The 115343-nt window shown below is 63.6% G+C and carries 102 protein-coding genes, 1 tRNA gene and 1 pseudogene (1 of these 104 only partly in view); 59 read left to right on the forward strand and 45 right to left on the reverse strand.

The genetic code is table 11. From position 1 onward, the window contains the following. Window positions 1-274 carry the 5' portion of an ATP-dependent helicase HrpB gene (gene hrpB, locus MesoLj_RS01040; protein ID WP_202324795.1) on the reverse strand. 2189 nt of this gene lie to the left of the window's left edge, so 274 of the gene's 2463 nt are visible here — the first part of the coding sequence; it begins with the start codon at window positions 272-274; its stop codon lies off the left edge, out of view. Between the two features lie 57 nt (window positions 275-331). Then, window positions 332-1222, reverse strand: a complete 891-nt coding sequence (locus MesoLj_RS01045; RefSeq protein WP_202324796.1) for a DMT family transporter — start codon at window positions 1220-1222, stop codon at window positions 332-334. Between the two features lie 27 nt (window positions 1223-1249). On the opposite strand from MesoLj_RS01045, the gene MesoLj_RS01050 reads away from it, so the two are divergent. The 15 genes from MesoLj_RS01050 to MesoLj_RS01120 all read left to right on the forward strand — a co-directional run bounded on the left by MesoLj_RS01050 (window position 1250) and on the right by MesoLj_RS01120 (window position 15315). Further along, window positions 1250-1948, forward strand: coding sequence for a PIG-L deacetylase family protein (locus tag MesoLj_RS01050; RefSeq protein ID WP_202324797.1), 699 nt, complete (start codon window positions 1250-1252; stop codon window positions 1946-1948). 233 nt (window positions 1949-2181) lie between these two features. Then, on the forward strand, window positions 2182-3513 hold the full coding sequence (locus tag MesoLj_RS01055; RefSeq protein ID WP_140769949.1) for an ABC transporter substrate-binding protein: 1332 nt from the start codon (window positions 2182-2184) through the stop codon (window positions 3511-3513). A 221-nt stretch (window positions 3514-3734) separates the two neighbouring features. After that, on the forward strand, window positions 3735-4682 hold the full coding sequence (locus MesoLj_RS01060; RefSeq protein WP_140771331.1) for a carbohydrate ABC transporter permease: 948 nt from the start codon (window positions 3735-3737) through the stop codon (window positions 4680-4682). After that, the gene (locus MesoLj_RS01065; protein ID WP_202324798.1) at window positions 4679-5629 is read left to right on the forward strand and encodes a carbohydrate ABC transporter permease; all 951 of its coding nucleotides are present in this window, start codon (window positions 4679-4681) and stop codon (window positions 5627-5629) included. The genes MesoLj_RS01060 and MesoLj_RS01065 overlap by 4 nt, the downstream gene beginning before the upstream one ends. Then, on the forward strand, window positions 5626-5832 hold the full coding sequence (locus tag MesoLj_RS01070; RefSeq protein ID WP_140769952.1) for a hypothetical protein: 207 nt from the start codon (window positions 5626-5628) through the stop codon (window positions 5830-5832). The genes MesoLj_RS01065 and MesoLj_RS01070 overlap by 4 nt, the downstream gene beginning before the upstream one ends. 2 nt (window positions 5833-5834) lie before the next feature. Then, the gene (locus MesoLj_RS01075; protein ID WP_202324799.1) at window positions 5835-6947 is read left to right on the forward strand and encodes an ABC transporter ATP-binding protein; all 1113 of its coding nucleotides are present in this window, start codon (window positions 5835-5837) and stop codon (window positions 6945-6947) included. After that, window positions 6940-7953 carry an ABC transporter ATP-binding protein gene (locus tag MesoLj_RS01080; RefSeq protein ID WP_202324800.1) on the forward strand — a complete coding sequence of 338 codons (1014 nt, stop codon included), beginning with the start codon at window positions 6940-6942 and terminating at the stop codon, window positions 7951-7953. The genes MesoLj_RS01075 and MesoLj_RS01080 overlap by 8 nt, the downstream gene beginning before the upstream one ends. A gap of 69 nt (window positions 7954-8022) precedes the next feature. Beyond that, window positions 8023-9666 (forward strand): dihydroxyacetone kinase subunit DhaK, encoded by a 1644-nt coding sequence (locus MesoLj_RS01085; RefSeq protein WP_202324801.1) that lies wholly within the window; start codon window positions 8023-8025, stop codon window positions 9664-9666. 72 nt (window positions 9667-9738) lie between these two features. Beyond that, window positions 9739-10341 (forward strand): dihydroxyacetone kinase subunit DhaL, encoded by a 603-nt coding sequence (gene dhaL / locus MesoLj_RS01090; protein WP_202327102.1) that lies wholly within the window; start codon window positions 9739-9741, stop codon window positions 10339-10341. Continuing rightward, the gene (gene dhaM / locus MesoLj_RS01095) at window positions 10338-10727 is read left to right on the forward strand and encodes a dihydroxyacetone kinase phosphoryl donor subunit DhaM (protein ID WP_056569510.1); all 390 of its coding nucleotides are present in this window, start codon (window positions 10338-10340) and stop codon (window positions 10725-10727) included. The genes dhaL and dhaM overlap by 4 nt, the downstream gene beginning before the upstream one ends. A gap of 19 nt (window positions 10728-10746) precedes the next feature. After that, window positions 10747-11049: an HPr family phosphocarrier protein gene (locus MesoLj_RS01100; RefSeq protein WP_202324802.1), complete on the forward strand. Its 303-nt coding sequence runs from the start codon at window positions 10747-10749 to the stop codon at window positions 11047-11049. Window positions 11050-11090: 41 nt separating this feature from the next. Continuing rightward, entirely contained in the window at window positions 11091-12665 is a 1575-nt protein-coding gene (gene ptsP, locus MesoLj_RS01105; protein ID WP_202324803.1) for a phosphoenolpyruvate--protein phosphotransferase, read from the forward strand. Window positions 12666-12676: 11 nt separating this feature from the next. Beyond that, window positions 12677-13102: a hypothetical protein gene (locus tag MesoLj_RS01110; protein WP_056569505.1), complete on the forward strand. Its 426-nt coding sequence runs from the start codon at window positions 12677-12679 to the stop codon at window positions 13100-13102. A gap of 32 nt (window positions 13103-13134) precedes the next feature. Further along, entirely contained in the window at window positions 13135-14121 is a 987-nt protein-coding gene (gene dhaK, locus MesoLj_RS01115) for a dihydroxyacetone kinase subunit DhaK (protein WP_202324804.1), read from the forward strand. Between the two features lie 171 nt (window positions 14122-14292). Next, window positions 14293-15315, forward strand: coding sequence for a nucleotidyltransferase family protein (locus tag MesoLj_RS01120; RefSeq protein ID WP_202324805.1), 1023 nt, complete (start codon window positions 14293-14295; stop codon window positions 15313-15315). Window positions 15316-15323: 8 nt separating this feature from the next. Here the strand turns inward: MesoLj_RS01120 and MesoLj_RS01125 are convergent, their stop codons facing one another. The 4 genes from MesoLj_RS01125 to MesoLj_RS01140 all read right to left on the reverse strand — a co-directional run bounded on the left by MesoLj_RS01125 (window position 15324) and on the right by MesoLj_RS01140 (window position 18364). Next, window positions 15324-16313, reverse strand: coding sequence for a serine kinase (locus MesoLj_RS01125; RefSeq protein WP_202324806.1), 990 nt, complete (start codon window positions 16311-16313; stop codon window positions 15324-15326). Then, a complete protein-coding gene (locus MesoLj_RS01130) occupies window positions 16310-16744 on the reverse strand; it encodes a lasso peptide biosynthesis B2 protein (RefSeq protein ID WP_140769973.1) in 435 nt (144 codons plus the stop codon). The genes MesoLj_RS01125 and MesoLj_RS01130 overlap by 4 nt, the downstream gene beginning before the upstream one ends. A 39-nt stretch (window positions 16745-16783) precedes the next feature. Continuing rightward, entirely contained in the window at window positions 16784-17068 is a 285-nt protein-coding gene (locus tag MesoLj_RS01135) for a PqqD family protein (RefSeq protein ID WP_172347223.1), read from the reverse strand. Window positions 17069-17515: 447 nt separating this feature from the next. Then, the gene (locus MesoLj_RS01140) at window positions 17516-18364 is read right to left on the reverse strand and encodes a DUF2259 domain-containing protein (protein ID WP_202324807.1); all 849 of its coding nucleotides are present in this window, start codon (window positions 18362-18364) and stop codon (window positions 17516-17518) included. A 155-nt stretch (window positions 18365-18519) separates the two neighbouring features. Between MesoLj_RS01140 and MesoLj_RS01145 the strand changes: the two genes are divergently transcribed. The 3 genes from MesoLj_RS01145 (at window position 18520) to MesoLj_RS01155 (ending at window position 22720) form a co-directional block, all read left to right on the forward strand. Beyond that, window positions 18520-20427 carry a propionyl-CoA synthetase gene (locus MesoLj_RS01145; RefSeq protein WP_202324808.1) on the forward strand — a complete coding sequence of 636 codons (1908 nt, stop codon included), beginning with the start codon at window positions 18520-18522 and terminating at the stop codon, window positions 20425-20427. A 134-nt stretch (window positions 20428-20561) separates the two neighbouring features. Further along, window positions 20562-21644 (forward strand): acyltransferase family protein, encoded by a 1083-nt coding sequence (locus MesoLj_RS01150; RefSeq protein ID WP_202324809.1) that lies wholly within the window; start codon window positions 20562-20564, stop codon window positions 21642-21644. Window positions 21645-21988: 344 nt separating this feature from the next. After that, window positions 21989-22720: a metallophosphoesterase family protein gene (locus MesoLj_RS01155; RefSeq protein ID WP_244735260.1), complete on the forward strand. Its 732-nt coding sequence runs from the start codon at window positions 21989-21991 to the stop codon at window positions 22718-22720. A gap of 98 nt (window positions 22721-22818) precedes the next feature. Here MesoLj_RS01155 and MesoLj_RS01160 read toward each other — a convergent pair whose 3' ends face one another. The 6 genes from MesoLj_RS01160 to MesoLj_RS01185 all read right to left on the reverse strand — a co-directional run bounded on the left by MesoLj_RS01160 (window position 22819) and on the right by MesoLj_RS01185 (window position 30515). Next, window positions 22819-25206, reverse strand: coding sequence for a polysaccharide biosynthesis tyrosine autokinase (locus tag MesoLj_RS01160; RefSeq protein WP_202324811.1), 2388 nt, complete (start codon window positions 25204-25206; stop codon window positions 22819-22821). A 237-nt stretch (window positions 25207-25443) separates the two neighbouring features. Then, complete coding sequence (locus tag MesoLj_RS01165; RefSeq protein WP_056569474.1) at window positions 25444-26340, reverse strand: UTP--glucose-1-phosphate uridylyltransferase; 897 nt, start codon at window positions 26338-26340, stop codon at window positions 25444-25446. 74 nt (window positions 26341-26414) lie between these two features. Then, window positions 26415-27398, reverse strand: coding sequence for a glycosyltransferase family 2 protein (locus MesoLj_RS01170; protein WP_202324812.1), 984 nt, complete (start codon window positions 27396-27398; stop codon window positions 26415-26417). Continuing rightward, on the reverse strand, window positions 27388-28338 hold the full coding sequence (locus tag MesoLj_RS01175; RefSeq protein ID WP_202324813.1) for a glycosyltransferase: 951 nt from the start codon (window positions 28336-28338) through the stop codon (window positions 27388-27390). The genes MesoLj_RS01170 and MesoLj_RS01175 overlap by 11 nt, the downstream gene beginning before the upstream one ends. Then, window positions 28338-29327: a glycosyltransferase family 2 protein gene (locus MesoLj_RS01180; RefSeq protein ID WP_202324814.1), complete on the reverse strand. Its 990-nt coding sequence runs from the start codon at window positions 29325-29327 to the stop codon at window positions 28338-28340. The genes MesoLj_RS01175 and MesoLj_RS01180 overlap by 1 nt, the downstream gene beginning before the upstream one ends. Before the next feature lie 15 nt (window positions 29328-29342). After that, window positions 29343-30515 (reverse strand): glycosyl transferase family 1, encoded by a 1173-nt coding sequence (locus tag MesoLj_RS01185; protein ID WP_202324815.1) that lies wholly within the window; start codon window positions 30513-30515, stop codon window positions 29343-29345. A gap of 480 nt (window positions 30516-30995) precedes the next feature. Between MesoLj_RS01185 and MesoLj_RS01190 the strand changes: the two genes are divergently transcribed. The 4 genes from MesoLj_RS01190 to MesoLj_RS01210 all read left to right on the forward strand — a co-directional run bounded on the left by MesoLj_RS01190 (window position 30996) and on the right by MesoLj_RS01210 (window position 36137). Next, entirely contained in the window at window positions 30996-32279 is a 1284-nt protein-coding gene (locus MesoLj_RS01190; RefSeq protein ID WP_202324816.1) for a glycosyltransferase family 4 protein, read from the forward strand. A gap of 287 nt (window positions 32280-32566) precedes the next feature. Beyond that, complete coding sequence (locus MesoLj_RS01200; protein WP_202324818.1) at window positions 32567-33355, forward strand: family 16 glycosylhydrolase; 789 nt, start codon at window positions 32567-32569, stop codon at window positions 33353-33355. A gap of 209 nt (window positions 33356-33564) precedes the next feature. Further along, entirely contained in the window at window positions 33565-35061 is a 1497-nt protein-coding gene (locus tag MesoLj_RS01205) for a lipopolysaccharide biosynthesis protein (protein ID WP_202324819.1), read from the forward strand. A 53-nt stretch (window positions 35062-35114) separates the two neighbouring features. Further along, window positions 35115-36137, forward strand: a complete 1023-nt coding sequence (locus MesoLj_RS01210; RefSeq protein WP_202324820.1) for a phosphoribosyltransferase family protein — start codon at window positions 35115-35117, stop codon at window positions 36135-36137. A 46-nt stretch (window positions 36138-36183) separates the two neighbouring features. Here the strand turns inward: MesoLj_RS01210 and MesoLj_RS01215 are convergent, their stop codons facing one another. From MesoLj_RS01215 to MesoLj_RS01250, 8 genes are all read right to left on the reverse strand, one after another. After that, on the reverse strand, window positions 36184-37263 hold the full coding sequence (locus MesoLj_RS01215) for a glycosyltransferase (protein WP_202324821.1): 1080 nt from the start codon (window positions 37261-37263) through the stop codon (window positions 36184-36186). Between the two features lie 68 nt (window positions 37264-37331). Then, window positions 37332-37781: a hypothetical protein gene (locus MesoLj_RS01220; protein ID WP_140769999.1), complete on the reverse strand. Its 450-nt coding sequence runs from the start codon at window positions 37779-37781 to the stop codon at window positions 37332-37334. A gap of 13 nt (window positions 37782-37794) precedes the next feature. After that, entirely contained in the window at window positions 37795-39240 is a 1446-nt protein-coding gene (locus MesoLj_RS01225; RefSeq protein WP_140770001.1) for a GMC oxidoreductase, read from the reverse strand. An 85-nt stretch (window positions 39241-39325) separates the two neighbouring features. Continuing rightward, a complete protein-coding gene (locus MesoLj_RS01230) occupies window positions 39326-40657 on the reverse strand; it encodes a UDP-glucose dehydrogenase family protein (protein ID WP_140770003.1) in 1332 nt (443 codons plus the stop codon). 49 nt (window positions 40658-40706) lie between these two features. After that, window positions 40707-41588, reverse strand: a complete 882-nt coding sequence (gene exoK / locus MesoLj_RS01235; protein WP_202327103.1) for an endo-1,3-1,4-beta-glycanase ExoK — start codon at window positions 41586-41588, stop codon at window positions 40707-40709. A gap of 146 nt (window positions 41589-41734) precedes the next feature. Then, window positions 41735-42136 (reverse strand): hypothetical protein, encoded by a 402-nt coding sequence (locus tag MesoLj_RS01240; protein WP_202324822.1) that lies wholly within the window; start codon window positions 42134-42136, stop codon window positions 41735-41737. 288 nt (window positions 42137-42424) lie between these two features. After that, on the reverse strand, window positions 42425-43447 hold the full coding sequence (locus MesoLj_RS01245; protein ID WP_202324823.1) for a glycosyltransferase family 2 protein: 1023 nt from the start codon (window positions 43445-43447) through the stop codon (window positions 42425-42427). A 65-nt stretch (window positions 43448-43512) separates the two neighbouring features. Continuing rightward, the gene (locus MesoLj_RS01250) at window positions 43513-44643 is read right to left on the reverse strand and encodes a nucleotidyltransferase family protein (RefSeq protein ID WP_202324824.1); all 1131 of its coding nucleotides are present in this window, start codon (window positions 44641-44643) and stop codon (window positions 43513-43515) included. 520 nt (window positions 44644-45163) lie between these two features. Here MesoLj_RS01250 and MesoLj_RS01255 point away from each other — a divergent pair. The 6 genes from MesoLj_RS01255 to MesoLj_RS01280 all read left to right on the forward strand — a co-directional run bounded on the left by MesoLj_RS01255 (window position 45164) and on the right by MesoLj_RS01280 (window position 51058). After that, complete coding sequence (locus MesoLj_RS01255; RefSeq protein ID WP_010913078.1) at window positions 45164-45316, forward strand: lasso peptide; 153 nt, start codon at window positions 45164-45166, stop codon at window positions 45314-45316. A gap of 134 nt (window positions 45317-45450) precedes the next feature. Further along, entirely contained in the window at window positions 45451-45750 is a 300-nt protein-coding gene (locus tag MesoLj_RS01260) for a PqqD family protein (RefSeq protein WP_202324825.1), read from the forward strand. Between the two features lie 91 nt (window positions 45751-45841). Further along, a complete protein-coding gene (locus tag MesoLj_RS01265; protein WP_244735262.1) occupies window positions 45842-46252 on the forward strand; it encodes a lasso peptide biosynthesis B2 protein in 411 nt (136 codons plus the stop codon). Further along, complete coding sequence (locus MesoLj_RS01270; protein WP_202324827.1) at window positions 46249-48192, forward strand: lasso peptide isopeptide bond-forming cyclase; 1944 nt, start codon at window positions 46249-46251, stop codon at window positions 48190-48192. Before MesoLj_RS01265 ends, MesoLj_RS01270 begins: the two co-directional genes overlap by 4 nt. Further along, complete coding sequence (locus tag MesoLj_RS01275) at window positions 48189-49205, forward strand: serine kinase (RefSeq protein ID WP_202324828.1); 1017 nt, start codon at window positions 48189-48191, stop codon at window positions 49203-49205. The genes MesoLj_RS01270 and MesoLj_RS01275 overlap by 4 nt, the downstream gene beginning before the upstream one ends. Before the next feature lie 8 nt (window positions 49206-49213). Beyond that, window positions 49214-51058: an ABC transporter ATP-binding protein gene (locus MesoLj_RS01280; protein WP_202324829.1), complete on the forward strand. Its 1845-nt coding sequence runs from the start codon at window positions 49214-49216 to the stop codon at window positions 51056-51058. 162 nt (window positions 51059-51220) lie between these two features. On the opposite strand, the gene MesoLj_RS01285 is transcribed toward MesoLj_RS01280, so the two are convergent. Further along, entirely contained in the window at window positions 51221-51496 is a 276-nt protein-coding gene (locus MesoLj_RS01285; RefSeq protein WP_140770019.1) for an exopolysaccharide production repressor exox, read from the reverse strand. Window positions 51497-52098: 602 nt separating this feature from the next. Here MesoLj_RS01285 and MesoLj_RS01290 point away from each other — a divergent pair. Then, complete coding sequence (locus MesoLj_RS01290) at window positions 52099-52776, forward strand: sugar transferase (protein ID WP_140770020.1); 678 nt, start codon at window positions 52099-52101, stop codon at window positions 52774-52776. 84 nt (window positions 52777-52860) lie between these two features. Then, entirely contained in the window at window positions 52861-54120 is a 1260-nt protein-coding gene (locus tag MesoLj_RS01295) for a polysaccharide biosynthesis/export family protein (protein WP_181179696.1), read from the forward strand. A gap of 91 nt (window positions 54121-54211) precedes the next feature. Here MesoLj_RS01295 and MesoLj_RS01300 read toward each other — a convergent pair whose 3' ends face one another. From MesoLj_RS01300 to MesoLj_RS01325, 6 genes are all read right to left on the reverse strand, one after another. Beyond that, complete coding sequence (locus MesoLj_RS01300; protein WP_202324830.1) at window positions 54212-55042, reverse strand: hypothetical protein; 831 nt, start codon at window positions 55040-55042, stop codon at window positions 54212-54214. A 141-nt stretch (window positions 55043-55183) separates the two neighbouring features. Further along, on the reverse strand, window positions 55184-56497 hold the full coding sequence (locus tag MesoLj_RS01305) for an O-antigen ligase family protein (RefSeq protein WP_202324831.1): 1314 nt from the start codon (window positions 56495-56497) through the stop codon (window positions 55184-55186). 327 nt (window positions 56498-56824) lie between these two features. Continuing rightward, complete coding sequence (locus MesoLj_RS01310; RefSeq protein WP_202324832.1) at window positions 56825-57652, reverse strand: SDR family NAD(P)-dependent oxidoreductase; 828 nt, start codon at window positions 57650-57652, stop codon at window positions 56825-56827. A gap of 78 nt (window positions 57653-57730) precedes the next feature. Then, window positions 57731-58216, reverse strand: a complete 486-nt coding sequence (locus tag MesoLj_RS01315; protein ID WP_056569396.1) for an acetone carboxylase subunit gamma — start codon at window positions 58214-58216, stop codon at window positions 57731-57733. Then, the gene (locus tag MesoLj_RS01320) at window positions 58213-60417 is read right to left on the reverse strand and encodes a hydantoinase B/oxoprolinase family protein (protein ID WP_202324833.1); all 2205 of its coding nucleotides are present in this window, start codon (window positions 60415-60417) and stop codon (window positions 58213-58215) included. Before MesoLj_RS01320 ends, MesoLj_RS01315 begins: the two co-directional genes overlap by 4 nt. A 14-nt stretch (window positions 60418-60431) precedes the next feature. After that, window positions 60432-62519 (reverse strand): hydantoinase/oxoprolinase family protein, encoded by a 2088-nt coding sequence (locus MesoLj_RS01325; RefSeq protein WP_244735499.1) that lies wholly within the window; start codon window positions 62517-62519, stop codon window positions 60432-60434. A 164-nt stretch (window positions 62520-62683) separates the two neighbouring features. Here MesoLj_RS01325 and MesoLj_RS01330 point away from each other — a divergent pair, with 164 nt between their 5' ends. The 4 genes from MesoLj_RS01330 (at window position 62684) to MesoLj_RS01345 (ending at window position 68880) form a co-directional block, all read left to right on the forward strand. After that, a complete protein-coding gene (locus MesoLj_RS01330) occupies window positions 62684-63463 on the forward strand; it encodes a helix-turn-helix transcriptional regulator (RefSeq protein ID WP_202324835.1) in 780 nt (259 codons plus the stop codon). A gap of 242 nt (window positions 63464-63705) precedes the next feature. Beyond that, window positions 63706-65880: an alpha-ketoacid dehydrogenase subunit alpha/beta gene (locus tag MesoLj_RS01335; protein WP_202324836.1), complete on the forward strand. Its 2175-nt coding sequence runs from the start codon at window positions 63706-63708 to the stop codon at window positions 65878-65880. Window positions 65881-65964: 84 nt separating this feature from the next. Continuing rightward, window positions 65965-67527: an ABC transporter substrate-binding protein gene (locus MesoLj_RS01340; RefSeq protein WP_202327104.1), complete on the forward strand. Its 1563-nt coding sequence runs from the start codon at window positions 65965-65967 to the stop codon at window positions 67525-67527. Window positions 67528-67650: 123 nt separating this feature from the next. Beyond that, window positions 67651-68880 carry an aminotransferase class III-fold pyridoxal phosphate-dependent enzyme gene (locus MesoLj_RS01345; protein WP_202327105.1) on the forward strand — a complete coding sequence of 410 codons (1230 nt, stop codon included), beginning with the start codon at window positions 67651-67653 and terminating at the stop codon, window positions 68878-68880. Between the two features lie 34 nt (window positions 68881-68914). On the opposite strand, the gene MesoLj_RS01350 is transcribed toward MesoLj_RS01345, so the two are convergent. Further along, window positions 68915-69652, reverse strand: coding sequence for a GntR family transcriptional regulator (locus tag MesoLj_RS01350; RefSeq protein WP_065005413.1), 738 nt, complete (start codon window positions 69650-69652; stop codon window positions 68915-68917). 116 nt (window positions 69653-69768) lie between these two features. On the opposite strand from MesoLj_RS01350, the gene otnK reads away from it, so the two are divergent. Next, the gene (gene otnK / locus MesoLj_RS01355) at window positions 69769-71145 is read left to right on the forward strand and encodes a 3-oxo-tetronate kinase (protein ID WP_202324837.1); all 1377 of its coding nucleotides are present in this window, start codon (window positions 69769-69771) and stop codon (window positions 71143-71145) included. Continuing rightward, window positions 71145-71783 carry a class II aldolase/adducin family protein gene (locus tag MesoLj_RS01360; protein WP_140771339.1) on the forward strand — a complete coding sequence of 213 codons (639 nt, stop codon included), beginning with the start codon at window positions 71145-71147 and terminating at the stop codon, window positions 71781-71783. The genes otnK and MesoLj_RS01360 overlap by 1 nt, the downstream gene beginning before the upstream one ends. A gap of 72 nt (window positions 71784-71855) precedes the next feature. Here the strand turns inward: MesoLj_RS01360 and MesoLj_RS01365 are convergent, their stop codons facing one another. The 6 genes from MesoLj_RS01365 to MesoLj_RS01390 are packed head-to-tail and all read right to left on the reverse strand — an operon-like array spanning window position 71856 to window position 78559. Further along, complete coding sequence (locus MesoLj_RS01365) at window positions 71856-73292, reverse strand: NAD-dependent succinate-semialdehyde dehydrogenase (protein ID WP_202324838.1); 1437 nt, start codon at window positions 73290-73292, stop codon at window positions 71856-71858. A gap of 18 nt (window positions 73293-73310) precedes the next feature. Further along, a complete protein-coding gene (locus MesoLj_RS01370; RefSeq protein ID WP_202324839.1) occupies window positions 73311-74582 on the reverse strand; it encodes a CaiB/BaiF CoA transferase family protein in 1272 nt (423 codons plus the stop codon). A 40-nt stretch (window positions 74583-74622) separates the two neighbouring features. Continuing rightward, a complete protein-coding gene (locus MesoLj_RS01375) occupies window positions 74623-75660 on the reverse strand; it encodes an ABC transporter ATP-binding protein (RefSeq protein WP_140770042.1) in 1038 nt (345 codons plus the stop codon). After that, window positions 75657-76691 (reverse strand): ABC transporter ATP-binding protein, encoded by a 1035-nt coding sequence (locus tag MesoLj_RS01380; protein WP_202327106.1) that lies wholly within the window; start codon window positions 76689-76691, stop codon window positions 75657-75659. Before MesoLj_RS01380 ends, MesoLj_RS01375 begins: the two co-directional genes overlap by 4 nt. Window positions 76692-76736: 45 nt before the next feature. Next, window positions 76737-77579 carry an ABC transporter permease gene (locus MesoLj_RS01385; RefSeq protein ID WP_140770046.1) on the reverse strand — a complete coding sequence of 281 codons (843 nt, stop codon included), beginning with the start codon at window positions 77577-77579 and terminating at the stop codon, window positions 76737-76739. Further along, on the reverse strand, window positions 77579-78559 hold the full coding sequence (locus MesoLj_RS01390) for an ABC transporter permease (RefSeq protein WP_446720319.1): 981 nt from the start codon (window positions 78557-78559) through the stop codon (window positions 77579-77581). The genes MesoLj_RS01385 and MesoLj_RS01390 overlap by 1 nt, the downstream gene beginning before the upstream one ends. A 219-nt stretch (window positions 78560-78778) precedes the next feature. On the opposite strand from MesoLj_RS01390, the gene MesoLj_RS01395 reads away from it, so the two are divergent. The 7 genes from MesoLj_RS01395 (at window position 78779) to MesoLj_RS01425 (ending at window position 87815) form a co-directional block, all read left to right on the forward strand. Beyond that, a complete protein-coding gene (locus tag MesoLj_RS01395) occupies window positions 78779-79588 on the forward strand; it encodes an IclR family transcriptional regulator (protein ID WP_202324841.1) in 810 nt (269 codons plus the stop codon). 107 nt (window positions 79589-79695) lie between these two features. Continuing rightward, window positions 79696-80442, forward strand: a complete 747-nt coding sequence (locus MesoLj_RS01400) for an SDR family NAD(P)-dependent oxidoreductase (RefSeq protein WP_140770052.1) — start codon at window positions 79696-79698, stop codon at window positions 80440-80442. A 109-nt stretch (window positions 80443-80551) separates the two neighbouring features. Further along, complete coding sequence (locus tag MesoLj_RS01405; RefSeq protein WP_244735264.1) at window positions 80552-81991, forward strand: GH39 family glycosyl hydrolase; 1440 nt, start codon at window positions 80552-80554, stop codon at window positions 81989-81991. Next, window positions 81984-83333, forward strand: coding sequence for a glucoamylase family protein (locus tag MesoLj_RS01410; RefSeq protein ID WP_202324843.1), 1350 nt, complete (start codon window positions 81984-81986; stop codon window positions 83331-83333). Before MesoLj_RS01405 ends, MesoLj_RS01410 begins: the two co-directional genes overlap by 8 nt. Beyond that, complete coding sequence (locus MesoLj_RS01415; protein ID WP_202324844.1) at window positions 83323-84852, forward strand: mercuric reductase; 1530 nt, start codon at window positions 83323-83325, stop codon at window positions 84850-84852. The genes MesoLj_RS01410 and MesoLj_RS01415 overlap by 11 nt, the downstream gene beginning before the upstream one ends. Before the next feature lie 168 nt (window positions 84853-85020). Continuing rightward, window positions 85021-86244 (forward strand): glycosyltransferase family 4 protein, encoded by a 1224-nt coding sequence (locus MesoLj_RS01420; RefSeq protein WP_202324845.1) that lies wholly within the window; start codon window positions 85021-85023, stop codon window positions 86242-86244. After that, window positions 86241-87815, forward strand: coding sequence for a glycosyltransferase (locus MesoLj_RS01425; protein WP_202324846.1), 1575 nt, complete (start codon window positions 86241-86243; stop codon window positions 87813-87815). The genes MesoLj_RS01420 and MesoLj_RS01425 overlap by 4 nt, the downstream gene beginning before the upstream one ends. Here MesoLj_RS01425 and MesoLj_RS01430 read toward each other — a convergent pair. From MesoLj_RS01430 to MesoLj_RS01440, 3 genes are all read right to left on the reverse strand, one after another. Then, entirely contained in the window at window positions 87798-88790 is a 993-nt protein-coding gene (locus tag MesoLj_RS01430) for a hypothetical protein (protein WP_244735265.1), read from the reverse strand. The two genes, MesoLj_RS01425 and MesoLj_RS01430, sit on opposite strands and share 18 nt — an antisense overlap. A 94-nt stretch (window positions 88791-88884) precedes the next feature. Further along, entirely contained in the window at window positions 88885-89460 is a 576-nt protein-coding gene (locus MesoLj_RS01435) for a DUF1349 domain-containing protein (protein ID WP_202324848.1), read from the reverse strand. Between the two features lie 54 nt (window positions 89461-89514). Beyond that, complete coding sequence (locus MesoLj_RS01440; protein WP_202324849.1) at window positions 89515-90954, reverse strand: aldehyde dehydrogenase family protein; 1440 nt, start codon at window positions 90952-90954, stop codon at window positions 89515-89517. A 274-nt stretch (window positions 90955-91228) separates the two neighbouring features. On the opposite strand from MesoLj_RS01440, the gene MesoLj_RS01445 reads away from it, so the two are divergent. The 6 genes from MesoLj_RS01445 to MesoLj_RS01470 all read left to right on the forward strand — a co-directional run bounded on the left by MesoLj_RS01445 (window position 91229) and on the right by MesoLj_RS01470 (window position 99721). After that, window positions 91229-91888 (forward strand): TetR/AcrR family transcriptional regulator, encoded by a 660-nt coding sequence (locus MesoLj_RS01445; RefSeq protein ID WP_181179700.1) that lies wholly within the window; start codon window positions 91229-91231, stop codon window positions 91886-91888. A 402-nt stretch (window positions 91889-92290) separates the two neighbouring features. Next, a complete protein-coding gene (locus MesoLj_RS01450) occupies window positions 92291-94702 on the forward strand; it encodes a GcvT family protein (protein ID WP_202324850.1) in 2412 nt (803 codons plus the stop codon). Between the two features lie 82 nt (window positions 94703-94784). Next, a complete protein-coding gene (locus MesoLj_RS01455; RefSeq protein WP_140770076.1) occupies window positions 94785-96038 on the forward strand; it encodes a sarcosine oxidase subunit beta in 1254 nt (417 codons plus the stop codon). Between the two features lie 8 nt (window positions 96039-96046). Next, the gene (locus MesoLj_RS01460) at window positions 96047-96313 is read left to right on the forward strand and encodes a sarcosine oxidase subunit delta family protein (RefSeq protein WP_202324851.1); all 267 of its coding nucleotides are present in this window, start codon (window positions 96047-96049) and stop codon (window positions 96311-96313) included. Then, on the forward strand, window positions 96310-99195 hold the full coding sequence (locus MesoLj_RS01465) for a sarcosine oxidase subunit alpha family protein (protein ID WP_202324852.1): 2886 nt from the start codon (window positions 96310-96312) through the stop codon (window positions 99193-99195). The genes MesoLj_RS01460 and MesoLj_RS01465 overlap by 4 nt, the downstream gene beginning before the upstream one ends. Then, window positions 99188-99721 (forward strand): hypothetical protein, encoded by a 534-nt coding sequence (locus MesoLj_RS01470; protein ID WP_202324853.1) that lies wholly within the window; start codon window positions 99188-99190, stop codon window positions 99719-99721. Before MesoLj_RS01465 ends, MesoLj_RS01470 begins: the two co-directional genes overlap by 8 nt. A 5-nt stretch (window positions 99722-99726) precedes the next feature. Here the strand turns inward: MesoLj_RS01470 and MesoLj_RS01475 are convergent, their stop codons facing one another. From MesoLj_RS01475 to MesoLj_RS36805, 3 genes are all read right to left on the reverse strand, one after another. Further along, window positions 99727-100212 carry a hypothetical protein gene (locus MesoLj_RS01475; RefSeq protein WP_202324854.1) on the reverse strand — a complete coding sequence of 162 codons (486 nt, stop codon included), beginning with the start codon at window positions 100210-100212 and terminating at the stop codon, window positions 99727-99729. 99 nt (window positions 100213-100311) lie between these two features. Next, window positions 100312-100872, reverse strand: coding sequence for an FMN reductase (msuE, locus tag MesoLj_RS01480; protein WP_202324855.1), 561 nt, complete (start codon window positions 100870-100872; stop codon window positions 100312-100314). 62 nt (window positions 100873-100934) lie between these two features. Continuing rightward, a complete protein-coding gene (locus tag MesoLj_RS36805) occupies window positions 100935-101162 on the reverse strand; it encodes a hypothetical protein (RefSeq protein ID WP_244735266.1) in 228 nt (75 codons plus the stop codon). Window positions 101163-101457: 295 nt separating this feature from the next. Here MesoLj_RS36805 and MesoLj_RS01495 point away from each other — a divergent pair, with 295 nt between their 5' ends. Both MesoLj_RS01495 and MesoLj_RS36210 read left to right on the forward strand, forming a co-directional pair. Next, on the forward strand, window positions 101458-102132 hold the full coding sequence (locus MesoLj_RS01495) for a GntR family transcriptional regulator (protein ID WP_056569295.1): 675 nt from the start codon (window positions 101458-101460) through the stop codon (window positions 102130-102132). 66 nt (window positions 102133-102198) lie between these two features. Next, window positions 102199-102377: pseudogene (locus tag MesoLj_RS36210) on the forward strand (L-rhamnose mutarotase); the annotation flags it as partial. A 241-nt stretch (window positions 102378-102618) separates the two neighbouring features. Here the strand turns inward: MesoLj_RS36210 and MesoLj_RS01500 are convergent. Together MesoLj_RS01500 and MesoLj_RS01505 are read right to left on the reverse strand one after the other, a co-directional pair. Beyond that, window positions 102619-102694: transfer RNA gene (locus tag MesoLj_RS01500), tRNA-Ala, on the reverse strand. A gap of 172 nt (window positions 102695-102866) precedes the next feature. Next, window positions 102867-103253: a TIGR02300 family protein gene (locus MesoLj_RS01505; RefSeq protein WP_202324856.1), complete on the reverse strand. Its 387-nt coding sequence runs from the start codon at window positions 103251-103253 to the stop codon at window positions 102867-102869. A gap of 206 nt (window positions 103254-103459) precedes the next feature. On the opposite strand from MesoLj_RS01505, the gene aroA reads away from it, so the two are divergent. The 4 genes from aroA to rpsA all read left to right on the forward strand — a co-directional run bounded on the left by aroA (window position 103460) and on the right by rpsA (window position 108239). Further along, window positions 103460-104827: a 3-phosphoshikimate 1-carboxyvinyltransferase gene (gene aroA, locus MesoLj_RS01510; RefSeq protein ID WP_202324857.1), complete on the forward strand. Its 1368-nt coding sequence runs from the start codon at window positions 103460-103462 to the stop codon at window positions 104825-104827. Window positions 104828-104847: 20 nt separating this feature from the next. Then, window positions 104848-105687 (forward strand): hypothetical protein, encoded by an 840-nt coding sequence (locus MesoLj_RS01515; RefSeq protein WP_202324858.1) that lies wholly within the window; start codon window positions 104848-104850, stop codon window positions 105685-105687. Next, window positions 105684-106334, forward strand: a complete 651-nt coding sequence (gene cmk / locus MesoLj_RS01520; protein ID WP_202324859.1) for a (d)CMP kinase — start codon at window positions 105684-105686, stop codon at window positions 106332-106334. Before MesoLj_RS01515 ends, cmk begins: the two co-directional genes overlap by 4 nt. A gap of 207 nt (window positions 106335-106541) precedes the next feature. Further along, window positions 106542-108239, forward strand: coding sequence for a 30S ribosomal protein S1 (gene rpsA / locus MesoLj_RS01525; RefSeq protein ID WP_140770095.1), 1698 nt, complete (start codon window positions 106542-106544; stop codon window positions 108237-108239). Window positions 108240-108328: 89 nt separating this feature from the next. Here rpsA and MesoLj_RS01530 read toward each other — a convergent pair whose 3' ends face one another. The 3 genes from MesoLj_RS01530 to MesoLj_RS01540 all read right to left on the reverse strand — a co-directional run bounded on the left by MesoLj_RS01530 (window position 108329) and on the right by MesoLj_RS01540 (window position 111721). After that, a complete protein-coding gene (locus tag MesoLj_RS01530) occupies window positions 108329-109036 on the reverse strand; it encodes an SDR family NAD(P)-dependent oxidoreductase (RefSeq protein ID WP_202324860.1) in 708 nt (235 codons plus the stop codon). 235 nt (window positions 109037-109271) lie between these two features. Continuing rightward, a complete protein-coding gene (locus MesoLj_RS01535) occupies window positions 109272-110876 on the reverse strand; it encodes a 5-guanidino-2-oxopentanoate decarboxylase (protein ID WP_140770099.1) in 1605 nt (534 codons plus the stop codon). Continuing rightward, window positions 110873-111721 (reverse strand): dimethylarginine dimethylaminohydrolase family protein, encoded by an 849-nt coding sequence (locus MesoLj_RS01540; RefSeq protein WP_202327109.1) that lies wholly within the window; start codon window positions 111719-111721, stop codon window positions 110873-110875. The genes MesoLj_RS01535 and MesoLj_RS01540 overlap by 4 nt, the downstream gene beginning before the upstream one ends. 216 nt (window positions 111722-111937) lie before the next feature. Here MesoLj_RS01540 and MesoLj_RS01545 point away from each other — a divergent pair, with 216 nt between their 5' ends. From MesoLj_RS01545 to MesoLj_RS01560, 4 genes are all read left to right on the forward strand, one after another. Continuing rightward, a complete protein-coding gene (locus tag MesoLj_RS01545) occupies window positions 111938-112753 on the forward strand; it encodes an ABC transporter ATP-binding protein (RefSeq protein WP_446720287.1) in 816 nt (271 codons plus the stop codon). Between the two features lie 56 nt (window positions 112754-112809). Beyond that, a complete protein-coding gene (locus tag MesoLj_RS01550) occupies window positions 112810-113607 on the forward strand; it encodes a transporter substrate-binding domain-containing protein (protein WP_056569263.1) in 798 nt (265 codons plus the stop codon). A gap of 205 nt (window positions 113608-113812) precedes the next feature. Next, the gene (locus tag MesoLj_RS01555; RefSeq protein ID WP_140770101.1) at window positions 113813-114478 is read left to right on the forward strand and encodes an ABC transporter permease; all 666 of its coding nucleotides are present in this window, start codon (window positions 113813-113815) and stop codon (window positions 114476-114478) included. Then, window positions 114478-115287, forward strand: a complete 810-nt coding sequence (locus MesoLj_RS01560) for an ABC transporter permease (RefSeq protein ID WP_202324861.1) — start codon at window positions 114478-114480, stop codon at window positions 115285-115287. The genes MesoLj_RS01555 and MesoLj_RS01560 overlap by 1 nt, the downstream gene beginning before the upstream one ends. Window positions 115288-115343 lie beyond the last annotated feature (56 nt).

Raw genomic sequence — 115343 nt, forward strand, 5'->3', positions numbered from 1 at the left:
TGCGCATGGCGTAGCCGACCGTGCCGCCGGGCTCCTCATCAAGCAATTCGGCCATGCGCCGCGCGGCAGCGCGGGCGGCGAGCCGGCGCGGTTCGAGCAGAACGATCCGGCCGGCTCCCAACCATGGCGCGTCCAGCAGCGCCAAGGGCACCAGCGTCGTCTTGCCGGCGCCGGGCGGCGCCACCAGCACGGCGCTGTTGCCATTGCCAAGCGCTTCGCCGAGCGCCGGCAACACAGCTGTGACCGGAAGCTCCGGCAACGGTTTCGTCTTCATCGCGCCCGCATATCAGCGGTCCTGGTCGCCGTGCAACTTTATCGCGCTAACGCCTGGTCAAAGCCGGGTGCGCGCAAACCGGTTCCAGCGCACCGTGCCGAGCCTCGCCTCCTCGCGCACCATCGTCAGCAGGCCGGAGGCACCGACAACCGCGAGGCCAACCAGCGACAGCCAATCGGGATATTCCTGGAAGAACAGCGCGCCGAGGATGACCGCCCACACGATCTGCGAATAATGCGTCGGCGCGATCCGGTTGGCAGGCGCGTATTTGGCCGCCAGGAGCTGCATGAGCTGCCCGCCGGCGGTGAAGGCGCCGGCCATCGCCAGCCAGACAAGCTGCATGGCATTCGGCAAGGTGAAAGAGCTGGCGGCGGCGCCAGCTCCGTTGAACAGCAGGCCATAGCCGACAAGCACGCCGAGCATCGATGTGCGCTTCTCCTGCTGGGCGAGCGACCGCAGCAGGATGACGCTGGCCGCGGCGAGAAAGGCGTTCACGAAGGCGGCCAGATGGCCAAGGTTCAGTTCGCGGAAACCCGGCCGCACCACCAGCATCACCCCGGCAAAGCCGGCGACAACGGCCAGCCATCGCCAGGGGCCGACCTTTTCCTTCAGGATGACGGTGGACAGGATGGTGACCAGCAAAGGCGCCAGGAAGATCAGCGCGTAGACTTCGGCAAGGGGAATGTGAGTGAAGGCATAGACGCTGAGCACGCCCGACGCGATGCCGGCCAAGGCTCGCGCCTGCACGGCCCATGGCCGCTTCATGCGCCAGAAATCGCGCCAGCGTTCACCCGCGGGGCGGCTGAAGAACAGGAAACAGCCGGCGAACAAGGTGGAGAAGAAGCCGATCTCGAAGACGGTGAACTGCCCGCCCAGGCTCTTGATCACGGCATCGCTGCCCGAATAGCTTGCATAGGCGATCAGGGCGAGCAGGATTCCGTTCGGCACGTTTTTCCATTTCCGGGAGAGAGTAGCTTGAGAATATTGGCGCTCGGCGCGCATCCGGACGATATCGAGATCTTCATGTTCGGTACGATGGCCGCCTATGCGGCGCAAGGCGCAGAACTCACTTTTGCCGTGGCCACGGATGGTGCCAAGGGGGGCAAGAGCGATGCCAAGGTCCTCGCGCGTATCCGTCGCGAGGAAGCGACGGCGGCGGCGGCGCTGCTTGGTGCTGCACCGCGCTTCCTCGACTTTCCCGATGGCGAACTGGTGGCCGATGCGACGCTGATCGGTGCGCTGAAGGCGCTTGTACGCGAGACCGGGCCGGACCTGGTCATCACGCACGCGCCCAACGACTATCACGCCGACCATCGCGCGCTGTCGGACGGCGTGCGCATCGCGGCCTCGTTCGGCGTCCCCGTGCTGCATGCCGACACGATGGGCGGCACCGGGTTTGCGCCGACGCACTATGTCGATGTTTCCGCCTACCGGGATATCAAGACGCAGGCGATCCGCGCGCACCGCTCGCAACGGCCCGAGCAATATGTCGACCGGGCGCGCATCCAGAATGAATTTCGCGCCGGCCAGTGCAACGGCCTCCCCGGTTCACTGGCCGAGGCCTTTCGTTTCGAGCCGACATTTCCCTTCGCCGACATACGCGCCTTGCTGCCGCCCGCGCCGCCGGTCCGGCCGGTGACGCCACAGACGAACGTCATCGGCGAGGCCAACTGAGCGGCTGCCGGAAAACCATCCGGCGGTCATTTCCCAACGATTTCAATCACCCGTTTCGTCATGTTGCGGCGCAGCAACGAATTCGCTTGCCTTGTTTAGTAAAAATTGCATCACTAAACAAATTACTAAACATCCGCGGTGCCGAGACACCGCCGTGTTTGGGCCTCTGAGGAGAGAGGTTCGAGGGCTCTTGAAACCGTCATCCGGGCGCGTTTCGCAAATGGGAGGAAGACATGAAATCGAGCTTGAAACTGGCGTTGGGACTGGCCTCGGCGATTACAGCGTCGACAGCCGTGTCGAACGTCGCGCACGCTGAAGACCTGACGCTGTGCTGGGCCGCCTGGGACCCGGCAAACGCGCTTGTCGAACTGTCCAAGGATTTTACCAAGGAAACCGGCATCGGCATGAAATTCGAATTCGTGCCGTGGACCAACTATGCCGACCGCTTCCTCAACGAGCTCAACTCGCACGGCAAATTGTGCGACCTGATCATCGGCGATAGCCAATGGATCGGCGGCGCGGCCGAGAACGGCCACTACGTCAAGCTGAACGACTTCTTCGACAAGGAGAAGATCAGCATGGACGACTTCGTGCCGGCGACCGTCGTCGGCTATTCGGAATGGCCGAAGAACACGCCGAACTACTGGGCGCTGCCGGCCATGGGCGACGTCGTCGGCTGGACCTACCGCAAGGACTGGTTCTCCAAGCCCGAGCTGCAGAAGGAATTCAAGGAGAAGTATGGCTGGGATCTCGGCCCGCCGACCACCTTCGACCAGCTGAAGCAGATCGCCGAATTCTTCCAGAAGCGGCAGATCGACGGCAAGACCGTCTATGGCGCCTCGATCTACACCGAGCGCGGCTCGGAAGGCATCACCATGGGCGCCATGGATGTGCTCTACAGCTACGGCTTCCAGTATGAGAACCCGAAGAAGCCCTACGAGATGGAAGGCTTCGTCAATTCGCCCGACGCGGTCAAGGGCCTGGAATTCTACAAGGCGCTCTATGACTGTTGCACCCCGCCGGGCGCCTCCAACAGCTACATGGGCGAAGGCGTCGATGCCTTCAAGTCCGGCCAGGTGGCGATGCACATGAACTTCACCTTCACATGGCCCGGCCTGCAGAAGGACGAGAATGTCGGCGGCGACAAGATCGGCTATTTCGTCAATCCGAAGGGTCCCGGCGGCGCACAGTTCGCACAGCTCGGCGGCCAGGGCATTTCGGTGGTTTCCTATTCCGACAAGCAGGAATCGGCGCTGAAATACATCAAGTGGTTCGCCAACAAGGACGTGCAGGCCAAGTGGTGGTCGCTTGGCGGCTACTCCTGCCTGAACGCGGTGGTGAAGGACCCGAAATTCCCGGCCAGCCAGCCCTACGCACAGGCCTTCCTCGACTCGATGGCCATCGTGAAGGACTTCTGGGCCGAGCCGAGCTACGCGCCGCTGCTGCAGGCCTCGCAGAAGCGCTTCCATGATTATGTCGTTGCCGGCCAGGGCTCCGCCAAGGATGCGCTCGACGGCCTGGTCAAGGACTGGACCCAGGTGTTCCAGGATGACGGCAAGATGTAACCGGCTCCTCCCGAGCTAGGACCCGGAGCCGGATGATTTCAGGTCGAATCGACCAGGGATCATCCGCCTCCGGCCTCAACGAGAGAGAGCATGATGTCGTCCGAAAACCGCTTCACACTTTTCGGCATCATGCTCTTGGTCCCGTGCCGCCCTTGGCACGGGACGCAGTTCAGATAAATTCCATGACAGAGACGACCCAAGTGACCGAAGCAGGACTGACCATGCTCAATCGGACCGCGGAGAACGTTGCCCGGGCGACCCCGGAACCGTTGGCCCGCAAGGTCCGGGGCATCAGCGACAAGGGCCTCGCCTGGCTGTTCATCTCGCCGACGATCCTGTTGCTGCTTGCCATCAACATCTTCCCGCTATTCTGGGCGATCTATCTCTCCTTCACCAACTACCGGGCCAATCGCCCGAACGAGGTGGTGAAGAATCTCGGCTTTGCCAACTACCAGCGCATCCTCGGCGACAAGGACATCTGGATCGCCATGCAGACGACCGCGCACTTCGTGTTCTGGACCATCCTCTTGCAGACGCTGATCGGCTTCACGCTGGCCTGGCTGATTGACCGCAAATTCCGCGGCCACGCCTTCTGGACGACGCTGATCCTGGTGCCGATGATGCTGTCGCCGGCGGTGGTCGGCAATTTCTGGCGCTTCCTCTACGAGCCGCAGATCGGCCTGTTCTCCTATGTCATCTCGTTCGTCAGCGGCATTCCGCCGACGAGCATCCAGATGCTCTCCAACGTCGAGTTGGCGCCGTGGTCGATCGTCATCGTCGACACATGGATGTGGACGCCCTACGTGATGCTGATCTGCCTCGCCGGCCTGCGCTCGATCCCCGAATACATCTACGAGGCGGCCGAGGTCGACCGCGCCTCCAACTGGCGGCAATTCTGGTCGATCACGCTGCCGATGGCGCTGCCCTTCATCATGCTGGCGGTGCTGTTTCGCGGCATCGAGAACTTCAAGATGTTCGACATGGTCAACCTGCTCACCGGCGGCGGGCCGGGGTCGACCACCGAGGTCGCCTCGATCACGCTGAAGCGGCAGGCCTTCGAGAGCTGGCGTACCGGCTATTCCTCGGCCTTTGCGATCATCCTGTTCGTGGCCGTGTTCGGCCTCGCCAACATCTACGTCAAGGCGCTCAACAAGGTGAAGCAGAGATGAGCCTGACCACAGCCCATTCGGTCGTTTCCCCCTCAGCAAACTCGAAGCGCATCGCCGGCGCAATCATCATCGCCTATGCGCTGGTCTCGATCGTGCCGCTGTTGTGGATCTTCGCCACCAGCTTCAAGACGCCGCCGGATTCGATCGCCTATCCGCCCAAGATCGTCTTCCAGCCGAGCATCGAGGGCTACTGCAACCTGTTCACCACCCGGACAAGGCAGACGCCGGAATACATCAACTCGCTCGGACCGGCGACCGGCTTCTGCGACGAGACGGTGCGCAAGCGCAACATGGTGATCGCCGGCCCGTCCAACTTCCTGCCGCGCTTCGTCAACTCGCTGATCATCGCCTTCGGCTCGACCTTCTGCGCGGTGTTTCTCGGCACGCTGTCGGCCTATGGTTTCTCGCGCTTCAAGGTGCCGCTCGCCGACGACCTTTTGTTCTTCATCCTGTCGACACGCTTCATGCCGCCGATCGCGGTCGCCATCCCGATCTACCTGATGTACCGCGAGCTTGGCCTGTCTGACACGGCCCTCGGCATGATCCTGCTCTACACGGCGGTCAATGTCTCGCTGGCGGTGTGGCTGCTGAAGGGTTTCATCGACGAGATCCCGCGCGAGTATGAGGAAGCGGCGATGATCGACGGCTATACGCGGCTGCAGGCCTTCTGGCGCACCGTGCTGCCGCAGGCGACGACCGGCATTGCCGCGACCGCCATCTTCTGCCTGATCTTCGCCTGGAACGAATATGCCTTCGCCGCACTGCTGACATCGGGCACCGCGCAGACCGCGCCGCCCTTCATCCCGACCATCATCGGCGAAGGCGGTCAGGACTGGCCGGCGGTGGCGGCCGGCACGACCATCTTCCTGGTGCCGATCCTGGTTTTCACCATCCTGCTTCGCAAGCAATTGCTGCGCGGCATCACCTTCGGCGCGGTGCGCAAATGAGCATGACCAAATCAGCCAAACGCAAATCGCGCTGGCCGGCCTGGGCCCGGCGCGGCGTGATGGAAAATATCGCGACGGCGCTGATCGCCATCGGCTTCCTGATGCTGTTCCAGCCCTTCGCGCTGTCGCTCTACACCTACTCCTTCATCACCATGCTTGCCGGCACCGTGATGTTCATCATCGTCTCGAAGTTCCCGGAATAACCATGGCCGAAATCCGCGTCCAGAATCTGAGAAAGGCCTTCGGCGATTTCGTCGCCGTGCAGGATTCCAACTTCGTCGTCGAGGATGGCGAGTTCTTCGTCATGCTCGGACCGTCGGGCTGCGGCAAGACGACGACCTTGCGCATGATCGCAGGGTTGGAACTGCCGACCGGCGGCCAGATCCTGCTCGGCGGCGACGACGTCACCATGCTGCGGGCTCGCGAGCGCGACATCGCCTTCGTCTTCCAGCTGTTCGCGCTCTATCCGCACATGAATGTGCGCAAGAACATCGGCTTTCCCCTTTTGGCGCAAGGCATGCCGTCGGCCGAAATCCGTACCCGTGTCGAGGAAACGGCGAAGCTTTTGCGCATCGACCATCTGCTCAACAAATCCGTCTCCGGCCTCGCCGGCGGCGACCGTCAGCGCGTGGCGCTCGGCCGCGCCATCGTGCGGCGGCCGAAATGCTTCCTGATGGACGAGCCGCTGGGCACGCTCGACACTGAATTCCGCGACCTGATGGTCCATGAATTGCGCGAACTGCACAACCGCATCCACGCCACCACGGTCTATGTCACGCATGACCAGATGGAGGCGATGTCGATGGCCGACAAGATCGCCGTCATGAACCACGGTGTCATCGAGCAGTTCGGCAGTCCGCGCGAAATCTACGACCGACCGGCAACCATGTTCGTCGCCGACTTCATCGGCTCGCCGCCGATGAACTTTCTGGGCTTCGGCGGCGGGCTCGCCAAGGGCTCCAAGGAAATCATCGTCCAGGGCGCGAAGGTCACGGTGCCGGAAGTGCGCGAGGACATTGCGCCAGCCGACATGGCGCTTGGCATCCGGCCTGAACACATCCGCTTCGACGATGCCTCGAAACTGCGCGGCGCCATCTACGGTACCGAATATCTCGGCACCACCCAGATCGTCGCGGTGGAAACGGCGGACGGCATCATCAAGGCGCGCGTGCCGGCCGAAATCCGGCTCAACGCCGGCGATCATGTCGGCCTGGCCCTGAACAGCGCCCGGCTGTCGCTGTTCGACAAGGGCTCCGGCCGGGCGGTGAGAACCGCGATCCACGACACCGCCTCCCAGGGGAGAGCGCAGCATGGCTGACGTGCACATCAAGAACGTGACCAAGAGCTTCGGCGAACATGTCGCCGTCGACGGTCTCGACCTGCACATCGCCGATGGCGAATTCGTCGTGCTGCTCGGACCGACCGGAGCCGGCAAGACGACGACGCTGCGGCTGATCGCCGGGCTGGAGCGGCCGGATGCCGGCACGATCGAAATCGGCGGCCACAATGCGACGACCCTGTCGCCGGCCGAGCGCGACACGGCTTTCGTGTTCCAGCAATATTCGCTCTATCCGCATCTGTCGGTGTTCGACAATCTCGCCTTCCCGCTGCGCTCGCCGGCGCGGAAAATACCCGAAGACCAGATCCGCCGCCGCGTCGAAGAGGTGGCGAAGATGGTGCGCATCCATCACAAGCTCGCCAACCGCTCGACCAAGCTGTCGGGCGGCGAAATGCAGCGCGTCGCCATCGGCCGCGCGCTGGTGCGCAAGCCTTCGATCTACCTCATGGACGAGCCGCTATCGTCGCTCGACGCCAAGCTGCGGGCGGATCTGCGCCTCGAACTGAAGCGCATTCAGTCCGAACTCGGCGCCACCATGCTCTATGTCACCCACGATCAGATCGAGGCGATGACGATGGCCGACCGCATCGGCATCCTTGCCGATGGCGTGCTGGTGCAGATCGGGTCGCCACGAACGATCTATTCCGAGCCGGCAAACCTGCATGTCGCGGCAAGGCTCGGCCAGCCGGCGATCAATCTTCTGCCAACCGGCCTGCTGCCCGATGGCGGCGCGCCGGCGGGCACCAAGACGATCGGCGCGCGCACGGAGCATCTGACCATCGAGAAGGCAACAAATGGCCATGCCGACGGCGTTGTCGACTGGGTCGAGCATCTCGGCGACCAGAACCATCTGCATGTGACGGTGGGCCCAAAGAAACTGGTGACGCTGACCGATCCGGACACCGATCTGGCGCAAGGCGACAGAGTGATGATCCGCTATCGCTCGCCGCTCTATTTCGGCGCCGACGGACAACGGTTGATGTGAAAGGGTTCGGCGCTCCCACTGAGGGTCACGCCGCCTCTGATTGACGATTGCGAATACGGGACGAATTCGATGAAGCACTTTTTCAACCGCCGGGAAACGATCGTCACCGAGGCGCTGGACGGCCTGTTGCGGACGATCGGTTCGGGCGATCTCGCGCGCCTCGACGGTTATCCCGAGATCAAAGTCGTGCTGCGTGCCGATTGGGACAACTCGAAGGTCAGCGTCGTCTCCGGCGGCGGCGCTGGGCACGAACCATCGCATGCCGGCTTTGTCGGCAAGGGCATGCTGACGGCGGCGGTCTCGGGCGAGATCTTTGCCTCGCCAAGCGTCGAAGCGGTGCTGGCGGCCATCCGCGCGGTCACCGGCCCTGCCGGCTGCCTGCTGATCGTCAAGAATTACACTGGCGACCGTCTCAATTTCGGCCTGGCGGCCGAGAAGGCGCGCGCAGAAGGATTTCGCGTCGAGATGGTGATTGTCGGCGACGACATCGCGCTTCCCGACATTGCCCAGCCGCGCGGCGTCGCCGGCACGCTGTTCGTGCACAAGATTTCAGGCCATCTGTCGGAGGCCGGCCACGATCTGAGCGATATCGCGGCGGCGGCGCGAGCGGCGGCGAAGGATATCGTCTCGCTCGGCATATCGCTATCGTCCTGCTCCATTCCCGGCCAGCAGCATGAGGAACGGTTTGGCGAGAACGATGGTGAACTCGGCCTTGGTATCCATGGCGAGCCCGGCGTCGAGCGCATCGCGGTGCAAAGCGCGGACCGGCTGGTGGCGATCATGGCCGAGCGCCTGGCAGTGCTGCTCGATCCGAAGGCCAGCCACGCCTTGCTGATCAACAATCTGGGTTCGGTGCCGCCGCTCGAAATGTCGCTGGTCGCCAATGCGGTGCTCGCTTCCCCACTCGCCAAGACGGTCAAGCTGACGGTCGGCCCCGGGCCGCTGATGACGGCGCTCAACATGAACGGCTTCTCGCTGTCGCTGATCCGGCTCGATCCAGCGCGCGAGGCCGCCTTGCTGGCGCCGGTCGGCCCGCACGCATGGATGCCGGCGAGGCCGGTCGCGGCACCTGCCATCGTGCCGATGGCGAAAGCGGCCGGACAAAGTGCCGCGCACAAGGCCAGCCAGGATGCCGGCGCCAGGCGCCTGATCGTCACCGTCTGCGAAAAGCTGATTTCCCTCGAGGCAACCTTGAACGGGCTCGACGCCAAGGCGGGCGACGGCGACACCGGCTCGACTGTGGCGACCGGTGCGCGCAGCATCCTCGATCGGCTTGACGCGCTGCCGCTGGCCAACCCCGCGGCGACCCTTGGCGCCGTCGGCGACACGCTGAGCGCATCGATGGGCGGCTCCAGCGGGGTGCTGCTGTCGATCTTCTTCACGGCGGCGGCGCAGGCGCTGGACGGTGGCGCCAGCCTGCCCAAGGCGCTGCTCGCCGGACTTGAGCGAATGACCTTCTATGGCGGCGCCAAGCCGGGCGACCGCACCATGGTCGATGCGCTCGAGCCGGCGCTCAAGGCGCTCGACAGCAATGGCCTTGGCGAAGCAGCGATCGCGGCCCGGCGCGGAGCCGAGGCGACGGCCGCCATGGAGAAGGCAAAAGCAGGACGGTCCGCCTATGTCGGCACCAAATTGCAGGGCGTTGTCGACCCCGGCGCCCATGCCGTGGCCGAGGTTTTCGCAGCCGTCGCCGCGCTGCTCGTCACGGCCTGACGCATGCACCAGTTGTCGAATGACCATTCTTTCGCTACTGCCGGCAAGGTGAAAACCGGGACCTTGAACGACATGGCGGCGTTGAACCTTGCCAGGCTGATCACGGTCGCCGCGGATACGATTGCCGCGCATGCCGAGGAATTGACGGCGCTCGACCAGGCGATCGGCGACGGCGACCATGGGCTGAACATGAAGCGCGGCTTCGAGGCCGTGCGGGCCGAGGCCGATGCGTTCGCCGCGAAGCCCTTGCCCGAGGCCCTGAAGGCGATCGGCACCAAGTTGGTGATGACGGTGGGCGGTGCCTCCGGCCCGCTGTTCGGCACATTGTTCATGGCGCTGGGCAAGGAGATCGCGGCGGAGCCCGATCGTGCCAATTTGACGACGGCCTTCGGCAAGGCGATCGAAGCGGTGGCCGCGCGTGGCAAGTCCCAGGTCGGACAAAAGACCATGCTCGATGTGCTGCAACCGGTGCATGACGCCTTGGCCGGCGGCAAGACGGTGGCGCAAATCGCCGACATCGCCGACGCCGCTGCCGAAGCGACCGTGCCTATGAAGGCGCTGCGCGGCCGCGCCTCGTTCCTTGGCGAGCGCTCGATCGGCCATATGGATGCAGGCGCGCGCTCGACCGCGCTGCTGGTGCGCACATTGGGGCAAGCGATCGGGGAAAGCGCATGAGCAATGTCGGGATCGTGATCGTGTCGCATTCGCCGCTTGTCGCGGAGGGCACGGCCGACATGGTACGCCAGATGGTGGGCGACGAAGTGCCGCTTGCATGGTGCGGCGGAAACGGCCATGGCGGGCTTGGCACCAGTGTCGAGGCGATCATGGGTGCCATCGACAAGGCCTGGTCGGAGGCCGGTGTCGCCATCCTGGTCGATCTCGGCGGAGCCGAGACCAATTCGGAAATGGCGGTGGAGATGATCGGTGAGCCGCGTGCGCAGAAGATCACCGTCTGCAACGCGCCGATCGTCGAGGGCGCCGTGATGGCGGCGACAGAATCCTCCGGCGGCGCCTCGCTGAAGGAAGTGGTGGCGACGGCGCACGAATTGTCGCCGTCGTGAGTGAACGGGATTTCTGAAAATGTCCGCAGCCGCCGAAGCGACCGTCCTGATCACCCACGATGTGGGCCTGCATGCGCGTCCCTCGGTGAAGTTCACCAAGCTGGCCAAGACCTTTGCCGCCGACGTGGAAATCGCGCTTCGCGCCAACGGCCCATGGTTCGACGCCAAGAGCATCGTCAAGGTGATGGCGGCCAAGGCGCCGAAGGGCACGGTGTTGCACATCAGGGCCAGCGGCAGCGGCGCCGATGACGCCGTGCGCGCGCTGATCGAACTGGTGCAGCGCGATTTCGACGAGGACGCCGGTCATGTCCGGTCGGCCTGACGCTGGCGCGCGCCTTCGCCGGCCTGCAAGGAATGCGGGCCATGCGGATTGAGGGTGTTCCGGCCTCGGCCGGCTATGCCGAAGGGCCGTTGTTCGACCTCGACCGGCCGCCGGCCATCTATGCAAGCAAGGCTACATCGACGGAAGAGAAGACGTCGCTGGAAGCCGCGATCGGCAAGGCGGTAAGCCGGCTTGCGACAATAGTCGAAACCGCCGACAGCGACGCCGCCGGCATACTCGAATTCCACATCGCCATGCTGGAGGACGATGCACTGAGCGGCCCCGCCTTCGCTTCGATCGCGTCCGGACAGACCGCCGACGCGGCATGGCGGCAGGCTCTCGACGCCGAGATCGCCGGCTACGAGGCCTCCGACCAGGATTATTTCCGCGCCCGCGCCACGGATTTGCGCGATATCAGGGACCAGGTTCTGCGCGCGCTGACCGAGGACGGCGGCGCTACGGCGCCTACCGGTGCCATCCTCTGCGGCGAGGACATCGCGCCGACTCGTTTTCTCGAAACCGACTGGAGCCATGGCGGCGGGATCGCGCTGAAGGCAGGCAGCACCGCCAGCCATGTCGCCATGTTGGCGCGCTCGCGTGGCGTGCCGATGGTGGTGGGGCTGCGCGAACCGCTTGCCGGTCTTGCCGGCATGGCGCTGCTCGACGCCGAACACGGCAATATCGTCCTGGCGCCGTCGCCGGCGGAGATCGGATCGTTCCGGCAGTCGTCCTCTTCCTTCGCGGCCCGCCAAGGCAAGGCGAGGACTTTTCTGGCGCGGCCGGCTGCGACAAGAGCCGGCACGGCGGTGCGGGTGCAGGTCAACATCGCCGACCCGTCCGATGTCGACGGCATCGACATCGCGACCTGCGACGGTGTCGGCCTGATGCGCACCGAATTCCTGTTCGGCAAGACTTTGCCGGATGAGGAGACGCAGTATCGCGCCTACCGCAAGGTGCTTGAGTGGGCTGGCGACAAACCCGTGACGATCCGCACTGTCGATGCCGGCGGAGACAAGCCGGTGCCGGGCTTCACCGTCGAGGAAGGCAATCCGTTCCTCGGGCTGCGCGGGATCAGACTGTCGCTGGCGCGGCTCGACATTTTTCGCGTGCAGATCAGGGCATTGCTGCGCGCCGCGCCACACGGCAATCTCAGGGTCATGTTTCCGATGATCGCCATCGCCGATGAGTATGAGCGCGCAGCCGCCCTGTTCGCCGAGGAACAGGCAGTTCTTGCCGCGCGTGGTGTCGCGCACAGGCTGCCGCCGCTCGGCATCATGGTCGAAGTGCCTTCAGTCGCCATCGCGCCGGAAGCATTCGCCGGCGTCGCCTTCTTCTCCATCGGCTCCAACGATTTGACGCAATATGTGATGGCGGCCGCGCGGGATAACGCTGCCGTGGCCCACCTCAATTCGGTCCGCCATCCGGCGGTGCTGCGGCTGATCGGCTCGGTTGTAGCCTTTGGACGGGACAACAGCATTCCCGTCAGCCTGTGCGGCGATGCCGGCGGCGATCCCGTCGCGATCCCGTCGCTGCTCGAAGCGGGCCTGCGCGATCTGTCCGTCGCGCCGGCACAACTCGCCATGGCCAAGGCGGCCATCGCGGATGTTTCGGTCTAGGCGCGGCTGGCATGGTCGACATCAAACCCGAACCCGGTTCCGAAGAGGCGATCCGCGCCTACAAGACGATCCTGTCGCAGGTCATCGACCAGCGCCCGTCCGGCATGCGCCAGCGCCTTGCCGACGCGCTTGGCAAGCACCGCAGTTTCGTCACGCAGATCTCCAGCCCGGCCTATACGATCCCTATCCCTTCAAAGCATCTGCCTTCGATCTTTTCCGTCTGCCATTTCAGCCCGGCCGAGCGGGACCAGTTCCTCGCCGCTTACCACCAGGCGCATCCGGGAAAGATGTCGGTGGCCGCGGGCATGCGCAAGACCCGGCACGTTTCGCTTGTCGTTCCCGATTTCGGTGACGACAAGCAGAATGCGGCGCTCGATCGGGCCATCAACGAATTCATCCAGAAGATCACCAGCATCGCCGGCAAGGGTGGCGGCTGACTATTCCTTGCCGGGCTGTTTGGGAGGACGCCATGAAGAAATTTATGAACGCGGTGGACACGGTGCTGACCGAGAGCCTCGATGGTTTCGTAGCCGCCCATGCCGATATACTGGTGCTTGGCGAGGAGCACAAATTCGTCCGCCGCAGGACCTTGCGGCCGGGCAAGGTGGCGCTGATCTCCGGCGGCGGCTCGGGCCACGAGCCGCTGCATGGCGGCTTTGTCGGCCATGGCATGCTGGATGCCGCCTGCCCCGGCCAGGTGTTCACCTCCCCGACGCCCGACCAGATGCTGGCGGCGGCGCAGGCCGTCGACACCGGCGCCGGTTGCCTGTTCATCGTCAAGAACTACGAAGGCGATGTGATGAACTTCGACATGGCCGCCGAAATGTCTGACGGCGTTCTGCAGGTGGTGACCAATGACGATGTCGCCGTCGAGAATTCGTCCTACACGACCGGAAGGCGCGGCGTCGCCGGCACGCTGGTGGTGGAAAAGATCGTTGGTGCTGCGGCCGAACATGGCCTGGCACTGCCGGTGCTGAAGACGCTGGGCGAGCGTGTCAATGCCGCCACCCGCTCGATGGGTGTGGCGCTGACCAGCGGCACGGTGCCCGCCGCCGGCAAGCCGACCTTCGACATTGGCGACGGCGAGATGGAATTCGGCGTCGGCATCCATGGCGAGCCTGGCCGCCGCCGCGACAGGTTGAAAAGCGCCGACACGATCGCCGAGGAGATCTGCGCCGCGATATCAGGCGATCTCGGCGACAGGGCGAAAGGCCCGGCGCTGCTGTTCGTCAACGGCTTCGGCGGCACGCCGCTGATGGAGCTCTATCTGATGTATAACAGTGCCCGCCGGATTTTCGAGAAACGCGGCGTGACGGTAACCCGCTCGCTGGTCGGCACCTATGTCACCTCGCTCGACATGGCTGGATGTTCGATCACGCTGACCATGCTCGATGACGAGATGACCGGCTGGTGGGACGCGCCTGTCCACACGGCAGCACTGCGCTGGGGCATGTAAGACTGGCTTCCACAGCGCTTTTCTGCAACCATCCTGGACATCTCCCTAGAGCGCTTCACCGTTTCACGGAAACGGCGAATAGCTCTAACTCTTTGTTTTTACGCAATTCCGAACGCAAAACCGCTTACACTTTTCCTGGAATTGCTCTAGCGATAAGATTTGTCCGGCCTGATGCTGCCATCCCTGACCTCCGCCGAAGAAAGACTGCTGCTGCGCCTAGCCGATCCGGAGGCGGCGGCAGTCGAGGACAATTTGTCGGCAAAGTCCCTGTCCGCGCTGCTCGACAATGCCGAATTCCACGGCATCCTGCCGATCATGCTGCGCAAGCTCAGGGAGCGCGGCGATGCACGCCTGCCGCCCGACACCGGCTTGCGGGACAAGCTCGACGATTTGCGCCAGAAGGCGACGATCGCCACCGGCCAGTCGATGCTGCTGCAATATCATGGCGACCGCATCATGAAGGAGATGGCGGCGCAAGGCATTCCGGCGCGGATCGTCAAGGGACCGGTCTTCGCGCGAAAGCTTTATCACAACGTGTCGGACAGGCCGTTCACCGACATCGACATCCTTGTCGAACCCGCCAACCTTGCGCGGGCAAACCAGGTGATCGCGTCCTGCGGCTTCGAGCTCGGCAGTGACGAAGCCGAATCCTACCAGCTGCAGGAATTCAAATGGCTGGAAAAGGAGAATTCCAGCCTGCTGGTCGAGCTGCATGGCGACCTGGTGCACGACACCGGCATGCGGCGGCGCCTGTCACTGGGTTTTCGCGAACTGGACGTCATCGACGGAGATGTGAGGGACACGCCGGCCGCGCTTTTGACGATCGCCATCGTGCACGCCGCCGGCGGCCACAAATTCCACCGGCTGCAGCTCTGCGTCGACGTGCTGCAAGGGGTGCGGGCGCTGCAGTCAGCCGAATCGGAAAGCCGCCTGCTCGACGCGGCCCGGATGACCGGCATCGAGCTCGAACTGGCGATCGTGCTCAATGTCACCGGCCAGTTGTTCGGCGAGGGTCGCGCGCTTGAGCTCGCCGGGCGGATCAAGCCCGATCTCTCGATAAGGCTGGCCAGGCGGCTGATCACGACGAACACGCTGCTCAGGGTCAATTCCCGGGAAAAAATCGGCTCGCGTCTGCGGCGCGATGCTTTCCGCTGGATCCAGCGGCTGGCCAAGGCCAGGCCATACGCCGCTTGAACTTGCCGTCAACCCGGTGATGTCAACGTGGCGCTTATCAGCGCCGCGGCATCGGCTGGGCGCGCGCCCACTTCCAGGGTGAATGTCGGCACCGAGGAAACCAGCTTGCCGATCGTCGCCAGCCGGCGCTTCTGCGAGGGCAGCAGGCCAGTCATGCTGGTGCGGACATTGTCCATCGCCAGCGCCACCATCGCGTCGGTCCGGGCCATGGGCACGAGCCGGGTCTCACGGTCGGCGGAGCGCGCCAGGTGCAGCACGGCCGCCACCGGCCGGGCGACCGGGCTTTCGATCCGTACGATCTCGCTCAACCGCTGCAGCGAGACGGCCTGTTCGCCGTTGCGGTCCCACGACGGACCAAGGCAAGGCGCAACCTGCGGGATCATTTCGGCGGTCTTCTGATGGATCTTGACGTGGCGCGGCAGACCCCAGGCCAAGGGCTGCTTCTCCAAAGCCAGATCCAGGATCATGGCGTCGTCGGAGCAGAGACCAAAGCCTTGCGTTGCCAGCGCCAGCGAGGTCGTGGTCTTGCCGGTGCCGCTTGGGGCATGGATCAGCACGATGGTGTCGCGGCACGGCAGTGTCAGGCCGGCCGTGTGCAGCATGTGCTGGCCGCCGGCGTCGAGTGCCGCGTCCAACACCAGCATCGATGGCGTCCAGGCTGCTTTCGCCCCAGGGCGAACCCGAAGTTTCGCCCACCCTTCCTCGTCATTGACGGCAACGGTCTGGCGCCCGGGAAAGATGAGATGGATGGTGCCGCCCACAGCGACCATCCTGCAGTAGCCGTCCTCCGGTATCTCACCGTCGAAGACGAGCGATCCGCCGGGCTCCTCGTCCAGAACGTCCGCCTCGGTGATATCGAGACGAAAGCCCGGCGCCGTATCGCCGGCGATTCGCAGGATGCCCAGCATCCTGTCGAAGTCCTGCCAAAGCTCGGGGCGTTCGGCCGATATGCCGAAGACCTGACCGTTGAGGTCGTAGCATGCTGAAGGCTTGGTCAAGCGGGGCGCACCTTTGAGGCATCGGCATGGTGGCGATAGATCTCCACCATGCCGGGAAGGCTGTCACTGACCACGGGCTTGCCGTCGAGGCAGACCCAGCAATGCGCCGAAACGCGCGGCGTCTGCAGTGACTTCGGGTCGACGCCGAAACGCAGCTCCGGATCGAAGCCGGCAAGGCGCAGGAAGCGATGGCCGAGCAGGCCTTCCCGCAGGCATCTGCGGTCGCGCATCAGCCAGGGATGGCGGACAATGCGGTTGACGCGAGCGACGATGTAGGCGGCTGGCAGGCCGCGATAGGGGGTCGAGGAGGCGAGCGGGGCCCATCTCAGCACGTCCTCGAAGCTGCGCCCGGCAATGAGCGCCGGCATCAGCCGCGCGCTTGTCCATAGATGGCAGCGAAACAGGGCACGCAGGAGCGGACCGTCAGCCATCAGGCGATACCTCTAGCCATCAAGCGGCACCTTTGGCCATCAAGCATTTGGGGCGGCGAGGATACCTTCCGAGACCAGATCGTTGGCCAATGCCGCCATGTCCTCATCGAGCGTATCCTTGTCGACCTCGAACTCCTCGCAAAGCAGGCCGACGATCTGATCGAGGCTTCGCGCACCATCCACCTTGTCGAGAAAGGCTTCCGTCGTGCCGTTGCAGGTGTAGAGCTGGCCGCTGCGCGCCAGAAGCACGACGGCACCGTCGCCGACATGCTGGACCGAGGCGTCGTCCGCCAGCCGCAAAACCGTTCCAGAGACAATTTCCATCACCAACCCCAACAAGCCGCGCCAGAACCCGAAAATGAGATAGCGCGGCGGTGCGGCGCTGTCTATCGGCCGGCCGGGAGAGATCGCCGATGCGGCTTTGCGATGCGACGGATTCCTGCCGGCCGCAGAAGCGCCATCACCCGTTCCCAACCGAAAATCGTCCCAGAAATAGTCGTCGCCGTGACGCCACAGGCAAGTGCGTTGACCGATGGGACCGTTGCTTTTCTTCCCTTAAGTAAGGTAAAGACTCCACGGGTTTTGGGGAGATAGCGTATGCGTTACAACTGGGAGCGGGCTCCGACGACTTTCGAACGTCATCGAAAAGCCCTGGCGGCGGCGATTTTGATCTTCGGCGGCGTAGGCCTCATGCTTGTGGCCCTGCCGATCTAGTACAATCGAAATTTGTCCAATGAATACCGTTCGTTAGACGGCTATCGGGCCGGCTCCTCAGCGGGCCTGCCCCGTCACGGCAATGAACCGGCGGTCGCGCCCTTCGAAGCCCTGGCTGAAGCGCTGCACCAGCACGACAATCACCGCCGGTTTGCCTGAAGGTGTGTATTCATAGGATTCCGACAGGCTGTAGGAAGTCGGGCAGTTCCTCGAGCCAGGCACGGCCTTGTCCTCATGCAAGGTCTTGAACGGCTTGCCGTCCTGGCCCTGCAGCGACAGCCGGAAACCGAGCGCCTTGCCCGTCTTGTCGCCTTGAGGAGCCTTGTCACCCTGTAGGGCCTGGTCGCCCGATTGGGCTTCGTCGAAACTCGCCGAACAATCCGCCGTGCTGGTGGCCAGGATCTGGTCGAGCTGGATCGTCGAAATGCCTGTCTCGCCATAGAGCGGCGAAAGCCATTTCCGCGACACTTGCTCGAGGCGGGAGATGTCGGCGTAGGCGACCATCTCGCCGGGAAAGGTGAACTTGTCGGAGGCGGTCTGCTTGCCGCGCGATGCGATGGCGTATCTGGCCAGGATGGGATTTGCCCTCGCAGCCGCTTGCGCCCTTGCCTGTTCAAGGCTCAGCGTCGATTCCTCGGATTCGTCAACGACCAGGATCGGTTTGCCGCCGACGAACTCGTCGGTGCGCGTGTCGATGATGTCGATCTGCGAATAACCGGACGCCGAGGCACCGGCATCAAGCTCCCCATATTGCTCGAAGGCAAAATAGCTCCCGTCGGGCGAGAAGCCGATGATGCGCCGTGCCGCGGCGTCTCCGGCCAGAGCGGTCGCGGTGGAGATAGCGAGCAGCGCGCCGATCGTCAGCGCAAATGCCGGTTTTGCCATGATCGGCAATGGATGGCGCATCGTTTGGATTCTCCCCCGCGAGGGCTCCACTTCACGACACAGCGCACCAAGGGTCAAGACGAGACCGGCTCAGACGAAAATCAGGGAAGACAGCGCCGGAAAAAACAGCATAGGCTGTTTGCAAAGACGGCAAATGGTTCCTGGGGAGGTTACGGATGGCTTCACGCTATCATGAGGTCTATGACGGCTGGAAACGCGAGCCGGAAGAATTCTGGGCGGACGCGGCCGGTGCCATCGACTGGTATTCGCCCTGGGACAAGGTGTTCGATGCCACCGCCGGCGTCTACGGCCGCTGGTTTACGGGCGCGACCTGCAACACCTGCTACAATGCCATCGACCGGCATGTCGCCGGCGGACGCGCCGACCAGATCGCGCTGATCTACGACAGCGCCATCACCGGAACGGTCAAAAAATTCACCTATGCCGAGCTGAAGCGTGAAGTGGTGGCGCTGACCTCGGTGCTGAAGAACCGGGGCGTCGGCAAGGGCGACCGCGTCATCATCTACATGCCGATGGTGGCGGAGGCGGCCATCGCCATGCTCGCCTGCGCCCGGATCGGCGCCGTGCATTCGGTGGTCTTCGGCGGCTTTGCCTCGCATGAGCTTGCCACCCGCATCGACGACGCCAAGCCAAGGCTGATCATCTCGGCCTCCTGCGGCCTGGAACCAGGCCGCATCGTTGCCTACAAGCCGCTGCTCGACAAAGCGATCGAGATGTCCCGCCACAAGCCGGACGCTTGCCTGATCCTGCAGCGCGACCAGCTGCGCTGTGACCTGAAGGACCATTTCGACATCGACTATGCCGATGCCGTCGCGCGCGAGCGGGCCGCAGGCGCCAATGTCGACTGCGTGCCGGTGCTCGCCACCGATCCGCTCTACATCATCTACACGTCGGGCACGACCGGACAGCCAAAGGGAATCGTGCGCGACAATGGCGGCCACATGGTCGCGCTGAAATGGACGATGGAGAACGAGTTCGGCGTCAAGCCGAGCGAAGTGTTCTGGGCGGCGTCCGATGTCGGCTGGGTGGTCGGCCATTCCTACATCGTCTACGGACCGCTGCTGCATGGCTGCACCAGCATCCTGTTCGAAGGCAAGCCGATCGGCACGCCGGATGCAGGCACCTACTGGCGGGTCATCTCGGATCATGGCGTCGTCGCGCTGTTCACCGCGCCGACGGCCTTCCGCGCCATCAAGGGGCAGGACCCCAGAGGCGAGTTCGTTCCCAAATACGATCTGTCGAAATTCCGCACGCTGTTCCTCGCCGGCGAGCGCGCCGACCCCGAAACCATCAAATGGGCAGAGCAGAAGCTGAACGTGCCGGTGGTCGACCATTGGTGGCAGACCGAGACCGGCTCGCCGATGACCATCAACCCGGCGGGGCTCGGGCTGCTGCCGGTGAAATACGGCTCGCCCGGCGTGCCGATGCCCGGCTACGACATCCGCGTGCTCGACGATGCCGGCCACGAGGTGTCGCGCGGGACGCTCGGCAACGTCGTGGTCAAGCTGCCGCTGCCCGCCGGCTGCCTGCCGACGCTGTGGAACGCGGATGCCCGCTTCCGCCAGGCCTATCTCGATGAGTTCCCCGGTTTCTACAAGACAGCCGATGCCGGCATGATCGACGAGGACGGTTACCTCTACGTGATGGCCCGCACCGACGACATCATCAATGTCGCCGGCCACCGGCTGTCGACCGGCGCCATGGAAGAGGTGCTGGCCGCCCATCCCGATGTCGCCGAATGCGCTGTCGTCGGCATCGCCGATGCGATGAAGGGCCAGATTCCGCTCGGCTTCGTGGTGCTGAACGCCGGTGTCGCGCGCGACGGCGGCGCCATCGAAAAGGAGGTCGTCGCGCTGGTGCGCGAGCGCATCGGCCCGGTCGCGGCCTTCAAGACCGTGGTGACGATCACGCGCCTGCCCAAGACCCGGTCGGGAAAGATCCTGCGCGGCACCATGCAGAAGATCGCCGACAAGGAGGAGTGGGCGATGCCGGCGACCATCGACGACCCTGCCATCCTGGACGAGATCACCGCCGCCCTGAAGGCGCGCGGGATCGGGGTTTGAGGCCGACACGGCGAGCGGTTTCGCGCCGCCCTTCCTTGCCGGTCGGCCTATCCTGATCGGCAAGTAATACTTTTATTGTGCAATGCAGCAAGCCACCCTACAGTGACTGGTGGGGGGCCATCCAGCGATGCGGTATGGCTCAGCAAAAAATTACGTTCGGCGGCGTCGACATCCTGCGGTTTCTCGCCGCCGTGCTCGTCATGATCTACCACTATGGCTTCTGGGTGTGGGCCTATCCCGATGGCATTTCGGCACAGGCCACGGGCGGCGTGCCGGCGCAGCCAGCGATAGGCGCCTGGGTCGGGTCCGGCTGGGTTGGCGTCGAGATCTTCTTCGTCATCAGCGGCTTTGTCATCGCCTTCAGCGCCGAGAAATCGACGCCGCTGCGGTTTTTCGAGGCAAGATTCAAAAGGCTGGCGCCGGCGGTGTGGATCTGCGCGCCGATCACAGCGGTGCTCTTGCTGCTCATCGGCCTGAGCTGGCCGACCGATGCGGTGGTCAGGCTCGTCCGCACCGGCCTGTTCGCGCCTTATGGCCCATGGGTGGACAGTGTCTACTGGACGCTCGGCATCGAGATCGCCTTCTACGCCATCGTCTGGGTCCTGCTGCGGCTCGGCCGCTTCCATCTGATGGAAATGGTCGCCATCGCCATCGGCCTGGTCAGCACGCTGTTCTGGTGCCTCTACTATCTCTTCGACTGGTCCGACTTCGCCGAGACGCGCTGGCTGCAGCTTACCCTGGTGCACCATGGCTGCTTCTTCGCGGTCGGCGTGCTGCTCTGGCTGATGCGGTTCAAGGCGCTGACGCCTTCCCGCCTCGGCTTCTGCCTGTTGTTCCTTGGCGGCGGCGTGCTGCAGATCGCCAGTTCGGTCGACGTCCACAGCATCAAGGTCAATGCCGTGATGCCCTATGCGCCGCCAATCCTGATCTTCCTCGTCGCTATAGCCTTGATGGCATGGTCGTTGCGGCTCGACCTCGGCTGGAGCGGCTGGCGCCGGATCGGCCTGATGACCTATCCGCTCTATCTGATCCACGATGTCGTCGGCGCGGCAATGCTTGGGGCGATGGTCCGCGCTGGTGCGCCTTATCTCCCGTCGATGACAATCGTCGGCGCGACCATGATCGCGGCAAGCTGGCTGGTGGCGACCGAGGCCGAGCCGCGTATCCGGCTGCTGCTCGACCACACGGTTTTCCGCTACCGGCTCAAGGCCGCCTAGACGCCAGATCGGTTCTCGTTTCGGGGAAACGGCGAACCGATCCATCTCTTTATCCTGACGCAGCTCCCCAGGGAAAGCGTTACGCGCTTTTCCCGGGAAAACCGCCTCCGCACCTTTCCTAGAATAGCGCCGTGGCGTGAACATACCCAGCCGACCCGGCACGCCCTATCCGTCTGGCGCGGCACGATCTTTCCGAAATCCGGATTCCGCTTCGGGATCGTAAATTAGCCTCTTGGCACGCTCCGCTTCACGCGTGATAACAGACAGTCATGTTTTGTGCATGACTGTCCGCTTTTCGATATCGAGAGCCTTCGCCAGTGAACCTGTTTCAGCGAAAACCCCGGATGGCGGCGCGTGCACGCCTCGATATCGACCTGCAGGACACCACCGTCTATGCGATCGGCGACGTGCATGGCTGCTACAAGGAGCTGCGCTCGCTGGAGCAGAAGATCCTGCTCGATTCCTTGCGCTTCCAGGGCCGCAAGATCATCATCATGCTCGGCGACTATATCGACCGTGGGCCGCAATCGGCGCGGGTGCTCGACCATCTCCTTGCGCCGCCGCCGAAGGGGTTCCAGCGCATCTGCCTCGCGGGCAATCACGAGGTGGCGATGCTGCATTATCTCGACGGCAATCTGTCACGCGAACCCTGGTTGGCGGCAGGTGGCCTGCAAACCCTGTTTTCCTATGGCCTCGACCCGCAGCGCTTGGCCGGTCTTTACGAAAGAAGCGCGGAGATCGACCGGCATATAAGGGATGTCATCCCGGCCGAGCATGTCAGCTTCCTGCGTGGGCTGCCGATCATGGTCCGCTCGAGGAAATTCGTCTTCGTCCATGCCGGCATCAGGCCGGGCGTCGACCTCGCGGCGCAGGACGACCGTGACCTCCTCCACATCCGTTCGGATTTTTTCGACGCGGCGCATCTGCTCGACCGCTGGGTGGTGCATGGCCACACGCCGGTGGACATCCCAAGACTTGAGGGACGCAGGCTGGGCATCGACACCGCCGCCTTCCAGAGCGGCCGCCTGACGGCGGTCAGGATCGCCGACAAGCAGGGCCGGCTGATCTTCTCCTGATCAGGCTCCCGGGAAAAGCGTGTAGCGCCCTCCCCTGGGAATTGCATCAAAACAAAGAGTTAGAGCGGTTCGCCGTTTCCGTGAAACGGCGAACTGCCCTAGACCGGCGCCTTGCTGCGGACTTCCGACTTGTCGAGATAGTAGGTCGAATATTTGTCGAAGAATTTCTCCGACGCCCCAAACGACCCGTATTTGGCGAGCTTCTTCAGATCGACCTTGTTCAGCACCGCCCCGACGATCTTGTTGGCGACATAGGGCTCGGATTCCAGCATCGACCGCACCATGGCGCGCGGCGTGCGGCCCCATTCGGTGACGAGCACGAAGCCGTCGACGAGCGGCGCGAAGGCCTTGGCGTCGACCACCGGCCCGAGCGGCGGCAGATCGACGACGATGTATTCGAACGTCTCCTTGGCATTATCGATGAAGCGCCGCATTCCAACCGAGGAAAGCAGCTCGCTGGTGTGCGAGAAGTGCCCACGCAACACGGCCGGAATGATTGCAAGCTTGGTCTGCCTGTCGATCTTGCCGACGGATTGCCATGTCTGACCGCTCACCACCGCTTCCATCAGGCCTTGTTCGGCCTCCATGCCGAGGCTGCGGCTGAGACCGGGATTGCGCAAGTCGCCGTCGATGAGCAGCGTCTTGGCGCCGTTGGCGGCAAGCAGCCCGGCGAGATTGGCCGCCACCGTCGACTTGCCTTCGCCGGGAAGCACGGAGATGACGCCGATGACGCGGCTGCCTTGTCCTTCCATCACCACATCGAAGGCGATCTTGGCGCTGCGCAGCGTTTCGGCAAACATCGATGCCGGAGCGTCGATGCTCACCCTCATTCGCGCCCGCCTTTCAATGGCGGCCGGCGATCTGGCTGCCTTGGCATCCGGCTGAGCCTCGGCCGGCTTGTCGTCCTTGGCGGGTTTGCTGCCGATGGTCGGCAGGTAGCCGAGGAATTTGAGACCGACACGGTCTCGCACCTCCTCACCCGTCCGGAAAAACCGCTCGTTGAATTCGTTGAGACCGCCGAAGCCGGCGCCCATCAGCACACCGAGCACGAGCGAGAGCCCGAGCACGACCATGGTACGCGGGCTGGACGCGGAGAGCGGTGTCGAGGCGTCCGAGATGATGCGGATCTTGCCGACCGGGAAGGATTGCTGCTGCGCGGCTTCCTCGTAGCGGCCGAGGAACGTCTGGTAGAGGGTCGTGAGCGCCGTCGCCTTCTGGTCGAGGTCGCGCAACTGGACCTGCGACTGGTTGTCGATGGAGCTCTTGCCCTGTGCGGCGGCGACATTGGCCCTGAGTGCGGTCTCGCGCGCCAACGCCACTTCATATTCGTTGCGATAGCTTTCGGTGAGCTGCTTCAGTTCGCCGAAGATCTGCGCCGATATGTCGGCCTTTTCCTTGGCAAGCGCGACCGCCTGCGGATGTTCGGGACCGAAATTCGCCTCGACGTCCTGCTGCCGCTTGGCGACGGTGAGGTAGCGGGTCTTGAGCGCCGAAATGACCGAACTGCTCGGCTGGTCGGCCGATATGGCCGCGTCCTTGAAGGCGTTCTCGGAGCCGCTATCGACAATCGACTTGTACTGCTGGTAGCGGGCGCTGGCGCGAGCCGTGTCGGCCTGCGCCACGATCAGCTGGGCGTTGAGGTCGGCAAGCTGCTTGTCGCTCATCAGCTGGCCATCGCTGTTGGCGGACAGGCCGTGCTCGGCCCTGAATTTCTCGACCGCGAGCGATGCCTGCTGCGAGCTCTCGCGCAGTTCCGTCAGCCGGCCCTGCAGCCAGACCGCCGCGCGCTCGGTGGCGTCGAAGCTGGCGTCGAGCTGATCGGCAAGATAGGCGTCGGCATAGGCCTTGGTGATCGCGGTCGCCAGTCCCGGATCCGTCGCCTGATAGCCAAGCGCGATGACATAGCTTCGTCCGACACGATCCGCCCGGATTTCGTTCTGCAGCTTGAGGATGGCGTAGTCACGGCGTGACGCGGCAATCAGCGCATCGCGGGCAGCCGGGTCGAGTTTGCTGATGTCACCAAGGCCCGGCATGGGCGGGCTGGGGCGGACATACTGGATCAGGCCGCGGATCAGGCCGACGCCCTGGGCAAGCGCCGACTGCGGCGGGTTCATGAAGGCATCGTTCTGGTCGAGCTTGAGCTTGTCGACGACCACCGCGGCAAGCCGCGTCGAGGTCAGTATCTCGATCTGGCTCAAAATGGCGGAATCGGTCTGCATGGTGGTCGACGCCGCCGAAATGTCGTCGACGATCTTGTTCAGGCCCTCGTCGATCAGCACGCTCGAGACCGACACAAATTTGGGCGGCGTGGTCTGCAGATAGAGCATGCCCAGGAAAAGACCGATGGCGGCGCACACGGCAACCACCTTGGCCTGCCGCGCAGCCATGCCAAGCAGACGCTCGATATCGATGAAGTCTTCGCCGCCTCCTGCATCCGAATTCGGCAATGGCATCCTCTTGTCGAGAGGAAAGTTGGCATAGTTCATCGTCGGTCCAATCCCAGAGCCTGTTGCGTCCCGATCATCGGGTTGAGGCTCTATCTCTATGTTTGGGCACAATCTTTTCCGAAAACCGGGACTGACTTTCCGGGATCGTGCCTTGGCTTGCAGTTGCCTCGATGGCCGGGAGCATTGCCGTGGGCAACGCAAGCCTCATGCCAGTCAGCGAGGAACCTGCCAGCCCCTCGCCAACAGTCATGTGACAATGCTCCCGAAAGATGGGCATTATGCGGCTTCTTCCTGGCGTTCATGCGACCGGACGAACTCCTGAAGCATCTCGAAAACCGGACCCTTCATGTCATTGCGCGCCAGCGCGAAGGCGATGTTGGCCTGGATGAACCCTTCCTTGGACCCGCAGTCGAACATGCGGCCCAGGAAAGGCTGGGCAAAGAACGGCTGGTCCCTCGACAGGCGGACCATGGCGTCGGTCAGCTGGATCTCGTTGCCGGCGCCACGCTGCTGATTGCCCAGCAGCGCGAATATCTCGGGCTGCAGGATGTAGCGGCCATTGATGTAGAAATTCGACGGCGCGTTGGCCGGGGCCGGCTTCTCGACCATGGCCGTAACCTCGAAACCGCCGCCGATCTCGGCGCCGCGACCGACAATGCCGTATTTGTTGGTCTCGCTCGGATCGCAGCGTTCGACGGCGATCACATTGCCGCCCGTCTCGGCGTAGAGATCGGTGATCTCGGCCAGGCAGCCGCGCCCGCCGAAGGAGACCATGTCGGGCAGAAGCAGGGCGAAAGGCTCGTTGCCGATGACTTCGCGGGCGCACCAGACGGCGTGGCCGAGGCCTTGCGGCGACTGCTGGCGGATGAAGGAGGTGGCACCAGCCACAGGCAACATGCTTTCGAGCGCCTCCAGCTGGGTCTTCTTGCCGGTCTGCTCCAGCGTGCCGATCAATTCCGGATGCAGGTCGAAATAGTCCTCGATGACCGCCTTGTTGCGGCCGGTCACGAACACGATGTGCTCGATGCCGGCTTCGAAGGCCTCGTCCACCGCATATTGCACGACAGGCCTGTCGACCACGGGAAGCATTTCCTTCGGCATCGACTTGGTCGCCGGCAGGAACCGTGTTCCAAGCCCCGCCACCGGTATCACGGCCTTCCTGATTTTCTTCATCGCAAATTCCTTCTGAGGAGATCGACTGCAGTTCCTTCACAGGCCACGAAAAATCCCTCCATGTGCCTGCATCTTCACCTCCCCACCCCCACGGCAAATTGTGCCGCTACTCGTCGCAACCGCACGGCGATCGGCATGCCCATATGCCTGACCGCCGCCGGGTCGCTGAGCGCCGTCCGGATCGCCTTGAGCGGGGACCGCGCCTTGATGTGCTGGACCATCGCCAGGAAGGAGGCCGCCTTGCGCAGGCTGCGGCCGCGCCGGGCAAAGGCCGCCTGAGCTGCCTCATCCATCTGATGGGTTTGAGCGAATACGACGTCCGCCTTGCGCATCGCTTCGACATGATGAAGCTCGAGCACACGCGAGATCGAGCCGCTGCGAATGTGATAGGCGTAGCCGATATCGGGCTCGACCACGCATCTGCCGCCCTTGGCGAGCGCCTCGGCAAAAAGGATATAATCCTCGCCGATCCTCAGTTTCTCGTCATAGCGAAGCCGGTTCTCATCCAGGAACCGGCGCTGGAAGATCGGCTTGAGGTAGCCGAGATTGAACTTCGATTCGAAGACGATGTTGCCTGCGATGTAGGTGGCCAGCGAAATTTCGCGCAAGCCTTCCAGATACTGCCGCGGGAACATCGCATCCTCGACCACACCGTCCTCGCGGATGACCTGGAGATTGTCGACGGCGATCTGGGCATCGGCTTTCTCGGCGCGGTTGATCATGGCGGCGAGACGGCCGGGAAAGATGGCGTCATCGGAATCGAGAACCGCGATCCACCTGCCGCGGGCGACGTCGAGGCCGGCATTCCTGGCTCCGCCGGGGCCGCGATTCCTGGCGAGCGCAACGACACGCACGATGTCCTGCGGATAGGCCCGCGCCACATCGAGCGTGGCATCGCGCGACTTATCGTCGACAACGATGATTTCGACGCTGACATCCTTCTGCGCGATGGCGCTGGCGATCGCCCTGTCGAGCGTCGCCTCCGCATTGTAGGCCGCGATCACAACGGAAACGTCGGGGGCTGAAACGGCGGGAGTCTGGGAAACGTCAGGCTGCACGCTTGCCTCCTTCCCCCGGCGAGGGTTGGCCATAGAGGCGGATTTCGCGGACGCCGACAAGACCGCTGACGACACCGACATGCATGATGCCGCGCAACACGCTGCGGTTCCTGCGTACCGGGCTGGCGACGACGGGAAGTGCCGCGGCGAAACAAAAGGCTGCTTTTGCGGAGGCAAGGCCGACATGCTTGATCAGCCCGATGCCGCGCGCATTGCTGCCCAGGAGGTGACCATGCGTCTGACCGACGCGAAAACGCCGCCGGACAAGCCAGTCGAACGCGGCCCTCGAGCGCGGCACCACTTCGTCCACCCAGGCGTCCTGCGAGAAGGCGATGCGGCCGTCGGCCTTGACCATCTGATCGAAGAACTCGGTGTCCTCGCCGCCGGTCTGGCCGCGCGCCAGGCTAAAGCGACGGCCGCGCAAGCTGTCCGATCCCATGCGCAGCAGGACATTGCAGGTGTAGCCGGTGCGGATCTCGCCGCGCACCCAGACGGGCAAGGTCGAATGGAAATCGCCACGCCGCATCCATTCGGGCGCATCCGGGCGGTAGAGCGCGCGCACCGGGCCGAGCACGGCTGTTGCGCCGCTGTCCTCAGCCGTCGCGACCAGTTCGGCCAGCCAACGGGGCGAGGCAGTCTCGTCATCGTCGATGAACGCGAGGAAATCCGCCTGGCTACCATCAAGGCAAGCGTTGCGGGCGACGGAGATGTTGCGCGCCGGAGCATGCCGGTATCGGATCGGCAATTTCAAATCCCGCGACAGCGCCGTCACCAGGGCCTGCGCGCTTGGCGTGTCGTCATTGTCGGCGACGATGACGCCGACATCAAACCCCGCCGGCATTTCCATGGCGGCGAGCGAGCGAAGCGTATCGGCCAACTCCGGCCGCCGGAACGTGCACACGCCGATGTCGATGCTGCGGTTCTTGGCCTGAACCGCCATCACGCCACCCCGCGTCGCGCGCCGAGGCCGAGAAGCTGCAGCCAGAAGCCGACGGACCAGCCGAAATGCATGACCATCGCCGAGACGCCGGCAAGCGCGATGTCGGCATTGCGCTGGCGGATGGCCGTCACCAGGCCGTAGCCCAGGCATACCGCCGCCCAGACCAGCAAGGGCACAGCCGCGATCCAATGCACGAAGGAGAAGGCAGCCAGAAGAACCACCGGGAAGACCGCCAGCGGCACCATCTGCCGGACCTTCGGAATGACGCGGTGCTTCAGCACATTCTTGGCGCGGCCACGGCCATAACCGAGATACTGGAAATAGAGACCTTTGAGCGAGGCGCGCGGGTAATAGACCATCTGCGTCTTACCGCTCATCCAGATCTTGTAGCCGGCTTGCCGCAGCCGATAGTCGAGCTCGGCATCCTCATTGTGGCTGAACGTCTCGTCATAGCCGCCGACAGCGCGGAAGGCCGAAATCCGCATCAGCGCGTGATGGCCATGGTCGACCCACTCTCCGGCGGAGAGGTGGCGATGCTTGGAGCCACCGGTGCCGAGTTTCGAATTCTGCGCCGCCGCAACCGATTTCTGTACCGCGCCGCTGCCGCTGGTCAGCATCGAAACCACGACCGAATCCGCTGATGTGGCCAGTGCTTCCTCAAGCAGCCGGTCACAATAATCGTCGGGATAGCCGCCATGCGCGTCGATGCGGATCAGATAGTCCGCGCCCTCACCGAAAGTGCCAATGGCGAGATTGATCGCCGCGCTCTGGATGCGACGCTTGTTGTGAAGCAGGATGACGCGCGGATCCTTCGCGGCGATCTGCTCGACAATGGCCAGCGTGCCATCGGTGCTGCCGCCATCGGCGACGATGATCCTGGCGCCCAGCCTTTGCGCCGCGGGCCGCAATTGATCGAGCAGCGTGCCGATATGGGTTGCCTCGTTCAGGCAGGGGATCACGATCAGGCTGGAGGGAAGCGCTTGCGTCATCAGGCGATGTCCATCCTATGCCATGGCTTCGGCCGCGAGGGGTTCGCGCACGGTGGTCAGGCGGCGCAATTTTTCGACCAGCGCCCTGCAGTCGCTGCGGTCGTAGCTCCATGTCCTCGGATTATGGGCAAGCACGCGCGCCTTCAGCCTGCCGAAGCGGTGCTCTTCCATCTTGCCAAGCGCGGTCTCGAGCGCCTGGGAAGTCGGCTGGGGCAGAAGAACGCCGATATCCTGTTGGCTGAGGAACCGTCCCGTTTCGGTATGGCCCATCGAGATCGGCACCGCCCCGAAGCGACAGCCTTCATAAAGGCGGTTGGGCAGCAGCCATTCCGAATTCTGCCCCTCTTCGAAGAAATCGATCGCCCAGGCGAAATGGACGTCCTGGTAGATCGCCGCCATGTCCTCCGGGTTGCGGTAGGGTCCACGAAACGACAGATAAGGCTCGGCATCGACGAAATCATGGAAATCCGGGAACTCCGAAAGCGCCGGACGGCCGCGCAGCACGACCTCGAAACGTCCATCCATGCGGCGCGTGAAATCGGCCAGCAGCCTTAGCGAGCGGCGACAGCGCAGCGCGCCGAACCAGCCGATCCGCCATGGCGGGGCGACAGGCCCCTCCATCGCCTCGCCCGTGCCAGGCTGGATCGCCGCCGCCTCGAAATACTTGTTCTCGACCAGTTCGACGGGGGCGGCGACCTGGCGGAAAGGTTTGAAATAATTGGCGATGAAGGCGGGCGAACTTGTCACCAGCAGCTTCACGTCACGCGCCAGATGGCGCTCGGTGGCGCGCAAGGCCTTGCCGAGGACATCGTCGCGGAGCACCAGGCGGTGGATGTCGAGGCATTCATAGACGATCGGCACCTTTGCGCCGAAGGCCGACCCGGCGCGACGGGCAAGCGCCAGCATTTCCAGGTTGCGCGCTATGATGAGATCGGGCCGCGGCGTGCCCCTCAGCTTCGCCCGAAGCGAAACCGTCGCCTTTGCGACCGCCGCCAGGCGCTGGGCGAATCGTCCGTCGCGTGTCGCGCCAAGGTCGATCGGCAGCAATCCTTCGATATCGGCAATCGGGGTGGCGGTGCGGCGGAAGCCCGCCAGGGTGACCTGGGCGCCACCTGTCCTGAGCATTGTGATCCGCCGGCGGACCGCCGGATCGGAGACATCGTGCACCAGGTACAAGACATGCAGCATGAAAACTCGACCGCTGTTTGACCCACCCAAGGGGAGCCTAGTACAGCTCTTGCTGCATCGCAACATTTTTGGTGCAGTGTAGCAAAATTAGTCACCTCTGCCGCGCCGCACAAACATATCGCTTGCGATCCACAACTCTTGAGAATGACCACGCGGTAGCGCCTTGCGGAAGCAATATGGCCCGCTTCGCGAGCAATTTCGGGCAGTTTCACCCATCTCAAGGCACCATGGCGATCTCACCGGGCGAGCCGCGAAGCCCCCAGCAACGGAGATGGTGGTTAATCAATTCCTAAATATTGTATTGCAGTGCAACAAAAAATGATGTTGAATTCTTGCCAGGGAAGTTGGGTTTTGGAAATTGGCTAGGGGATCCGCGCCTGCATTGTGTTGCAGCGCGGTATGTGATTGCAGCGCTGCTGCAGCTTTGGAATGGCCTGCGAATACCCCCTGATGCCACTGTGTCGATACGGGTGGTGCTGTATGAGCAAGGCTCTTCGTATTGCCGTCTATGACGACAAGTATCCGACCAGTTTTGTTACACCGCGAACATCCAGGCATACGATCTTGCGACAGCGATTTCTGCCGCTGAACCTGGTCTCGTCGAAGCTGGAAGGCGTGACGCTGATCGAACCTGCCCTGTCTGTCGACATGGTGCATGCGTTCAACCGGATACCGGTCAATTCCTCCAAATACATCATGTCGTTCGAATCCCATCTGCCCCGGCAATTCGCCCTTCGCAAACGCGGGCTGGTGGCGCGCTACCTGATGTCGCGGATCACCAACCCCGGCTGCCGCCGCATCATCGCCTTGTCGCATTTTGCCCGCAGAAGTTTGCTCGCCCAGCACTCCGACCATCCGGAACTGGACCTGCTGACGAAAAAGCTGCTGGTCCGCCACCCGAACATCGTGGTGCCGGCAACGCAAGACGCGATGGCGCAAGACGTTGCCGAGGAGTTGGTGCTGACATTCATCGGCGCCCACTTTGGCCGCAAGGGCGGATGCGTGGCGGTCAAGATCGCGGAAAAGGCAGCCGAGCAAAATCTGCCAATTCGAGTGAACATCGTGTCCAGTCTCCAGGTTGGCGGCCACATATGGACGGATCCGACAAGCCCGGGCTTCTTCGACCCCTACATCAAGCTGCTCGAACTGCCGAACGTCCGGCATCACGGGGTGTTGCCAAACAAGGAGGTGCGGCAATTGCTGCGCAACTCGCATTTCGGCGTCCTCGCCACCTTTGGCGACACTTTCGGTTACTCGGCGCTGGAATCGATGTCCGAGCACACGCCGGTTCTTGGAACGAAAGTCTGCGCCTTGCCGGAATTCCTGGAGGATGGCGTCAACGGGATCTCATTGCCTGTGGAGCTCGACGATACCGGCGACTGGTCCAGCCCGGGATACGACGCGCGCGGGGAGGCGAAATACGCACAGTATTTCCGCGATGAGGTCGAACGGCTCGCCAGCCTGGCCATCGAACGGCTGAAGCCGTATATCGGGCAACCGGCCTTGATGGCGCCGCTGCGGCGCGAAGCCCGCAGGACCGCGGAGGTCATGTTCGCGGCGGAGCCGGCAGGCGCGTTCTTTGATGCGCTCTACGATCGTGTCGCGGTGGAAAAAGCCCGCCAGCCGGCACAAATCGATCCTGCCCTAGACGTTTCGTCTCCCCAATCCCTGCCGCTTGAATCCCTTAAGCCCGTGTTATTGCCGTTTGCCCCTGACCCGCAGAGTGCAATGGGGCACGGCATTCCGACAGCCTCCGCGGCCTGAGCACCGCTGCGAGCATCGCAACAGAGGTCTTTTGCCCCGGGCGTTGGCCCACCGATCGAGAGGGACCACTCCGCCTATTCTCACTGCCCGGATCGAGCCGACACCCGAAAGGAATTTTTTTGTTGCATCGCAACATTTTGATGTGGCGTGGCAAAAAACCGCCTCACCGGGGTGCAAGACTCCTCAAAGATGGCGCATGCCCAGCGCCACGGCGCCAAGGCCGCATCGGACGGCCGGATCGAGTACGTCGCCGCCGACAAGGGCAAGGCGGCCAATGGAGGCTACCGATGATTTACACACGCAGAAAACTCCTGGCGCTTCTGGCCGCCTCCACGGCGGTACAATCGGTCGCCAGCCAGGCACTGGCCGAGAGCGTCGTGGCGGGAAGCGGGGACGTCGCCCTCGACAAGCTTCCCGACTGGGCCGATGTGAAGCTCCAGCTTTGGAAATACTCCAATCCCTTCGCACCGTCGCAGTGGAGCGAGCCCAAGCTTGGAGGCTATGACTGGAAGGCCGCCAATGTCAAAATCGTCGACGGCGCCCTTCAGCTTACCGTCAGCGAGAAAGCCTCCGCCGAGGTGATCTCGGGCAGCAATTCCGCATCCGCATCGGCGAAATGGGAGGTGGACGTAACGCTGCCGACGATGAAGCCAGGGCTGATCGCGGCGCCGCTCTGGATCTTCAACGACAAGGCCCATGAGGAGGTCGATTTCGAGATCGTCGGCACCAGGGGATTGCAACTCACCGTCTGGGCGAACGTCGACAACCAGCACAAGGCGGTCTGGGTAAAATGGATCCTGGTTGGCGACCTTTCAGGCAAACGATATCGCCTCGGCCTGCAATATGAGGCCGGAAAACGGGTTGTCTTTTCCATCGATGGCAAGGAAGCCGCGGTCGTCACGCCGGCCGACACCACCGGCGGTGCCTTTCCGAACAAGCCCATGCAGCCGTATTTCGACCTGTGGGTGGCCGCAGGTGCCATCATGGACCCGCGCTGGGCCGGCAAATGGGAGCCGATGGCTCCGTCGGAGAGATTGGTCATGACCGTTCACGGATACAGGCGGACCGACATTTAGCCATGAGGTAACTTCTTGCGCCGTCGCGCCTAGCCTCGAGGACGGGCGCAAGCGCCGATCCAGATATGCTGCATTGCAGCATTTTTGGTGCAGTGTAGCAAAAATCCACGTTTTCTGTTGCACTGCAAAATTATTGCCGTAGTTTGGGGTGGGCGGCGGTTGTGGATTTCGGATTTCCGGAATCCGCGCAAAGATCAGGAATCCTGAATTTGGAAGCCAATCCATTCGACCCGCCAGAAGGCTCGTTGCGCAAATCGGTCGGGCGCGGCGCGGTGGTGACCGCCCTGTCGCAATCGGTGCGGGTCGCGACACAGATCATATCCGTCATCGTGCTGTCGCGGCTGCTGTCACCGCAGGATTTCGGCGTCGTGGCGATGTGCGCGCCGGTGCTGGCCTTCATCGCGCTGTTCCAGGATTTCGGCCTGACCCAGGCGACGATCCAGAAATCGGGCATCCGGCACGAGGAGGTAAACTACCTCTTCTGGATCAATGTCGCGGTCAGTGCGATCCTGGCCTGCGTGCTGGCGGGCGCGGCGCCGCTGGTCGCCGCCTTCTACAGCGAGCCGCGCGTGACCGGGCTGGTGGCCGCGTTCGGGCTGCAGATCATGGCCTATGGGCTTGGCGCCCAGCATCTGGCGCTTTTGACGCGGCGCATGCAGTTCGGGCGGCTGGCGATCATCGATGTCGCCAGCGCCGTCGCCGGGCTGGTGGTATCGATCGCCTGGACCTTCATCGACCGTTCCTACTGGGCGCTGTTCGCCGGCACGCTGACCGGCGCGGTGCTGCCGACGCTGTGCTACTGGGCAAGCTCGCGGTGGCGGCCAGGCATGCCGCGCAAGGTCGCGGGCATCGGCGAGCTGATCAATTTCGGCGCCGGCATCACCGGCTTCAACTTCGCCAATTTCTTCGCCCGCAACCTCGACAATGTGCTGATCGGCAAATACTGGGGCGAGCAGCAGCTCGGCCTTTACGACCGCGCCTACAAGCTGCTTCTGTTCCCGCTCAGCCAGATCACCAATCCGCTGTCGAAGGTGATGGTGCCGGCGCTGTCCAGGCTGAAGGACGAACCGGACCGCTATCGCAGCGCCTATCTGCGCGTCATGCCGCTGATCCTTTTGGTGGCGCTGCCCGGCGTCGCCTTTGCTACCGCCATGTCGGATGTGCTAATCCCCTTCGTGCTCGGCGAGCAGTGGCGCGCAAGCGCTTCGATCTTCCTGGCGCTCGGCTTTGCCGGGCTGCTGCAGCCGCTCAACAACCCGGCGGGCTGGCTTTTCGTCAGCCAGGGCCGCTCCGGCGACTTCATGCGCTGGGGCATCATCACGGCGGTGACGTCGGTGCTCGCCTTCGCGATCGGCCTGCCCTACGGCGCGCTCGGCGTGGCGGTCGCCTATGCGGTGAGTGAATATCTGCGCACGCCTTTCCTGTGGCTTTATGTCGGCAAGAGCGGACCGCTGCGGGCCAGCCATGTGCTGCGCGCGGCGACGCCCTTCGTGCTCGGCGCGCATCTGGCGTTGGCGGCGGTCTGGCTGATCAAGCCGATGCTGCCGCAACAGCCTGTCGTCGCCCTGGCCGGTGGCGCCGTTCTTGCCTACCTGATCACCATCGTCGTCGCGCTGGCCTTCGCATCCGGCCGCGAGGCCTTGCGCGAGGCCCTGAAAATGCTGCCGGCAAGACAGCCGGCGGCAACGCCACGCGAGGCGCAATAATTTCGGCGCCTTTGCCGGCTACCCAATATCCACACGAGCATCAGGTCCGATCCATGCACTACCGGTCGATATCCGACATGAACGACACCATCGTCAGCAACCTTCACCGGCTGCCGCGTGACATCGACCTCGTGGTCGGCGTTCCCAGAAGCGGCGTGCTGGCGGCGACGCTGGTGAGCCTTGCGGCGAACATTCCGATGACCGACCTGGACAGCTTCCTGGAAGGCCGTGTTTACACCTCAGGCATCACCAAGCGCCGCGCCGCACTCGACCGCAAGGTCTCCGAGATGCGCAAGGTGCTGGTGATCGACGACAGTGTGGCGGGCGGCAATGCCATGCGCGACGCCCGCGCCCGCATCCAGGCTGCCGGCATCGAAGCCGACTTCACCTTTGCCGCCGTGTTCGGCCTGCAGCCTCGGCATGCCGAAACCGACGTCGTCTTCGAGGTCGTGCCGCATCCGCGCATGTTCCAGTGGAATTTCATGCATCACAAATTCCTGGCGCAATGTTGTGTCGACATAGACGGGGTGCTGTGCCTCGACCCGACCGAAGCGGAAAACGACGACGGCCCAGCCTATGAGAAATTCCTCAGCGAAGCGCGCCCTCTTCATGCCCCGACCCACAGGATCGGCTGGCTGGTCACCAGCCGGCTGGAGAAATACCGCGCGCTGACCGAGGCATGGCTCGCAAGGAACGGTATCCAGTACGACCAACTGATCATGCTCGACCTGCCGAGCAAGGCGGAGCGCCAGCGGCTTGGCGCGCATGGCAGTTTCAAGGCTGATTTCTACCGCAAATCCGACGCCATCCTGTTCATCGAAAGCGAGCATGCGCAGGCGTTGAAGATCACCGAACTGTCGGGCAAGCCGGTGCTGTGCGTCGAAACGCACATGGTCAGCGTTCCCGACGCGCTGTCGCTGCCGGCGCTCGGCCAGGCCGCGCGCAACCTGCCGGCGAGGCTGCGGCAGATCAACTCGCAGGAAGGCCGCAAGGGCGCCGCCAAGGCCCTTGCCCGCGCCCTGCTTGGCGCCCGCGGCTACGAGACGCTGAAAAGCCGGGTCAAGCGCCCGGCCTGATCAATACCGTGGCGGCTGCCGTCGAGCAGCTCGCCACCCGCCATGGCTACGCCGCCTGGCGGGCGCGCTGCCGTACCGCCCTGTCCAGGATGGAGAAGAAGGTGACGAACTGGCGGTCCGGATCGAGCTCCGGGCGTGCCGCGAAACCGCGCGCGAGGCCCGAGACGCGATCATATTCCTTGCTGTCGTTCCACAACCGCCTGACGGTCGCGACCCAGTCGGCAAGCGGAGCGTCATAATCCAACACCGCACCGCCGGGGCCGATCGCTTCGGGCAGGCCGCCGCGCCGCGAGCCAATGACGGGGATTCCGCTGCAATGGGCCTCCGACGCGACGCGCCCCCAGGCCTCTTCCCATTTGCTGGGCGCAAGCAGGATCCTGGTGCGGCCATAGACCGTCTTCATATCGCTGGTGCGGCTTTCCAGCGTGACATTGCCAAGCGGTGCGATCGTCTCTTCGATGCGCGCACGATGGTCATCCTCCAGCTTCCAGCTTTCAACGAACAGGAACGGGATTTCCGGGCAAGCACCGGCAATGCGCACCGCCAACTCGAAACCCTTTTCCTCATAGGGATTGATCAGCGTGACAAACTGGCCCGTCGTCGGCGTGCTGTAATGCGTCGGGTTGATAGTCGGCGGGATCACCGTCGCCTCGATGCCGAACTCCCTGCTGTAGGTGCGCGCGGTGAATTCGGAATTGGCGATGTAGAGTGCCGAGCGCAATTCGCGCAGGTCGCCGGCCAGTTCATGAAACTCGACGTTGCGCAGATACACGACCAGCGGCACGCCCTCGGCCTGCAGCGCCTTGCCGAGCGGAACCGACTTGTGGCACTGGACCACCGCCACATCCGGCTTCACGCGGTTGACGGCAAAGGCCGCCGCCTCCCAGGGGAACCATGCCCGGATCACCGGGTAGCCGGGAAAATTATCGACGACCGCGGGCTGGCGCAAAAGCTTCATCTTGGCGCGCGCCTTGAGGCCGAAGACGCCGTCGCCGAACAGGGCGGCAAGCACCGCGGCCTCATGCCCATGCTCGATCAGTTGTTCGGCCAGATGATGCGTGCTCGACTGGACGCCGCCGCTGAATTCCGGCGGGTAGCCGTTGCCGCCTGCAAAAAGAACTTTCATGATCCTGGCTCCTGGTCTTTTCGCGTTTCATTCTTGCGGCCCGATCGAGGGCCGCGTCGAAAGCCGCCTCAGGCACTCTGTGGCGGATCAAGCGTCGCGAACGGGTTGGTGCATGAGTGCCATCCGGTGAACCGGATCGGATCGTCAGGCGAACTGCGCCCGGCATAGTCCGTCAGCATGTGGAATTCGGCAACGAGCCAGCGATCGAAATGCCTGAGATCGCGCCGCTTGCGCTGCGGCAGCAACCCGCGCGCCTGGCCGAGCTTCGTCTTTTCAAGCAAGGTGACGGCATCACCCAGCTTCTCGCTCGGGAATATCCAGGGATTCCGGTTGCGGAACTCCAGCACGAACTGCTGCAGATGCTCGATGCGCATGTTCAGCCTGCCGAGATATTTTTCCAGCGTGACCCGAACCAGATCCTCGTCCGAAAACGAGGAGACGGCCGCGTAGGCAACGCCTGTCGACGCAACGCCTCCCGCCAGGATGGCCAGTGCCGAGCGCCGTGTGACTTCGATCATCGGCCCGCTCCTTTCATGCGATCCGGCTCGCCGCGCGCAGCGACAACGCTGCCGCGGTCAGGCTCGGGTTGGCGCAGGAGCAGCTTGGGTAGGTGCTGGTGCCGACGACAACCAGGTTTCTCAACCGGTGATGGATCATGTCGCTGTCGATGACCGAATCGGCGGGGCCGGTGCCCATCCTGAGCGTGCCCTGCACATGCGATTCGGTTGGCCGGATGCCGCGGTCGAAAAGCCTTTCGACCGGCAGCGGGGCGAGCAGCCCGGGCAATTTATCCAGTGCCCTGGCCATGCCCTTGACCGCGTAGTCCGACGGCGCCTTGAAGGAGACAAAGGCATTGTCGTCCTCGTCGAGGGTGACGAAATTCTCGTCATCGAGCAGGTTCTCAGTGACCACGACCAGCGGCAGCGTCTGGCGCAGACGGCCCTTCTCGGCACGCATCCCGTGCTGCCAGCGGTTCTCGAAATAGACCAGGGCTGCCGCGTGCTCGGACCGGTGCGGACCGTCATAGAGGCCGAAATTCAGGCCGGTGGTAATTGTGCTGCCGTCGAAATTGTCGACGCCGTCGAGATAGACCTCGAAATTCCAGCCATAGGATTCATGCAGGCCACGCCCGACGAATTGATCGCCCAGGCCGGAACGCAGCATGATCGCGGCGCTCTGGATGGCATTGGCGCCGAGAATGAAGAGGTCGCCACTGACCTGATATTGCTTGCCGTCATGGACGAAGGTGACCGAACGGACCGTACCGCCGACATGATCGAGCCGCCGCACTTCCGCACCGAGGCAGACCGAAACGTCGGGATGCTCGAAGACGTGCATCAGGCCGTTGTTGGCGGTGAATTTCGCGTCGACCGGGCACAGCCAGCAGCGCAGATTGGCACAGCACGAGGTGCGTTGCGAGGTCGGGACCCGGGCACGGGCCGTCGGCATGACGAAGTGCTCGTCGGGCTGGGCCGCCTTCATCATCTTGTCCGGCGTCGACATGCGATGCGGCGGTTGCGGAAACGGTTTTGAACGCGGCAACATCGCCGCCATGTCGGGGTCGCCCGAGATCGACATGATCTCTTCGGCATCGCAGTAGAATGGCTCGACATCGTCATAGCTGATCGGCCAGTCATTGCCGATGCCGTAGGTGCTTTTCAGCCTGAAATCATTGGGATGGAACCGTGGCGTCTGCGCGAACCAGCAGTTGGTCCCGCCGCCCAGCCCGATCGTATAATTCCACGGCTTGTCGGAATTGTCGGTCTTGTAGGTCGTCTCGTCGTCGATGTCGGTGTTGGCGTCCTGGTCGAGCTGCCATTCATGCGTATTGTGGCGGCCCCACTCCAGCACCAGGATGCGCGCCTTACGCCGCCTGGCGAACTCGTGCAGGAAGAAGGCCGAACCGAAGCCGGAACCGATTGCGACAAGATCAAAATGATCCCTGGTGATTTGCTCGGGCTTTACGTCCAGCACCATCAGCTACAACTCCGCACAGAAATACGCACCCATCGGGTCCTTGCGACCGTTCTTCATGTCCGAGACCAGTCTCACCACTCCAGCCTCATGCCGCCATTCTGCCGATCGAGTGATACTCGATGCCATGGCGCGCCACGACCTTGGGATCATAGAGGTTGCGCCCGTCGAAGATGACCGGTGTGGTCAGCGCGTCCTTGAGCGCGTCGAAGGACGGCGCGCGGAAGCTCTTCCATTCGGTGGCGATGAGCAGCGCATCGGCGCCGCGCAGTGCCGCTTCCTTGGTGCCGCACAGCATCAGGTCGTCGCGCAGCCCGTAGATGGCCTGGCATTCCTGCATCGCCTCGGGATCATAGGCCTGCACGGTCGCGCCGGCCTTCCACAGCGCCTCCATCAGGACGCGCGCCGGCGCCTCGCGCATGTCGTCGGTGTTGGGCTTGAAGGCCAGGCCCCACAGCGCGAAGGTCTTGCCGGCGAGATCGCCCTTGAAGTAGCGGTTCACCTTGTCGAACAGGACGGATTTCTGGTCGTTGTTGCGTTCCTCGACGGCACGCAGCAGCTTGGCGTCGAATTTGACGCCTTCGGCGGTCTTGATCAGGGCGCGGACGTCCTTGGGGAAGCACGAGCCGCCATAGCCGAGGCCCGGATAGATGAAGTGATAGCCGATGCGCGGGTCGCTGCCGATGCCCTTGCGCACCTCCTCGATGTCGGCGCCGAGCTGCTCGGCCAGATTGGCCATCTCGTTCATGAAGCTGATCTTGGTCGCCAGCATGCAGTTGGCGGCGTATTTCGTGAACTCGGCGCTGCGCACGTCCATCACGATCATCTTCTCGTGGTTGCGGTTGAAGGGCGCGTAGAGCTCGCGCATCACGGCCTCGGTGTCCTCGCTGGACGTGCCGACGATGATGCGATCGGGCTTCATGCAGTCGGAGACGGCCGAGCCTTCCTTGAGGAATTCGGGATTGGAGGCGACGTCGAAGCTCAGGTCCTCGCGCCCTCTCGTCTTCAGTGTTTCGGCGATCCTGGCCTTTACCTTTTCGCAGGTGCCGACCGGCACGGTCGACTTGCCGACGATGATCTTGGCGGTCTCCATCTCGCGGCCGATGGTCTCGGCGACCGCCAGCACATATTTCAGGTCGGCCGAACCGTCCTCGCCGGGCGGCGTGCCGACCGCGATCATCTGGATTTCCCCATGCCTGACGGCGGCGGCGGCATCGGTGGTGAACTTGATGCGGCCGGCGGCGTGATTCTCCCTGACGATGCTTTCAAGGCCCGGCTCGAAGATCGGGACGAAGCCCTGGTTGAGCCGTTCCACCTTGTTTGCATCGATGTCGACGCAAACAACCTGGTGGCCGACCTCGGCAAGCACCGCCGCCTGCACGAGGCCGACATAGCCAATTCCAAACACCGTCAAGTTCATTCGATTTCGTTCCTGTCCAGGGCCGCGAACCGCTTTGGGTCCGGCCGGTTCAATTCGACGTTCCCAACTGTTTTATAGTGCATGCGAGCGATTCAGGAAATTGACAGGGTTCGCCGAGCGCGGTGAAGGCGACGCGTTCGACCTGCAGCGAGAGCTTGCGGCCCGGATCCGCGAACGCACCCATCCAGCCATTCATCGTGTCGCTGCCCCAAAAACTGAAGAAAATCTTCTGCGCATGGCTGGGCAGCTTCGCCGGATCGGTGATGGTGTTCACCAGTTGGCCGTTCACGTACCAGCGCAAACTGTCCTTCTCCCAGACGAAGGCGTAGTCGTTGAAGGCCTTGTCGGTGCCGCCGGGCACCTCGACCAGCTTCTCGTTCTTGCCCTTGCCGTCGATATAGGCGTTGACCTGCACCTTGGATGTGTCCTTGGTCAGGATCTCGAAGTCGATCTCGTCCCAAGGCTGCTTGTCGGACGGGCCGATATACGAAAAGAAAGCCGCGTTCAGGCCGGGACCGGTATCGGTCTTCATCCGCGCCTCGTAGGTGCCGTAGCCGAAGCGCTGCTTGCTCTGGATCTCGCCGCAGGCGAATTCGCGATCCTTCGTCTTCTGCTTCTCGAACCCTAGTGACAATACACTGTTGGACAGACTGATCTGCCCCTTCGACCAGGTGCAATTCTGGTGACTGCCGTTCGTCCAGCCGTCGGAAACGTACCAGCGTTCACGGTTGAAACTGGTGAAATCGTCGACGAAAGAGGGGGCCGTCTCGATATTCTGTGCATGGGCGGGAACTGCCGGGAAACTGGCAAGAGCGGCCAACAGCAGCGCCCCGGCCGGACCCAGCAGCCACAGGCCGATCCGCCGGGCCTGGTGCGCGAAGGGCGATGCGTCAATTGCAGTCGTGGATGTGGATTTCGAACCCGAATTCATACCAAACTCACCTTTGTGCTGTGTCCCCAACCCAAAGTCGACGTTTGAACCGCTTCCAAACGGGCCAACCTTGACCTCCTCCTTGACCCTCCCGAAATCCCTCTCCTGTCCTGCACCGCATCCTTGCGGCGGTCCCGCCTTCACGGTCACGCTCGGCCGGCGCCAGCGGGCCTGGCGAAATCGACCGCGGCGGCCGAATCGGACGCCCCACCCTCGTCGAAGACCATATCCAGCGAATGACGGAGCTCCCTCATCATGCCGTTCTGGCGCGACAATGCCGCGATGCGACGCTCGCAATTCAGGATCGACTCCGTCAGCGCGGTGACTTCGGATGAACGCCTGCGCGAGGCAGAGCCGTTTTCCATGGCTTCGACAAGAAAGGCCGCGTTGGTGGCCGTCTTGCGGTAGCGGCTCTCCAGGCCGGTTCTCTCGGCTTCGATCTCGGCTGCAATCTGCTCGAAGAGCTTCGCCAGCCGGTCGAGGCGCGAGACGTCGGCCTGCCGGTCGCGGGCAGGATCCCTTGATCTGAAGCCGAATATCGAGGCCATGGCTTAAATTCCTGTCATCGCCGGCTTGCGTGCCGGGCTACTGGCCAATCCCCCGCAACCGGGGGCCGAACAACTCGTACCGCATTGTCCACTCCACTGACGGGAGAGACTTCAGACCAATCCGATCGGGGGCCAGTTCGGTTGGTCGTTTAATTTGCTGCACCGCAACATAGACTGCCATCGTCGGAGCCGTGAGGCAACCACCCAATTCGTAAACTCATAAATCCGGTGGAAATGGTTTGCGCGGTGACGTGCTGCCGGCGGGATAAACCGAGCATTCCCAGCGCCTTACCGTTCCTTCCCCGCGTTGGTCCCGGCCATCAGGAAACGCAACGGCGGCACATGCCTTTGCCCGGAGGCAAGGCCAACGCGGCGAAACAGCGCCTCGAGCTTGTCGGACGCCACGCCCTGGACGATGGGGACCAGGTTGGATTGACTTGATAAGGCGTAGGCTGCGGCCGAAGCCAGCCCGCGCTCGGCCTTCACGTCGAGGAAGTTGCGTAGCCGGTACTTGTCGCGCACGTGCCGCTCGTGCCGCCGCAGCACCGCCTTGGAGCCTTCCGGCAAGCTGTCGATCGCCAGCAGCGCCAGATCCGCGTCGGCCAATCGCTTCAGGTCCTGCGTCTTGTGGCGGCCGCTGAGCGAATCGGCGCGCACGATGGCGCCGTAGCCGCAGGAGCGGATGACCTTGAACCGCGCCCCGTGGGCGACCGCGCGGGCGTAGAGTTCGTAATCCTCGCCCAGCCGCAGGCTCTCATCGTAGCGCAATCGGTGCCGGTCGAGGAAGGCGCGGCTGATCACGGGCTTCAGAAAGCCAAGCTCGCCTCTTTGCACGCGGCGCCTGGAGATGTTGCCTTCGACGAAGCGCTCGAAGTCGAGGAATTCCGGCTCGGCGGCAAAATCCGGGGCGACGATTTTCGTCGCGTCGCTGGTCGCGTCGTCCCTGATCAACATGATGTTGTCGGCCGCGAAATCCCAATCGGCGCCGGCAAACAGGTTGCGGAACCGGCCCTCGAGGAAGAAGTCGTCGGCATCCAGAATGCTGATGAACGGCGCCTTCGAGCCGGCGATCGCGGCATTGCGGGCGAAGGACGGGCCGCGATTGACATCGAGGCGCATCACCGCAAGCCGGCCGCTGCCGTCGTCGGTGGAGCGGGCGACCTCGGCGGTGTTGTCGGTGGAGCCGTCGTCGACGACGACGACCTCCGTCACTTCCGGTTCGCGCAACGCGGATGCGATGGCTACCGCGATCGTGCGTGCCGCGTTTTTGGCCGCGATGATCACGCAAACCTCGGATTTCGTCATCGACATGGGTTTTGCCTCTTGCACAGGTTTCGATATGCCCTCGCCCTGTACGTATTCGATGCCCACCGCCATCACGGACTGGCCGGCCGTTCGAAGATGCGGCGGCTGATATCCGCCGATGCCGCCCAGCCGGCTTCCGCCAGATAGCGGACAGGAGCCCGGCCACACAATTCCCACAAAACGGTTCGCCGCTGCGGCCATCGCAGTGACGACAGCCATGGCGCGATGACCATGTTGAGCAGATCCTCGTTGCCGATGCGCGAAAGGATCGGCTTGGCCCGCTCCGACAAGAGCGTGTCGGTGCCGCCCAACAGCACGTCGGCGGCACGCAGGCCGAGCAACAGCGTATCGTCCAGCCCCTGGCTCACCGCCGCATCGAGAACACGGCGCTGATCGGCCTCGTCGAGACGATTGGCGCTGGCCCTGATATCGCAGACATAGCCCGCGCATGGTTCGCGGTTGAACAAGGCCTTGGCAACGCTGATGCAGGACAGCATCAGCGTGTCGGCGACCGACGTGAACGGCACTCCGGTGCCGGTGATCTCGACCAGCCGTTTGCGCCGCAGGAACCCGTCGGCATCGCGTGGGCTGGGCGAGCCGGGCTGCTGGAGCCGATAGTGAAGGTCGACCGTGGAGGATTTCGGCCCGCTTCCCCGAATCATGTGCTGTTCGCCAAGGAAGCGAACCCACCAGACGGAGCGCGACTTGCCTGATACCTCGTAGCCGATCGAACGCAGCGCGTCGCGCGCCCTCGAGAACCCTGCAGGCGAAACCAGGATATCGACATCGCCCGATGGCTTCATGAAATGGTCGTCGTAGAGCAGATGCTGCTGAAACGGGCCCTTCAGAAAGACGAAATCGATCTGCCTGTCGCGCAGTGCCTGGTGGATCGCCATCGAATCCATGAGGCAGGCGGCGTTCATCGAAACCGTCTGCCGGCGATAGGTGTCGAGCCACTGTGAAAGCTCAGCCGGCCTGTCGCCCGCCGGGGCGCGCGACAGCGCCTTCAGAACGAAGGTGGCGACTTTGTTCAGCCTGGCGATGTCGGCCACGGCAGCATCGGAAAGGCCCGGCCGCGACAGATCGCCGGCCGAGGCCGCCGCGCCCGAGAAATACAACCGCAGGCAGGCCCGCACATAGGCAATCTCGTCGGCGCAGTCGGCGGCGCGCAGTCGTTCATAGGAACTTTCCGGCAAGGCCATCGAGCGCATGGTCTCCAAAACGCGGTTTGCGCGACGCGTATGCTGCAGGTGCGAAGCAAAGCATCCTCAAAAACCTCGGCGACGTAAAGTCTTTCCTTTCGCAGTGCGAAATTTTGCAACCAGAGCGGTTGCCGAGCCTTCCGAAGACCGTGAGATATACGGTTGGAATTGCAACCGCCATCGAGGCGTTTCGGCCGGTCATCACCGCGGGTCGGCTAACAGAAATCCATCTTTTTTAGGGACGCCTAAAAAAGCATCAGCACTACCAACTTTTTATGCAAGTAAAATCAACTGCTTAAAGAATCGCCATCGCCGACGTCAGATGGTTCGAGCTTCAGTTCAAAAGCGGCGGAATTTTGAGCAGCCCGCACACACATGGTGACGCCCTCAACCTTTAATTGATTAACCAGAGGTAAATCAGGCTTGACTCATAAATGCTGCCATGCAGCTATTGCACCGCAGCATGAAAGTGCTGACGGCACTCGACAGGCCGTTTCCAGTCCTCATTTTGGAGAGTAAAATGGAACAGAATGTTGAAAAGCACGAGTACGAAACGCCAAGCCTGACGGTACATGGTTCCATTGAAACCATCACCCAGGGCGGTGGTGGCAGCACGGCAATCGACGCGTCGTTTCCCGCGCACACCCCAATTGGCGACCTGACGTTCTCCTGACACCAACCTGATTCCGGGGGAGTGACGTTGGGCTTCCGGGATCCAAGACCATAAATGGAGCCGGGGATGAAAATCCCCGACTTTCCCTCTTGAACCGACGACGCGTGGACCGTGTGTTGCAACGAGGTTTTGGCATGAACTGGAACCCATCCGAGCACGATAGCGTAAGTGCCACCGGGGATGCCGTGGCTTGCGAATTTGGCGAAGGCCTCGCGCTTCTCAATCTCAAATCCAATATCTACTACAGCCTCAACGGCGTCGGCGCTTTCATCTGGGAGCTGATCCAGGAGCCGAAGTCGATCGCCGATATCCGCGGCGCCGTGCTTGCGCGCTACAATGTCGACGCCGAGCGCTGCAAGGCCGACGTCGACGCACTGCTGCAGGGCCTCGCCGAAAACGGGCTTGCGAGGGTGCAGCATGAGGCACTCGTCTAGGCAGGCTGCGCAAAAGGCCATGATCCCGCGGCAAAGACCTGCGACGGAACAAAGACCCAGGCCGACGACCCGGCGGCCCGGCCGGTGGAGTTTGGCCAGGGTTCTGTCGCTGAGCGGTTCTGAAGCCCTTTTTCTCTGCCACTGCCTGCTGGTGGTCGCGGCCGTCCGGCTGGGGCTGACATTGTTCTCCTACAACCGTGTTCGTGGCATGGTGACCCGGCTCAACGCGCGCCAGTGCGCCAGTATGGGCGAGCTCCGGCTCGTCGCCTGGGGCGTCGCCGCGGCTGCACGGTTCGTGCCGCGCGCCACTTGCCTTACCCAGGCGCTCTCGGGTCAGTACATTCTCGCACGCCAGGGCAATGCCTCCAACATCCGCATCGGCATCGAACGCGGCACGGGCGAGCAATTGAAGGCGCATGCCTGGCTGGTCAGCGACAACCATGTCGTGCTTGGCGGCTCCGTCGACGGCTTCGCGCATCTGGTCGACCACGGCAGCCGATGAGCGGCGTGGCCGGAATCCTGCTGCGACAGGGACAAGCGTTCGCGGTCCGGGGATCCGCGCCGGCCGACGCGGCGACCGACATCCAGCAGATGCTGGCACGCATGCGCCACCGTGGCCCCGACGGAAACTCGTGGTGGCTGGACAGCGGCATCGCGCTTGGCCACGCCTGGCTCAACACGACGGACGAGGCCGGCCCGGGCCCGCTGACCATGGCCGGCGGCAAGCTCGCCATCACCGCCGATTGCCGGCTGGACAATCGCGACGAGCTGATGGCGAGGCTGGGTGTCCGCGACAGATCGGTCGCTGACGCAGTATTGCTGATGCGAGCCTATCTGCGCTGGGGCGAATCCTGCCCCGTCCACCTGCAGGGCGACTTCGCCTTTGCCATCTGGGATGCCGAGCGGCAGCTGTTGTTTTGCGTGCGCGACCATTTCGGGGTCAAGCCATTCTACTACCACGCCGCGGACCGGCGTTTTGCCTTTGCCTCCGAGATCGGGCCGATGCTTGGCCTCGACGGGGTCGATGCGCGCATCAGCGAACACCGCATTTCGGGATTCCTGGCCGGACTTCCCGACGACCCGCAGTCCACCCCCTACAGCGATATCTTCAGCCTGCCGGCGCGTCACAGCCTCACCGTCACCGCGCAACAGGTGGTGCTGCGCCGATACTGGCAGATCGAGCCATCGACGCGACCGCTGCGATCGGATGCGGCGGAGGAATTCAGCCATCTGTTCGCGCAATCGGTGAGCAACCGGATGCGCGGCAGTCAGTCGATCGGCGCGATGCTGAGTGGCGGCCTCGACTCCTCCTCGATCGCCTGTGTCGCCGGCCTGCAGAATGCCGCCGAGCGGAAACCCAGGCTGCCGACCTTCTCGCTGATTTTCGAGAAGGGCTCGTCGATGGATGAGCGGTTTTTCATCGATGCGGTATTGGATCAGCAGAAAACCGATCCGACGCTGATCCCTGTCGGCAATTATGCACCCTTCGCCGAATTCGAGCGGGTGCTGGAGGAGCAGGAAGGCACTTTCCTGGCGCCCGGGCTGACGCTGACCCGCGGCATCTACAGGACCGCGGGCGCCAAGGGCGTCAAGGTGCTGCTCGACGGCCATGGCGGCGACGAGGTCGTTTCGCCGGGCCATGGCCATTTGCACGAGCTTGCCAATGGCGGCAGGTGGCTGGACCTTTGGCGCGAGGTCCGCAGCGCCTCCAACACCTATGGCGACAGCACGCTCGCCCTCTATTTCCAGTTCCTGACGCTCTATGGGCCGGCATGGCGGATCGCCAGGCTGAGACAGCTGGCGAACCGGGCGCTGAACCGGATACGCAAGCCCACGCGGATACAGCGCGGCCGCAGCTGGCGCGACCTGATCAATCCGGACCTGGCCAGGCGCACCGAGATCATCGACCGTTTCCACCGGGCCGGATACATGCCGCCGGGCGTCCAGGCCAGCGACGCCTTGAGCCATCGCTGGATCCTGTTGAACGGCTATGTGCCGCACTCCTTCGAGGTGCTCGACAAGGCGGCTGCCAATTTCGGCGTCGAGCCACGGTATCCCTTCTGGGACAAGCCGCTGGTCGAATTCTGCCTGGCGCTGCCGGGCGAGGAGAAACTCAGCCACGGCTTTGGCCGCTACGTGTTGCGCCGGGCGATGGAGGGCATCCTGCCGGCGGCGGTCCAGTGGCGGCGCGACAAGATCGATTTCACCGCCAATCTGGTCAATGGCATGGTGCGCAACCACCGCGACCTGCTGGAGCAATTGCTGGTCTCGGATGCCGGGCGCATCGCGCCCTATGTCAACCTGCCACAGGTGAGCGCCGCATATGGTCGGCTGCTGCGCCAGCCCGATCAGGCAACCCCTCTCGATGTCCAGTATGTGTGGCGTTCGGCCTCGCTGTCACTCTGGCTGCGGCAGGTCCAGCACAGCGGGAGCCCCGCATGATGCCTCGTAACCAGCCGTTCGCCACCTACCTTGGTGATCGTCCTTCCCGTGATGGGATGACGAGGAAGCGGCGTTACTACCGGGCCTATGGTCTGACCGTCGCATCCGACGTGGCGTTGCCCGAACTGCAGCCGGCGGAGCCGGCGACGCCGGATATCCTGATCGCCATCGGCACGATCGACATGCCGAAGCCTTCGTCCGAGACCGCGACAATCTTCCGCTTCGAGCCGGACCGGCAATATCTGGCATGGCATGCTGTCGGCGCCTTCCTGATCAGCGATTTCAGCCGCATCGATATCGAGCCGGCGCCCGGCGTCGACGACGCGCTGCTTGCCTTCCCGCTGCTCGGGCCGGTGATGGCATTGTTGCTGCACCAGCGCGGCCTGCTCGTCCTGCATGCCAGCGCCATCGCGGTGGCCGGCAGGGGCGCCATCTTCATGGGCGACAAGGGCGCCGGCAAGTCGACGACGGCAAGCGCGCTGATCCGAGCCGGGCATGATTTGCTTACCGATGATGTCGTGGCGCTGGACCTGGCCAACCCCGTCGCGCCGATGATCGTTCCGGGCTTTCCCCAGATCAAGCTTGCCGCAGATGCCGCGGCCGCGATTTCGCTTGGCCAGGCGGAGGTGCGGCCGCAAGTGCATCCGGCGATCGAGAAGATGCAACATCGCCTGCACGGCGCCTTCTCCAGCGGCACAGTGCCGGCGACCAGGATCTATGTGCTCGAGCGAGGCCAAAAGGCCGGTATCACGCCCTTGCCGGGTATCGCTGCCCTGCCGGCCATCATCAAATTCTCCTATGTGACGCGGTTCGGCCGCGCGGCGCTGGCCGGCGATTTCGCGGCGCTGCATTTTCGCCAATGTTCAGCAATCGCTAACCATGTCGGCGTGTTCCGGCTGGAAGTTCCGACCGGCCTCGACAGGATAGGCGAGGCGGTGGAGCTGATCGAAGCCGACCTTGCAGTTGGCAATTTAGCCGCCGGGGAGCCGGCGGCCGGCTGTCGGCAGCGGTGAGGGCAATCATGTCGACGTCCTCGATCCTTCGCCTGTCGCTGTTTCGTGATGTCGCTGCGTTCGGCGCCGTCATTGCCCAGATCGGCGGGCGGCGGACCTGGACGGCGCTGCTGTTCCTCATCCTCGGCAGCCTGACGGAGGGCATCTCGATCCTGCTGCTTGTGCCGCTGCTTCACCTGGTCGGGCGCGCCGACCAGGATTTCGCGGTGCGGTTGCCGAACAACGATTTCGTGCGCTGGCTGGTGCCGGACGGAACGTTGCAGCTGACGACGGTGCTGTGCGCGCTGGTCGGGCTCGTTGCCGTGCAGGCAGCATTCAACCGCTTCAAGTCGGTCTACATGGCCAGGCTTCTGTTCGATTTCATCAACCGCCTGCGCATGAACCTGTTCGAGAGCATCGGCAAGGCGCGATGGGGGGTGTTCTCGCGCATGCGCAGCTCAGACCTCGACCATGCCTTGACCGGCGACATCGATCGCGTCCAGGGCGCCGCCTTCTCGCTGCTGATGCTGGTGCAGATCGCGGTGCTTTTGGTGGGCTATCTCGTGATCTCCATGTTCATCTCGCCGATCATGACGGCGTTTGCCATCATCATCGGCATCGTGATGTTCATAGCGCTGCAGCCGTTTCGCTCGCGCGCCACAGCCTTCGGGCGTGTCCTGACCAGCAATCGCCAGGATCAATACCGGACAGTCTCGGAATTCCTCGGCGGCATCAAGGTGGCCAAGAGCCTGAATGTCGAGGCCAGCTATTTCGCGCAGTTGCAGGCAACCCTGGAAAGGATGAAGGCCGACAACATCGACTATGTACGCAACAGCTCGATCGGTACCGCCGTGTTCCAGGTGGCGAGCGTCGTGGGCCTCAGCCTGTTCATCTACGTGGCGCTGGTCCGCTTCAACCTGTCGCTGGCCGAGATTGTCGTGCTGCTCCTGGTTTTCATGCGTATCGCGCCCCGCTTCATGGACATGCAGACGCAAGCCCAGCAGGTGCTGATCAACCTGCCCGCCTATATGGCCATGCGCAGCCTGCAGGCACGCTTCGACGCCGAGCGCGAGCCGGGCCATGCCGAATTCGACGATGCCGAAAAGCTGTCGCTCGATACCGGGCTGAACATTCGCGGGGTTTCCTTCAGCTACGACGACGGCGCCGGCAAGGCGGTGGTGAGCGAAATCACCTTCGGGCTTCCGGCCGGCAAGGTCACCGCCCTGATCGGACCTTCGGGATCAGGCAAGAGCACGATCGCCGACATGCTGCTTGGCCTGCTCGAGCCGACCACCGGCAAGATCCTGGTCGACGGTGTCGAGATCAATGCCGGCAATCGCCGGCGCTGGCGCGACCAGGTGGCCTATGTGCCGCAGGACGTGTTCCTGCTGCATGACACGATCGCGGCGAATCTGCGACTTGCCGCGCCGCAGGCCAGCGACGACGCGTTATGGACCGCGCTGCGCGCCGCACATGCGAGCGAATTCGTCGAACAGCTCGACCAGCGGCTCGAGACCGTGGTTGGCGACCGTGGCGCGCGCCTCTCAGGTGGCGAGCGCCAGCGCATTGCATTGGCGCGCGCGCTGCTGCGCAAGCCGTCGCTGCTCATCCTCGACGAGGCGACCAGCGCGCTCGATTGGCAGAACCAGGCGCTGATCGCCAGGTCGATCGATGGATTGCGCGGCGCAATGACCATCCTGACGATAGCGCACCGGCCATCGATGATCGCCTTCGCCGACTGGGTGGTGGCGATGGAAGACGGCCGTGTGGTGGAGGTCGGACAGTATCAGCGGTTGAAAGCGAAGCCGGCGAGCCGGCTGTCCAGGATGCTGTCGGGGGAACAGTCGGAAACCGAACCCGCCAATGTGGCCTGAGGCTCGATCGGGGTGTTGAGAATTCAGGTCAGGCCGATATCACCTGAATATCTGAACGGCGTAGAGCCGTTCAGCGTTTCACGGAATCGCAGAACCGCTCTAACTATTTGTTTTTACGCAATTCCGGACGGAAAACCGTTACACACTTTTCCTGGAATTGCTCTAATGCAGGCTGCGCCGGGCGCTGCCCAGCTTCTCGCCTTCGGGCACTTCGGGCGAGCTCAGCTTTCTTTCGGCTTCACGTAGCCTGTCCGCATGCGTCGGTGCGCTCCTGGCGATCATTGCATAGACGAGGACGAAATAGCCGGCCTGGATAACCGCCGCGCAGATGACGAGGCGCAGCAGCGTCGTGCCCAGCGAGGCGCCGCCAAGCCAGGACCAGGCGACGACAATCGCAAGAGCGAAAAGCATCCCAACGATGAATTTTGGAAGCGACATTACCCAACAGCCCATAAACCGGCTCGGGTCATATCCAATAATTGCCCCACCCGAGCGCCGTCCCTTGTCATGCGGGCTTGTTAAAATAACCCGCTCTCGGCCGGTTGCTTCCAGCCTTTCAACCTGTCGCCACTGTGACAGGTATAATTTGCAATTCTATTAAGGCGGGCAGGAGGCGGCAAGGGCAACCGCACATATTTTTGATTGAGCTTACGCGATCGACTCTTTCATGCTGCAACGCACACGACGGCATTTCACTCAACCTGCAGCCGACGAGCTTTTTCAGTACAATCCATAATATTAAGTAGTATTTTATGTTAATAGTCGTGAGCCTCGCACCTTTCTAAAGCACTAATATGTGTCGCCTCGAGCGGACGAGTACGCCCTGCCCAAAAATCGCCCCAAAAAGGTCCGTATTTTTTTCCGTTTGCCCATTTATTGTCACAATTGTGCTAAATATCCCGAAAAATGTGCATTGCTAGCTTATTATTTAGTCAATTCATGACGTGACTATTTCAATGGGCCGGGAAATTGTGTGTTGCGCTGCAACATTTTTTTGATATCGTGTGGTGAACCATTCGTTCAACGCATGGAGTTTCCGCATGAGGGATATTGCCAAGTCGGCCACGGCGGGCTTTTCGCAGGCTGACACCGATTTTCCGCCGCCGATCGGCGGCCTCATCAAGCGCAGCTTCGATATCGCCGGTTCGCTGGTCGGTCTGATCGCTCTCAGCCCGCTGTTCGTGATGATTGCGCTGCTCGTCAAGTTTTCCGACGGTGGATCGATTTTCTATGGCCATCGGCGAATCGGGCGCGGCGGACGGATTTTTCCGTGCCTGAAATTCCGCACCATGGTCCCGGACGGCGACAAGGTGCTGACCGCGTATCTTGCCACCAATCCGGATGCCAATGCGGAGTGGATGGCGACCCGCAAGCTGAAGAACGATCCGCGCGTCACCCGCGTCGGAGCAGTGTTGCGGAAGCTCAGCCTTGATGAACTGCCGCAGATCATCAACATCCTGCAGGGCGACATGAGCCTTGTCGGGCCTCGCCCCGTGGTGCGTGACGAGTTGGAAATCTACGGCAGTGCCGCGGTGTACTATCTGAAATCGCGGCCCGGCCTGACCGGCCTGTGGCAGGTCAGCGGCCGCAACGATGTCTCCTACGACAGCCGCGTCGCCTTCGACCGCCACTATGTCGAGAACTGGTCGCTGTTCGGCGACGTGCGCATCATCATCAAAACCGTGCCGGCCGTCTGGATGTCACGCGGCTCTTACTGACCGGCCGCCGGCACCAGGCATCCGGCGGCAAGCTCATCGGGCGATGGGGCTAAAACGGATCGGAACGTTCAGTTGAAAACAGACATGTTCGAAGCCTTTGGCAGCGGCCGCTTTTCCGGCCGCTCTCGGCTCATGGCCACATGCCTTGCGGCATCGCTCGCTTTTCTTCCCCGGATCGCCGCGGCCGAGGAATACCATCTCGGCTCGCAGGACAAGCTCACCATCCGCATCGCCGAATGGCAGACCGTCGAAGGCACGTTCCGCGACTGGTCGGCGGTGAACGGCGAATACACGGTCGGCCCGGGCGGAACGCTGTCGGTGCCTTTCGTCGGCGAGCTGCCGGCGGCCGGCAAGACCACGGCGGAAGTCGCGGCGGCGATCGGCGAGGCGCTGCAGCACAAGCTCGCTTTGTCGGACAAGCCCGAAGCCTCGGTCGAAATGGCGCAGTTCCGGCCATTCTACATCTCGGGCGAAGTGCAGAATCCCGGCCAGTTCCCCTATGTGCCCGATCTTACGGTGCTGAAAGCGCTCAGCGTCGCCGGCGGCATCAGGCGCAACACCGACTACGGTCCCCAGCTCGGCAAGGATCTGGTCACCGCCAAGGGCAATTTCGATATTTCCGACGACCAGCGCGTGCGGCTGCTCGTCAGGCGTGCCCGCATCGATGCCGATCTGGCCGGCAAGACGAGCTTCGAAGCGCCGAAGGAGGTCGAAGGCGACCCAAGGCTGCCGACCATCGTCAATGACGAGATGACGATCCTGACCGCCGACCAGAAGGCGCTGAAGCTGAAGCTCGAGGCGCTCGACGATCTCAAGGGTGTCCTGCAGGCCGAAATCGAATCGCTGCAGAAGAAGATCGTCAACCAGCAGAAGCAGGTCGACCTGGCGCAGCAGCAGCTCGCCAGCATCGGTCCGCTGGCGCAAAAGGGCCTGGTCGCCAATGCGCGGCTTCTGGATTCGCAGCAGTCCGTTACCGACCTGCAGGGCAAGATCCTCGACTACGAGACGGCCATCCTCACCGCCAAGCAGGCGATCAGCAAGGCGACGCAGGACGCCATCGATGCCCAGAACACGTTGAGCTCGAGCCTCGCCGCCGACCGGCAGCAGACCGAAGCCGACCTGAACGAGGCCGCGTTGAAGGTGAACATGCAGAGAGGCCTGATAGCCCAGGCCAGCGATCCCGCGACGACGGCCGCCATCACCAACGACCAGCAGCCTACCCTGCTCTATTCGCTGGTGCGCAATGTCGACGGCAAGACCAGCGAAATCGCCGCCAAGGAAGACACGCTGGTGCTGCCCGGCGATGTGATCAAGGTCAAGCTGGCGCCGCTGGCCAGCCAGTAGATCGCGCATCCTCTGAGCGGTTCATCGTTTCACGAAAACGCAGAACTGCTCTGGTCGCAGCGGCGGCCGAGTTGGATCGAACGCAGACATTTCATAAGTTGGGAAAGTACGCCGCAAGCGCAGTCTCGCTTACACCGTCCGATCCTCGCCACCAGATTGCTGGATAGCCCCAATCGTTGAAGTGCTGACCCGTGTGCTCACGCTCAAAATCAAACGTAAACTCACCGAAATAACCTGCTCTGCTCCTTGGCTGAAGCACACCGCAAACGGCGAGGATTTCGATTAGAACGCGCCTTTCTGCCTTGGAAGACTTGAGAGTGCCTGCTAACGCCTTCTCAAGGCTGCTGGCGGTCGCGTCAGGCTCCATGGAACGCGCCGTCTCCAGTATCTCATGCATCATTTGTTGGTCGGCGCCCGTAGGATTTTGGAGCGCCTCCGCGCGAAAAAGAGATAGGTCGAGCCAAGCGTAGACTGGATTGTCGCGCCTCACACCGCCCCATCTATGGCGCTCGAAGTTCAGCAAGCTTAAGTCGACTTTGGCAGGATTTTGGAATTCGTAGAAACCGCACCAATTGCATCGCTGCGCACCGGAAGGAACGATCGTGGCTGACGTCGTGGCAATTTCGTGCTGAGGAAAATTCGAGGCAAACGCATAGCTGCCTAGTGCGGACCTTAAATCCAACCGCCGACTGCCAAGGCTTGCCAAGAAGGAATTGGACAGAGCCGTCAGGTCTGCACGCTCGCGCTCCTCGATCAATTGGGAAACCACCTGATCGTGCGATAACTCGATAGGATCGAACATGTATCCCATTCGCTTGGCGTAAGCGAAGTCGTCAGGGGATACGTACCTGTCTGAATCCCGTATCCAACCGCCTTTCCAGAACGCCCCAAAGAGGATTTCCCTTGCCCGTTTGTCGTGCATTGCCCGCTCGTTGCTTGACACCCGAAGATCGCACACAAGAAACCCAGGGGAAATGGCAGGATTGGGTCGAACCCGCGTCGAAGCGGGTCGTGCTATGCGCCGCCTTGCGCCCGTTCGGGCCTCAGCCCGCGAAACGACAGCTCACGATTGGTCGACCGCCGCCGGACGGACGATATGCCGAGGCCAAGCTGGTTCGCCCCGTGCCGCATCCGCCGGCTCGAAAGCCGGCGACCACCGCGTGCGGGTGACCGGCAGCCGGGCCAGCTTGAAGTAGCTGAAATACATCAGGAAGGAGCCCATGATGTACGGGTTGAGGATCTCGACCTCGACGAAGGAGCGGATAAGCAGCAGCACCATCACGCCGAAGAGAATCACCGATTCCGACTGCCATGCCTTGAAGATCACCGTCGAGACGTGGCCGTAAAGCGTGCGCAGCATGATCAGCGATACCATCGCCGCCCCGGTGAAGCCGAGCTCGACAAGCGCCTCGACATAGGTGTTGTGGAAATGGAAGCCGGTGCGGGTGGTGATGTAGAATTCGTTCCACAGCCGCTCGGCCTCGGCAAAACCCTGCACCCAATAGGCGGCATAACCGACGCCGAGGATCGGCGAGCGCTGCGCGGCGTTCCAGCCCTGCTCCCACAGATAGGTCCGCCCGGTGAGCGTCGAATCCTTGCCGAAAAGGCCAAGCACGAAGTCCATGAGCCCGAGATTGAGGGCAACGAAGGCGACCACGACAATCATCCCGGCGCCGACCAGGAAGATCACCCGGCGATAGCGACGTGACAAAAGCTTGGTCATGGCAAGAAGCGCGATCAGCGCCAGGACCGCCGGTATCGAGGCCATCGAGGTGGCGGAATGCGAGACAACCAGCACATAGGCCGACAACAGCACGACGGGCACGGTCAGGATGAAGCTCAGCCGGCCACGCCGCAGGAAAGCAAGGAACACCACGGAGAAATAGATGCCGAGGGAGCCGACAAAGCCGATCTGGTTCTTGGAGGCAAAAGCGCCGACGAAATTGTAGGTGCCATCAAGCACGTCCTCGGAATAGCCGCCGACCTTGAGCGAATAGAGGAGGACGAAGAATATCCCGATCAGCGCGCCCAGCGTCAGGGTCCGCACGCTGACGGTGCGCGCAGCGACATAGGCACAGGCGATGTGGGAAAGGTACTGGATCGCCGTCCTGGCGGTGATGCCGGGTGCCTGCGACCAGAAGACGGAGAAGCAGACATAGGCCGCGAACAGCAGCGGCAGCCACGCGCTGGACAGCTGCCGCAGGAAGCGCCGGTAGTCGACCAGAATGAGCGGAAGCCAGACGGCGTAGTAGGCCAGGACCAGCACCTGGCCGAAAATAACGGAATAGGAGAACGCCCAGATCGAGAGGGCAACGGCAAACGCGCCATAGACCGAGTTCTTCTCGGGATCGACCAGCAGGGACTTTGGAATCTTCATCTCAGAGTCCCGTCGATGCGACCCAGGCCCGGCAGGCCGCAAGCCGGCCGGCATATCCGCGAACAGGGGCGTGCAATAAACGGCATCTCCATTGTGCAGTGCAATATAACCTATCGCACCGCATGCTCAATGGCAAATCCGGTCACCTTGTCTTACATCAGAGCAGTTCACCGTTTCACGGAAACGGCGAACTTCTCTAACTTTTTGTTTTTTAAGCAATTCCGGACGAAAAACCGTTCACACTTTTCCTGGAATTGCTTTAGCGAACGGGGAGAGATCAGCCGGTGGCCCACCCAGCACGCCCCCCCGGATCAGGCGAGGAGAACGCTACCACAGGGCTCCGCCGGTGATCTGTATGTTTTCCATGGTGATGCCTTTGGCAAGATCCGAGCACAGGAATACCGCCAGAGCGGCTATCTCCTGAGGCTGCAGCATGCGCTGCTGCGGGTTGCCCCTGGCAATCTCGGCCATGGCTTCTTCCGCCGTCCGCCCCTTGCCCTCGCGCTCGACGACTTGCGCCACATTGCGCCGCATCAGTTCGGTCTCGACCCAGGTCGGGCTGATCATGACGCAGGTGACGCCGTGCGCGGCCCCTTCCAGGGCCACGCAGCGGGTGAGTCCGAGAAGTCCGGCCTTCGACGCGCAATAGGCGGGGTTGTCCTTCCAGCCGACGGAAGCGGCGGTCGAGCCGATGTTGACGATGCGCCCCCAGCCGCGCCCGATCATGCCGGGAAGCACGGCGCGGGTGGCGCGGAAGGCGCCGGTCAGGTTGGTGTCGACGATCTTGTCCCACAGCGCATCGGAATGGCCGCAGACCGGCTGCTCGGCGGTGGTGCCGGCGGCGTTGACCAGTATGTCGGCAGGGCCGATAGCGGCTTCGGCTTCGGCGACGAAACGGCTGGTGGTCTCACTGTCGCGGACATCGAGATGAGCGGCCTGAACCCTGGTGCCATAGGCTGACAGGGCCGATCGCACGCGCTCAATTTCGTCGGCGCCCGGATAATAGGCGGCGTCGGATCTGTCGGTGTCCGCTGGCGCGATGTAGGAGCCGACGGCAACATTGGCGCCGGCTTGCGCCAAGGCCGTCGCAATGGCGAAACCCATGCCTGAAAACCCGCCGGTCACGATCGCGCTGCGGCCGGAAAGGTTTGTCATCGCGTGGTTCTCCGTTGGTTTGGGCAGGCAATCAGGTCCGGGAGTGTTTGTCGACGCGGGTCGCGGTTTCACCTCCCCTCAAAGAGGCTTGCCCAGCCATTCGCGATAGAAGCCTTCAAGATCCGGTTCGAAATCGTGCACGATGGGATAGCCGGGTGCCGCCGCTTCGACCTCGTGCATGGTGCCACACTCAGGGCAGATGAATTCTCGGATCTCCATCCATTGCGGATCGGGGATATCGCTGTTGGGATAGATTTCGCGCAGCGATTCCTCGGTGTTGCGCACGATGATCGAAGCCTTCAGCTTCCAGTTCTTGCGATAGTCGCCGAAGGAATGGCCGCATTCGCAGCGTGTCACCCTCTCGTCGCCGCTCTGGCAGATGAAGAGATGATCCGAGACCGGCAACAAGATCGGATCCTTCCAGCCTACACGGTCCTGCAGCACCGCGACATATTTGAAGAAACGATCATCGTCCTTGTAGGCGCTCATGACGCGTCGTGTCTGCGGCCAGGGCAGCGTGCCCGCGACCAGATCGGCAATGACTTCCTTGCTGTACGAGGTCATGGCTTTGCTCCCGGCATGAAGATCGATTTGGCGTCGACGTTCCAGAAATCGCTGAATTCCCTGGTGAAGCGCGACGACAGCTTGATCGCGCTGGCATACATTTTCTTCACCTCGGGTGCGAAGTCGGCCTGTTCGACACGGCCGCGTTCGGTCGCGATCCACTCCGAGACCGGCCTTGCCTGCGCGAGCCGTCTGGCGCGCATCTCGGCGCGATGACGCTTGGTGGCCTCGAGGTTGGCGACGGGGTAGCCGTCCCCGTCCTCGTCCAGCATGATGCCGAAGATGCCCTCGGCCGCTTCCTTGGTCAGATAGCCGTTCTCGACATCCATCGCCGTCTTGATCGGGTCGCGCTCCAGCACGTCGCCATAACCGCCGCCGCCATTGTAGGAATGGGTGAAGACGTCGCCAGTCTTGTGCGGTGCGGTGATGTAGGGCCCCTCCATCGTGACGTGCTCGCCCTGTAGCCGGACTTCGAGTTCGGAGCGATGCGGGTTGGTGCCGGTGTGGTGCGCCAGCGGCGCCCGCTTTTCGGCGAGTTCGAAGATGTTTGAGTCGCGCACCGCGCGATGCTTCTGGCAGGTCGGCGCCGGATAGCCGCCGCACATGCCGCCATTGTCAAACACACGCGAGGAATGCTCCGATGTAACCAGCCTGAGATGGTCGGTCTTCGAGACCAGCCATGTCGACAGGAAGGAGCAGCCGCCGCGATATTTGCCGGCGCCGCCGGAATTGGGAACGATCGAGCGGCCGATATAGACCATCGGCATGTTCTGTTCCCAGATCTCGATGTTTCCCATGTCGGATTCAGGGTTCCAGCCGACATAGGCAGTGTCCAGCCCATCCTTGATTGCCAGCGCGCCGGAACCGGCGGCAGCACATTCGAAATGCGCCATGCCGAACAGCTTGCCGTACTGGCTGGTGCCGCCCATCTCGATCATCGGGCTGTTGACCTGGCCGACGAAGGCTTCCTCGACAAAACCGCGGCCGATGAAGGAGCGCGACAAAAGCCGCTGGAACACGCCATAGGCAGGAAGCAGCAGGGCCCATGAGGTGGCGGTCGCAACCATCTCGTTGTCGGGGTTGGTCCAGGTGCCGTGCGGCAGTTTCAGTTCGGTCGCCATCCAGGCGCCGTCATTGACCAGGCCTTCGAAATTCATGTGCTGGGTGAGCGTCACGAACATGCCGCCATCCATGCCGGCCGGCGTGCAGTTCATCGAATGGTAACCCCAGGGCTGCGTGCCTTCGAAGTCCATGATGATCTTGCCGTCGGTGGTGATCTCCATCTCGATCGGTATGTTGTAGAGCCAGTCGGGATCGCCGAGCGGCTGGTAGCCCGGCTTGCCCTTGGTGACGTGGCCGTAGAAGGTGTGGCCGCGATAGATGCCGGGCACTGTCAGCTGGCGCGTGCGGGCGAGCTGGGCGCGGCGGCCTTCCTCGATGAACTCCTTCGACACCTGCATCCAGTAGTCGAGGCCGATCTCGTCGATCAGCGCCTTGACGCTTTCGCGCATGTCGATGCAAGAGGCGACCTTGGCCTTCTCGTCGAGCACCCAGTAGATCGGCATGCGCAAATTGCGCTCGCAGCGGATGACATAGTCGCGGCGGATCTCGTCGTTCTCGCCGACCTTTTCGGCGCAGACGAAAAGGCCCTCGGTGAAGCGCTCCTGCGCCAGCGCCACGTCGCCGCCAGGCGTGATGCCGCCAGCCTCGAGTTCGTGGCAGACCGCGCCGGCCCAACCAACCAGCTTGCCCGAATGGAAGATCGGCACAACGTCCATCACGTCGGGCACCTGCACCGTGCCGATGAAGGCATCGTTGTTGGCGAAGATATCACCGTCGTGGATGCAAGGGTTCTCTTCGTAGCCGTTGCGGATCATCCATTTGATGAAGCGGCTCATCGTGTGCACATGCACCATGATGCCGTTGGAGAGCGCGATCGCATCGCCTTCCGGCGTGTAGATGGCGACGACCATTTCACCGACTTCGCGCACGCCGGGCGAGGCGGAGATGCGGCGGGCCATCTCGCGCGCCGAGACGCAGTAGGCGCGCAGCTTGGTGTGCAATGTTTCGAACTTCAACGGGTCCTGGTTGCGCAGTTCGAGGTCGGTGATGCCGTCATAGCAGCCGGTCTCTTCCATGAGCCGTTCGGATTCGATCAGCCGTTCGCGGATGCGCAGCGCGGAGGCGGGTTTGTCCAGCATGGTAACAGCCCTTCTCAAGCGTGGGTGTAGTGCAGCAGCGTCCATTCATCGACATGGACGCGGTCTTGCGGGTGAACGACGAGCGTTGTCGCCGGGTGTTCGATGATGGCCGGGCCGATGACCTCGTGGCCGGGCTGCAGAAGGTCCATCTCGTAGAGATTGGCCTTGTGCCAACGTCCGCCAATATAGGCATCGCGAACGCCCTTGTGGGCGGACGCCGGATCCGACTTGCCGAGCGGGCGCTTGAGCAGCACCGGCTTGACCTTGTCGGCGGTAGCGATGAGGCCAAGTTCGGTGATCGAGAAGCCAGCCTCGCCATAGCGCGAGACGCGATGGTTGACCTTGGCATAGACCGCCTCGAACTCGTCGATAACCCTGCGCATGTCTTCGGCCGAATGGATGGCCGACAGCGGCGCCATCACCTCGACGTCCTCTAGCTGGCCGGTGTAGCGCATCATCAGGAACGGCACGGTCCTGATCTTGTCGCGCGCATGGCCGTCCTCGATCATCTCGTCGACCGCCGCCTTGGTGAGGTCGTCCCAGACATTGGTGACCTTCTTGCCGAAGGCGAGCAGTTCGTCATCGCTGGCGCGCGCGCCGATGTCATGCTGCGTCGACACCGAATGCCGGCGCATGAAATCGGCTGTGGTGCAGCCAAAGGCCGAGAAGGCGGCGGCGAACTGGAAGGTTATGATGTCCTTGAAGCCGATGCCCCTGGAGCAGCCGGCCAGATGCAGCGGGCCTGAGCCGCCATAGGAGAGCAGCGTGAATTCCGAGGGGTGGATGCCTTGGCCGGAGATGACGCGGCGCAACGCATTGTTGGCGTCGGCCTCCAGCATGTCGATCATGCCTTCGGCGGCCTCCTCGACACCGACGCCGAGCAGGCGTGAGCACTTTTCCTCGAACGCGGCTCTCGCTTTCTCGACCTGCAGCACGACCTTGCCGCCGAGGAAATAGTGCGGGTTGAGGCGGCCGAGGATGGCGTCGCAATCGGCGATGGTCGGCTCCGTGCCACCCTTGGCGAAGCAGATCGGGCCGGGGTCGGAGCCGGCGCTTTCCGGCCCGAGCGAGACTTTCCTGGTCAGCGGGTCGACCTTCAGGATCATGCCGGCACCGGCGCCGATCGTATCGAGATGCAGCGTCGGGACATTGAGCTTGAAGCGGTCCATCAGCGGCTCGTTCTCGATCCGGGTCTGGCCGCGGGTGATGACGCCCATGTCGAAGGAGGTGCCGCCCATATCCGAGCAGATCAGCGAATCATTGCCGATCAGCTTGCCGACATAGGCCGCACCGAGGATGCCGCCGATCGGGCCGGAGATCATGGTCTCGTGCAGGCGCGGGTGGTTGATGGAGGTCAGACCGCCGAAGGAGAGCAGCGTCTGCACGCCGTATTTGAAGCCGTATTTCTTCGCGACGTCCTCGATGCCCTTGAGCTGCTTGCGGCCGCGCGAGGTGGCATAGGCCTCGATCAGCACCGAGTTCAGCCGCGACTGTTCGCGGATGACCGGGCGGACCTCATGGCTGGTGTAGACGCGGATATCGGCGCCGGCGGCAGCGACCTCCTCGCGGCAGATCTCGGCAATGCGCTTCTCGTGCACCGGATTGACGTGCGAGAAGATCGTCATGATGCAGATGCCCTCGACCTTGTCGGCGATGAGCTTCCTGGCGGCGGCAACGACCTCGTGTTCGTAGAGCGGCAGGATGATGTCGCCGAACTGGTCGATGCGTTCGGTGACGCCATGGGTGCGGCGGCGCGGCACAAGCGGATCGGGATGCTGATGCGTCACCGCATGGAGGCGGTCGGCGTAGGAATAGTCGGCCCAGGCCTGCAGGCCGCGGCCCATCAGGATCATGTCCTCGAGGCCCTTGGTGGTGATCAGGCCAAGCCGGCGGCCGGTGCGCGACAACAGCGTGTTGAGCATGCCGGTGCCGGAATAGAGCACCACGTTCACGCCCGAAAACAGCTGTTCCAGCGAGATGCCCCAGGCGTCGGCCGCATCCTCCGCCGAGGCGAGGAAGCCCTCGGCCTCGTTCTTCGGCGTGGTCGCCGACTTGCCGATCTTGAAGTGGCCGTCCTGATCGACAAGGATAGTGTCGGTCATGGTGCCGCCGGCGTCGATGCCGATGACGATGGGGTTGGTAGTGATCTGGTCCACGGGTCGCCTTCCCTCTTCGAGAATGACCGCAGGCTAGATTCGATCGCGCGGATCGCGCCATATGCCTAAAGGCACAATGACGAGCGGGAACTCGTCACCGACAAAGAGGCATGCGCATGGGCAATATCTGGGCGCCGCTCGCAAGGGCGATCGCCGCCACCGGCACGGACAAGCATGTCGACTGCCTGATCGATCTGATCGGCGCCGACATCGATCACGACCTTGTCACTGTAACGCGCTACTCGACCACCCAGACACCGGAATTCGTCAAGCACCGGCGCTTCTCCGACGAGATGGTCCAACGCTATCTCGCCAGCTACTACGTCTTCGACCCGTTCTATGCCTCCTGGCGGCGCGATCGCCGGTTGGGCATCATGCCACTGAAGCGGCTTGCCGACGACGAAGCCAAGCGCGGCCAGTACATAGCCGGCTTCCTGACGCAATCGGACATCTGCGACGAGGTCGGCATCATGCTCGCCGATGGCGGCGACTGGTGCCTCGGCATCTTCCTCGACCGATCGGCCAGCGCGTTCAAGGAGAGCGAGATTGCCCTTCTGGACGAGCGGCTGCCGGTGTTCGAGGCGCTGCACGCGCTCGACATCAAGGCGCGCGGGCGCGAGTTCTTTCGCACGTCGGCGCCAACCGGTCCGGGCGCCTCACCCCGGCAGGAGCCGACCATCCCGACGAGCCTGTGGCCGGAACTGTCGCTGCGCGAGCGCGAGCTTGTGCAGCTGATCCTCGCCGGCCATCCGACCGCCAACATCGCCGAGCGCCTCGGCATCACCGTCGGCACCGTCAAGAACCACCGCCGGCGCATCTATGAGAAGCTCGACATCACCACCGAGCGGGAATTGTTCCTGCAGTTTTTCCAGCACCGGGCCGACCGGTAGCCGGCCTCTAATGTCTGCGCCAAGTGGCCTCAATTGCCGCCGAAACGATCCGATCACGAGCCTCAAAATTCCACTTGCGGAACCGCGTCGTCCCAGCTTAGTCTCGGCATCGCGCAGAAAATGAAATTTAATTCCATTTACCTGTCGAACCCCGCAAGCCACTGTCGTGCCGAGAAAATCGCCTGATACAATCGACTGAGATAATATTTGATATATCATCTACCGAAACGGAACTAGCATAAATGGTTCAGCAGACAGCGATCCAGCCATCGGCGCCCTGGTTGCGGCTCGACGTCGACGAGTCCGACTGGAACGCCGCCGAGGCGTCGAATCTCGTGCGCTGGTATCACCAGATGCTGCTCATCCGCCGTTTCGAGGAAAAGGTGCTCGACCTTGCCAATGCCGGACTGGTGCATGGGCCCGCGCACGCCAGTATAGGACAGGAGGCGACGGCCGTCGGCGCGATGTCCGTTCTCGGCACCGGCGACCGCATCAACGGTACGCATCGCGCGCACCATCAGGTGCTGGCCAAGCTCGTCAACGCGCAAACACCGGCTGGCTTCAACCCGCTGCACGACGCTTTCAGTGCGGACATGCAGGGGTCCGTGCGGGGCCTGATGGCCGAGATCATGGGGCTCAACGCGGGTTACTGCGGCGGCCGCGGCGGCTCGATGCATATGCGCGACGATGCTTCCGGCGTTCCCGGCACCAGCGCCATCATCGGCGGCAACCTGCCGCATGCGGCGGGCTATGCGCTGGCCGACAAGCTGCTTGGCACCGGCAACATTTCGGTCGCCTTCTTCGGCGACGGAACAATGATGGCCGGACCGGCCTATGAGGCGATGAACATCGCCGCGCTCTACCGGCTGCCGGTGATCTTCTTCGCCGAGAACAATTTTTACGCCGTCTCCACCCATGTCAACGAACAGACGCGCGAGACGCGGCTGGCGTCACGTGGTCCGATGCTGGGCTTTCGCGGCATCGAATGCGACGGCATGGATGTGGTGGCGGTCCATCACGCCATGCGCGAGGCGCGCCGGGCCATCGAGGAAGACGGCGGGCCGGTCCTGGTCGAGGCGCTCTGCTACCGTTTCCTGCACCAGAGCGGCGCGCGGCCGGGCAGCGAATTCGGCTATCGCACACGCGCCGAGGAGGACGTCTGGAAGGCGCGCGACCCGCTCACGACGATGGCCGCGCGGCTGAAGGCGAAGGGCATCCTCAATGCCTCCGACCTCGCTACGCTCGACCAACGCGTCGTGGAGGTGGTCAATACCGCCGCCGACTCGCTGACCGAAATGAGCGGCAACGCGTTGCGCATTCCCGACCATCTGTGGCCAAGCCCTGACGAAGTCGACAACCAGATCCGCGGCGACCTTTCGGAACTCAAGGACGAACGCTTCCTGGAGATCGAGGATGTGCCGCCGGCCGAGACCAGGCAGGTCAAGTTCATGGTTGCCGCATCGGAAGTGATCGCGCGCGCCATGGAGCAGGACCCGCGCATCATCATCATGGGCGAGGATGTGCACCGGCTGCGCGGCGGCGTCTCCGGCGCCACCAAGGGAGCGCTGGAGCGCTGGCCGGAGCGCGTGCTGGCGATGCCGATCGCCGAGAACGGTTTCGTCGGCGTGGCGCTGGGCGCGGCCCTGTGCGGCCTGCGGCCGATCGTCGAGATCATGTTCGGCGACTTCTGCCTGGTCGCCGCCGACCAGCTTTTCAATGCGGTCAGCAAGGTGCGGCACATGTTCGGCGGCGGCTTCCCGGTGCCGATCGTGGTCAGGGTGCGCGTCTCGCCGCACACCGGCTACGGCTCGCAGCATTCGGGTGACCCGTCCGGCCTGTTCGCACTCTATCCCGGTTGGCGCATCGTCGCGCCGACGACGCCCTTCGACTATGTCGGCCTGATGAATTCGGCGCTGAAATGCGACGACCCGGTCGTCGTCATCGAGCATGTCGAACTGTTCCCGAGCGAGGGGCCCATTCCGACCGATGACCGAGACTATTGCGTGCGGCTCGGCAAGGCGAAAATCGTCAGGCCAGGCAGCGCCTGCACTTTGCTCACCTCGGCCAGCATGGTGTCCGTGGCCAGGCAGGTGGCCGAGGAGACCGGCGTCGATGCCGAGATCATCGACCTGCGCAGCCTCGACCCGACCGGGCTCGACTGGAAGCTGGTGGAAGCCTCCATCCGCAAGACCAACCGCGTCGCCATCGTCGAGCAGGTACAGCGCGGGCTGGCGCTCGGCGGACGGCTGACACAGGAGATTCAGGACCGCGTGTTCGACTATCTCGACCACGAGGTCCTGCATGTGACGGGCAGCCTTTCGGCTCCCGTCGTATCGGCCCCGCTCAACCGGGCCGCACTGGGCGGCGCTGACAAGCTCAAGGCCGCTCTTCGATCCCTCACCGGCGTGAGCGGGTAGAGCTGATGCATTGCCACAAAGATCCGACAAGAAAATGGGAGAACTGACATGAACATCCTACCGAGAACCAAGACCAGGGCGACGATGCTGGCGGCCGTGCTTATGGCCACCAGCGCCTTCTGGGCGCCGTCGACCTTCGCTCAGGGCGAGAAACCGCTGGTCATCGCGCGCAACATCGACCTCAACTCGCTCGATCCACACCGCGCCTTCTGCGACACCTGCCAGATCTACAATTCCAGCGTCTATGAATCGCTGCTGACGCTGGACAAGGACAACAAGCTGGTCCCACTCTTGGCTTCCAAGTGGGAAGGCAATGCCGACCAGACCAGCTTCACCTTCACGCTCGACCCGGCCGCCAAATTCTCGGACGGTTCGCCGGTCGAAGCCAAGGACGTGAAATGGTCGTGGGAGCGGCTGAAGAACCTCAAGGGCAGCGCCTCGTTCCTGATGGACAATGTCGCCTCGATCGAGACGCCGGACGCACATACGGTCGTCGTCAAGATGGTCGCGCCGAGCTCGGAATTCCTGAATATCGCGGCGGCGCCCTATACGGCTGTCGTCAACAGCAAGGTTGCTTCCGAGGCCGGCGCCAAGGCCGGTGCGGACGCCTCGACCACGGACAATGCCGAGGCCTGGTTCCTGGCGCATTCGGCCGGGAGCGCGCCGTTCGTGCTGAAATCCTATGAGCCCAACTCGGAAGTGCGCCTGGTGCGCAACGACAAGTACTGGCGCAAGGCGCCGGCACTGAGCGAAGTCGTCATCCGCCAGACCAAGGACGCGGTGGCGCAGGCGCAGATGCTGCAAAGCGGCACCGCCGACATCGCCATGCAGATCGACCCGGATACCGCCAAGACGATGACGGGCAGCGACGTCAAGATCGAGACCGTGCCGTCCTACAACTTCATCTATGTCGCGCTGTCGCCCGGCGCCAAGGCCAACAAGGTGCCCTTGACGCCCGAGGTGCGCGAGGCGATCTCGCTTGCGCTCGACCGCCCGAGCATCCTCGACTTCACCATCGGCTCCGAGGGCCAGCTGATCAGCGCACCGATCCCGCTCGGCTTCCCGGGCGGCTCGGGCTTCGAAGCGCAGCCCTATGATCTCGACAAGGCAAAGGACCTTTTGGCCAAGGCCGGCCATGCCGACGGGTTCGAGATGGAAGCGGCGTTCCCGGGCATGAACGTCTATGGCGTCGACCTGTCACTCCTGATGCAGAAGGTCCAGCAGGACCTGGCCAAGGTCAACATCAAGCTCGATCTGCAGCCGATCCCCTTCGCCAACTGGCGCGAACGCATCAACGGTGACGGCATCCCGATGACCGCGGTGTTCTACGCGCCGGACTATTACGGCACCTCGCAGTACATCGAGTATTTCGCCATGACCAAGGGCAGCCCGTGGGCGCGGCGCGCCGGCGCGGAACGCGAGCCTTCGGTGCTCAACCCGAAGGAGTCCGAGCTCTACAAGGCGGCGCTCGCCGCGAGCGGCGACGAGGCCGCCAAGCTCTGGCATCAAGCCGGCGAGGAGATGATCAAGGACAGGGTCATCCTGCCGCTGGTCAGCCCGAACCTGATCCTGGCCTACAAGTCCGACGTCAAGGGCGTGCGCTACAGCGCTTGTTGCAACCTGCCGCTGGCCGAACTCAGCCACTGAGCGAAAAGATGACGGGGAGGCGCAAGACCGCCTTCCCGTTTCTGCCCCTCTGGAAGATCGCAAAATCCTGTTCTTCCAGTATTCAAACTAATATATGATATATCAATGAGCGGAGACCTCGCCATGCCTTCCCTGATCAACTCCAAGGACCAGATGCTGCGCGAGCGCGCGGCCTCGGTCATTCCGGGCGGCATGTGGGGGCACATGTCCACGCGCTATCTCGGCTCCGCCTATCCGCAATTCTTCGAGCGCGCCGACGGCTGCAGGGTCTGGGATGTCGATGGGCGCGAATACATCGACCTGATGTGCAGCTGGGGTCCCAACATCCTTGGCCATCACCATCGCGCGGTCGAGGAAGCGGCGGCGCGGCAGCGAAGCCTGGGTGACGCCATGAACGGCCCGGGCGAAGTGCTGGTCGAACTCGCCGAACTGCTGGTCAAGACCGTGGCGCATGCCGACTGGGCGATGCTGCAGAAGAACGGTACCGACGCCACCACGGCCTGCGTGACCATAGCGCGCGCCGGCACTGGCCGGCGCAAGGTGCTGGTTGCGCGCGGCTCCTATCACGGCGCGGTGCCGTGGTGCACGCCCTCGCTCGCCGGCGTCACCGCCGAGGATCGCGCCCATCTGATCCATTTCGACTACAATGACGTTGCCAGCCTGGAAGCCGCCGTCGAGCAGGCCGGCAATGATCTTGCCGCTGTCGTCGTCACCGCCTTCCGGCACGACGTCGCCCGCGACCAGGAACTGCCGACCGCCGCCTTTGCCAGGCGCGCGCGGGAACTCACCACGGCCGCCGACGCGGCGCTGATCGTCGATGATGTCAGGGCCGGGTTCCGCATCGATCTCGCCGGCAGCTGGGAGCCCCTCGGTGTGCGGCCGGACCTTTCCGCCTTCTCGAAGGCTATCGCCAATGGCTATCCGCTGGCCGCCATCACCGGCACGGACCGGTTCCGCGAGGCCGCGACAAAAGTCTATGTGACGGGCTCGTTCTGGTATGGCGCCGTCGCCATGGCCGCGGCGATCGCCACCATCAAGACGCTGCGCGACACCAATGCGATCGCCAGCATGAATGCCGCCGGTGAGCGGTTGCGCTCCGGCCTCGACGCTGCCGCCAGGAAACATGGCCTTTCGCTTCGCCAGACCGGGCCAGTGTCGATGCCGATGGTGCTGTTCGACGGCGATGCCGAGTTTAGGAAGGCCGATGCCTTCTGTTCGGCCGCCTTGCGCGAAGGCGCCTATTTCCATCCCCGGCACAACATGTTCCTGAGCGCCGCGCACACCGCCCGGGACGTCGACCTTGCGCTTCAGGCCGCCGATGCCGGCATGACCGCGGCTGCGCAGGTGGCGTGAGCCGGTGCCGATGCGTTTGGGGAGAAAGGATCGCTCAGCCGGCCGCCGAGACCAGGCGGCCGTTCTGCGCGGCGCGGCGCAATTCCTCCGGCGTGACCGAACCGTCGTTCAGCCTTTCCAGAACCTTGACCAGCAGCCGGCCGCCTTCGATCATGTCCTGCTGGATGCCCTTGCGCACACCGTTCTCGTCACGCGCCCGCAGCGCGTCGAGTATGTCGAGATGACGGTGGCGGCCGTCATAGGTCGGCCTGGCATTCGGGTACTGGTAATTGACCAGCGGGCCGTTGCGCAGCCAGATGCCCTCGATGATGGCGAGCAGCTCCGGCATGCCCGCGGCCTGGTAGATCGAGTGGTGGAATTCCCAGTTGTCGCGGACGGCCTCGAACCAGCGGCCATTGTCCTCGTCGTCGATCAGCCTCTCATGCACCGCCGTCAGGCGGTCGATCTCGCGCGGTTCGATGCGCGTCGTCGCCGCGGCACCGGCCATGCCTTCGAGATGCAGGCGAATGCTGCGCAGCTCCAGATATTGGGCGAGCGACAGCTGGGCGACGGTGATCGACCGGCCCGCCTCCATCTCCAGGCCCTTTTCACGGACCAGTTGCATCAACGCCTCGCGCACCGGCGTTTCGGAAACCTGAAGACTGGCGGCGAGGTCGCGGATCTTGAAGCGATGGCCGGGCCAGAAGCGGCCTTCCATCATGGCGCGGCGCAGCTCTTCGTAGACGCGTGTCGTCAGATTGTCGCGCGCGATCGGCGCGATGGAAGCAGTCACATCCAGTCTCCGTCCTTGCAGGGGCGCAGGCGTCGCCTGAGTCGAGCGGGCTGTGTATATGATATCACAAGCCGCCTGACCATCGACGTCGGACACGCAAAAATGAGACGAAGCGCATGACCGCGTCGACGCCTTCCCTGTTGTTCGGCGCCATTGCCGACGATCTGACCGGTGGCACCGAACTGGCGTCGATGCTGGTGGCCAGGGGCATTCCGACCGGCTGTACGGTCGGGCTCGAAGCGGCGATCCCATCGGGCAATCTTGCCCATGTGATCCTGTTGAAAACCCGCGTCATCGCCACCGGCGACGCGGTACGCCAGGTGCTCGAGGCCGCCGACCGGCTGGCCGAAGCGGGCGCGCGGCAGATCTTCTTCAAATATTGCGCCACCTTCGATTCCACGCCCGCCGGCAATATCGGCCCCTGCGCGGAAGCGCTGCTCGAACGGCTGGGCGGCGACATGACGCTGTTCACGCCGGCGTTGTGCGAGACCGGCCGCACCGTCTACCAGGGGCATATGTTCGGCGGTGCGCAATTGCTGGCCGAGTCGCCCAAGCGCTTCGATCCGCTGACGCCGATGACGGATTCCAACCTGGTCCGCGTGCTGCAGGCGCAAAGCAGGGGCAGAGCCGGGCTGGTCCCCTGGTTCACCATCGATGCCGGCCCGGAAGCCATCCGCGAAGCCGTGCGGGAGAAAAGCGCGCGCGGGGAGACGCTGCTGGTCACCGACACGCTGCGCGAGCGCGACCTGGCGGCGATCGCGCAAGCCGCCTTCGACCTGCCGCTGATCACCGGCAACTCCTCGGTCGTGGCGCATCTGCCGCCAGCCTGGATGGCACACGGGCTGCTGAACCGAGACGATCTCGTTGCGGCCAGCCTGCCGGCAGTCAATGGTCCGGCAGCGGTACTGGCCGGCAGTGTCGCCGATCGCACCATCGAACAGCTCGAACGCTTCGCGCAAAACAATCCGGTGCTGACGATCGATCTCGCCGAGGCCTTTGGCAGCAAGGACGTCGTCGCGGAAGCGCGCGCCTTTGCAGGTCGGCATCTGCCCGGTGCGATGATCGCGATTGCCACAACCGCACCGCAAGCGACGGTCGAGACGTTGCAGCAGGCGCATGGCCGCGACGCGGTGGCGGCGCGGGCGGAAGAGATACTGGCCGGGATTGCGCAAATCCTGGTGCGCGATTTCGGCGTGCGGCGGCTGGTCGTTGCCGGCGGCGAGACAGCCGGCTCCGTGGTCAAGGCGCTCGGCATCACCCGCATAGCCATGGGCGCCTATGAAGGCCCCGGCCTGTCACGAGCCATCGCCGAAGTCCCCGGCCTGCCCGACGATCCGCTGGCGATGATGCTGAAATCCGGGAAGCTCGGCGGCCCCGACATTTTCGCCGATGTGTTGCAGGACATGACGAGGGCCACCACCATCGCGCCCGCGATCGACACATGGCCACCGGCAAAGCCAACCATCGAGCCAAGGACTGGAAAGACTTCGTGATGAACACCGAAACCGCACGCGCCAAACTGATCGCCGCGACCGAGACGCTGGACGCCAGCGGGATGAATGTCGGCACCACGGGCAATATCAGCGTGCGCACGGCAAGCGGCATGCTGATCACGCCGACGGGAATTGCCACGAGCGCGCTGCGGCCGGAACAGATGGTGGCGATGCGGCTCGATGGATCCTGGGACGGCGCCTTCAAGCCGTCGAGCGAATGGGAGATGCATGCCGAGATCTACAAGGCTTTCCCGGAGGCCGGCGCCGTGGTGCACGCCCATCCCGACCATTGCGTGGCGCTGTCCTGCCTGCGCGAAGGACTGCCGCTGTTCCACTACATGGTGGCTGGTTTCGGCGGCGACGACGTGCGCTGCTCGGACTATGCGCTGTTTGCGTCAAGCGAACTGGCCAAGGTGGCTGTCGTGGCGCTCAAGGACCGTAATGCCTGCCTGCTCGCCAATCACGGCATGATCGCCTTCGCCAGCGATCTCGACACGGCGCTGATCCGCACCATCAAGCTTGAAACCCTGGCACGGCAATATCTGCTCGCACGCGGCGCCGGCACGCCGGTGCTGATCGAGGGCGGCGAGCTCGCCGCCATTCGTGGGCGCTACAAGACCTACGGCCAGCAGAAGTAACCGGTCGGGTCAGCCTCTTCGGCTCAACGCAATTCCGGACGGAAAACCGTCTCACACTTTTCCTGGAATTGCTCAGTCGACCTGCAGGTGCGAGACGAACTTCGAGTTCAGATAGCTCTCCAGCGCGTCGGCGCCGCCTTCGGTGCCGTTGCCGGAATCGTTGATGCCGCCGAACGGAACCTCCGGCAGCGCCAGGCCATAATGGTTGATCGACACCATGCCGCTGGCGATCCCCGACGACATCTTCGCGGCACTCGCCGCCGAGCGGGTGAAGCCATAGGCGGCGAGCCCGTAGTTCAGCCGGTTGGCTTCGGCCAGAGCCTCGTCCAGCCCGCTCACCGGCGTCATCAGCGCCAGCGGGCCGAACGGCTCCTCGTTCATGGCGCGGGCGTCGGTGCCTACATTCGACAGGATGGTCGGCTCGAAGAAATAGCCTGAATTGCCGATGCGTTTGCCGCCGGTGACGAGCTCTGCGCCTTTCTGCACGGCGTCGTGGACCAGTTCTTCCATCGCCTGGACGCGGCGAGGATTGGCGAGCGGGCCCATGGTCGTGCCTTCGGCGAGGCCGTCGCCGACCTTGATCCGGCTTGTCGCCTCGGCGAAGCGGCCGACGAAATCATCATAGACGGCGTGATCGACGAGGAAGCGCGTCGGCGCGACGCAGATCTGGCCGGCATTGCGGAATTTCGAAGCCACCATCGCGCGGGCGGCGCGGTCGAGATCGGCGTCGGGCAGGACGATGACCGGCGCGTGGCCGCCCAATTCCATCGTCGCGCGTTTCATGTGCAGGCCGGCGAGCGACGCCAGTTGCTTGCCGACAGGCGTCGAACCGGTGAAGGAGATCTTGCGGATCACCGGATGCGGAATGAGATAGGCGGAGATTTCCGACGGCGTGCCGTAGACTAGGTTCAAGACACCGTCGGGCAGGCCGGCATCGACAAAGGCGCGCACCAGTTCGGCGGGCGAAGCCGGCGTTTCTTCCGGTCCCTTGATGATGATCGAGCAACCGGCGGCAAGAGCGGCGGACAGTTTGCGCACCGCCTGGTTGAGCGGGAAATTCCACGGCGTGAAGGCAGCCACCGGGCCGACAGGCTCCTTGAACACCGACTGGCTTACCCCCTCAAGCCGCGCCGGCACGATGCGGCCATAGGCGCGGCGCGCTTCCTCGGCGAACCAGTCGATGATGTCGGCGGCGGCGAACGCCTCCATGCGCGATTCGGCAATCGGCTTGCCTTGCTCCAGTGTCATCAGCGTGGCGACATGTTCGTTGCGCTCGCGCAGGATGTTGGCGGCCTTGCGCATCAGCTTGGAGCGGTCGAAAGGCGAGACGCGCCGCCAGGCGTCGAACCCCTTCGCGGCGGCGGCGAGCGCTTCGTCGAGATCGTCGATGCCTGCATGGGCGAGCGAACCGAGTTCGGCCTCCGTCGCCGGATTGATCACGGGCATTGTGCGGCCGTCGCGAGCGGGGCGCCACGAGCCGTCTATGTGGAGATGGACGTCAGGATACATGGCGGGCTCCGTGAAAGGTCAGGCGGGAACAGGTTCGGCGGCGGGCGTGTAGATGCCGATGGCACCGGAGCCGGCCAGTTGGTCGATGGTCTCGGGGCTGTAGCCGAGGATGTCGGTCAGCACAGAGGCTGTGTTCTGGCCGAGCATCGGCGGTGCCGTGAAGTCGGCGGTCAGTTGGGCGGCAAGCCCCTGCGCCGGGCGCACCATGGCGACGGAACCCAGATGCGGATGCGGCAAGGTCTGGACGAGGCCGCGCTCGCGGACATTGGGGCTGTCGAAAACCTCTGGTATCGACTTCACCGTGCCGGCTGGCACACTGGCCGCGGCACAGGCCGCCATCCAATGGTCGCGCGATTTGGTTCTGAAGACCTTCGCCAATTCGGGGATCAGCGCTTCGCGATTGGTGGCACGCGCGCCCGCCTTGATGAAGCGCGGATCTTTTGCCAGGTGCGGCAAGCCGACGACCTTTTCGCACAGCGCGGCGAATTGCTTGTCATTGCCGACCGCCAACGCAAAGCCGCCATCGGAGGCTTCGAATATCTGGTAGGGCACAACAGTCGGATGCGCGTTGCCGTAGCGGGCGACCTCGCGGCCGGTGTTGAGGTAGCCGCTGCCGACATTGATGAGCAGGCTGAGCGCACAGTCGATCAGCGACAGGTCGAGGAACTGGCCCTTGCCCGTGGTGGTGCGTTCATAGAGGGCAGCCAGGATCGACTGCGTCGCGACCATGCCGCAGACGATGTCGGTGATGGCGACGCCGACGCGCATCGGCTCGCCGTCGCTCTCGCCGGTGATGGCCATCAGGCCGCTTTCGGCCTGCATGACGAAATCATAGCCGGGCCGGCCAGCGTCGGGCCCGGTCTGGCCATAGCCGGAGATCGAGCAGTAGATAAGGCGCGGATTGGACGCGCTGAGTTCCTGAAAGCCGACGCCAAGACGGTCCGCCGTGCCGGAGCGGAAATTCTCTACGACGATGTCGGCCTTGGCCGCCAGTTCGCGTACGATCGCCAGTCCTTCAGGGCTTTTCATGTCGAGCGCGATGCTCTGTTTGCCGCGATTGGCGCAGAGATAGTAGGTCGAGACGCCCTTGTAGCTCGGCACCGACCAGGCGCGGGTGTCGTCGCCACCATCGATGTTCTCGATCTTCCAGACCTCGGCGCCGAGATCGGCAAGGCTCATCGTTGCCCATGGACCGGCGAGCACGCGCGAGAGGTCGAGCACCTTTATGCCTTCGAGCGGCAGGCGCGGACGGCTTGCCTGGCCGGCATCCTTGGAGTGGTCTTCAGTCACGATCAAAATCCTTTGCGGCGGCGGCTGGCCTTGCGGCCCGTCAGACAGCCTTGAAGGCGTTGACGGGTTCCGGAAAATGGCAGGCGACGCGGTGCCTTTCGCCTGATGGTCCGAGCGGCGGTTCGACGGACGCGCAAATCGCCTGCGCCTTGAAGCAGCGTGTGCGGAAGCGGCAGCCCGATGGCGGATTGAGCGGGCTCGGCACGTCGCCCGACAGCACGATCCGCTCACGCTTGCGTTCCTTCTCGGGATTGGCGAGCGGCACGGCCGACAGAAGCGCCTGTGTGTAGGGATGCAGTGCTCTTGAATAGAGTTCGGCCGCCGGCGCGATCTCGACGATCTTGCCGAGATACATCACGGCGACATGATGCGAGATATGGCGCACGACCGAAAGATCGTGGGCGATGAACAAATAGGAGGTGCCGAAGGATTGCTGGATGTCCTTCAGCAAGTTGAGCACGCCGGCCTGCACCGAGACGTCGAGCGCCGAGACAGGCTCGTCGAGGATCACCACCTGCGGGTTGAGCGCGAGCGCGCGGGCGATGACGACACGCTGGCGCTGGCCGCCGGAGAGCTCATGCGGATAGCGACGGCCGTGCTCGGGATTGAGCCGCACCAGTTCGAGCAGCTCGGCGACGCGCCCGCGGCGGTCGGCCTTCGACATGTCGCTCATGCGCAGCGGCTCGGCGATGTTGTCGGCGATGCGCATGCGCGGATGCAGCGAACCGTACGGATCCTGGAAGACGAGCTGGATGTAGCGCCGCATCAGGCGCATGTCCTCGTGGTTCAGCGCCAGAAGATTCTGGCCGCGGAACCAGCTTTCGCCGCTGGTCGGCTCGATCAGCCGCATCAGGCAGCGTCCGAGCGTCGACTTGCCGCAACCGGATTCGCCGACCAGGCCCAGCGTCTCGCCCGGTGCCACATCGAAGGAGACGTCGGCGACCGCCCGCACATGGGCAATTGCGCGGTCGAAGACGAGGCCGCCGCGAACCGGGAAGTCCTTGACCAGATGGCGAACCGACAGCGCAGGCGCTGTGTCCGATGCCGCGTCGGTCTTGTGTTCGGCCACTGCGCTCATGGGGTCACGCTTCCAGTCTCCAGGCCTGCCGCCGCCGGCGAGACGCCGTGGAAGGGCGGCAAGGTGGTCGCGAAATGGCAGGCCGAGAAGCGGCCGCCAATATCGTGCAGCGGCGGATCCTCTATCCGGCAGCGCGCCTCGGCATGGATGCAGCGCGGATGGAAGGCGCAGCCGCCCGGCAGACGGCCGAGCGCCGGCGGTGAGCCATCGATCGAAAACAGCCGCTCGCGGCTTTCCTCAAGATTGGGGATCGAGGCGATGAGGCCGCGCGTGTAGGGGTGGCGCGGATCGGCGAACAGCTCCGACACATCAGCCTGCTCGACGACACGGCCGGAATAGACCACCGCGACCCGGTCGGCATGGCCGGCGACGACGCCGAGGTCATGGGTGATCAGCACCAGGCCGAGGCCGAGCCGCTCCTGCAGCGAACGCAGGACCGTCAGGATCTGCGCCTGTACGGTCACGTCGAGCGCCGTGGTCGGCTCGTCGGCGATCAACAGATCAGGATCGTTGGCCACCGCCATGGCGATGACCGCACGCTGGCGCATGCCGCCGGAGAATTCATGCGGGTACTGGCTGACCCGGCGCTCCGGCTGCGGGATCGCCACAAGATTGAGCAATTCGACCGCGCGCGCCATGGCCTGCTTGTGGGTCAGGCGCTGATGCAGCCTGACCGCCTCGGCGATCTGCGCGCCGACCGTCATGACAGGATTGAGCGAGGACAGCGGATCCTGGAAGATCATGGCGATGCGCGCACCCCTGATCTTGCGCATCTCGCGCGCCGGCTTGCCGACCAGTTCTTCTCCCTTGAACCGGACAGAGCCGGTCACGACCGCGTTCTTCGATGTCAGGCCGAGAGCGGCAAGCATGCCGACCGATTTGCCCGAGCCGGACTCGCCGACGATGCCGACAACCTCGCCCTTGGCGACATCGAGGTCGATGCCGCGCACCGCCTCGAACTGGCTGCCCGCCTTGCGGAACCCGACCCGCAGGCCGCGTATGGACAGCAGCGGCTCGCGCTCGCCTGGCATGTCGACCGCGCCGGAGCGCGCTGAAGATAGCTGTGCGCTCATCGTCTAGTCCGACCTTGGATCGAGAATGTCGCGCAAGCCGTCGCCGATGAAGTTGAAGCCGAGCACGATGGTGAGAATGGCGACGCCGGGGCCGAAGGCGATCCACCACTGATAGAAATGCACGGCGCCGTCGGAGATCATCGAGCCCCATTCGGGCGTCGGCGGCGTGGCGCCCAAGCCGATGAAGCTCAGCGATGCGGCAAGCAGCACGACCTGGCCGAGGTCCATGGTCGCGCTGATCAGCACCGGCGTCCAGCAGAGCGGCAATATGTGCTTGAACAGGACGCGGCTTGGCCGAGCACCTGCGGCGATCGCCGCCTCGACATGCTCGCGCTCCTTCACTTCCAGCACCTGCGCACGCATCAGGCGGGCGTAGACCGGCCACCAGACCAGCACCATGGCGATGGCCGCATTGCCGAGACCCGGCCCGAGCGAGGCCGCGACGGCCATGGCGAGCAGCATCGGCGGGAAGGACAGAGTGACGTCGACCAGCCGCATGATCGCCGCACCCGTCAGGCCGCCGACGAAGCCGGAAATGGCGCCGAGCAGCGAGCCGATGACCACGGCGGAGACGACGACCAGAACCGCGATCGGCAGCGAATGCGCCGCCCCGTGCAAGGTGCGGGCCAGCACGTCGCGGCCGAGCGCATCGGTGCCCAGCCAGTGCGCCCAGCTCGGCGGCTGCAGGCGGCGCGCGACCATTTCAAGCGGATCGAACTGCACCACCAGATTGGCGAACACGGTCATGAACAGCCAGAACAGGATGACGACCGTGCCGATGACCAGCGGTGCGGTCAGCCATTCGGGAATGCCGGCGGAGCGTGATTTGGTGACGACGGCCGACATCAGCTCAACCTCACCCGCGGATTGGCCACGACATAGAGGATGTCGGTGACGAGGTTGGTGACCAGGAAGGCGAGGCCGCCGACAATGGTGACGCCGATGATGGCCGGGAAGTCGAGCGCGCGGGCCGCCTCCACGGCATAGGAACCCATGCCGGGCCAGGAAAAGATGGTCTCGGTCAGCACCGCGCCGGTGATCAGATAGGCGAAGGAATAGCCGATGACGGTCAAGGTCGGCACCATGGTGTTGCGCAGCGCATGCACGATGACGACACGGAATTCGCTTGCGCCCTTGGCGCGTGCGGTAAGCACGAATTCGCGGCTCATCACATCGAGCATGTTGGCGCGCACCAGCCGCGAGATGGTTCCAGACACCGTCCAGCCGAGCACGAAAGCCGGCAAAAGCAGATGCCACACAGCGTCCTTGAAGACGGTGAGGTCGCCGGCCAGCAGCGAATCGATGGTCAGGAATCCGGTGACCCCGGGCGGCAGCGGCAGCCGGGCATCGAGCCGGCCAGGCCCCGGCAGCCAGTTGAGCATGACCGAGAAGATGAACAGCAGGCCGAGGCCCGACCAGAACACCGGCAGCGAGGAGCCGAACAGAGCGAACAGCCGCGCGCCGTGATCGATCAGGCTGTTGCGGAAATAGGCGGCCAGCACGCCAAGCACGATGCCGAGCGTGGTGCCGAAGATCATGGCGGCGAAGACCAGCTCCAGCGTTGCCGGCAGGCGGTAGAGAATATCAGTGCCGACATTGCGCTTGGTGATGAAGGATGTGCCGAGGTCGCCGCTCAGCAGATTGCCGAGATATATCATATAGCGCTCGGGCAGAGGACGATCCAAACCCCAGCGCGCCTTGGCGGCGGCGACCACTTCGGGATTGCTCATCTGCTGTTCGGCGACGATTGCCGTCAGCGGATCGCCCTTGGTCACCGTGGTGATCAGAAAAGCGATGGTGACGATGCCAAGCACCAGGAACGGCATCGCGATAAGCCGGCGCAAAATATAGCGGGACACGTGGCTACCTTCACAAGGACGGGCTTCGTAAGATGGCACAAGGCGCTGGAAGATACCATCGAGGGGGCATATTGACAGGCTGCAAAAGCGGCTGTCAATATAAATGGAATTTAATTTCATTTTTGACTGCACCGCGCCGGCGAGACCGGCCCGACAGGTGGGCATTCCGCCAGAAAGACCGCCAACGTGCGCAAGCGAGTGACCCGGGACGAGACGGAAGTCGATGGCGAAGGCACGCAGCTTTCGACGTCGCTGGTGCGGGGGCTCGGCATCCTGCGCGCCTTCCGGCCAGGCGACGCCTCGCTTGGCAACCAGGACATTATCGCGCGCACCGGACTGCCCAAGGCCACGGTTTCGCGCATCACCTACACACTCAGCGCACTCGGCTATCTGCTCTATGACAAGGAGCTCGGCCGTTACAGCCTGGGCCCGGCGACCGTGGCGCTCGGCTATTCGGCGCTGAGCTCCAGCGCCGTCGTCCACATCGCAAGGCCGCTGATGCAGCCGCTGGCCGACTTGACCGGTGCGGCGGTGGCGATCGGCACGCGCGACAGCCTCAACATGGTCTATCTTGCCAACTGCCGATCGGAGAGCCTGGTCACGCTGCGGCTCAATCCGGGCTCCTATCTGCCGATCTGGAAGACCTCGATGGGGCTGGCCTATGCGGCGGGACTTCTGCCCGAGGAGCGGACCAGCCTGGTACGGGCGCTGCAGGAGGCCGAGCCCGACAAGGCAGCGATGATCGCCACGGCGATCGAGGAGGCGATCGCCCAGTACGCCCAGCTTGGCTACGTGACCTCGTTCGGCGCCTGGCACAGCTACATCCACGCGGTCGGCGTGCCGTTTCGTCCGCGAGACGGCTCGCCGCTGGTCGCCATCACTTGCGGCGGCATCGGCGAGATCATCACCGAGCAACGCGCGCATGCCGAAATCGGACCGGCACTGGTGGCGATGGTGGAAGCGCTGCACCGAGAGCTAGAGGGAAATTCGGCCTGATCCGCATTGGCCCAGAGAATGGGGCTCCATGACGGCTTGAACTTGCCCGGCCGTGACATCACAGTCGCCGCGGCCGATCAAGCCAGTTGCGGACAAGGGAGAAGCAAATGAACTTCGCGGGGCGCTTCGACGGTCGGACGGCTGTCATCACCGGTGGCGCCTCGGGCATCGGCCTGGCGGTCGCGCAAAGGATCGTCGCGGAAGGTGGACGCGCCAGCGTCTGGGACCGCGATCCGGCCCAGATCGAACAGGCGAAGACCATCATCCCTGGCCTGCATGGTGTTGCCGTCGACGTCGCCGATGCCACCGGCGTTGAAGGCGCCGCCGCACGCACCATCGAGGCCCTTGGCGGTGTCGACATCCTGGTCACCAGCGCGGCCATTACCGGGCCGAACATGACGACCTGGGCCTATTCGGCCGAGGATTGGCAGAGGGTCATCGACATCAACATCAATGGCGTCTTCTACTGCAACAAGGCGCTGGTGCCGCACATGCTCGAGCGCAAGTATGGCCGCATCGTCAACATCGCCTCGATCGCCGGCAAGGAAGGCAATCCCAATGCCTCCGCCTACAGCACTTCCAAGGCGGCGGTGATCGGCCTGACCAAGTCGCTCGGCAAGGAACTGGCCAAGACCAAGGTGACGGTGAATTGCGTGACGCCGGCGGCCGTGCGCACCGCGATCTTCAAGCAGATGAGCCAGGAACACATCGACTTCATGCTGTCCAAGATACCGATGGCGCGCTTCGGCGAGGTCGAGGAGGTGGCGGCACTGATCTGCTGGATCGCCTCGGAGGAGTGCTCGTTCACGACGGCCGCCGTGTTCGACGTTTCCGGCGGCCGCGCCACCTATTGACGACAACTACAAATCCGCGTGAGCAGGCAACGAATGCGGTCTGGCCGGCGTATAGTCGGCAATGCAGAGCATACGACAGGCAGACATTCCCTCGGACAATTCCAAAGACGTGACCTTTCGCTGCGATCTCGGCGTCCAGGGCGAGGACTTCCCGCATTTTTGGGAACATACGGTCGGCAGCGGCCACGCGACGCTGGCGTTGCGTGCGGACTGGCAGGCGCAGATGCACCGGGCGCATGACGAACTCGGCTTTCGCCATGTTCGTTTTCATGGGCTGCTCGATGACGACATGGGTACGCTCATCGACCAGGATGACCAGCCGCTCTATTCGTTCTTCAATGCCGACCAGATTTTCGATTTCCTGCTATCGATCGGCATGCGGCCCTTCGTCGAGTTGAGTTTCATGCCGACAATGCTGTCATCCTCCGGGCAGATCATTTTTCATTACCGCGCCAATGTCAGCGTGCCGAAGGACTACGACCAATGGTCGACACTGATCTCGAGGCTCGTCGCCCATTGGGTCGATCGCTACGGCCTGCACGAGATAAGACAATGGTTCTTCGAGGTCTGGAATGAGCCCAATCTCGAGGCGTTCGGCAGTGGCAAGCAGGAGGACTATTTCAAGCTGTATGCCTACACGGCAAAGGCGATCAAATCCGTCGACATGCAGTTGCAGGTCGGCGGACCGGCCACCGCCGCCAATGCCTGGATCGATGAGTTTGTCACCTATTGCAGCCAGAACAACCTTCCGACTGACTTCATCAGCACGCATCACTATCCAACCGATGCCTTCGGCAAGCCTGGCGACGACACCGAAACTCAGCTTTCGGAAAGCACGCGAAGTGTGTTGCGGGAGGAGGCGCGGACCGCGCGGCAGCAGGCTGGTGACCGTCCGCTCTACTACACCGAATGGTGCACGTCTTCGAACCCGCGCGACCCCATGCATGACGAGCCGTATGCCGCCGCCTTCATCGTCAAGACGGTGATGGAGGCGAGAGGACTGGTCGAGGGCTACAGCTACTGGACCTTTTCGGATATTTTCGAGGAGAACTATTTCCCCTCCGTGCCCTTCCATGGCGGCTTTGGCCTGATGAACCTTCACGGAATCGCCAAACCGGCTTACCGTGCCTTCGAAATGCTGCACGGACTTGGAACGGAAATCCTGCCCGTGGACGGGAGCCACCCAACCGTGGACAGCTGGTGTATCCGCAACGGGAATTCGCTGACCGTGCTGATTTCCAATTTCGCCTTGCCGCGACATCCGGTCACCGACGAGACGGTCCATATCGAACTCAAGAATGCGCCGCGGCCCGCCGCCGCGATTATCCAACGGATCGGCGCCGGAAATGCCGACGCCAAGGCGGTGTGGGAGACGATGGGAAAGCCTGATTATCTGAGCCCCGCAATGGTCGAACAACTGCATGCGGCTTCGGCAATGCCGGAGCAGAAACAATCGGTCGCCTGGAGCGATCGCACCCTGGGATTCGATGTCACCGTTCCACCGCTGGGTGTGGCGGGCATCAGGCTGGAGTTCGCATCGCTTGCCTAAAGCAGATCCTGCCGCATTGTCCGATGAAGAGCTTCTAGACCGCTACCAGCGCGCCGCCTTCGGCTATTTCCTGAAGAATGTGAACTCCGACAACGGCTTGGTCGCCGATACGTCGCGGCCGAACTCGCCGGCCAGCATCGCCGTCGTCGGTTTCGCCCTGTCCTGTTATCCGATCGGCGTCGAGCGCGGCTGGATGTCGCGCACGGCGGCAGCGGAGCTGACGCTCGCGGCGCTGCGTTTCTTCTCGGCAAGCCCGCAAGGCGGCGGTGACGACGTCACCGGCCACAAGGGTTTCTACTACCATTTTCTCGACATGCGGACCGGGTTGCGCGTCTGGCGCTGCGAACTGTCGATGGTGGACACCGCCCTGCTGATGGCCGGTATCCTGGTGGCTGGCGCCTATTTCTCCGGCGAGAACGAACAGGAAGCCGAAATCCGGCACCTGGCCGAAGCGCTCTACCGGCGCGTCGACTGGCGGTGGGCGCAAGGCAGCAGTCCGACCTTGCGGCAGGGCTGGAAGCCGAAGAGCGGTTTTCTGCATTATGGCTGGGAGGGCTACAACGAGGCGACCATCCTCTATGTGCTGTCGATGGCCGCGCCGGACAACCCAACCTCCGACGACAGCTACGAGGCCTGGACGGCGACCTACCAGTGGGAGAACATCTACGGCCATGACGTGCTCTATGGCGGGCCGTTGTTCATGCACCAGTTCTCGCACGCCTGGATCGATTTCGCCGGCATCCGCGACGCCTTCATGCGCGAGAAGAACTCCGACTATTTCGAAAACAGCCGCCGCTCGACCTACCTCCATCGGGACTATGCGCGCCACAACCCCTATGGTTTCGACGGCTACGGCGAGAACCTTTGGGGCCTCTCGGCGGGAGACGGGCCCGGCGGTTTTCGCGCCAGTGTCGAGCGACGGAGACACCGGTTTTCCGGCTATGCGGCGCGCGGCGCTCCCTTCGGGCCGGATGATGGCACGATCGCTCCCTGGTCCTATCCGGCATCGCTGCCTTTCGCTCCCGACATCTGCATGGCAGCGATGCGCCATCTCGGCGAGCGCTATCCCGAGGTGATCGAGAATTTCCGGCTGCCGAGCGGATTCAATCCGACCTTGGCCAACCGGCGAAAATTCGGCCGCAATGGCTGGGTGTCGGAAGGCCATTACGGGCTGGACCAGGGCATCGTGGTGATGATGATCGAGAACCACCGCTCGCGCCTGATCTGGGAGCTGATGCGGTCCAATCCGCACATTCGCCGCGGCCTGGGAAAAGCAGGTTTCACCGGCGGCTGGCTGACGCGGCCGGCAGGCTCCGCCTCAGGGGCTTACGATGCCGCGTGAACGGACAAAGGCCGCCAGCTTCCCGGTCGACCGCAACGACGTCGAACTGATCCGGGGCGCGCATCCGCCGCGCTGGAAGAATCCCACCCCCGACGGTCCCTACAATCTCGTCGTCATCGGCGCCGGGCCGGCGGGGCTGACCGCGGCGCGTGACGCGGCAAGCCTCGGCGCGAAAGTCGCGCTGATCGAGCGCGGGCTGATCGGCGGTGCGTGCGTCAATGTCGGCGGCGTCCCGTCAAAGTCGATCATCCGCACGGCGAGGCTCTATGCGGACATGCGTGATGCCGAGAATTTCGGTGGCGACACGCCGGAGCGTCTTCAGGTCGACTTCGAGCGGGCCATGACGCGAATGCGGCAGATCCGGCAGCGGATAAGCAGCGCAGAATCGGCCGCGGCCATCGCGGCCGAAGGCATCGACCTCTATTTCGGCGAAGCCCGCTTTGCCGGACCGGACACGGTGGTGGTCGCGGACAAGACGCTGCCTTTCAAGAAAGCATTGGTCGCGACAGGCGCGCATCCGAGCGTGCCGGCGATTCCAGGGCTCGCCGAGGCCGGCTATCTCGACAATGAGAGCATGTTCAACCTCACGCAACGTCCTGAGCGGCTGCTGGTCATCGGCGGCGGGCCGCTTGGCTGCGAGACGGCGCAGGCCTTCTGCCTGCTCGGCGCGAAGGTGATCCTGGCGCAGAGCGATCCGATGTTCCTGCCCGGCGAGGAACGCGACGCCGCGCAGATCCTGTCGGACGCGCTGGCGCGCGAGGGGATCGAGGTGCGCCTGAACACCGAAGTGGTGGCGGTGCGGGCGGAGGGCGGCAAGAAACTCGCCGATCTGATGCGGGATGGCGACACGACGACGATTTCCGTCGACGAGATCATCACCGGCGTCGGCCGTTCGCCCAATGTCGACGGTCTCGGCCTGGCAGACGCCGGGGTGGCGTATGACGCCAGCGGCATCAAGGTGGACGATCACTTGAGAACCACGAACCCGCACATCTACGCGGCGGGCGATGTGTGCCTCGAATACAAGTTCACCCATACAGCCGAAGCGACGGCGCGTATTGTCGTGCGCAATGCGCTGTTTCGCGGGCGCGAGAGGCTCAGCGAACTCGTCGTTCCCTGGTGCACCTATACCGATCCGGAAATCGCCCATGTCGGTCTCTATCCGATCGAGGCGCGCCGCAACGGCATTCCGGTCAAGACCTATACGGTACTGATGCATGACGTCGCCCGCGCCGTGATGGACGGCGAGGAGGAGGGGTTCGTCAAGATCCATGTCAGGGAGGGGTCCGACCGTATCCTGGGAGCGACGGTCGTCGCCAGCCATGCCGGCGAGATGATCAACGCAGTGACGCTCGCCATCAGGTCGGGTATGGGATTGCACGCCCTGGCCGACGTCATTCATCCCTTCCCGACGCAGGCACAAGGTATCAAGATGGCGGGCGATGCTTACAGGCGGACCCGGTTCACCTCCCTGCGCAGGCGCCTGACGGTGCGCTGGCTGGCTTGGTCCAGGCGATGAACCTCGCGGCCGCCGAGGGCTCGGGGCTGAAGTATTCAGAAATATACAGTGCTTGACGAAAGCCTTGTTCAGCTAAACAAGGTGGCATCGATGCTTGTGGTCACGGAATCGTTATGAATGCCATCTGAATTGGGCCCTCTGCCTGGAACAACGCCCCAGGCGTCCGCTTTGAACGGCCCAGGCGCGCGACCGGCTGTCGGCTCGCCCGAGCGGACGGCCCGGAAGCGTACGCTGATCGTGTCGCACGACCCGAGCTTCCCACCCGCTTCGGGTTCGGATCTGAGAAACTACCGCAACGCTGAAGCGGCCGCCGGGTTCGGCCCGGTCTGCCTGGTTTCGGTGCGACCAAAGACAGAAGGAAACGTGCCTGATCCATTGATCCGCGTAGAGGCCCTGTCGGCCGAGGGAGAGCCCCGCACGGCCTCGATCGGTTGGTGGCGCTCAAGGGCGGAGAATCGCATACCGCGTTCCGCCCTGACGCGGCTTGAGACGCTGATCGGTGAATTCCGCCCGGACACTATCGTCATCGAGAGCATCAGCCTGTTCAAGCTGATGCGGCCTATCAGACCGCTGGCGGAGCAGCTCATTCTCGACATGCACAATGTCGAATCCGACCTGGCCGGACAGATCAGGCATCTCAGCACCAAGCGAACCGCGGCTTCATTCGGCGTCAGGTTCCTCGAGAGGAAGGCACTATCCGTTGTCGACAGGGTATGGGTCTGCTCGAACCTGGATCGCCAGAAGCTGATGACGCTTTCCCGGCACAATATCCCGATCGACGTCGTTCCGAACGGAATTCCGCAAGCCGGCAATGGTCCCGGGCACCTGCCTGCCGAGCCGGCAACCGGCAACGGCTTTCCGGTGATCGTGTTCATCGGCCATCTCGCCTATCCGCCAAACGTCGATGCCGCGCAGCGGTTGGCCAGTGTCATATTGCCCCGTATCCGAAACGCCCTGCCGGATGCCAGGCTCGTCCTGGCTGGACGCACACCAAGACCGGAGGTGCGGGCACTGGCCGGATTGCCTGGTGTGGAGCTCATCGAAGATCCCGCGGATGTCGCGCCACTGTTGTCCAGCGCGCATCTCACCATCGTCCCGCTGACGGCGGGCGGCGGCACACGCATCAAGATCCTGGAAGCAATGGCCGCGGGCGTGCCGGTGGTCGCCACGCCGATCGCGGCCGAAGGTCTGGACCTGGTCGAAAATGAGGAGGTGCTGCTGTCTCACTCCGACGAAACGCTTGCCGAGACGGCCATCGAACTTTGTCTCGACCCCGAACGCAGGGCGCGGCAACGCCTTCGCGCGTATCAGGCGGTATGGGCAAGGTTCGGCCCACAAGCGATCCGCGACGCCGTTCGCAACGGGCTTGGACTAAACGGTGCGACCGTATGATCCCGCCGATCCTGCACCAGACATGGAAGACCGACAGCGTTCCCGCACGCTTCCAGGCGTATGCCGAGAGCTGGAAACAGCACAATCCACACTGGACGGTGATGTTCTGGAGCGACCGGATGCTGCTCGAATTCGTGGCCGAGCACTACCCTGATTTCCTGCCAATGTTCTGCAGCTACACGAACGGCGTGCAGCGCTCGGATGCGGCGCGCTACATGCTGCTGCATCATTTTGGCGGGGTCTATGCCGACATAGACTGCGAATGCGTCGCGGCCTTCGATCCGATCATGGACGAGACCCGTGTCGTGCTGTGCAAGGAGCCGGCTTCGCATGCGGCCGTCCAGGCGGATTTCCGGGGCCTGCCCTACCTCCTGTTCAACGGGACGATGGCGAGCCCGCCCCGTCATCCGTTCTGGATGCATCTTCTGTCGATGATGCCCGGGCTCGCCGGCGCCAAGGACATACTCGACGCGACCGGTCCTTGCCTCTTGACCTCCGCCCAGCGCGGCTACAGCGATCAGGCGGCCTTCGCCATCCATCCCTCCGGCCTGTTTGCGCCGGTGACGTCGGTCGGGAGCACCGAGCGCGAGGCCGGCGACGATACGGCGCCGCTTTCGATCCATCACTGGGCCGGCACATGGTGGACCCCGGAGCCGCCGCCGAAATGGACAACCAAGCTTCGCAACCGGGCCTATCGGCTTTGGTACCTCCTGACGCGCGGTGCGTATCTGGATGAGGCCGTGGCAAAAGCCAGCGTCGACAAGGCTGTCCTCTCGGCACCGCCGCCCCTGGGCGGCAATATTGCCGTTCTGGTGCCGCTTCGCGATGCCGCCGACCTTATCCAGCCTTTTCTCGATGCGCTGGACGGGCTCGACTACGCCAAGGACAGGATCAAGCTGGTCTTCTGCGAAGGCGACAGCCTGGACGGGAGTTGGGAGCGGCTGCAGGCCGCGACAGCGGGACTGGCCGGCAAATATCGCGACGTCGTGCTGCTGCAGCGACAGGTCGGCACCAGGCTCGACAGGACAAAGCGGGCAAAGCCTCGGATGCAACGCGTCAGGCGCGGCGCGATCGCCAAGGTGCGGAATTACCTGATCGATCACGGGCTGAAGGAAGACGACGACTGGGCGTTGTGGATCGATATCGACGTCTGGCGCTTTCCCGGCGATGCGCTGAACCAGTTGATCGCCACCGGGCATCGCATCGCGGTGCCCAACTGCGTGAAGATCGCCAATGGCGGCAGCTTCGACCTGAACAGCTTCATCATCAGGCGGCAGATCAAGGATTATCGCTACTACCGCGAGATACGCGGCGGCCTTCACCAGCCTTCGGCGCAGACACCAAGTCGATATCATCTCAGTGATGTCAGGCATCTCGACATCATCGACCTGGACGCGGTCGGCGGAACGATGCTGCTGGTCGATGCCGCCTTGCATCGCGGCGGCCTTCGCTTCCCTGAAATTCCCTACCGCGACCTGATCGAGACCGAAGCTTTTGGCGTGCTCGCCAACGATCTCGGCATCAGGCCGGCCGGCCTGCCGAAGCTGGAGATACTACACGTCCCCTGGTGAAGCGGCGGCCTGCCGAAGCGCCTGCCTGAGCGGCTCCAGACAGGTTTGCGGGCGCAAGCGCTCCCAGACATAGTTCGGATCCGTCAGATGGGCGACTTCGTCGATCCAGCGTTGCGGCGCTTCTGGATCCCTGACCTCGTGCCAATCCTCGACAATGATGACAGGCAGGCCTTCGTAGAGAGGGTCCATCGGCGATGTCTTGGTCACCACGATGCAGCCGAGATAAAGCAGTTCCCATGTCCGGTGGCAGTCCAGGCCATTTCCCGTGGTCGAGAGCACGAGCGGGTATTGCGCATACAGCTCCCAGATCGCGCGCTGCGACACACGTTTCCCGAGGAAATCGACATGTGGGCATCCGTCCAGGGCATCAAGCACTTCTCGACGCTGGCTGGAGCCCCTGCTGATGCTGAAATCGCAGAACACCCTGGGTGGGCGGCGATCCGCATCCCCCTGCCGGCGGCGCAGGGCTTGCAACTGCCGAACCATGCCGGTGGGCGTGGCAAGGGAACGTGGTGTATGGAGGTCCAGCCCGATCGGAAACGGCTTGATCCTGGGATGATCACCGTCGCAGTTCTGGCTGTACCAGGACACCAGATAGGGGTTGGCAAGAAGCCGCTCGACGGTATCTCTTGCCAGGTCCGATGGCACCGATGCATCGCCGTCGGTGGTCAGCAGGATGAAGGGCGCCCTGATGGTCGGCAGGGCTACCCGGGTGAACGTGTCGAGATCGCAGGTTCGCGAAACCCTGGCCAAGCTGCTCAGCCGAACCCAGACGATGCCGTGCGCGCCGCTATAGTGGTCGCGGAAAAAGGCCTCGCCCTGGGTCGATTCGGTCAGTGCGCGGCGATACCAGTCAGGCCCGGCAAAATCGCAGAAATGCCCGATCCCTTGCGACCACAGCACGGGAGGAACGCTGAAGAATCTCAGCGCCTTGGAATACACAGCTTTTTTGCGTTTGGCCCACCAACGCTTCATGCCCATCGGCAACGCTTAGCCCAGACACGGTAGCGGCAGCAATGTCCTGCCGGTCTGTGCCCACAGGCCATGCGAGAGCCCGCGATTCCAATCGTCAGACGTGCAATTCCCTCGAAATCGGCGGGCCGACCGAAAATCCGGAAAATGTGACTTCGAAACCCTCGCGCTGTGGCGAGCAGCACATCATGCCGACATCGACCGTCTTCGAGGTCGGGAAATAGGCGAGCCGCACCGGCTTCCAGTGACCGTCCGAAGCATCGAGATACTGGACGCGGATCGCCTCGCCATGGCGGGTCAGGCGGATGCTGACGCCATTGGGACCGGCATGAATGGCCACCAGCGACCAGTCCGATGTGTCGTTGGTGACCACGACGGAGAAATAGGCGAGGCCGTCGGTGTATTCGATGCCGGCCTTGATCCAGTGCGTTTCGCTCAGCCGGACCATCAGCCCGGCCTGGTCATAGAGCACCTTGTAGTCGCCCTTGACGGTGACTTCGGCGGTGAAATCGCCCTCGACTTGCCGATGCAGGAAGTGGCCGTTGTCGCGCCAGAAGCCGTAGAAGGTCTCGCGCCAGAAATCGGTCTCCTTGCCGGTGCGCACGCGCACCGCATCACCGTCAATGGCGTGATGCGGCGGCGGGTTCAGCCAGGTCAGGTCCTGCAATGTCATTGCCTCATGCCGGTTCCATGCGAAGGTTCGCCGGCCCGACAGGCCGGCGCCTCATCAGCCCGCGAATGTATAGGCGGTCTTCACCGTGGTGTAGAACTCCATGGCATAGCGGCCCTGTTCGCGCGGGCCATAGCTCGAGCCTTTGCGGCCGCCGAAGGGCACATGGAAATCGACACCCGCCGTCGGCAGGTTGACCATCACCATGCCGGCTTCCGAATTGCGCTTGAAGTGGGTCGCGTGCTTGAGGCTCGAGGTGCAGATGCCCGAGGTCAGCCCGAAGGGCGTGTCGTTGGCGACGGCAAGCGCCTCGTCATAGTCCTTGACGCGGATGACGCTGGCGACCGGCCCGAAAATCTCCTCGCGCGAACTGCGCATGGCATTGGTGGCCTCGGTCAGCAGCGCGGGGCTGAGATAGAAGCCCGGCGTCTTGCGGTCGAGCCGTTCGCCGCCGAAGGCGAGCGTGGCGCCTTCCCTGACACCGATGGCGATGTAGTCCTCGTCCTGCTTCAGCTGCGTGGCATCGACGACCGGGCCGATCTGGGTCTGCGCATCGAGCGCATCGCCGATCACCAGCTTGCCCATCCGCTCCTTCAGCGCATCGACGAAACGGTCATGGATACCTTCGGTCACGATCAGTCTGGACGAGGCCGTGCAGCGCTGGCCGGTCGAGAAGAAGGCGCCGTTGAGCGCGCAATCGACGGCGACCGCAAGATCGGCATCGTCAAGCACGACCAGCGGGTTCTTGCCGCCCATTTCGAGCTGGAACTTGCGCATGTGTTCCACGCTCGCGGCGGCGACGCGCTTTCCCGTGCCGACCGAGCCGGTGAAGGTGATGGCATTGACGTCGGGGCTGTCGAGCATGGCCTGGCCGACCACCGAACCCTTGCCCATGACAAGGTTGAGCACGCCCTTGGGCAGGCCGGCGCGATGCAGGATGTCGACGATCGACCAGGCGCTCTCGGGAACGAGTTCCGCCGGCTTGAAGACGATGGTGTTGCCGTGAGCCAGCGCCGGCGCGATCTTCCAGGCCGGAATGGCGATGGGGAAATTCCACGGCGTGATGATGCCGACGACGCCGACCGCTTCACGCGTGATCTCGACACCGACGCCCGGCCGCACGCTCGGAACCATCTCTCCGGTCAGCCGCAATGTTTCGCCGGCAAAGAAATCGAAGATCTGGGCGGCGCGGATGGTTTCGCCGATGCCTTCGGCCAGCGTCTTGCCTTCCTCGCGTGCCAGGTTGCGGCCGATCTCGTCCTTGCGCGCCATGATCTCGTCGGACGCCTTCTTCAGCACCGCGTGGCGCGCCAACGGACCGGAGCGGGACCATGCCGGGAACGCCGCCTTGGCCGCGGCGATCGCTTGGCTAGCCTGTTCGACGCCCGCCGAGGCGTATTCGCCGACGACGTCGCCGGTGTCCGAGGGGTTGATGTTGCGGGACCCGGCGTCGCCGACCCATTCGCCATCGATGAGGTTTTTTCGAAACTGAGCCATGTCCTGGTCTTTCCTGCTGGTTGGCCGCGCGGCGGCATCTGTCCGAACTGGTATTTGCCAGACAATTGTGTTGCGGGAAAGCACGCACTGGCCGAGCCGCCGCGACAAAAACCCCGGGCCTGTCCTGGCTTTGATGGGACGGCAGGGGCCGGCACCCATGAACCTGCAATCCGGCCAACGTCGGCCAGATGTCATCGCGGCTTAAACGAATTGCCCTGTACATAGGTGTCCACGACCTTGATTTGCCTGATCCGGCATGTCATGCGTCGTGCTGATGGCAGCAATCGAAACGACGATCCAGCGCGCCGGCGCCACCGGCAACATCAAGGCCACTCGTGAAGACTGGCTGAAGCTGGCGCTTGAAACGCTGATCTCCGACGGTGTCGAACGCGTCCGCGTGCTGACGCTTGGCCAGCAGCTCGACGTCTCGCGCTCCAGTTTCTACTGGTATTTCAAGAGCCGGCAGGATCTGCTCGATCAATTGCTGGGCTACTGGCGGCAGACCAACACCAGGTTCATCGTCGAACGCGCCTCGCGGCCCTCGGCGACCGTCATTCGTGGGGTGATGAGCATTTTTGAATGCTGGGTGGATGAAAAGCTGTTCGACCCCCGGCTGGACTTCGCGATCAGGGCCTGGGCCCGCCGCTCTCCCGCAATCCGGCGCGCGCTCGACGAGGCCGACGAAGAGCGTGTCAGTGCCATACGCGACATGTTCAAGCGCCATGGCTACGAGGAAGAAGACGCATTCGTGCGGGCCCGTGTCCTCTATTTCATGCAAATCGGCTATTACTCGCTCGAGCTCAACGAACCGATGAGCACCCGCCTCACCCACGTCGCCTCCTATCTGCGCAGCTTCACCGGCCAGGAGCCGCCGGCGGAAGATGTCGAGGACTTCGCGCGCTATGTCGAGAAGACGCTTTCCGGCAAACGGTAGGCGCGCAACCATCGGCCACCTCGGCCTGACGATCCTGCCCGACGCCAGACGAGGTTGGCCGAAGCCTCCCCAACTTCGTCATCCCCGGACGAAGCAGGAGCGAAGCTCCGTCGCGGAGGCCCTGGGATCCATTCCGTGACCTTAACCGTGGAGTGCAGCAGAGCAGAATTCTGCACCGTTGCAACGCTCAGGAGTCCCGGCATGGATCCCTTGGGCTGCGGAGCAGCTCCAGGGGTCTGCGCTGCGTCGCTTCGCTCCAGGATGACGAAGCGATGAATGTTCGCCTCTCTGGACATGGCGAGAGGTCTCGGAATGATGGTGCGATCCGTTGTTCGCAACACACTGGACACATATGTCCAATGCCAGTAGGGTGCGCCGCCATACCGGGTGGAGTGCAGCAGGATGAAATCCCAATACAGGGCGATCGTTATTGGCGGCGGCGTGGTTGGAGCCTCGGTGCTCTATCACCTGGCGAAGTTCGGCTGGAGTGATGTCGCACTGATCGAACGCGAGGTGCTGACAGCCGGGTCGAGCTGGCACGCGGCCGGCGGCTTCCACGCGCTGAACGCCGACCCCAACATCGCCGCGCTGCAGGCCTACACGATCGATCTGCTGTCGGAGGTCGAAAAGGAATCGGGCCAGAACATCGGCATGCACATGACCGGCGGCATTTCGGTTGCCTCGGCACCGGAGCGCTGGGAATGGCTGAAAGCCTCCTACCGCATCTTCCAGACCATGGGCATAGACGATGTCCATCTGGTCGGCGTCGACGAGATCAAGCAACGCTGCCCAATCCTCAATACCGACGGCATACTGGGCGGCCTTTATGCGGCACGAGAAGGCCATATCGACCCCTCGGGCGTCGTCCACGCCTATGCCAAGGCGGCAAGGAAACGCGGCGCCGACATCATCGAGCACAACCGCGTTCTGGAACTCAACCGTCGCGTCGACGGTAGCTGGGACGTGGTCACCGAGAAAGGCACTCTCATTGCCGAGCACGTCGTCAACGCCGGCGGATTGTGGGCCAAGCAAATCGGCCGGATGGCCGGCATCGACCTGCCGGTTTCGCCAATGGAGCATCACTATCTCGTCACCGAAGCGCTGCCCGAGATCCAGGCGCTCGACCGGGAATTGCCGCTGATCGTCGACCTCGAGGGCTTCACCTATATGCGCCAGGAGCAGAAGGGGCTGCTGCTCGGCATCTACGAGATCAACCACAAGCACTGGAACATGGACGGCGCACCCTGGGATTACGGCATCGAGCTGATCCAGGAGGACACCGACCGCATCGCCAACGAGCTGGCGCTCGGCTTCAGCCGCTATCCCTGCCTGGAGACGGCCGGCATCAAGCGCTGGGTGAACGGCGCCTTCACCTTCTCGCCGGACGGTAATCCGCTGGTCGGCCCGGTGCGCGGCGTTCCCAACTACTGGGTGGCCTGCGGTGTCATGGCCGGCTTCCTGCAAGGCGGCGGCGTCGGCAAGTCGCTGGCCGAGTGGATGATCCATGGCGAGCCGGAAGCCGATGTCTACGGCATGGACATCGCCCGCTACGGCGATTTCGCCTCCAACCGCGAATACATCAAGCAGACGACCGGGCAGTTCTATTCGCGCCGCTTCGTCATGAGCTATCCCAACGAGCAATTGCCCGCGGGACGACCGCTGAAGACCGCCGGCGCGCATGACGCCATGGATGCGGCCGGCGCGCGCTGGGGCAATTCCTGGGGCATGGAAGTGCCGCTCTATTTCGCGCCGCAAGGTTTCGTCGAAACACCGACGCTGAAGCGCTCCAATGCCTTCGACATCGTCGCCCGGGAATGCCGCAAGGTACGCGAAGGCGTCGGCCTGCTCGATATCTCCGCCTTCTCGCGCTACGAGATCACCGGACCGCAAGCGGAAGCCTGGCTCGACCGGTTGCTGGCCTGCGCCCTTCCCAAGCCGGGCCGCGCGAAACTGGCGCCGATGCTGGGCGAAAACGGCAAGCTCAAGGGCGACCTGACCGTTTTCAACTGGGGTGACGGCAGCTGGTGGATCATGGGGTCCTACTATCTGCGCCAATGGCACATGCGCTGGTTCGAACAGCATCTCGGCGAGGGCGTTGCCGTACGCGACATTTCGGACGCGGTCGTCGGCTTTTCGCTCGCCGGCCCCAATGCCCGCCGTCTGCTCGAACGGCTGACGCACCAGGATGTCTCGCACCAGGCCTTCGGTTTCCTCACCTGCAAGACGCTGGATGTCGGCCTGGTTCGAGCCAAGGTCGGGCGGCTCTCGGTCATCGGCGAACTCGGCTACGAAATCCATTGCCAGGCCAATGAGCATGCGGGGCTGCGCCGAGCGCTGCTTGCGGCAGGCAGCGACCTCGGCGTCACCGAATACGGCTTCGGCGCGGTCAATTCGCTGCGGCTCGAAAAGAGTTTTGGCATCTGGTCGCGTGAGTTCACGCAGGATTACACACCGGCCGAGACCGGCATGGACCGCTGGATCGCTTTCGACAAGGGCGACTTCATCGGCCGCGAAGCGGCGCTGAAAGAGCGGAAGGCCGGCGCCAGGCGCACGCTGGTGACGATCGAGATCGATGCCGCGGATGCCGACGCCAGCGGCTACGAACCGGTCTGGAGCGGAGGCAAGCTTGCCGGCTTCGTCACTTCCGGCGGCTATGGCCATACGGTCGGCAAGAGCCTCGCCATGGCGCTTGTCGATAGCGATGTCACCGATGTCGATACTGAGTTGACAACCCATATCGTCGGCGTCGAAAGAGGTGCGCGCGTCATCGCTTCGTCGCCTTACGATCCACTGGGCAAGGCGATGCGGGCATGATCGATCGAACCGGTGCCGTCCATGCTGAAGACCATGCCATGATCCACGCCCGCTCCCTGAAATCAGGCCTGTCCGGCACGCCATGACCAGACGCTATTCCGCTCTGTCGCTGTTCAAGGAAGGCCTGGCCGGCCAGACCGGCTGGAAGCAGGCCTGGCGCTCACCCGAGCCGAAACCGTCCTATGACGCGATCGTCATCGGCGGTGGCGGCCATGGGCTGGCGACGGCCTATTACCTGGCCAAGAATCACGGCATCGCCCGGGTGGCCGTGTTGGAAAAAGGCTGGATCGGCGGCGGCAACACCGGCCGCAACACCACGGTGGTGCGCTCCAACTACTATTATCCGGAAAGCGTCGAGCTCTACGGACTGGCGCACCGGCTCTATGAAGGCCTGTCGAAGGACCTGAACTACAACGTCATGCTGTCGCAGCGCGGCATGGTCAATCTCTGCCACTCGACCGCCGAAATGGAGATCGGCGCCCGCACCGTCAACGCCATGCAGATCAACGGCATCGATGCGGAGCTGTTTTCACCCGAGGATGTGCGCCGCGTGGCGCCGATCTACAATTTTTCGCCGGATGCGCGCTTTCCCGTGTTCGGCGGCATCTGGCAAGGCCGCGCCGGCACGGCCCGCCACGATGCTGTCGCCTGGGGTTATGCCCGGGCGGCGAACCGGCTCGGCGTCGATATCATCCAGAATTGCGAGATCACCGACTTCATCGTCGAGGGCGGCCGCTGCCGCGGCGTCCAGACGACGCGCGGCGCGATCCGAGCCGAGCGCATCGGCATGGCCGTGGCCGGCCATTCCTCGGTGCTGGCGGCCAAGGCCGGCTTCCGGCTGCCGATCAATTCCTATGCCCTGCAGGCCTGCGTTTCCGAACCGGTGAAACCGATCCTCGACACGGTGGTGCTGTCGCCCGGCTGCGGCGTCTATGTCAGCCAATCGGACAAGGGCGAGATCGTCATTGGCGGCGGGCTCGACCGCATCCCCTCCTATGCGCAACGCGGCAATTTACCGACGCTGGAAGCCGTCATTGCCGGACTGTTGGAGATGTTCCCGATCTTCGGCCAGTTGAAGCTGATGCGGCAATGGGCCGGCATTGTCGACGTCGTGCCGGACTCTTCGCCGATCATCGGTCCCTCGCCGCTGCCCAATTTGTTCCTCAATTGCGGCTGGGGCACGGGCGGCTTCAAGGCCATTCCCGCCGGCGGCACGCTGCTGGCGAACCTGCTGGCCACGGGCAAGCACAACGACGTCAGCCGTCCCTTCGATCTCGACCGCTTCACCAGCGGGCGACTGATCGACGAAGCGGCCGGCTCCGGCATCGCGCATTAGAGGTTCCTATGCAGCTTTTCCCTTGCCCGTTCTGCGGCCCGCGCGACGAGACCGAGTTCCACTATGGCGGCGATGCCGGCAATGCCAGGCCCGATGGCGCCGACGTGCCGATCGAGCGCTGGGCAAATTACCTCTATCTGCGCGGCAACCCGAAGGGCGCGGCACGCGAGATCTGGGTGCACATGAATTGCGGCGAGTTCTTCGTCATGGAACGTGACACGGTCACGCACAAGGTGCTGTCCTCGGCAGCGCTCGACGGGGAGCACGCCGCGTGACCGCCTCGCGCCTCGCCACCGGCGGCAGCGCCATCGACCGCTCGCGCCCGATCCGCTTCAGCTTCGATGGTGCAACCGTGGACGGCTTTGCCGGCGACACCATCGCCTCGGCGCTGCTGGCCGGCGATGTCGCGGTTGTCGGCCGCAGCTTCAAATACCACCGGCCGCGCGGCATCTGGGGCGCAGGCGTCGAGGAGCCAAACGCGCTGGTCGATGTCGGCGGCCCACGGGCGACGCCGAACACGCGCGCCACGACCGAGCCGGCACGCGACGGGCTGGTGGCGAAGAGCGTCAACGCGACGCCCAGCGCGCTGGCCGACCGCAACGCCTTCCTCGACCGCTTCTCGCGCTTCATTCCGGCGGCGTTTTACTACAAGACCTTCATGTGGCCGGACTGGCACATGTTCGAGCCGCGCATCCGCGCCATGGCTGGACTGGGCAAGGCCGACACCGACTGGACATCGCCGGGCACGGCTGACCAGATCAACCATCATTGCGACGTGCTGGTTGTCGGCGCGGGACCAGCCGGATTGGCGGCGGCCAGGCTGGCGGCAGGCGCCGGCCTCTCCGTCACGCTGGTCCACGACCAGCAGAGGCTGGGTGGATCCCTTGGCCACCGCGCCGGCGAGATCGACGGCAAGCCAGCTTCCGTGTGGGTCGAGGAGACGGTTGCGGAACTTGGCACGGACGGTCACCTGATCCTGACAGCGACCACCGCCTTCGGCATTTACGACCACAATCTGGTCGGGCTGAACCAGCGTCATTTCGATGGCCGGCGCGACACGCTATGGCGGGTCCGGCCGCGCCAGATCGTGCTGGCGACCGGCGCCATCGAACGGCCGCTGCCCTTTGCCAACAACGACCTTCCGGGCATCCTGTCGGCGGACGCGGCACTTGCCTATCTCAGGCGCCATGCGGTGCTGGTTGGGCGGCACATCGTCGCCGCCACCAACAATGACAGTGCTTACGAGGTCGCTGGCGCGCTGGCCGAGGTCGGCGCAGAAGTCACGCTCGTCGACATCAGGCACGACGGCATGCCGGACGCACCGGCCAAGGTGCGGTTGGTCAAAGGGAGGGCGCTTGCTTCCGCCAGGGGCAAACTGCGGGTCGAGGGCGTAACACTGGATGACGGCACCAGGCTCGATGCCGATTGCGTGCTGGTCTCGGGCGGTTGGACGCCGACCATTCATCTCTTCGGCCAGGCCAAGGGCAAGCTGGCCTGGAGCGACGCACGCGCCGCCTTCCTGCCAGGCGATCCGGTCGACGGCATTTCGGCCGTCGGCGCCGCGGCTGGCGCGGTCTCCTTGTCGGAGGTGTTCGCCGGCTCGGAGAAAGCTGTTGGCTTGCTCGGCCAGACGAAGGCAGCCGTGCCGCGCAGCACGGGACCGGAAGCAATGGGCGGCGTAGCGGCGGCCTGGCCGGTGCCCGGTTCGAAAGGGCGCATCTGGATCGACTACCAGAACGACGTGACGGTAAAGGACGTCGAACTGGCGGCGCGCGAAAACTTCGTCTCGGTCGAGCACCTGAAGCGATACACCACGCTCGGCATGGCAACCGACCAGGGCAAGACCTCCAATCTGCCCGGCCTGGCGCTGATGGCCGGCATCACCGGCCGCACGGTGCCGGAAGTCGGCACCACCACCTACCGTCCGCCCTTCACGCCGGTGCCACTGGCAAGCTTTGCCGGCGCGCGCGTCGGCGAGCTGATGGCACCGGTGCGCAGGCTACCGCTGGAGACTATGCATCGCGCCAGCGGCGCCGTCTTCCAGGAATATGGCGGCTGGCTGCGGCCGGCCCATTATGGCGGTCGCGGCGCTGACGCGGATCGCGCCATCCAGGGCGAGGCGTTGCGCGCGCGCCAGTCGGTCGCGCTGTTCGACGGTTCGACGCTGGGCAAGATCGAGGTGATCGGCCCGAAGGCGGCCGAATTCGTCGATTTCCTCTACTACAACACCATGTCGACGCTGAAGCCGGGCCGCTGCCGCTACGGCTTCATGCTGTCGGAGAACGGCGTGGTCTTCGATGACGGCGTGCTGGTTCGGCTGGACGAGCATCGCTTCGTCGTGTCGTGTTCATCCTCGCATGTCGCTGCCGTGCATGCGCGGCTGGAAGAATGGCGCCAGGATCGATTTGGCCGCGACGCGGTCTATATCCACAACGCCACATCGGACATGGCGACGCTGACCGTTTCGGGGCCGAACGCCCGCAAGCTGCTCCAGACACTCGATCTCGGCCTCTCGCTCGACGAGGCCGACCTGCCGCATATGGCGATCGGCCATGGCAGCTATGACGGTGACGAGGTCCGCGTCGCCCGCGTCAGCTTCACCGGCGACAGGAGCTATGAGATTTCGATCCGAGCCGATCGCGCCGAGCCGCTATGGGCGCATCTGCGCCAGGCCGGCCAGGCGTTCGACGCCGTTATCATCGGCCTCGAAGCGCTGATGATCCTGCGCGCCGAGAAAGGTTTTATCGTCATCGGCAAGGACACCGACGGCACCACGCTGCCGCACGACCTCGGCAGCGAAGCGCCCCGCACCAAACGACAGACCGAATATGTCGGCCGCCGTTCGCTGTTCACCGAGGAGGCCTCGCGCGGCAACCGCCTGCAGCTTGTCGGACTGACAGTGCCGTCTGGCGAAGCGCCGCTACCAACTGGCGCCCACGGCATCAAGCGGAACGACGGCAGACTGCACAGCCAGGGCTTCGTCACCTCGAGCTACCAGAGCCCGACGCTTGGCCGGCCTGTCGCGCTCGGCCTGATCGAGCGCGGCGCGGCCCGCCACGGCGAGACGATCGAAATCCAGCATCTCGGCAAGGTTCGGTCGGCGACGATTGCCGCCCCTTGCGCCTTCGACCCGGCGGGAGAGCGGCTCCATGCGTGATCTGGCGGAAAAATGGTCGGTTGCACCTGACTGGCGGAACGCCACGATCGAGGTGCCGGGGCTCAGGATAGGTGCGGTAGCCGGGCTGCACCAACGTCTGGTCAGCGGCGACCTTGCGGCATGGGCCGGGGCATCCGGCTTCGATGGAACGGCCGTCGGTGCGTTCGGCCTGGCCGAGGGCGCACGCTATTCGGTTCGTCTGGCACGCGACCGATTGCTTGCCGTGTCGGCCACGCCCATCGGCATGGCCACGGGGTGGTTCAGCCAAGGGTTCGCGGTGACGGAGATCAGCGCCGGGCTACAGGTGTTCGAGGCAGAGGGTGCGGCGCTTGACGCTTTCATCGCCCGTGGAACGACGCTCGATCCCGGACAGTCAAGCGCCAGTGCGGCACTGTCCTTCGCCGGCATCAGCGCCATCGTCTATCGCCATGAAAGCAAGCTGCGCATCCATGTCGACCGCGGTCTCGCGGCCTATCTCTGGACGTGGGTGACGCAGGCTGCGGGCCACATCGCGGCCGGCAAATAGCCAGGTCAGAGCGTGAACGACCAGAACAGGCAGGCCAGCGTGGCGGCGGCGAAGATCACGAAGAACAGGCTGCGCAACAGCACGTTGCGGCGCAGCTCGTTCATGACGAAGTGGCAACCGACGACCGCCACGGCAAACAGGAAGCGCCAGTTCAGCAACGCCATGAGAGCGCTGCCCTGACCGAAAGCCCATCGGGCGAGCAGGCCGCCGACGATGGTGGCGAACAGCACGATCACCGTCCAGAAGATCGCGTCGGCGGCATGGGTCAGCACGATGCTGGCCGCCCTGATCGGCAGGATCATCATCAGCAGCGCGCTGAAGAAAAAGACTGCCGCGAGCGGAATGAACGTTCCGGCATCGGCAATGCCGTCGAGGCGCCTGACGCCGATCGCGCCATAGGGATAGCCATGCCGCGCCACCGCCAGGCTCAACGCCATCAGCAAGGCGGTCAGCACCGCGACGAGTGCGAAGGTCGTGAGGGCTTTGCTCATGGTGTTCCCGTCCCGGACGAATCAGACAGGAACTTTGTAGCGGGCGGTCGTAAATTGCAGGTAAGCGAGGGTGCCGCCCGTGCGGGTTTCGATCGGTTGCTATTCGGCGGCGATCCTGCCGGCCGAGCGGTTGGCGAGCACGAAGCCGACCTCGTCGACCGCCTGCGCCGCGCGCTTCAGTATGGCCTCGGAGCGCAGCACGCCGTCGGTGAAATCCTTGTCGGTGGCATAGACGGCGGTCGGCAGGGCAAAGGCCTCGAAGAAGCCGAACAGCGGCCGCAGCTGATGCTCGACGATCAGGGCATGGCGCTCGCCGCCGCCGGTCGCCGTCAGCACGATGGGCTTGCCCCGGAGCGCCGCCGGATCGATCAGGTCGAAGAAGTGCTTGAACAGGCCGGTGTAGCTGCCCTTGTAGGTCGGCGAGCCGACCACCAGCACATCGGCCGCGAGGATCTGGGCCAGGATCGGTTGAGCCTGGCCGTCGAGGTCGCGCGCCCACCTAGCCGTGGCCAGCGATGGGCCGACATCCTCTATGTCATAGGTGCTCGCCGACAGGCCATGGCGCGCGGCGATGTCCCTGGTGACCAGATCGACGAAGGCGCGCGTCTTTGACGGCCGGGTGATGTTGCCGGAAAAGCCGACGACTGTTGGGTTTGACATGGCAGTGGGCCTCTTGATGGTCGAAGTTTTGCTGCGCGGGCCGTCCGCCCGCCGGTGGGAAATCAGCTCCAGGCGTGCAGCGGCGGACTGTCGCCACTAGGGATATATTTTCGGAGGATCGAGTCCTTCCATCGCACCGGATGGTGCAGCATGTCGGCGGCTTTCGCCACCTCTATCGGATAGGGGAGATCGACGGCCCTGCCGCCTTCGGCCGTGCCGGGATAATGGCTGTCGCCAAGCGTCGGCGGGAAGCGGAGAACCTTGTTGCGATCGGAAACGTCCCCGGTCACGGCCGGCCTCCCGCGATCCAGCGGCGGGCTATACCTGACGGCGTTGAAAGCGGGCGCAGAAGGGCTGGCATGGCGTGGTCCTGTCCGGAAAACAGATCGCCGATGCAGATTGCTTATTCTATAAATTCTGTAGAGTTAGTTTATTCTAAATCGTTGCCCACGATTAGATTTTTTCTCTTCGGACCATAAGGGCGGAGACGGCCGAAGGGCCGGCCCGCCACGCGCATTGGGTGCATTCCAATTTACATTCTAATATAATCTGATCATTTCCGGTGAACGAAGCTACGGATTTGCCATGGACCTGGACCCCACGACCCTCAATCGGGCTCTGCCGCTCCGCGATCAGATCTATCAGAAGATCCGTAATCTGATCGTCGTCGGACAGATGAAGCCGGGGGAAGTGATCAACGAGGTGGCCATCGCGGAGGCACTCGGTGTCTCACGGACGCCGGTTCGGGAAGCGGTCAAGCGCATCAGCGACGAGGGCCTGGTCAAGATCCTGGCGCAGACCGGCACCTATGTCGCGCCGATCAGCCGGGCCGACCTGGAAGAGGCCTATGTGATCCGCCGGGCGCTCGAGATGGAGAGCGCCAGGCGTGCGGCCGTGAAGCTGACGCCCGCAGCCGCCGAACTGCTTGAGGACAACATGGCGGCGCACCGGCTGGCCATATCGCGCGGCCGGTACGCCACCGCGATCCAGCTCGACGACGTCTTCCATCGTACCATTGCCGAGATCTGTGGCCTGCCGATGATCTGGCGGGCCGTCGACATTTCCAAGGCGCAGATGGATCGTGGCCGTTATCTCGCCATTCCCAAGCCCGGCTATGGCGAACAGACGATCGAGCAGCACGAGGCCATCCTTGACGCGCTGAAGCGACACGATGCCGAAGGCGCCGCGAAGGCAATGGAGCACCATCTCGAGACGTCATTCCGCAACACGCTCGAAGTCGCCGCCGACCTTCTCGGCTGAACCCGCACCGGAGACGGCCCGCACATGCGGAGAATGGGACTTTGCATCGGCCTGAAGGCCTAGGCGATCGCCGAAGACAAGCGCGTTCACGCCGCCGTCTGGCCAGACGTGCTGGAAAGTCATCAGCCGCGCCAACATCCGCAACTACTCCATCTTCCTGCGTGAGCCCGAGAACCTGCTTTTTCGCCTATTGGGAGTATCACGGCAGCGATTTCTCCCAGGATGCCGCGCGAATGGGCGAGTCGGGCACGGCGGCCGCGATGCCGAGAATGTGACCGGAGCCGAGGAGAGCCCGGCTCGAGGCTCGTCATCGATCTCGCCGAAATGGGCAACAGACGGCGAGCCCTGTTTGGGGAGGAGCGGCGCGGCAGCGAGGCGGTGAAACCCTGGATTGTCGGCGCAACCCTCTGGTGAGCGGAGCTGTTTCCGGGCGGCCCGAAGCCGTGCGACCCATTTTCACCGGTTGCGGTTGGCTGAGAGACTGTTTGGTGGAGCCAATCGGAATCGAACCGACGACCTCTTGAATGCCATTCAAGCGCTCTCCCAACTGAGCTATGGCCCCACTTCCGGCAGTCAACCGGCGCCGTTTCCGGCGAAGAGATCAGCGCGGGTTGGAACACCGCGCCGTTAGTGCAGGCGGCTTCTAACCCCGCCTTTCCCAGATATCAAGCCTTCAATGCCGGCTTTTTGTTCACAGGCCAAGAAAGCCTGCAAACGCCTGTCCCTCGGGTCGATCAGACCTCGTCGTCGTCGTCGCCGACGCCGATCATGTCGGCAACGTCGTCGTCTTCTTCCTCTTCGTCGGCAAGGAAGGTGTCGTCCTCGTCGTCGCCGAGATCAACGTCCTCGTCGTCGCCGAGATCGGGCAGGTCGTCGCCCTTGGCGTCGTCGTCGGCCTCTTCGAGCGAGACGACTTCAACGCCCTCTTCGTCCTCGGCGTCCACTTCCTTCTCGGCCACTTCCTCTTCCTCTTCGATGGCGGCGATCTTGCCCTCCTCGAAATAGGAACGCGGATAGGTCTTGCCGGTATAGGGCGAGACGATCGGGTCCTTGTTCAGGTCGTAGAATTTTCGACCCGTTTCGGGATCGATACGCTTTGTGCCAAGTTCGGTTTTTGCCACGGCAAGCCTCGTGAATAAAAGAGTGGTCCCCTTAACCACTGTTTGCGGCGCTGTCAAAGCCAAAAGCCGGCGTCACAAAACCAAGTCCTGAAAGGCCTCGCGGCAAGTGACGACCATGGGGATGACCATTTCGCCCCGCCGTGATACGAGACCGCCGCAACAAATGAAAAGCGCCGGCCCGCCGGCATTCCGTCCAGGGAAATTCCATGTCTCACGCCGCCGCTGCCAAGCCGGCCACCGCCCGCAAATCTCAAGCCCTTTCCGGCACGGCCCGGGTGCCGGGCGACAAGTCGATCTCGCACCGCTCCTTCATGTTCGGCGGTCTCGCCTCCGGCGAAACCCGCATCACCGGCCTGCTGGAGGGTGAGGACGTGATGCGCACGGGCGCGGCCATGAAGGCGATGGGCGCGCATATCGAGAAGCGCGGCGCCGAGTGGGTGATCCGCGGCACCGGCAACGGCGCGCTCTTGCAGCCGGAAGGCCCACTCGACTTCGGCAATGCCGGCACCGGCTCACGGCTGACCATGGGCCTCGTCGGCACCTATGACATGGAAACCACCTTCATCGGCGACGCCTCGCTTTCGGGCCGGCCGATGGGCCGCGTGCTGGAACCCTTGCGCCAGATGGGCGTGCAGGTGCTGAAGGCGACGCCAGGCGACCGCATGCCGATCACGCTGCATGGCCCCAAGCACGCCGCACCCATCACCTACCGCGTGCCGATGGCCTCGGCGCAGGTGAAATCGGCGGTGCTACTCGCCGGTCTCAATACGCCGGGCATCACTACCGTCATCGAACCGGTGATGACGCGCGACCACACCGAAAAGATGCTCAAGGGGTTTGGCGCCAACCTGTCGGTCGAGACCGACGAACGCGGCGTGCGCCACATCTTCATCGAGGGCCAGGGCAAGCTGACCGGCCAGACCATCGCGGTGCCCGGCGACCCGTCCTCGGCCGGCTTCCCGCTGGTCGCGGCGCTGATCGTGCCGGGTTCGGACATTGTGATTGAAAACGTGCTGATGAACCCGACCCGGACCGGGCTTTTGCTGACGCTGCAGGAAATGGGCGGCAAGATCGACATCTTGAACCCGCGCAATGCCGGCGGCGAGGATGTCGCCGACCTGCGCGTGCGCTATTCCGAGCTCAAGGGCGTCGCCGTGCCCCCGGAGCGGGCACCATCGATGATCGACGAATATCCGGTACTGGCTGTTGCCGCGAGCTTCGCCGAGGGCGAGACACTGATGCAGGGCCTGGAAGAACTACGGGTCAAGGAATCCGACCGGCTGTCGGCCGTCGCCAACGGGCTGAAGCTCAACGGGGTGGACTGCACCGAGGGCGAGGCGTCGCTTGCCGTGCGCGGCAAGCCGGGCGGCAAGGGCCTGGGCGGCCATCCCAACGGCCAGGATACGAAGGTCAAGACGCATCTGGACCACCGCATCGCCATGAGCTTTCTGGTGATGGGGCTGGCGACAGAAAAGCCTGTCACCATCGACGACGCCGCCATGATCGCGACGAGCTTTCCGGAGTTCATGGATTTGATGAAGGGGTTGGGCGCTGAGATCGCCACAGAGCGATAACGGACCAAGCGGAGACGACCATGAGTGAGGAGCCAGAATCCTTCGATGAATGGCAACTCGAAGCTATGGCAAGTGTTCAAGAGTATTTCCGAAGAGTTAGTCCAATTGTGAGCTTCACTCTTCGTCGGCCGTATACGATGTCAATCGACCGCTTTTTAGCGATGACAAACGAGTCGCCAACCGCAGAGGCATTTAGGCGATGGGGTGAATTCCACAATAAAAGGAAGCAGATTTTAGTTGACGGGATAAATTCGAACGCCCGAAGTAGTTTGGCAATTTCTGCATATAACTGCCATAGAATTAGGCAAATCGATAACTCAATTATTGAGGCACTGCAGGGCTTTTCAATGAGGCGAAATGAGGTAGTCGCGGGCGGTGACATGACCGTTTTGAATGCGGAATACCAAGCTTTCATTTTGGCCTGCCGCCGTTGCCTTGATCAGCTTACGTACGCGCTATCGGCTTTGTATAAAAATCAATGTGTTAGCTTTCGTAGATTTGGAAACTGGCTGCTGAAACAGGATGATGAAATTGGTGTCTCCCGGTCTCTTGCATCCATCTACAATGCGCACCGACCTAACTTTGATGGCTGGCTGATGAAAGACGGAGACAGCTCTCGATCGATACGTGATGACTTAGCCCACTACAGGTCCATATCCGTCGGAACACTCAACGTAAGCCTAGGTGGTCTACTTCTTGCAGGCATGGACGCGCCGCAAGGGGCGGTTGGCGACAAGCATCTACCTGACGTCGTTCTAGGACTATTTCAACAGCTAAGCGCTTGCGTTGACGAGATGGTAGGCAACGCCACCGATCATTTCTCCTCGTTTCTCATTCAGAAATACTCTCTCCAAGAATGACACACACCTTCACCATCGCCATCGACGGCCCCGCCGGTGCCGGCAAGGGCACGCTCGCCCGGCGTCTCGCCGACCATTACCGGCTGAACCTGCTCGATACCGGCCTCACCTACCGCGCGGTGGCCTATGCGCTGATCCAGCATGCGCTGCCGCTCGACAATGTCTCGGCGGCCGAAACCGCCGCCCGCCAGGTCGATCTGGCGAAGCTCGACCGCGCGGTGCTGTCGGCGCATGCCGTTGGCGAGGCGGCCTCGAAGGTCGCGGTGTTCCCGACGGTGCGGCGCATCCTTGTCGAGAAGCAGCGCGCGTTTGCCAAGACGCCGCCAGGCGCGGTGCTGGACGGGCGGGACATCGGCACTGTCGTCTGCCCCGACGCCGACATCAAACTCTATGTGACGGCGAGCGCCGAAGTGCGGGCACGACGCCGGCTGGCCGAGATCGAAAGCATCGGTGGCACCGCCAATTTCGCCGAAATCCTCGCCGACATCGTGCGCCGCGACGAGCGCGACATGGGCCGTGCCGACTCGCCCTTGAAGCCGGCCGCCGACGCGCACTTGCTTGATACCAGCGAAATGGCTATAGAAGCCGCGTTTCTCGCGGCCATGGCTGTTATCGACGACGTGCTGGCCAGGAGAAACAAGGCCTGATCCGGGTTTTCATGCTGTTTCCGTTGCCGGAAGCGAAGAAAATACCCATATCGGGCACGAACCAGCCTGCCAGCATTCTTCATGCGCCGGAATTGCCGCTTCAAAGCGGCCCAGGGCTTTTTAAAGCCCGGAACGCCGGCAGGCCAACGCAACGCTAACCCACGGCGCCCGTCCCGCTCAGAGATGCGGGGCACTCCAGGAGAAACAATGTCAGCTGCAAATCCCACTCGCGACGATTTCGCGAGCCTGCTCGAAGAATCATTCACCACCGGCCATTCCGGCGAAGGTCAGGTCGTCAAGGGCACGATCACCGCGATCGAAAAGGACATGGCCATCATCGACGTCGGCCTCAAGGTCGAAGGCCGCGTGCCGCTGAAGGAATTCGGCGTCAAGGGCAAGGACACCACCCTCAAGGTCGGTGACACCGTCGAAGTCTATGTCGAGCGCATCGAGAACGCGCTTGGCGAAGCGATGCTTTCGCGTGAGAAGGCCCGCCGCGAAGAGAGCTGGGTCCGCCTCGAAGAGAAGTTCACCAAGGGTGAGCGCGTCGAAGGCGTCATCTTCAACCAGGTCAAGGGCGGCTTCACCGTCGACCTCGACGGCGCCGTGGCCTTCCTACCGCGCAGCCAGGTCGATATCCGGCCGATCCGCGACGTCTCCCCGCTGATGCACAACCCGCAGCCCTTCGAGATCCTCAAGATGGATCGCCGCCGCGGCAACATCGTGGTGTCGCGCCGCACCGTGCTCGAGGAAAGCCGCGCCGAACAGCGTTCGGAAATCGTGCAGAACCTCGAAGAGGGCCAGGTTGTTGAAGGCGTGGTCAAGAACATCACCGATTACGGTGCGTTCGTCGACCTCGGCGGCATCGACGGCCTGCTGCATGTCACCGACATGGCATGGCGCCGCGTCAACCATCCGACCGAAATCCTCAACATCGGTCAGACGGTCAAGGTGCAGATCATCCGCATCAACCAGGAAACCCACCGTATCTCGCTCGGCATGAAGCAGCTCGAGAGCGATCCGTGGTCCGAGATCGGCACGAAGTTCCCGATCGGCAAGAAGATCAAGGGCACCGTCACCAACATCACCGACTACGGCGCGTTCGTCGAGCTGGAGCCGGGCATTGAAGGCCTCATCCACGTTTCGGAAATGTCGTGGACGAAGAAGAACGTGCATCCCGGCAAGATTCTGTCGACGACCCAGGAAGTCGACGTGGTGGTGCTCGAGGTCGATCCGGCCAAGCGCCGCATCTCGCTCGGCCTCAAGCAGACGCTTGAAAATCCGTGGGAAGCCTTCGCGCGCAACCATCCGGTCGGCAGCCAGGTCGAGGGCGAGGTCAAGAACAAGACCGAGTTCGGCCTGTTCATCGGCCTGGAAGGCGACGTGGACGGCATGGTGCACCTCTCCGACCTCGACTGGACCCGTCCGGGCGAGCAGGTCATCGAAGAGTACAATCGCGGCGACATCGTCAAGGCGCAGGTGCTCGACGTCGACATCGAGAAGGAGCGCATCTCGCTCGGCATCAAGCAGCTGGCCCGCGACTCGGTCGGCGAAGCGGCCACTTCAGGCGAACTGCGCAAGAACGCCGTCGTCACCTGCGAGGTCATCGGCGTCAAGGATGGCGGTCTGGAAGTGCGGCTGGTCGACAGCGGCATCGAGACCTTCATCAAGCGCTCGGACCTGAGCCGCGACCGCGACGAGCAGCGCCCCGAGCGCTTCACCGTCGGCCAGAAGGTCGATGCCCGCGTCATCGCCTTCGACAAGAAGACCCGCAAGCTGCAGGTCTCGATCAAGGCGCTGGAAATCGCCGAGGAGAAGGAAGCGGTCGCCCAATACGGCTCGACCGACTCCGGCGCTTCGCTGGGCGATATCCTGGGTGCCGCGCTGAAGAAGCAGGGCAACTAAGCCTCTTCTTCCACCCCCAAAACAAAACCCCGCCGGAGCGATCCGGCGGGGTTTTTCTTTGGCGAAAGCCAGGTCGTTCGTTTGCGGAGCTACGCCCGGCCGTAGAGCGGCACCAGCGTTCCGCTCATCGCCTGGTTGGCCGGCGAGGCGAGATAGGCGATGGCTTCGGCAGCCGCTTCGAGGCTGACCCATTTGGTGAAATCGGCATCCGGCATATCGGCGCGGTTTGCCGGCGTGTCGAGCGTCGACGGCGCCACGGCATTGACCAGGATGCCCTTGGCCTTCAGCTCTTCGGCCATCGCCACCGTCATGGCCGCGACCGCCGCCTTGCTGGCCGTGTAGGCGACCATGCCGGCGCCGCGCCTGGGGTCGAGCCCGGCGCGCGCGGTGACATTGACGATGCGGCCTGATGTGCCCGAAGCCAGCATCGAGCGGATAGCCGCGCGGCTGCACAGGAAGGTGGTGCGGGCGTTGGTATCCATCATCTCGGCAAAGGACGCCGATTCGATCTTTTCCACCGGCGCCATGGCGAAACCACCGGCGAGGTGGATCGATCCCCACAAGGCGGGAACCTGGGCGTAGAAGCCTTCAACCTTGGCGGAGTCCGACAGGTCGACATTGTGCGCCAGCTTGACGTTCTCGTGCGCGGCGAAAGGAAAATGCTGGGGGGCCGCGGCATGTGCGTTCGGCACATGGCAGATCGCGCCCTGCTCCAGCAACCGGCCAACCACCGCGCCGCCGAGCGCACCGGTCCCGCCGGTCACGACGATATGCCTGCCTTGAAGTGTTTCCGTCATCCTGGATCGCTCCTGTCGTATTCTTATGATTATTTCGCTTGTTGCGCCGCGCCGACGCGAAGCGTCGCGCCTTTCGGGCGATCACTCAACTGATATCTCGACATGGCAGTTGTAGCGTCTTTGCATGCGTCAGCTCGCTGGCCATCGCGATTCGCCGGCCCTGCAGCTTTTGCCGTGCGACAGGCAAGCCGGCGAATGGCCGATACAGGTTGAAAATCAACGCCGGCCTTGGCGCTCAATCGACCGTGATTTCGATGACACGCGGCAACCCGGTCGCCCGCGCCTGCCTCAACGCCTGCGGCAAGGCGCCGATGTCGGCCAGCCGCTCGGCGCCGATGCCATAGGCTTCGGCCAGCTTGCAGAAATCCGGCGGCGCCGGCGACACCCCGACAGGTTCCACACCGACGTCGAGCATAGAGGTCTCGATCTCGCGATAGCCCCTGTTGTTCCAGACCACGAAGATGACCGGTGCCTGGGCATCGAGTGCCGCGCCGAGTTCGGGCAGCGTGAACTGGAAACCGCCGTCTCCGGTCAGGCAGACAACCGGCGCGTCGGGCACCGCAAGTGCCGCGCCGATCGCCGCCGGTGGGCCGTAACCAAGCGCGCCGAAGCCGGTGGCGGCGTTGAACCAGCCGCCTGGCCGGTCGTGGTCGTAATAGAGGTTGGCGGCATAGACCGGCTGCGTCGAATCGCCGACGACAATGGCGCCCGGCAAGGCATCGCGGATCATTTCCACCGCGTGCACCTGCGCCACATAGGCCGGGCTGAGCTCGGCGAACGCCGCCTTCCGGGCCGCGGCGGCGCGTGCCTCGCCGTCTGGCGCCGCAGGATGAGCGGAGCCGGTCGCGGCGAGCAGGGCCTCGATCGCCTCGGCGCAGTCGGCCTGGATGCCGATCGTCACCGGGCGGCGCGCGAGTTGGTCGGCGCCGATGTCGATGCGGATCAGGTTGGAAGGCAGAACGAAGCCGCCATCGCCGTAGCCGTCATAATCGGTCGGACCGAATTCGGTGCCGGCGGCAATCACCAGATCGGCCTCGGCCATCAGCGCGCGGACCGCCTTCAGGCTGGGGCTTGCCGGTACGCAGAGCGGGTGGCGGTGCAGCAGACCCCGCGCATTGGTGGTCTCGACGACCGGCGCACCCAGTTTCTCGGCCAGGCGCCGCAATGGCGCTTCGGCACCCTTGGCGCCGCCGCCGGCCAGGATCAGCGGCCGGCGCGCTGCCGCGATGATTTTGGCTGCACCGGCAATTGCCGCGCCGTCCGGCGCCGGCGGTGCCGCATTGCTCAGCAGCGCCGCGATATCGTCGGCCGGCTTGACCATGACATCGGTCGGGATCTCGATATGCACCGGACCCGGCCGCGAGGACGAAAACAGGGCGAAGGCCCGTGCCAACGCCCCGGGCAATTCGCTGGCCTCGGTGACACGCTGCGACAACAGCGCCACCTTTTCCATCATGCCGCGCTGATCCGGCAGTTCATGCAGGAAGCCAAGCCCCTTGCCCAGTGTCGGCGTGGCGTTGACACCCGAGATGACCAGCATCGGCACCGAATCGGCGCGCGCCTGGCCCATGGCGGTAATGGTATTGGTCAGCCCCGGTCCAGTGATGACGAAGGCGACACCCGGCCTGCCGCTGGCGCGGGCATAGCCGTCGGCCATGAAGCCGGCGCCCTGTTCGTGGCGCGGCGTGACATGGCGGATTTTCGAACGCGCCAGGCCACGGTAGAGCTCCACCGTGTGGACACCCGGAATGCCGAAGACGGTGTCGACGCCGTGGGCTTCGAGCAGCGTGATGAGGGCCTCGCCGATGGTCGGCCCAATGGTCGTCACAGCTGTCGTCATTGGCGCAGCACCGGACGTGTCAGGCAGGTCGGGCCGCCCTCGCAAGCGATGCACAGTGCATCCGCCTCGAAGGTGGAAACCGTGCAGCCGGCCGCCTCCATGGCCGCCGCCGTCTTGGGAAAACCTGCGACGGCGATCACCTGATGCGGCGCGGTCGGCAGCACGTTGAGGCTGAGCCCGCTGGAAGCCATGAACTCATCGGCATCGCCCTCGACCAGCTTGATGCCGCGTGCCCGCAGCATCTGGTAGAAAGCCGCCGGCAGGAGCGGCGAATAGACCAAAGCCAGATCGTCGGCGAGCGGGCTGATCACCGACATCAGATGCAGGCAGGCCTCTTCGCCGTGCCACAGCGGCAGATCGAAGCCATAGACCTGTATGCCCTTGGGCGAGAGCAGGTTGGCGAGCTGCTGGATGCCGTCCTGGTTGGTGCGTACGCCGCGGCCGATGGCCAGCGTGCCGGCATCGACCCAGACGCAGTCACCGCCTTCCACCTGGCCGGGATGCTCGATGCGGCCGAAGATCGGAATGTCCATGCTGGTGTAGGCGGCCTCGTGCAGGCCGGGCTCCGGCCTGCGCAGTGCCTTGCCCATGGACAGGATGACGGCGCCGTGATCGGTCATCAGCGAAGGGTCGTGGGTGAAGACGGAATCGGCCAGCCCGTCATCGGCGTCCGTCAGCCATTCGATCTCGGCACCTGAAGCCGCGACCAGCTGCGTCAGCCGCTCATGCTGGGCGGCGGCTTTTTGCGGGTCAAAGCCTGGGCCATAGTGCCATTCCCGCGCCTTGGCGTGGCGCATGGCACTTGACGCGGACCGCATCAGCACGCGTTTGAGCGGTCCTGCCATGGACTGCGAACCGTATGTTTTGCCCACTAAATTCTCCCGAAACATCCCTGCCGCCACTAACCACTACAGCAAGCTGTGATCAATGGTCCAAAAACCATGGTTGACGGAGGCAAGCGGAACGGTCCATCTTGAGAATGGGAACTCTGTCCAGTGATGGGTAATGGGTAAAACAATCCAGCAGCGATGGGCTCGACCGCTCCGCGGAGCGTCGAAGGGATGATGGCGCAGGGCGCCGCATCCGTCCTCGAACAAATGGCGCAGGACGGCGCCGCCGAAGCCATCCATGTCGAAAACCTGCACAAGAAATTCGGCGAATTGCATGTGCTGAAGGGCGTGTCGCTGTCGGCGCGCGATGGTGAGGTGATCGCCATCATCGGTGGCTCAGGCTCGGGCAAATCGACACTGCTGCGCTGCATCAACTGCCTCGAAAATCCGACCAGCGGCATCATCCGCGTCAATGGCGAGGAGATCAAGCTGAAGGCGGACAGCCACGGCCACACCGTTCCGGCCGACCGCAAGCAGATCGAGCGCATCCGCTCCAAGCTCGGCATGGTGTTCCAGAATTTCAATCTGTGGAGCCACATGACGCTGATCGAAAACGTCATCGAGGTTCCGGTGCATGTGCTGGGCGTCAGGCGCGACGAGGCGATCGCCCAGGCCGAAAAGCTGCTGGCGCGCGTCGGACTTGCCGAAAAGCGTGACGTCTATCCCGCCTATCTGTCGGGCGGCCAGCAGCAGCGCGCCGCTATCGCGCGCGCCTTGGCCATCAATCCGCGCGTCATGCTGTTCGACGAGCCGACCTCGGCGCTCGACCCCGAACTGGTCGGCGAGGTGCTGAAGGTGATTGGCGACCTTGCCCGCGAAGGCCGCACCATGGTGCTGGTCACCCACGAGATGAAATTCGCCCGCGAGGTCGCGACCCATGTCGTCTATCTCTACAACGGGCTGGTCGAGGAAGAAGGCCCGCCGGAACAGATCTTCGGCGCGCCGAAATCCGAAAGGCTCAAGCAGTTCATCCGCAACATCGGCTAAGGGACAGGCCGGGACGGAAGAAAACCGGGAACCAACAACAAACTGGGAGTCACGAAATGAAGACTGTTCTGAAGACATTCGCCGCGGCACTGCTGCTCGGCGTCGCCGCCATGGGTGTGGCCAAGGCCGACCCGGTCAAGATCGGCGTCGCCGCCGAGCCCTATCCGCCCTTCACCTCGCCGGATGCTTCGGGCAAATGGGTCGGCTGGGAAATCGACTTCATCGACGCCGTCTGCGCCGAGGAGAAACTCGACTGCGTCATCACGCCCGTTGCCTGGGACGGCATCATTCCGGCGCTGACCACCAAGAAGATCGATCTCATCGTCTCGTCGATGTCGATCACCGACGAACGCAAGAAGACGATCGACTTCTCGGACAAGTATTACAACACGCCGACGGCGATCATCGGACCGAAGGACCAGAAGTTCGGCTCGACGCCGGATGACCTCAAGGGCAAGGTCGTCGGCGTCCAGGTATCGACCGTGCACGCCGTCTACGCCAAGAAGCACTTCGGCGCCACCGCCTCCGAGATCAAGGAATACCAGACCCAGGACGAAGCCAACCAGGATCTCGCCGCCGGCCGCCTCGATGCGGTGCAGGCAGACTCCATCGCTCTTGGCGAATTCCTCAAGTCCGACCAGGGCAAGGCCTGCTGCGACCTGAAGGGCATGGTGGCTCCGGACGACGAGGTGCTCGGACCGGGCGTCGGCGCCGGCGTGCGCAAGGAAGACACCGCCCTGAAGGAAAAGATCAACGCCGGCATCAAGGCGATCCGCGCCAACGGCAAGTATGACGAAATCTCGAAGAAATACTTCGATTTCGACATTTACGGCGGCTCGACGCAGTCGAACTGACGCCCCTCGCACAGGCCGGAGGGCATGACGCCAAGGTCATGCTCTCCAGCCGACCCTTCCCACGCGTGCTTGCCGTCGGCCACTGACGTCGGCGGATAGCGCCAGCAATCCGGGGGCGAAGCTGATCGACGCGTTTCTTCAGGCCTCGGCGGCCGGCATCATCGAACTCCTCTCGCCCGCGCCGGTCGGCTGGGGCGGGACACTCATGCTCGGGCTGCTGCATTCGATCGAGATCGCCGTCGGCGCCACGATCGTCGGCCTGTTCATCGGAACCTGCGGTGCCTATGGCAAGCTCTATGGCGGGCCTGTCGTGCGCGACCTGCTTGCGGTCTACACCACCGTGGTGCGCGCCGTGCCCGAACTGGTGCTGATCCTGTTGCTCTACTACGCCGGCACCGACCTGATAAACCAGGTGCTCACCGCGATCGGCTACCAGCGTGTCGATATCAACGGGCTGGTGGCCGGCATAGCCGTGCTTGGCTTCGTCCAGGGCGCATATTCGACGGAAGTCATGCGCGGCGCGATCCTCGCCATCCCGCAGGGCCAGATCGAAGCCGCCCGCGCCTACGGCATGTCTCCCGGCCTTCTGCTGCGGCGCATCACGCTGCCGGCGATGCTGCCCTTTGCCATTCCGGGTCTGGCCAATCTGTGGCTGATCGCGACCAAGGACACCGCGCTGCTGGCCGTCGTCGGCTTCTTCGAACTGACGCTTGCGACACGGCAGGCGGCAGGCGTGACCAAGGCCTATCTGATATTCTATCTCGCCGCCGGCGTGCTCTATCTCGCGGTAACGCTGTTTTCCAACCTCCTGCTCAGCCGCGCCGAGAAATGGGCGCGACGCGGCATGCCTTCGATCAAGGATGCACGCTGATGGTGGGCGAGGCTGCCATCATCAACACGGCGGCGCGCGCCTCGCTGTGGCTGCAGCCGCATCGCATCGTCCTCATCGTGATTGCTCTGGGGCTGGTGCTGTCAGCCGCCTTTTTCATGCGCTGGGACTGGCTGCCGCAATATTGGGCACTGGGCCTGATGGGCATCTGGCGCTCCCTGTGGATCCTGGCCGTCACCTGCGTGCTCGGCTTCCTGATCGCCGTGCCGGTCGGGCTGGCGCAGGCCGCCGGTTCAATCTGGGTTGCGGCGCCGGCGAAGGTTTTCTGCACCATCATCCGCGGCACACCGCTGCTTTTGCAACTGTGGCTGCTCTACTACGGGCTGGGTTCGCTGTTCCCGCAATATCCATGGATCCGCGAATCCTGGATGTGGCCCTATCTCAGACAGGCCTGGCCATATGGCGTGCTGGCGCTGACCCTGTCCTTCGCCGGTTACGAGGGCGAGGTGATGCGCGGCGCCTTTGCCGGTGTGCCCAAGGGACAGCTGGAAGCCGCCCGCGCCTTCGGCATGAGCCGCTGGAAGATCTTCCAGCGCATCTGGCTGCCACAGGCCTTCTACCGGGCACTGCCGACTTTGACCGGTGAGACCGTGCTGCAGTTGAAGTCGACGCCGCTGGTGGCGACGATCAGCGTGATCGATATCTTCGCCGTCTCGTCCAAGGTGCGACAGGATACCTACCTCACCTACGAGCCCTTGCTGCTGCTGGCGTTGATCTATATGGCGATCACCGGCATTCTCGTCCTGGCCTTCAGCCGGATCGAAGCGCGGATACCGGTCAAGGTCGGCTAGAGGCGCACCGATCGCACACGGCACGATGGAGATATCCGCCGCTTTTCTTGCAGTTG

It is taken from the genome of Mesorhizobium sp. 113-3-9, from assembly GCF_016756515.1.
In the GTDB taxonomy this organism is placed as follows: Bacteria; Pseudomonadota; Alphaproteobacteria; order Rhizobiales; family Rhizobiaceae; genus Mesorhizobium.

Coding starts and splice junctions, on each gene's coding strand:
- MesoLj_RS01055 (WP_140769949.1), top strand. CDS start 2,182: ATGAAATCGAGCTTGAAACTGGCGTTGGGACTGGCCTCGGCGATTACA.
- MesoLj_RS01060 (WP_140771331.1), top strand. CDS start 3,735: ATGCTCAATCGGACCGCGGAGAACGTTGCCCGGGCGACCCCGGAACCG.
- MesoLj_RS01065 (WP_202324798.1), top strand. CDS start 4,679: ATGAGCCTGACCACAGCCCATTCGGTCGTTTCCCCCTCAGCAAACTCG.
- MesoLj_RS01070 (WP_140769952.1), top strand. CDS start 5,626: ATGAGCATGACCAAATCAGCCAAACGCAAATCGCGCTGGCCGGCCTGG.
- MesoLj_RS01075 (WP_202324799.1), top strand. CDS start 5,835: ATGGCCGAAATCCGCGTCCAGAATCTGAGAAAGGCCTTCGGCGATTTC.
- MesoLj_RS01080 (WP_202324800.1), top strand. CDS start 6,940: ATGGCTGACGTGCACATCAAGAACGTGACCAAGAGCTTCGGCGAACAT.
- MesoLj_RS01085 (WP_202324801.1), top strand. CDS start 8,023: ATGAAGCACTTTTTCAACCGCCGGGAAACGATCGTCACCGAGGCGCTG.
- dhaL (WP_202327102.1), top strand. CDS start 9,739: ATGGCGGCGTTGAACCTTGCCAGGCTGATCACGGTCGCCGCGGATACG.
- dhaM (WP_056569510.1), top strand. CDS start 10,338: ATGAGCAATGTCGGGATCGTGATCGTGTCGCATTCGCCGCTTGTCGCG.
- MesoLj_RS01100 (WP_202324802.1), top strand. CDS start 10,747: ATGTCCGCAGCCGCCGAAGCGACCGTCCTGATCACCCACGATGTGGGC.
- ptsP (WP_202324803.1), top strand. CDS start 11,091: ATGCGGATTGAGGGTGTTCCGGCCTCGGCCGGCTATGCCGAAGGGCCG.
- MesoLj_RS01110 (WP_056569505.1), top strand. CDS start 12,677: ATGGTCGACATCAAACCCGAACCCGGTTCCGAAGAGGCGATCCGCGCC.
- dhaK (WP_202324804.1), top strand. CDS start 13,135: ATGAAGAAATTTATGAACGCGGTGGACACGGTGCTGACCGAGAGCCTC.
- MesoLj_RS01120 (WP_202324805.1), top strand. CDS start 14,293: ATGCTGCCATCCCTGACCTCCGCCGAAGAAAGACTGCTGCTGCGCCTA.
- MesoLj_RS01130 (WP_140769973.1), bottom strand. CDS start 16,744: ATGGCTGACGGTCCGCTCCTGCGTGCCCTGTTTCGCTGCCATCTATGG.
- MesoLj_RS01135 (WP_172347223.1), bottom strand. CDS start 17,068: ATGGAAATTGTCTCTGGAACGGTTTTGCGGCTGGCGGACGACGCCTCG.
- MesoLj_RS01140 (WP_202324807.1), bottom strand. CDS start 18,364: ATGCGCCATCCATTGCCGATCATGGCAAAACCGGCATTTGCGCTGACG.
- MesoLj_RS01145 (WP_202324808.1), top strand. CDS start 18,520: ATGGCTTCACGCTATCATGAGGTCTATGACGGCTGGAAACGCGAGCCG.
- MesoLj_RS01150 (WP_202324809.1), top strand. CDS start 20,562: ATGGCTCAGCAAAAAATTACGTTCGGCGGCGTCGACATCCTGCGGTTT.
- MesoLj_RS01155 (WP_244735260.1), top strand. CDS start 21,989: ATGGCGGCGCGTGCACGCCTCGATATCGACCTGCAGGACACCACCGTC.
- MesoLj_RS01160 (WP_202324811.1), bottom strand. CDS start 25,206: ATGAACTATGCCAACTTTCCTCTCGACAAGAGGATGCCATTGCCGAAT.
- MesoLj_RS01165 (WP_056569474.1), bottom strand. CDS start 26,340: ATGAAGAAAATCAGGAAGGCCGTGATACCGGTGGCGGGGCTTGGAACA.
- MesoLj_RS01175 (WP_202324813.1), bottom strand. CDS start 28,338: ATGGCGGTTCAGGCCAAGAACCGCAGCATCGACATCGGCGTGTGCACG.
- MesoLj_RS01180 (WP_202324814.1), bottom strand. CDS start 29,327: ATGACGCAAGCGCTTCCCTCCAGCCTGATCGTGATCCCCTGCCTGAAC.
- MesoLj_RS01185 (WP_202324815.1), bottom strand. CDS start 30,515: ATGCTGCATGTCTTGTACCTGGTGCACGATGTCTCCGATCCGGCGGTC.
- MesoLj_RS01190 (WP_202324816.1), top strand. CDS start 30,996: ATGAGCAAGGCTCTTCGTATTGCCGTCTATGACGACAAGTATCCGACC.
- MesoLj_RS01200 (WP_202324818.1), top strand. CDS start 32,567: ATGATTTACACACGCAGAAAACTCCTGGCGCTTCTGGCCGCCTCCACG.
- MesoLj_RS01210 (WP_202324820.1), top strand. CDS start 35,115: ATGCACTACCGGTCGATATCCGACATGAACGACACCATCGTCAGCAAC.
- MesoLj_RS01215 (WP_202324821.1), bottom strand. CDS start 37,263: ATGAAAGTTCTTTTTGCAGGCGGCAACGGCTACCCGCCGGAATTCAGC.
- MesoLj_RS01220 (WP_140769999.1), bottom strand. CDS start 37,781: ATGATCGAAGTCACACGGCGCTCGGCACTGGCCATCCTGGCGGGAGGC.
- MesoLj_RS01225 (WP_140770001.1), bottom strand. CDS start 39,240: ATGGTGCTGGACGTAAAGCCCGAGCAAATCACCAGGGATCATTTTGAT.
- MesoLj_RS01230 (WP_140770003.1), bottom strand. CDS start 40,657: ATGAACTTGACGGTGTTTGGAATTGGCTATGTCGGCCTCGTGCAGGCG.
- exoK (WP_202327103.1), bottom strand. CDS start 41,588: ATGAATTCGGGTTCGAAATCCACATCCACGACTGCAATTGACGCATCG.
- MesoLj_RS01240 (WP_202324822.1), bottom strand. CDS start 42,136: ATGGCCTCGATATTCGGCTTCAGATCAAGGGATCCTGCCCGCGACCGG.
- MesoLj_RS01245 (WP_202324823.1), bottom strand. CDS start 43,447: ATGTCGATGACGAAATCCGAGGTTTGCGTGATCATCGCGGCCAAAAAC.
- MesoLj_RS01250 (WP_202324824.1), bottom strand. CDS start 44,643: ATGGCCTTGCCGGAAAGTTCCTATGAACGACTGCGCGCCGCCGACTGC.
- MesoLj_RS01255 (WP_010913078.1), top strand. CDS start 45,164: ATGGAACAGAATGTTGAAAAGCACGAGTACGAAACGCCAAGCCTGACG.
- MesoLj_RS01260 (WP_202324825.1), top strand. CDS start 45,451: ATGAACTGGAACCCATCCGAGCACGATAGCGTAAGTGCCACCGGGGAT.
- MesoLj_RS01270 (WP_202324827.1), top strand. CDS start 46,249: ATGAGCGGCGTGGCCGGAATCCTGCTGCGACAGGGACAAGCGTTCGCG.
- MesoLj_RS01275 (WP_202324828.1), top strand. CDS start 48,189: ATGATGCCTCGTAACCAGCCGTTCGCCACCTACCTTGGTGATCGTCCT.
- MesoLj_RS01280 (WP_202324829.1), top strand. CDS start 49,214: ATGTCGACGTCCTCGATCCTTCGCCTGTCGCTGTTTCGTGATGTCGCT.
- MesoLj_RS01285 (WP_140770019.1), bottom strand. CDS start 51,496: ATGTCGCTTCCAAAATTCATCGTTGGGATGCTTTTCGCTCTTGCGATT.
- MesoLj_RS01290 (WP_140770020.1), top strand. CDS start 52,099: ATGAGGGATATTGCCAAGTCGGCCACGGCGGGCTTTTCGCAGGCTGAC.
- MesoLj_RS01295 (WP_181179696.1), top strand. CDS start 52,861: ATGTTCGAAGCCTTTGGCAGCGGCCGCTTTTCCGGCCGCTCTCGGCTC.
- MesoLj_RS01300 (WP_202324830.1), bottom strand. CDS start 55,042: ATGCACGACAAACGGGCAAGGGAAATCCTCTTTGGGGCGTTCTGGAAA.
- MesoLj_RS01305 (WP_202324831.1), bottom strand. CDS start 56,497: ATGAAGATTCCAAAGTCCCTGCTGGTCGATCCCGAGAAGAACTCGGTC.
- MesoLj_RS01310 (WP_202324832.1), bottom strand. CDS start 57,652: ATGACAAACCTTTCCGGCCGCAGCGCGATCGTGACCGGCGGGTTTTCA.
- MesoLj_RS01315 (WP_056569396.1), bottom strand. CDS start 58,216: ATGACCTCGTACAGCAAGGAAGTCATTGCCGATCTGGTCGCGGGCACG.
- MesoLj_RS01320 (WP_202324833.1), bottom strand. CDS start 60,417: ATGCTGGACAAACCCGCCTCCGCGCTGCGCATCCGCGAACGGCTGATC.
- MesoLj_RS01325 (WP_244735499.1), bottom strand. CDS start 62,519: ATGACCGACACTATCCTTGTCGATCAGGACGGCCACTTCAAGATCGGC.
- MesoLj_RS01330 (WP_202324835.1), top strand. CDS start 62,684: ATGCGCATGGGCAATATCTGGGCGCCGCTCGCAAGGGCGATCGCCGCC.
- MesoLj_RS01335 (WP_202324836.1), top strand. CDS start 63,706: ATGGTTCAGCAGACAGCGATCCAGCCATCGGCGCCCTGGTTGCGGCTC.
- MesoLj_RS01340 (WP_202327104.1), top strand. CDS start 65,965: ATGCTGGCGGCCGTGCTTATGGCCACCAGCGCCTTCTGGGCGCCGTCG.
- MesoLj_RS01345 (WP_202327105.1), top strand. CDS start 67,651: ATGCCTTCCCTGATCAACTCCAAGGACCAGATGCTGCGCGAGCGCGCG.
- otnK (WP_202324837.1), top strand. CDS start 69,769: ATGACCGCGTCGACGCCTTCCCTGTTGTTCGGCGCCATTGCCGACGAT.
- MesoLj_RS01360 (WP_140771339.1), top strand. CDS start 71,145: ATGAACACCGAAACCGCACGCGCCAAACTGATCGCCGCGACCGAGACG.
- MesoLj_RS01365 (WP_202324838.1), bottom strand. CDS start 73,292: ATGTATCCTGACGTCCATCTCCACATAGACGGCTCGTGGCGCCCCGCT.
- MesoLj_RS01375 (WP_140770042.1), bottom strand. CDS start 75,660: ATGAGCGCAGTGGCCGAACACAAGACCGACGCGGCATCGGACACAGCG.
- MesoLj_RS01380 (WP_202327106.1), bottom strand. CDS start 76,691: ATGCCAGGCGAGCGCGAGCCGCTGCTGTCCATACGCGGCCTGCGGGTC.
- MesoLj_RS01385 (WP_140770046.1), bottom strand. CDS start 77,579: ATGTCGGCCGTCGTCACCAAATCACGCTCCGCCGGCATTCCCGAATGG.
- MesoLj_RS01390 (WP_446720319.1), bottom strand. CDS start 78,559: ATGCCGTTCCTGGTGCTTGGCATCGTCACCATCGCTTTTCTGATCACC.
- MesoLj_RS01400 (WP_140770052.1), top strand. CDS start 79,696: ATGAACTTCGCGGGGCGCTTCGACGGTCGGACGGCTGTCATCACCGGT.
- MesoLj_RS01415 (WP_202324844.1), top strand. CDS start 83,323: ATGCCGCGTGAACGGACAAAGGCCGCCAGCTTCCCGGTCGACCGCAAC.
- MesoLj_RS01425 (WP_202324846.1), top strand. CDS start 86,241: ATGATCCCGCCGATCCTGCACCAGACATGGAAGACCGACAGCGTTCCC.
- MesoLj_RS01430 (WP_244735265.1), bottom strand. CDS start 88,790: ATGAAGCGTTGGTGGGCCAAACGCAAAAAAGCTGTGTATTCCAAGGCG.
- MesoLj_RS01435 (WP_202324848.1), bottom strand. CDS start 89,460: ATGACATTGCAGGACCTGACCTGGCTGAACCCGCCGCCGCATCACGCC.
- MesoLj_RS01440 (WP_202324849.1), bottom strand. CDS start 90,954: ATGGCTCAGTTTCGAAAAAACCTCATCGATGGCGAATGGGTCGGCGAC.
- MesoLj_RS01445 (WP_181179700.1), top strand. CDS start 91,229: ATGGCAGCAATCGAAACGACGATCCAGCGCGCCGGCGCCACCGGCAAC.
- MesoLj_RS01450 (WP_202324850.1), top strand. CDS start 92,291: ATGAAATCCCAATACAGGGCGATCGTTATTGGCGGCGGCGTGGTTGGA.
- MesoLj_RS01455 (WP_140770076.1), top strand. CDS start 94,785: ATGACCAGACGCTATTCCGCTCTGTCGCTGTTCAAGGAAGGCCTGGCC.
- MesoLj_RS01460 (WP_202324851.1), top strand. CDS start 96,047: ATGCAGCTTTTCCCTTGCCCGTTCTGCGGCCCGCGCGACGAGACCGAG.
- MesoLj_RS01470 (WP_202324853.1), top strand. CDS start 99,188: ATGCGTGATCTGGCGGAAAAATGGTCGGTTGCACCTGACTGGCGGAAC.
- MesoLj_RS01475 (WP_202324854.1), bottom strand. CDS start 100,212: ATGAGCAAAGCCCTCACGACCTTCGCACTCGTCGCGGTGCTGACCGCC.
- msuE (WP_202324855.1), bottom strand. CDS start 100,872: ATGTCAAACCCAACAGTCGTCGGCTTTTCCGGCAACATCACCCGGCCG.
- MesoLj_RS01495 (WP_056569295.1), top strand. CDS start 101,458: ATGGACCTGGACCCCACGACCCTCAATCGGGCTCTGCCGCTCCGCGAT.
- aroA (WP_202324857.1), top strand. CDS start 103,460: ATGTCTCACGCCGCCGCTGCCAAGCCGGCCACCGCCCGCAAATCTCAA.
- MesoLj_RS01515 (WP_202324858.1), top strand. CDS start 104,848: ATGAGTGAGGAGCCAGAATCCTTCGATGAATGGCAACTCGAAGCTATG.
- cmk (WP_202324859.1), top strand. CDS start 105,684: ATGACACACACCTTCACCATCGCCATCGACGGCCCCGCCGGTGCCGGC.
- rpsA (WP_140770095.1), top strand. CDS start 106,542: ATGTCAGCTGCAAATCCCACTCGCGACGATTTCGCGAGCCTGCTCGAA.
- MesoLj_RS01530 (WP_202324860.1), bottom strand. CDS start 109,036: ATGACGGAAACACTTCAAGGCAGGCATATCGTCGTGACCGGCGGGACC.
- MesoLj_RS01535 (WP_140770099.1), bottom strand. CDS start 110,876: ATGACGACAGCTGTGACGACCATTGGGCCGACCATCGGCGAGGCCCTC.
- MesoLj_RS01540 (WP_202327109.1), bottom strand. CDS start 111,721: ATGGCAGGACCGCTCAAACGCGTGCTGATGCGGTCCGCGTCAAGTGCC.
- MesoLj_RS01545 (WP_446720287.1), top strand. CDS start 111,938: ATGATGGCGCAGGGCGCCGCATCCGTCCTCGAACAAATGGCGCAGGAC.
- MesoLj_RS01550 (WP_056569263.1), top strand. CDS start 112,810: ATGAAGACTGTTCTGAAGACATTCGCCGCGGCACTGCTGCTCGGCGTC.
- MesoLj_RS01555 (WP_140770101.1), top strand. CDS start 113,813: ATGCTCGGGCTGCTGCATTCGATCGAGATCGCCGTCGGCGCCACGATC.
- MesoLj_RS01560 (WP_202324861.1), top strand. CDS start 114,478: ATGGTGGGCGAGGCTGCCATCATCAACACGGCGGCGCGCGCCTCGCTG.